We start from the raw sequence: 115,343 nt of genomic DNA, 5'->3' as shown, positions 1-115,343 counted from the left end.
TACCAATTTTTTTGTGAAAGCGTCCGGGTTCCTTTTTTGACCAATAATCCCATATAGTTTCAGACTTCCCTCCTTCTAAGGCCGCACCTTCAGCCTGAGGGGCTGAACTCGCAGACCCCCACCAAAAACCTTTTGGAAACGATTTCATTCTCTTATATTCCTATGCTAATAAACTCCTCACATGAAAACAAAGTCGTTTATGATTTAATAGCATATAGTTTTACTATTGTGTGGCTGATCACGTAATGGCAATCTGATTAATAACCCTCCTAAATCATTGATATATATTACATAAAAACGAGAGCCATCATCAAAGCTTGTTCCGAAAATTCGTATACTAAGATGGAAGCAAGGAAACTTACATTTTTGAATAGGGGGTAAGCCCATACTCATTCAGAATATCCTAGGGCTGGATTGCCCCCTGAGAGGTAGACCTTATATCGTTATAAGTAAGGATTTCATTGTGTTGCTTAACTGTGACTTTACCTTTCGTAGGTGTGAGGGTTCCCCAGATTGAATTGTGATAATCGATTATATTCTTTGCCTCCATCTGTGGTCTATCTTTAGTAGTGTGGCAATCGGAAACGACAATTAGGTTATAGTCTTTAACCAATGCTGAGTGTACGGTTGCGTTAACACAAAAATCAGTTGCGTAGCCACTAACATATAAATTGCTAATGTTTTTCTCTTTTAGAAGACTATCCAGATTTGTATTGTAAAAAGCATCATTAGCCTCTTTTTCCACGATAAGGTCTTTTTTATCGACATATAGGCCTTCATGTATTTTATGGTCATCTGTTCCGGGGTAAAAGTACCCTTCCTTTGAACCATTATGCTGAATAAATATTACTGCTTTATCGTTGTCCCTAAAATTCTTAGCAACCAAATTTATTCTGTCTCTTATTTCACCTTCATTATATTTCGTTTTATTGAAGCAACCATTTTGCATATCTATGATTAACAATGCATCATTCATTTGTAACTCCTTTATTAACCCGACGTCACTTCGTAGTGGGTTCTACTTTTTGAATAAATTGGCCGTTGTCAGAAAGTCCTTTTGTGACATAAACCTGACCTTGATTTGATATCAAAACAGCTTCGATACCGACTTGTCTGTTCAGGTAAGCTAGTGCTTGTTCGGTTGATGATAAAAAACCTGCTGTGCTCCAGATTTCACCATCAACAGAGTGATTTGAGATAATAGTGACACTGGCAATATTTGTTGCAATCGGTTTGCCTGTTTTTGCGTCAAGTAAGTGATGGTAACGTTGTCCATTGCTCTCAAAGTAACGTTCGTTGACTCCTGAGGTGACCATTGACTGATTTGTAAGAGGTACGACGCGGCTAATTTCACCACGCGAAGACAAAGGGTTTTGGATGCCAACATTCCAGGCTTTTGGATTGTTGTCAGGTGATCCACCTATGGTTAGTACGTTTCCGCCCAGGTTAATATATCCATGTTCAACTTTTTGACTTATTAGATACTCTTTGATCTGATCGGCAAAATAACCTTTGGCAATAGCACCCAAATCTATCTGCATGCCGGCCTGGGCTAAATATACGGTCTGATACAAGTCGTCAAAAACGACTTTTGTTGGGTCAACTATGCAGAGTTTATCTTCAAGTTCGATATTGGTAGGTAACTTTGCGTCATCAAAGCCAATCCGCCACGCTTTAACCAGCGGACCAATTACGATATTAAATGGATTGGCTTTATCAATGCTAATTTTTTGGGCTTTCTTTATTAACTCGTACAAGTCAGCTTTAACACGAACAGGACGAACACCTGCGTTGTTATTAACATGCATGAGTTCGGATTGAGATTGATTGACAGTAAAGCGTTGCGCAAATTGTTGGAGCTGAAGGTAACAATCTCTAATTAACTGTTCGCCATTGTCATGATGGATGACAAGATCAATGAAGGTCCCCATCATTTGAAAACGAGTTTTGTAGCTTGGCATTTTGTAACTTTATATCTAAGTGAAAAGAGGGAAGCTTATCGCTTCCCTTTATTTTTCTATGCCTGGTGAGAGACACTTTCACCAGCAATACGACCATAAGTGAATATATCAATCAAAGCATTACCACCTAAGCGATTTCCTGCGTGAATACCACCAGCTACCTCACCTGCAGCATATAAGCCAGGAATTGGTAAGCCCTGTTTGTTCAGCACGCAAGCCTTAGTATCGATTTTTAAACCACCCATCGTATGGTGGACAGAGGGTTTACGAGGTGTAGCGTAGAAAGGCGCTTTCTCAACTTTTAAACCAAGTGCTCCTTTATGGAACTCAGGGTCACGTCCTTCATCAACATAAAAGTTGTAGCGACGAATCGTTTTCGAAAGCTCCTGGGCTGGAATATCAAGCTTGTCGGCCAGCTCTTCGATTGAATCGGCTTTGACGATGATTCCTTCCTCTATTTCACGCTCAATTGTTTCGTAATTAGTATTGGCTGCAGTTTGACGAATTTCTTCGTCTGCAATCATGTAAATCACCCCACCATTTTCAAAAAATGAGTTGGACAGAACATCTCGGCTCTCGCATTCGTCAACGAACCGCTTCCCTTGCTTGTTAACAAAGACAAAATTCTCTGGAGGTACAATCAGACCTGTTAGAAGCGCACCGGATTTAGGGTCTCCAATCGGCATCAGCTGAATGTATTCCATACCAACCAACTCGGCTCCCACTTTTTCACCAATTCCAATACCATCACCAGTTAAAGCTGGAGAGTTGGTTGTTTTGATATCATCAGCGATTTCATTCCAATAGTTGTTGTACTTTTGAAGCATTTTTGTATTTGCACCAAAGCCACCAGAAGCCAGTACCACACCATAGTTAGCCATCAATTTGTACTGTGTACCATTTGAGTGGCGCGCTTCAATACCAATGACTTTTCCATCTTCAATAATGAGTTCTTCCGCGCGTGTATCGGTGATGATGCGTCCACCCTGGGCAATAATGTGCTTCTGTAGCTTCTCTACAAACTCAACTCCTTTTGGACGGTTTGGCTTGTGTGCACGACGCCATAGCGCTCCAACAGCAATATCGACCATATCGCGATTAAAATCGATGCCTTTCTCTGTAAGCCAGTCGATAGACTCCATCGCTCGACTAGTAAGCGTATTAACAAGCTCATACTGGCCATGAGTGGGGACGCCATCCAGGTTAGTTCGCTTACCACCAAGGTACGTTTGAATTAAATGTAATTCGGTAGAATCGAATAGGTAGTTTTTGCCACCATCAATATCCAGGAAGTAGTTAGCCAGTTGATCCTTAAGTCTACGAAAATCTGATAGGTACTCTTCTGCAATGTCAGACTCAGGGGTGTCTGCAATAGCCTTTAAATAGTCGGCTTCACCGGCAATGGCTGGAAAGTTCTTTTGCCACTTGGCTTCTGCTGCGTTAACCCAGCCACCTGTACGAACCGTGTTACCACCAATTGCCGGGAATTTCTCAAGAATTACGACGGACTTGCCATTATCCAGAGCAGTAAGGGCGGCACTTAAGCCAGCACCACCGCCACCGACAACAACAACATCGACGGATTCTTCAATGGTTTCTGTTGACCATTCTACAGCTGCACGAGCCTTACAACGAAGTGCTTCTGAATTGCCTCCTGCTAAGTCTACAGCATTAGATACACCATCAATAACAGCCTGACTACTTACTGTTGCGCCTGAGATAACGTCGATATTTAACGTCTGTCCGTCAAGAATTTGCTGGGGAATACGTTCAAACGCCGGGTTTGCGATGCCGTCGGATTCTTGTGATGAGTCAACTAACACATCAAGAATTTTATCTTCAGAGAATGTAACGGTTACTGGTAACTTGCCATTGTGACCATGACCATAAGCAGTATATTCCCCAGGTTCGAACGCAATCTCTACATTCTGAAGCTCTTTGATACGCTGGTGTTTCAATGCTTCGGCTGCACTATCAACAATCATGTAGTCCATGATGTCCCATAGCGGAGTAGGGATCATAAGCTCTTCTTGTTGTGCAATATCAGCAAATTCGGCGCAGTTTTCATTATTTATAGCTTTAGATGCCCATGTTGGTTCAACCAGGAAGCCTTTACCAATGCTCACCATGTCATAACCTTGTTCGATTGCCACATCAGCATCTTTACGTTGAGCAATACCGCCTACACCAATGACTGGAATCTTCGCTACATTTTCAGATTTCAAAGCGTGAAACTTGGTGATTAGAAGCTCTTTATCTTCGGTATTTACGATAGAGCTTCGAGCATAATTGCCCATTGAGAAGTGGAAGTAATCCAGACCACACTCAGCAAGTTTATCAAGTAGGAACATACTTTCTTCAAAACGAATTCCTGGCTCTTCGATTTCTTCTGGTGAAAAACGATAACCTACAATGAAGTCTGTTAGTCCGTGAGAGGAAACCACTTTTTTAGTTTCTTCCAGAACTGCGACAGGGAATGCTGCTCGTTTTTCAATATCGCCACCCCATTTGTCAGTACGGCGGTTTGAATGCGGAGAGAAGAATTGTTGGATAAGATATGTGTTTGCACCATGGATCTCGACGCCATCAAACCCAGCTAGTATTGCTCGATTTACGGCATTACTAAAGTTCTCGATCATATCTTCGACCTGTTGCTCGGTCATTTCGAGAGGAGTTTCCGCATTGTCGCGAAGTGCAGCGACTGGACTTGCAGAAATGGGCTGATGACCACCATTGTACTCGCCACTTGCCATTCGGCCAGCATGGTAAATTTGGATTATAGCTTTAGAGCCTTTTGATTTTATTGCTGTTGCTAGTTTTTTTAACCCGGCAATCTTACAGTCGTCATTGATCCCTAATGCACCGGGGAATGCTCGACCATAATTTTCTACGAAGGCACTTTCAACAATGATTGCTCCAGCATCGCCCGAACGCGAAGCGTAATAATCAATCATTTCTTGTGTGACACCGCCGTCGAAAAAAGCGGATTGAATCGTCATTGGTGCCATGACAATACGGTTTTTTAGTTTAGCTTCTGATAACCCAAGCGTTATCTCTTTGACTAACTTACCCATTGGTAATAATTCCTTACCTAAATTGATTTTTATACAAAACACTTCTCATCTAACAAAGAGGCTTGTGAAGGAGCTTTCGTATAACAACTAAAGGTCCGAGACTGGACATGCCGTATAAAATATCATGGGAAATTTTTGTGAGTAAAATGAAACGATCGCATAGAATACATGCATGAAACACAACTAATCAGGACAATTATTTGCATTACTTTCATGTTTAGATAAAAACTATAGGCACCCTACTAGGGGTCAGGCGCCTATAGTTTGTTCTTAATTCACTAGATATTTAATCCCATTCTGGAGCGAGTTTATCCTCATTCGCGAGACGATACCCTCTATCAAGAGTCGAAATCCTTTTCATATCAGCGGTGTCTAGTTCAATTTTGTCTGAAGCTAAGTTACTTTCAACATTTTTCTTTTTAGTAGAAGAAGGAATTGTCACATGGCCTCTTTGACGCATCCAGGCTAGAACCACTTGGGCAGCAGAGGCATTATGCTTATCTGCTATTTCCTGAATACAACCGTCCTTGAGTACATCACCGTATGCGAAAGGCATGTACCCAGTAACAACGACGTTGTTCTTCGCACAAAACTCTACGACTTTATTATTTTGTAAATAAGGGTGTACTTCGACTTGGTTGGTAAATATTTCGCCCTCCCCTAATATACGAATAGCCTGCGCTAGCTGTGCATTAGTGAAATTTGAAACGCCTATCTGTTTCGCAAGTCCAGCGTCTTTCACTGCCTTCAGTTCCATTAGGTACTCTTCCATCGGCACTTCGTTGTTCTTCAAGGGCCAATGAATTAGCAGTAAATCTACGTAGCTTGTTTGTAACTTCTCAAGGCTTTCCTCTACACTACGCGCAAACTTATCCTTAGAGAACTGATCTATCCAAACTTTTGTTGTTAGATAGATATCTTCACGATTGATACCGGAAGCGATGATAGCATCACCGACTTCTTTCTCATTGCGGTAAACCTGTGCTGTATCTATGTGGCGATATCCCGCTTCAAGTGCCATCATCACTGAATCAAACGCTACTTGACCTTTAAGTCGAAAAGTACCAGCACCAAGCATTGGAATGTTCTTCATTAATATTCCCTTCTAATAATTAACTAGCCACTCTGGCTACTATTTTTCCTACTGTACGTTCATTGCGCATAGCGATGAGCGCTTCACCGATTTCCTCGAAATCGATCACTTTTAATTCCGGAACGATTAACTCGCCCTGCTCTAACATGTTTGAAATCGCTGAACCCGCGTCGGTTAGAGTCTCTCTTCCATAATCACCGTAACTATGCCCTGAGCCTAAACTAAGCTGATGAAAACTCAGCCCTTTCATAAATGCTCCTGGATAGTTCGTCGGCACTAGTGTTTTTACTAGTTCGACCATTTGGCCTTCATAACCTAGTACTGAAGCAGACAAGACATCATTCTCCCTTCCAACACAATCTACGGAAACTTCAACACCAAGTTGCTCAGTAATGTTCATAACTTTTTCGAGTACATCTGTATCTCGGTAATCAATTACATGTGTCGCACCTAGGCTCTTAACGTACTCATGGTTTTTGGTTGAGCAAGTAGTGATGATTGTTTCTACACCAGCCAATTTCGCTAGTTGTATAGCAAAGCTCCCTACTCCTCCTGAACCACCAGCTATAAAGATACTTTTTCGATCACCTATGCGAAGCTTGCTCACCACTGCTCTATATGCTGTCCATGCAGCACATGGGGTTGAGGCAGCTAACTCAGAACTAGTCTTCGGATGATGAATGAGCGTTCTGCTATCCTGGATTGCGTATTCAGCGAACCCTCCACTGGTCCTAAACATATTTCCGTGGTATAGCACTTTGTCTCCCACGCTCCAGCCTGTAACCTTATTGCCGAGTTCTACAATTTCCCCTGCAACATCCAACCCTCCAACAAATGTCTCATCGGCACCATCAACATCGCTGTACCAAAAATTAACCTTTGCATCGACCGGATTAAGTCCAACACAATATACCTTTACTACAACATCATACTCATTCTTTAGGCGTGGAATGGGTAGATGCTCAAGCTTGAAGGTATCTGTCTTCGCTTGATATGTGATAGCTTTCATCTGCCATCTCCTCTTATATAGTTGCTTCACTCAATGAAACTGATCGAATTCGATACGTTCCTTGTCTGGTCCTTCAATCATGACAAACGTCATACCTTTGCTACCAAAAGGAACACGCGTCGGTCCCTTAATCAATGGGACTTTTTTCGACTCCAAACACGCGTAAATCTCTTCCATATCCTCTATTCGAACAGCGATATGATTTACAGGACCAGGCTCACATAACTCTTTATGTTGCTTCGTTTGATAGAACTCAATAAGTAACTCATTGAAACCCATAAATGCCACATGTATTGGTTCCATAGAATTTGGTTCAAGTGTGCTTTCCATGACCATTTCAAAACCTAGGTCTTGGTAGAAGCTGACTGTTGTAGCCAGGTTGCGTACCGGAACACCTATATGTCCCGCGTAATTTTCCAGTATTTTCATCATCTATCCCTATGTAATGATGTTTAAATCGATTTTATTGAATAGAGACACCAGTAAGATCATCTAGCTGGTCATAGTATTGTTGCGAAGATTTATAGAGTTGGTTGTATAGAACGTATGCTCGCTCATAGTATTCAACCCACTCTGGAACAGGGTTAATAACTTTATCCACTAGAACAAACTTTTCTACAGTCTTGTCTAGGTCGTCATACGCTCCAATAGCCAGACAACCCAGCATTGCACACCCTAAGATCCCGTTTTCATCCCCTTTAGTTTTTACTATAGGAACGTTGTAAACCGAGGCTTTTATACGCAACCAAAAATCATCTTTTGCTCCACCACCGGAAGCAATAATCTGACTTATCTTTTCAGAAGTCTTCATAGCGTCCAGATTTCTTTTGGCTGCGAAAGCAACTCCCTCCATGACAGAGCGATATATATCCCCTATTCGGTGCATTCTTGATAATCCAAACCATTGAGCTTTAGAGTTGCATTTCTCTGAGTTTCTTTCTCCTGTCAGGTAAGGAAGAAACATCAGAGCGTTTGAGCCAATTGGAGCATTTTGGGCTTGTTTAGCTAGCTCTGGGTAACTAACTTGATTGTCCTTTAGTACTAGTCGGACCCAACGCATTGCATCTCCACCAGCATCTAAAATGGAAAACGTACCCCATTTTTCATTAGCAAGATGTAGGTTGTTCATATGTAAATTACTGCTCGGTCGATCAGAGACCAAGGTTAACAAAGTCGAAGTTCCCGTACTGTCCGATGCTTGTCCTGGTTTATATACCCCGGAGCCGAGAAGAGTAGCAGCCATATCAGCAGTGCCCGCAATAACCGGAGTTCCTTCTGGAAGAGATGTGACCGCTTCAACCTCGGCAGTTGTAGACCCAATTATGTCACTCGCAGATCGAATCTCGGGGAACATGCCTTCACTGAAACCAAACAGATTCAACATGTGAGTATCATAACTCTTGTCCGTGCTGTTCATCAGATAAAAACAAGATGCTTCACTTAAGTCAGTAGCACACACACCTGTTAATCTATAGTTGATATAATCCTTGGGCATCAGAACTTTGTCGACTTTGCTCCACACCTCAGGTTGATTTTCCTTGATCCACTTCAACTTGAAAGCTGGCCATGCTGAGGTAGGAGGATTATTGACAACTTCTACTAATTCTTCTGATGCAAATTCGGCTTTAAAACGCTCTGTAATGTCTTCTGCTCTTTTGTCGTTCCATAAAATCGCTGTGTCGACAACTAACTCGCCATTGACGTCTAATAAAACAGTCCCGTGCATTTGACCACATGCACTTACCACGGCGATACGTTTTGCCATATCAGGGTGTTTATTAAACAGCTCATTTATACACATCAACGTGCTAAGCCACCACTCAGAAGGCTGTTGTTCAGACCAACCGACTTTCGGAGAGAATTGATCATATTCCGTTTGCACAATGTCTATTATTTCTGCGCTAGAACTAACAAGTGCAGCTCTAGTGCTACCCGTGCCAATATCAATGGCTAGTACAATGTCTTTCATGCGATCGCCTATTTGGTTTGTTGAGTTCCTTGAAGTTGTTGACTAAAAATCAAGCTCAGAAAACAGTTCAGGTTGAGCTTCTAATTGCTCGAGAACTGTTTTTGTTGTACCAATGCTTAAACCAAAACGTCTTACACCCAATGAGTAAAGCTCTTTAATCAGTTCAAGGGAACGTATTCCGCCCGAGGCTTTAATTCCAATTTTCCCGTCTAGCTGATCTGCGATAATGGAAATGTTTTCTACAGTTGCTCCTGAAGGCGTCCATCCTGTTGCCGTTTTTATCCACGCCATACCACTTTCCACCGCAATATCACATACTTTCCTAATTTGTTCTTCATTTAGGTAATGTGTTTCCAGGATGGTCTTCGCTTCGACCGGGTGAGCTGCATGAACAGCCGCTTCTAGTTCTTTTCTTACGTAGTCAAAATCACCCGATAGTACACGCCCGACGTTCACGACCATATCTACTTCACTCGCACCATCAGCGATAAGTTGATGTATCTCAGCTACCTTAGTAGAAGTCGCTACTCCACCTGATGGGAAGCCAACTGGTCCACCAATCAATATTTCTGGGTAATCTTTTATCTGTTCGCGTAAAAAAGATGTCCAGTTCGGAAGTACATGAATAGATATAATATTATATTTTTTTGCCACTTCTGCGCATGCCAGAATGTCTTCTTTTGTGTTTTGAGCCTGAACCGCACTCAAATCAATCATTCGGGCTAAGTTTTTACATACATTATTCATTTTTAAATCCTTTAGTTTATATAATGTTTGGCTCTAGTTCGTAGTAACCATCTTCGCTCGGGGTGACTATCAACTCGCTTAACTCTTTCACATAACAATCAGCTTTTGGAAGTTGCTCGGCTGAATATTGGCTAAGTACTCCAACTAAACGACACATGGCAGCTTCACCTGAAATTAAACCCGCATGCGAGTCCTCAAATACCACGCAATCTTCTGCGCTTACACCTAGTAACTCCGCGCCTAGCAGAAAAGGTTCAGGATCAGGTTTACCCTTAGTCACTTTTTCAGGCGTTATGAATACCTCAGGCACCGGCAGGCCTGCTGCACGTATTCTTGCACTCGCGATGATGTAAGCTCCCGATGTTACTATTGCCCAAGGGATATCGAACCTTGTCAGGGTCTCGATTAACTCTTTGGCACCAGGAATTAGTTTGGTATCTTCAACATCTTTACTTTCCGCGAGCTCATGCCTCTGCTTTTGCAGTTGGATCTCTTCTTCTGAAGCATCAGGGAGAAGCAATCTCATTGTTTCACCAGCAGGGCGTCCATGTAGAACTCTGTTAGCATCGTTAAAATCAATGCCGTTGTACGTACTCCACTTGCGCCAAGCACGTTCCACCGAGGCATGTGAATCAATCAGTGTCCCATCTAAATCAAATAAGACTGCTTTAAACTTTACGGGGGTCATCTATAGCTCCGTAGTAGATGTATTTTTACTTATTTACCGAATTGCAGCTTGTAAAAAGGGAGCATGCCGGGCTTTATCAGCATGCTCCAAAAGGGACTATGAAACCCCTGATTCTAAGACAATATTTTCAGCCTTACGCAAAGCTTCTTCGGGAAGAACCTTACTTGCAAACTCGACATTATGCATAACATGTGAAGGGTGATGAGCCCCGGCAATAACTGGACCAACGTCGTCTTGCGCTACCAACCACTGAATGGCTAGGTGAGCCAAAGAAACGTCGTACTGACTCGCAAGGCTTTTCAGTTTTTGAGCGCATTCATAATACACTTTGAACGCTTCGCCATTTAATTTGGGATTGGCTTTTCGGTCATCATTTTCGTCGAAGTTATTTTTCTCATTGAACGCTCCAGTTAATAGCCCCTGCATTAGTGGGCTGTATGGAACATATTTCATGTTATTTGTTCGGCAAAATGGCAACACCTCTTCGCGAGCTCGGTACTCCAACGGAATGTTATGATAGTGCTCTGGATTCTGCTCTATGAGGTTGTATAGCCCTTGGAATGAAACAACCTCAACCGTTTTCATCATCTCTCGAGTCATATCTAATGAATAGTTGGACACACCAATATGACGTACCTTACCCTGCTTCTGAATTTCTTTTAGAGCTTCAGCCGTTTCCTGAATAGGTGTATTAGGGTCTGGCCAGTGCACTTGATAAAGGTCGATATGATCGACTCTTAGGCGCCTTAACGAGTCGTCAATTTCTTTGAAAATACTTTCTGCAGAAAGATCTTTACGTGATTTACGCGTTTCCGGATGCCAGGGTAAACCACATTTAGTAGCAATAACCACTTTGTCGCGGGGAATGCCTTTCAAAGCTTTACCCATCACAGTCTCAGAGTGACCTTTGCCATAAATAGGTGCTGTATCAAAAAAGTTAATGCCTAAATCTAAGGCTTTATGTACTGTGTCGAGGGAATCAATCTCAAGGATATTATTCCAGGTACCACCCATTGCCCAACATCCAACACCCAGAGCCGAGACTTTTAAGTCTCCAATAGTTTTATAATTCATCTTTTGTCCTCACTAAATACTTAATAGCCGTTAACTTCAGAAACCTGCTTAATCCATTCACCTGATTTTTTGACGGTTTTCCTTTGAGTAGCTAGATCTAGTGAGATGAACCCATATCGGTTCTTGTACGAGTTGATCCAAGACCAACAATCAATGAAGGTCCAGAGATGGTAACCCATACAGTTGCAACCCTCTTCGATTGCCTGGTGAATATAATCTAAATGACCTTTTATAAAATCAATTCTGTAGTCATCTTGTATTTGTCCATCTACTAAGAATCTATCTTCACCTTCTACACCCATGCCGTTTTCTGAGATAAAGCACGGAATATTTCCGTAGTTTTCTTTTAGGTTCGTCAGAATGTCATAGATGCCTTTCTCATATATTTCCCATCCACGGTGAACGTTCATCTTTCGACCGGGTTTAACATAAGGGTCATAGAACCGTTCTGGCATAAATGGTGCTTTTGGATTTACCAGATGTAACTTCGCCTGAACACGTCGTGGCTCGTAATAGTTCACTCCCAAAATATCAACCACTCCTTGCTTAATTAGTGCCTCGTCTTCTGGGTCACATTTTGGCAATTGATCATGCTCAGAAAGTAAATCGAGTAGTGGTTGTGGGTAGTGCCCTAACGTTACCGGGTCGAGGAAAGAGCGGTTGAAGAAAAGATCAACGATGTTAGCCGCTTCCTGGTCTGCCGCCAATTCTGAACGGGCATAAGCCGGCGTAAGATTTAGAATGATTCCTATTTCACTATCTAAGCCCAGTTTGCGGAACTCTACCACTGCCTTTGAATGGGCCAGCAAAGTATGATGAGCTACCGTCGCCGCCTTTTTGAAATCGTGCTGTTGAGGGTAGTGATTGGCATATACGTAACCCTGCTTAACCGGCACGATCGGCTCATTAAATGTGAACCATTTAGATACCCTATCTCCAAACAGCTCGAAACAAATTTTTGCATAGCGTGCAAAAGCATCAACAACCTCTCTGCTTTCCCACCCACCAAGTTCTTGCATACAAACTGGCATATCGAAATGGTATAAATTGATAAACGGTTCAATTTCATAGCGAAGAAGTTCGTCTATAACGTTGCTATAAAACTCAACTGCCTTTGGGTTCACTTCTCCAGTCCCATCAGGAATTAAGCGGCTCCATTGAATAGATGTACGAAAACTGTTGTGACCAATCTCCTTCATTAAAGCAATATCATCTTTCCAATTCTCATAGAAAGTTGAAGTGTCTTGTGGACCAACTTGATTATGGAAACACTCTGGCTGTTGTTGAAACCATAGATCCCAAATGTTTGCAGACTTACCATCTTTTAAAGCTGCGCCTTCAGACTGCGGCCCTGATGTCGCAGAACCCCACCAGAAACCTTCTGGAAACTTTTTAAATGTCATACCTCGAATCCTTCAATGCTTACACATAATTGCGTGTTTTGAACTTGGCGCCATTAAAACGCCTTCTAAAAAAAACGAAGCATGTTTGCTTAAAACTAAGACACAGATCATAAAAACCATATGGTTTTGTATTATATACCGCCTTGTTTTAATATCTTCACGGTAATGTTTAACAAAATAACTCTACTATGAAATACGTATCCATATATCAAGACATTAAAAGTATGATTTTAAACAATCGATTTGGAGAAAGTGGCAAACTACCCGACGGCATAAGTTTGGCGAGTCAATACCTTTGTAGTGAAGCTACGATAAAAAAAGCGCTGGACTTACTTGTTAAAGAAGGTTTAGTCATTCGCAAGCGTGGATCAGGGTCGTTCATTAAGAACAAGCCCTGTGAAACAAAATTTTGCCATGGTGATACGGAGTTTACGCACTTGTTTGGTACAACTACTAACGTCGAAAGGTGTGGTCAAAATTTAGAAACCAAACTAGTTTGTTATGAAGTAACCTCACCAACTAAAGTGATTGCTAGTGCTCTGAACATAGAAACCGATGACTTAGTGTATAAGATCCAACGAATTAGGATCATTAATGATACCCCAACAACGTTTGAAGAGACTTACATGCCGATCTGCAAAATCCCTGGTCTTAAAAAAATGCATGCGGAAACATCTATCTATCGCTATTTGACACAAGAGTTAAAACTCAATATCCACAGCTCAGATATCGCATTACAGGTTATTCTAGCTGATGAAGTGTTCTCACAATATTTAAATGTACCTATAATGGAGCCGTTGGTACAAGTTACACAAGAAGTATTCCTAGACAGTGGCGATGTACTCGAATACGCGACAATTACACACCTTTCCAAAGGATTCACTTTCAAAACCAACTATATAAAAAACAAAGCGCTTGAAGATGAATGATTGAAATCAGTTCACACGAGGCCAAAGATAGACACCACAAAACTATATTGTTACTTAGTCAAAGTTATATCAATTGTGTTACTATGCGTAGATCTGAATTAGAGAAACTATTATTTAAACTGCATTGGATACTATATGGTTAAGTACCTAGATATATATGAAACGTTCAAGTCAAGAATCAATGATGGATACTATGAATCCAACCAAAAACTTCCTGATGGTACTTCTCTAGCAAAAGAGTTCGATTGCAGTGAATTAACAATAAAGAAAGCGCTAGATATCCTTGTTAAAGATGGTCTCGTTGTAAGAAAACGTGGTTCTGGTTCGTATGTCAAACGTCCACTAAGTCAAAAACACTGGCCTCATCTTCACGGTACAAAGGAAAATGCGGAAGCGTTGGGGAAAAAACTAGATACTTTTGTTATCAATTACTCTGTAGAGCCTGCAACAGATTTTCTCTCGGAACGACTCAACTGTGAAGAGGGAGATATGCTCTATCACGTTATTCGTGTGCGACACCTCGATGAACAACCCTATGCTATTGAAGATACTTATATGCCGATAAACGTAATTACTGGCTTAAAAAAACAGCATATTGAGGCATCTATATATGAGCATATTACTCAAAACCTGGGCTTAAAAATCCACAGCTCGATGATGGAGATAACGGTTAAAAACTCAACTGATGAAGAGGCAAAACACCTGAGGCTTTCTAGTGGCGATAAAGTAGTGAATGTCGAACAGGTCGTCTATTTAGATAACGGTGAGATTTTCGAGTATTCAAACTCAAAGCATGTTTGTGAAACTTACAGTTTTTCAACTAACTTTATCAAAATGTAAACTGATATCGTTACCTTTAATTCAAATTCCTGATGACTCTAAAACATCAGGATTTTTTTGTGCTAAAGTCACTATTACCATATAGTATTAGCTATGAATAAATATTGTTTATATACAATATGAATACACAACCCTCACAAATGTTCAGCAAAGCATACAAGGTTAGATAGCATATGAAATTCTCAAATAATTTTTTCTTCGGTGCTGCCTCTGCAGCATATCAGGTAGAAGGCGCTATAGCTGAAGATGGTAAAGGTGCTACTAACTGGGATGAATTTGTAAAAATTCCGGGAAAAACCTTCGAAGGTACGACCGGAGAAGTAGCAGTGGATCACTATCACCGATATAAGGAAGATATCAAATTAATGTCAGAGATGGGACTTGAGTCGTATCGATTTTCAATCTCATGGGCGCGAATCATCCCAAATGGAACCGGTGAAATAAATAAAAAAGGTATCCAGTTTTACAACAATCTGATAGACGAATGTTTAAAATATGGCATCGTCCCTTTCGTAACACTCTACCACTGGGACCTCCCTCTCCCCTTAGAAAAAGACGGTGGTTGGTTAAACAAAAACACTATCGATGCTTTTGTACGTTATGCAAAAGTTTGCTTTGAAGCATTTGGAGATCGTGTAAAACACTTTATTACTTTCAATGAAACTATCGTATTTTGCGGAATGGGTTACCTGACTGGTGCGCATCCACCAGGTATTATGAATGATCCTCAAAAATACTTTCAAGCAACACATAATGTTTTTGTCGCACACGCCAAAACTGTTATTGAGTATAGAGCGCTCAAACAATTCGGCGAGATTGGTCTCAGCCACGTATTTTCTCCTGCCTTTTCAATAGACAATACAGAAGACAATAAATATGCAGAGATGCATGCTAACCAGTTTGGTATCAATTGGTATTATGACCCAATACTACTAGGTCACTATCCAACGTATGTACTAGAACAGTTGGATACACAGGGTATTACGCTCGACATAACAAGTTCTGAGCTAGAGCAATTGCAAATAGCAGCTCCGCTAAATGACTTTATAGGCTTGAACTACTATCAACCAATACGCGTTGAAAAGATCACCGAACCATTTGACTCCATAGAACCAACACGAGAAAACTCTACCGGTGCTCCCGGGAACCCAAGCTTTGATGGCGTTTATCGAACCGTAAAGATGACAGACAAACGTTACACCAAGTGGGGATGGGAAATATCTCCAGAGGGTTTTGTCAGTGGTTTGCTCCAACTAAAGAGATATTACGGCGACGTCAAAATATACATAACTGAAAATGGCTTGGGTGACGAAGACCCAATCGTTGAAGGAGAGGTATGCGACATACCAAGAATCAACTTTATCAATGATCATCTTGTCGCCGTGAAGAAGGCCATAGATTCTGGTGTAAACATCCGAGGATATTATGCCTGGTCTGCTATTGATCTACTCAGTTGGCTGAACGGCTATAAAAAGCAGTATGGTTTTATTTACGTTGACCATGCAGATGCACTAAAACGGAAGAAAAAATCCTCATTTCATTGGTACAAAAATGTGATTACTTCCAGAGGAGCAAATCTAAAGATTAATTGTGATAGTAGATGATGCGCCCCTAAATTAAGTTCGTTAATACTCAATCTGTCAGCTTCTAAACCCGGACGTATTCAGAACTGACAGGTTGTCCTAAATCGTTTATGCACCGTTCCGAGTTCGCGCAACAAAACCGTGAAAAATATCATCTGATAATTGCCCAATATTTCCTAATGACTGTAATATCAATTGGTGAGTAACAATAGTGAACCTAATTCGATGAGAGCACCATTTCAGGTACTGATATTCCCATATAAATTTGAAATAGCCGAACCCCTATTCCTGATTGCTTGCCGAACAGATAATGGTGAATGGCAGGCAATTTGTGGCGGTGGCGAAGGTCAAGAGTCTTTGTTCGATGCTGCAAAAAGAGAATTATATGAAGAGACGTCGTTAACAGGTATTGATTGGGCTCAACTAGATTCTATGTGTATGCTACCTAAAGTTTTTTTTTCTTGCCATGAAAAATGGAACGATCACCCTTATGTGATACCAGAATACTCATTTTCAGTGCAGGTTTCGGGTGAGCCCAAGTTAACTCCAGAACACACAAAGTTCCGTTGGTGTAAGGCATCTGATGCGAGCAAACTTCTCAAGTACGATTCAAATCGAATAGCTTTATGGGAATTGTGTGAACGACTTAAATCCATTACGTGAAAATATGAAATGAACTTACCCCTTTTACAGTTTGACCATGCGTTAGTCTTACCTTGCACAGGCTTAAATTTCAGTTTAAACGGATGTTTATTGTATTTGACATATCCCCGGTACGTCAGTAGCTTGTGTTTGATACGATAACAATGTAATGGATTGAATTTAAATGGAAATAGTATTTGTTCGTCATGGCGTTCCAGATTATAGACTCTCCGATGAACGTAAAATGACACAACTAGAAAAAGACTACGCACCTATCACACGCGAATGTATTCCATTCATAAAGTCTCAGTCTGAGCTGCCTGCATTTTCTGGTGCCGATATCATCATTTCTTCCCCCTATACACGAGCACTACAAACAGCAGAAATAATTAACAGACGCCATCGACTTGAGCTATTTGTAGAGCATGACCTCCGGGAATGGATCGCGGATTTATCAGGTGGTTATATCGAGCTGAAGGAAAGAGATAGGCGGTGGAAGGAGTATCGTTCTTTTTTAAAAGGCGGTGAGAACCCTACAACGGTTACATATGAAACAACAAACAATCTCAGATCTAGAGTTATCAATGTACTCAAGAAATATAGGAACTGTAATAAAATAGTGGTCGTGGCTCATTTCAATGTACTCGAAAGCCTAATTGGGTATCAGGAAAATGGCATCAGCTGTGGGGAAATTATGTCTTTTCATTTTGAGGAGGTGTAGATGAAAAACTTATCAATGGCTGTTGTGATTAGAAACGGCTTGATTCTAATTCAAGAGAGGTTTCGTCGCTCAAAGGGTATGGTTATCGAATTTCCCGGAGGTTCGGTAGATATAGGAGAGTCAAGGTTCGAAGCTGCGATTAGAGAACTGCGGGAGGAAACTGGCCTTACGTCTGTTAAACACTTTGATTGTGTCACGCTAACCAATGAGTTTGGAGGCGATATTCATTATATTGTCCTAAACCTTCTCGATAACTCGGAACCAAAAGTAGTTGATCCTATTCGGAAACAGACTTTTTACTGGCTAAAATCTGACAACATACCATTAAATGATTTTTATGAAGCAGATCGTGAGTTTATTACACTGCATTTGCCGAAGCTATTAGAGTGAACGGTTCCCCTATTTCTCCTAATTTCCTTCATTTAAAGATAAATTAAACGCTTCTTACATTTGTATTTTTATGCCTATGGCGCTGAGGTCAAAATTGGAAGCATTGCTTTCAAAGGTGTTTGTAGACTTTTATCTTTACTAAGGAGTACTGTATGCGCTGACGTTTTATTTAAATGAGAGAAAACTATGTTTATAGTGTCATTAACTTATGTATCTAAAATCGAGGAAATTGAAAAGTACCTATCAGCCCATGTAATGTATTTAGATAAGCATTATGAGTCAGGAGTTTTTCTGGCATCAGGAAGAAAAGTTCCCCGTACAGGAGGAGTTATACTCGCCAAATCTGATACTCCTGAGAGTTTAGAAGCAATTCTAAAGGAAGATCCTTTCTATATAAATAAGTTAGCTGAATACGATATTACTGAGTTCCTACCTACGAAGGTTTCTCAGGAGCTTTCTATACTAATTGAGTAGGTAATTTTCTGCTACCCAACCAATAGACACTAGTTACACATCGAGCAACTTTGAAAGTATGTTCTATTTGAGTATCAAAATGCGGTTTGAAATATGGTAAATTGTGTTATGCAATTGAAACTAAAGTCCAAAATCTTTCATCCACGCCGTATTGGTGAACACTTAAATTAAGTTTCTCGCTCACTTATAGCAGCGACACTCTAAATTAGTCAGTAATATTGACACCTGAAATAATGAGGGAGTATGGCCTGAGTTGAAAACTGAACCGACCATACTCCGCATACATCTATATCCACTGCACTCTTTGTTGAATTGCCTATTCAAAGAAATAGAATATAGCTGATAAGGTATCTATAATATAAACGCAACATAACGAGTTATCGAGAAAATTATAGATTTAGTCTTTCTTTTATAATCTGTTCAGCGCTACGCATTGCTTCTTTGGTTGAACATTCGAACACATTTGCAGTCTGAAAACGTTGAATATCTTTTACTGGAATATCGTGCGCCAAAATAACTAATTTAGCATTACTCACATCCGCCTCTGTTATTGTATTTTGTTGACCATTTTGACCTTGCGTTTCCACACGAACTTTAATGCCCAATTTTGCACCCGCTTTCTCTATCGACTTAGCTGCCATAAATGTGTGTGCAACTCCAGATGGGCAGCAAGTTACAGCTACCACATCAAACTCGCCCTCATTTACAACAACTGAGTTACTAGATTCTATAGAGACATCAGTTTCATCTTCCTCATCTTCTGTAGCCTTTGGCTTCCAGAAACCAACAATAACTGCTGTAGTTAAAGCACCAGCCGCAATACCGATGATGTAGGAAAGTTTCCCTTCAACAACAGGCAGTACAATTAACCCACCCCAAGGAGCGTGAAGAAGTACATTCGACATAAACCCAACAATGTTACCTATAATACCACCTGCAACGATTGCTGGAAGTACACGTAGAGGGTCGTTTGCAGCAAATGGGATTGCACCTTCAGAAATACCAATCGAACCCATGATCACCGCTGCTTTGCCAGCTTCTTTTTCAGATTTTTTAAACTTAGAAGGGAAAATAAATGTCGCTAAAGCCATACCAAGTGGCGGTGTACAGATCGCAATACCCACACCACCCATTAACCACGGCTGCGTATCAACCTGAGTTTGAGCAAACAGAGTAGCAACTTTGTTGATTGGTCCACCCATATCAAATGCAGTCATACCACCTAGAATCGCGCCCAACACGACTTTCCCTGAGTCCGCCATACTGTTTAAGAATAAATTCATCGATTCCATAAACAGCTTAATTGGCTCCCCAATTCCCCAGTAAACGATCCCTGCTGCAATAAGGGTTCCGCCCAATGGATATAAGAAATATGCACCAAGAGCCGTCATTGTTGGTGGAATCTGTATTTTTTTCAGTTGCAGAACGGTAAAGCCTGCAATAAAACCAGAAACTATACAACCCAGGAAGCCTCCCCCCATATCGGACATAATTCCTGATGCGATCATCGCTGGTGCAAGGCCAGGTTTATCAGCGATAGAGTAACCAATATATCCGCCGAGAATTATTGGAAACAAAACAAGGCCTTTGATACCTATTTGCGAGATACCAGCCAATATACCGCTGTCAGGAACGGCACCTTTACCAGATATCATCACGGCTAAGGCTAGTAATACACCACCAGCAACAATAAAAGGCAGCATATGGGATGTTCCAAAGAGTAGGTGTCCTTTTAAGATGCTGAGAGACTTTTTGGTATCTCTACCACCAATAGGTGCTTGGGAAGTTAAGGTTGTCATATAGTTATACTCCTAGTTAAGAATTCAATAAAACGTCTAAAACCTGAGTTTTATTTTGGGCGCTATGCATATTTTCAATAAACTCCTCACCGAACTTTCCAAAAAGTTCCTGAAGAATATAAATATGTTGGTCCGATCCGCCATCTGGCGATGCGATCATAAAAAATATAGTGGGCTTAATATTGTCTTCATCACCATATTCTAAGCCGTCTTTTTTTACACCTACGGCAATTGCTGGCTTAATAACTGCTTTGCTTTTAGCGTGTGGGTAGGCAATTCCATCTGTTGAAGTAACTCCTAACTCCTCGCGTATTTTAATATCCGTCAAAAACTCATCTACGCTTGTTATTGAATCATTCACATAAAGAAGACCAGCTAACTCCTGAAACAATTCTTCCTTATTTTTGGCCGATAAATCTGTTTTAATTAAGTTTAAATTTACAATGTTACCAATCATGACACTTATACTCTAATAAAATTCTTATTCACTATATCCCGATTAATAAATATGAAAATAGCAATATTATTTCCGAAATAGCATTTTTGTATCACCCATATTTGTACGTGACGAACATCACTTATTTATCACATGTGAAATTTAGTGGACATATAAATTTTACCCAGAATCGAGAGGAGGAATTATTTAATAAGGAGGAAAAACAAAAGAAGTGGTTTAGGATTTTAGCTTTACAAATTTTTCAGCGTTATATAACGCTTCTTTTGTGCTTATATCGATAGTTGGCATGTTTTCAAATCGCTCTAACCCTTTAATACCTATATCATGGGCTAGAATCACTAATTCAGCTTTTTCGATATCCAGGGCTGTCAGCTGGTTATTTATACCGTTTGCACCCTGGGTTTCTACCTTGATTTTTATACCATGCTTTTGGGCTGCTTTCTCTAGAGCTCGTGCGGCAAGAAAGGTATGAGATACACCTGAAGGACAGGATGTAATGGCAACTATATCCGCCTCACCATGTTTATGAACAAGGGAAGAAAAGGGCGCCTCACTGTCTTGTGGAAACTCTTCGTTTACGGTCTTCTTCAACAGAATGACAATGATGGCCGTAGTTAGACTGCCAGCGATAGTACCAACAATATATCCCAATTTTCCATCAATCACTGGCAGTACAATCCAGCCTCCCCAAGGCGCATGGTTAATCACGTGATACATAAAGCCGATCACGTTACCAACGATAGCGCCTGAAACTATTGCAGGTAGAACTCGCAATGGATCTAAAGTTGCAAATGGAATAGCGCCCTCTGTAATACCTATTATTCCCATCAGACCTGCCGCTTTTCCAGCTTCACGCTCTTCACTTTTAAACTTTCTAGGCGCTAAATAAGTCGCGAGAGCCATACCTAGAGGAGGAGTACAAATCGCAATTCCAACCCCACCCATTAACCATGGCTGAGTTCCGATTTGCGTTTGAGCAAACAGCGTAGCAACTTTATTTATTGGACCTCCCATATCTAGCGCCGTCATCGCGCCTAACACACTACCTAATAAGACTTTGCCCGAGCCTGCCATCCCAGCAAGTGCTTCGTCCATCATTATCATTGCTTCAGCAATTGGTTTCCCAATCCCCCACATAACAAAACCACAAGTAAGGAAAGTTCCGACTAAAGGATAAATAAAGATAGAACCAAGAGAGATCATGCTCTCTTTGAGAGGAATTTTCTTGAGCATTCGAATTATAAAACCAGCAAAGAAACCAACAAAGATTGCACCTATAAAGCCGGTTTGATTATGATTAACCGCGATCCAGGAGCCGATCATTCCAGGAGCAAAACCCGGTTTGTCTGCGATGGAAAAAGCAATGAATCCCCCTAATACAACAGTGAACAGAGCCAGACCAGCAACACCCATTTGTGCTATATCTGCTAATATTCCGTTTCTTGGGACTTGCGCTTGTCCGGATACCATAATCGATATCGATAATAAGACCCCTCCCACTACAATAAACGGGATCATGTGAGACGTACCGAATAGTAAGTGCTCTTTGAATCTTCTGAGTTTTTGCTTCAGTGGACTGTGGGTCTGTAGAAGCAAATCATAGGTGTCAGCGTTGGGTTGCCTCTTAGAGCAGGCATTGTCCGCAGTTATGATTTCTATAGCTGCCTGAACTGTCGCTACTGATTTCAGCTCATTGATAAAGCTGGGTTCTAGAATTTTTTTCGACAGCTGAGCTAATGCTTCAATATGCCTTATATCGTCGTTATCGGGAGATGCGAGCATAAAAAACACATAAGATAACTCTCCGTCTTCTACGCCATAAGCGATACCCTTACGGCTTATTCCAATAGCGATTGCTGGTTCAGAAACCGAATCACTTTTTGCATGAGGTATCGCAATACCATCTTCAAATCCTGTATTACCGATTTCTTCGCGCTTTTTGATATCCGAAAGAAATTTATCTTGATCGTTTAGCTTACCTGCTTTTTCTAGCATTCCTGAGAGCTCAAGAAAAACGTCATCCTTTGTTAAGGCATCTAGTGCTAAACATACGATATTGGGTTCTACCAAATGTGAAAGATTCATTTTGCATCCCTTTACTACAGAATAATTATAGGTTAGTTAATAATTACCTTCGGATGAATAGCACAAACTTTACGTACAACTGGACTAATGTAGCACTCCACATGAAGTGTGACTCAGTTCCTCTTCTTTCACAAAACTAGTGATACAATTTCAACAAAAAACAGAGAGCTCCAATGAAAGTTGTTGCAGTCACAGCGTGCCCTACAGGCATTGCACATACGTATATGGCAGCAGATGCCCTCAAAAAAGCCGCATTGAGGCACGACGTTCATATCAAGGTCGAAACTCAGGGGGCTATGGGTATAGAGGATAGGTTAAGTAGCATAAACATCGCACAATCAGACTTAGTGTTTATCGTTTCAGAGCTTGAGATTGAGAACTCTGAACGTTTTGAAGGGTTAAAAGTGATACACCTCACCATCGAAGATATCCTGCTCAATGTAGATAAAATATTTCTGAAACACTGTAGAAAATAGTCATCAATGGAAGAACACCAAATTACCTTCATTGTTGAGAATATTGATGCTAGTACATACATAGCTTTGCCTTTGATTCGCCTTGCAAAGAAATTCAAGAGTACTATCTCCATTATCAATATCACTCAGAATCGTAGTACCGAGTTATCCAAAGCTATATCCGTATATCAGGCGGTGTTTCAAAGAGGCGATGTTTGTCAAATCACAGCTAATGGAGTAGACGCAGAATTAACATGCTTTGTGATGAAGAATCTCATAGCAGAGTATTATGTGTTGGTTGGTTCTGAAATCAGCTACCGGTTTTCAGACAGTCTTAGCTTACGTTTACCCCAGCTCAAAACGAGGTCCGATATTCGTTGGCACTATGCAAAGTCACAAACCGAACTGACTAAGTATGAATGCCTGAGAGGATTAGCGCGACTCATTAACCCTTCACATTCAGAACAACTACTGTCAGCATTCCTATCAAGAGAAAAGTCTTCACCTACCTGTTTGACGTCTGGCGTTGCATTGCCACACGTTATGTTTGAAAAGACAAAACAGATTTCTATTGCTGTAATTACAAATGATAAGTCCATGGATTGGGAATCAAAGTTAGGCAGGGTAAATATCGCAATCGGCCTTGTAATTCCTCAAAAGCCAACAATGAGTCAGCTTAACTCAATCACTAACCTCACCCGAAACTTACTTAGTGATGAAACCAATGAGCGGTTAGTGAAAACCAAAAAACCCGTCGATCTACAAGCGATATTAATGCATGCAACATCTACTCTTTTTAAGTAATCCCCTAGATGATGGTAGTTCTTTAGTTCGAGTTACGATACGCCGTTGGTGTATGACCAGTACGTTTCTTAAATACCCGACAAAAATAGTTCACATCTTTAAAGCCACAACGATGCGCAACTTCACTTAACTTGAAGTTGTACTTCTTAAGCATAAACTTCGCACGATCAATTCTTACCCATATTATATAGTCAGCCAGTGTCATATGCCCTTGTTGGCGAAACATTCGTGAAAGGTGGTTAGCAGAGATATTAAAACGTTCTGAAATGTTTTCTCGGCTGATGGCGTGGTGGTAATTCTCCTGAATATAGACACAAATTTGTTGATATAGGTCCCTCACTCTATCACGAGAAGGCTCTTCAGAGTGCTCAAGCATCTTTTTGCAATACTGTAGCAATGTTTGTAGGAGTAATTCATCCATAGGCTTTTTATCGTGCTCACTTGAAAGTGAGTTTAAGGCCATCAAAACATTATCCAGAGCGGCCCCTGAGTTGGTACGAATACTATGTTTTTGAACATCAAAAAAAGTCTTTTCATCTTTACGTTTGCTTACTAGGCTTAACCCTAGCTGGCGGCGACCAAACAATATACTTAAAACCGAACAGTCGGTATTCCAGTATGGGTAGTTCCAGCAGTTAGGTGGGATAAAAATAGCATCACCCGCCGTTGCGTTAATTTTTGTGACACGATTTTCCGAAGACTCCATTTTATTGATATAGCAGCCTTCCAGAACTAACTCTAAGCGCGGAAAATTAACCTGATAACTAAATGGTGCCGGAGTATGAAAATCACCAGCGAACCAAATATTATGCGAGGGCCTCCGATCTTCTAATATTGCTGAAACTAGATCATGAAACATCATATTTGTGTATCTCTAAAAACCACTGGTTCCAATATATATTTAAAGTGAAGTTTCGTACTAGTGGATAAATCACACTTATATTTTCGTGCTACAAAACTTTAGTCATCGATACATTTATCCAGTTAACACGTTTCCAAAAGTAAAGAACTATATTCTTGAATCTGGATAGAACATCAAGAAAACCATTTTTAGTTTAGAACTCACTTGGCCAGTTTTTCAAAACATAAAGCTAAAATACGAAAAAAGGCCGTTCCAACTAAAGAACGGCCAAAAATGAAACAAGCTAATCCTGCGCGCGTCCCCCTATTTTTTCATTACACGCTTTTTCGCTCTGTTCCACCGGGAGTCTAATTTTTCAAGAGCCCCTTCAAAATCTCCCGACATAATCACATCTTGGATATAGCCACCAGAATAAAAATCAATTTTCGAACGGTTTGTTACCTCAATAAACGTTGAAGAATTGGTTGGTGATTGAATAACTTTCGGTTCATAGCTCATGTACTCGTTCAACTGTGCGAGCGCAGGTTGTTTTGTTTTAATTGTTGGTATAAAACCAGCAATTTCATCAAAATCTGAACCTTCAAGCAGGAACTTCATATAAGCTTTTGCAGTCTCTTTATTTTCAGAATGCTTGCTAACCGCGTAGCCCCAGTCATGGTTCATCTGCGCTTTTAAAACTCCTGAGTCGTCAGACGGAATTGGCATAAAACCAATATTTTCCGGATCTGCACCACGCTCAATGACTTGAGGAATAACCCAGTTTCCTAGGTAGTACATTGCAGCTTGTCCATTTGCAATTGAGTTCTTAGAATCTTCCCATGAGTTGGTGATAAGATCTTTTTCTGTCCATTCATTGTCAATAAACGTCTTAAGAACCGACAAAGACTTATTATAAGCAGTGTCTCCAGAAAATGGCTTGTCTTGATCAAGCATTTTCTCATAGACATTATCGTTACCTTCAACAACTATAGGAAATTTATCCCATTGTTGAAGAGGCCACTGAGCACCAAAGTTTACGTAAAGTGGAATTTGCCCCTTGGTTTTAATCTTTTCTGCCGCCGCATAGAAATCGCTCAGTGATTTAATAGGCACTTCTACACCGGCATTTTTTAGAACATCTTTGTTGTATACCAAACCTTCAACGGCATTACCCATAGCAATACCATAAGATTTTCCATCGTTCTCCCATGCATCGAAAAAGTATACTTCTTCCTCCGAATAAATGTCGTTCAATGGCTCATAGAAGTTTGGATATTGTTCAGAAGGAACTGACGGAAGAATCAGCACCAAATCACCGTAGTCACCAGTATTCATACGAGGACGCAAACCACCTTGATAATCTGCAAAGGCCACTACTTTCACATTTTCTACATTAGGATAAAGCTCTTTAAACTCTTTCTCGTAACGGTCGTACACGCCAGCCTGAACTAAGTCAGTACGGTTTGTATAAAAGGTAATACTTCCTTTTACTTCACTCTTATTAATTCCGTCTATCACACCAGCCTGTGCAATGCCAGTCGCTCCAATTAAAACTGATGAAGCTAGTAGAGTTTTGGTCAGAGTAGGTACAAATCTTTTCATCGTTATTCCTTTATTCTGTTAGGGAAAAGCATCGAATGAGTACTAATCGCAAATATCGAACGCAACCAATGATATCGTTACGATTTAAAAATAACGATGTGCAAGTTACAATTTCGTGAATAGGATCACTCAAAGAGCAACTAAAATCAACATTAACACTTTAAAATAATTACATATAGTTCTTTAATATCATGCAGATATGAACATAAATTAAACTTTAACAGGTTCCACAAAAACACCTTCAACACTTTGTGATTTGCATCACACAGATTCGCGTAAATTGATCAGAACCACAAAATAATAACGTTGCCATTTATAAAATGTGGATTTTCTTACAACATAAACGCGTGAAATTTACCACTTTGGGGTCAATCAAAAATGAACAATAAATTCATAAAGGTAGCAATCGCCACTTCATTTGCAGCTGCAGTAGTAGGATGTCAAAGCACAAACTCAACATCACAAACTACACCATTCATTACTAACGATTCGATGAGTGATTTTGTCAAACAAGAAGGAACATCACTTTATTTGAATGGAGTACCATTTCGTTTCTCCGGCACTAACAATTACTACATGCATTACAAATCAAATGACATGATCACATCAGTACTTGATGATGCCCAGTCGCTTGGTCTTAACGCTATTAGAGTGTGGGGCTTCATGGAAGGTGTTAGCCACAACCACACAATGCAAGCTGAACCAGGAAACTTTGAACCACCAACCAGTGTGAAAAGCTCTTTGGAACGGCTGGACTTCACTATTGCAGAAGCGCAAAAGCGCGGAATTCGTGTTGTGGTTGTATTAACCAATAATTGGGGTGATTTTGGTGGCATGCCTCAATATGTGGAATGGTTTAACGGCGATCATCATGATGATTTCTATCGTAACGAAGACATTAAGAATGCGTATAAACAGTTTGTCAGTCACCTGATAACTCACACGAACTCATATACCGGAGTACCACTAAACGAAGATCCTACGGTCATGACTTGGGAACTAGGTAACGAACCACGAGCCCAATCGGACAAGTCAGGCGAGTTGCTTTACAACTGGGCGTCTGAAATGAGCTCGTACGTAAGAACCCTGGCACCAAAACAGCTCATTGCACTGGGCACAGAAGGTTTTTTCACCCGTCCAGGGCATGAAGATTGGGCATACAACGGAAATGAAGGTGTCGACTGGGAACGCATCATCACCCTTCCAAATATCAACTATGGAACAGTTCACTTATATCCGGAACACTGGGGGAAACACAACGCGGAACAGTGGGGTACGCAGTGGTTGATTGATCATGCAAAAGCTGCAAAAAAAGCCAATAAACCCGTAGTTCTCGAAGAATACGGAATTGGGGCAAACGAGCCACAGAACAGGGACTTCATTTACGAAAAATGGACAAATACTGCGTTTGAACATGGCTATGATGGCAGCATGTTTTGGATTTTAACGAGTTATGAGCAAGGCTCGCCAGATAACTTATACCCAGACTATGATGGTTTCCGGATCATTAACGATGGTGGTCGTACAAATCAAATTCTAAAACGCCATTCTAAAGAAATGCGCGGTTTAAGTGTCGAAAAACCTGATAAAGCGTATATCACCTACCCAGTAGATGGAATGAAAGTATCAGACGATAGCTTCACTGCCAAAAGCTATGTGATGAACTACAACCACGATGTTGAAAGCGTCATCCTCAGAACACCGACAGGAAATGTCGAAATGTTGGACACAGATGGCGACGGTTACTACGAGGCTGACTTGATTACCGAAAATATCGGTTACGGAGAACAAAAGCTCATCACGGTAACAACATTGGATAACGGAAAACGCATCACAGATAAGATTAGTGTAACGTTTGACAGACCAATTAAAGGTTATGAACGTGGTACATTCTTCGACTTTAGCGATGGCAATACACAAGGTTGGGAAAAAGAAGGGACATGGCAGGCTGCATGGAAGAACCCTGCAATTGAAGTCAGTACCGACCTAGGCTCACCAATGCTTAAACTCAACTTAGTCTGGTCCGGTAAAAATGACTGGGAAGAGCTAAAAATGCGTAATATGCGAATCAACAAATTTACGCAACACGCCAAACTCGCTTATGACCTTTACGTACCGGTAAATGAGGGCGATAAGGGTGGTGTCAGACCTTATGCCGCTCTTGGTGATGGCTGGGTTAAACTAGACTCGGACAAGCACCGACAAAAAGTCAGCGAACTTGAAAAAGTGACCATGAACGGAAAAGATTTCTACAAACAACATGTCGAAATAAACCTAGGTAACATCGACGGCAAACTACCCGATGTATTTATCTGTGTTGTCGGAGACAAGTTACCACTAGATGGTTCCGTATACCTGGATAATATTGAGTTCCTCAAACCAGTTTATTAATCCAAACCAACTAGCATCACAACCGAATGAAGCTCAGACACCCTTGTTTGAGCTTCTCCCTGCTTCCGAACCAACTAACAACAAGTGAAATTTCATTAGCAAACACTTTCAATCGTAACGTTATGATTGATATACAGTGGCAAAAATCAAGAGGATATATAATGAAGGGAAAGAAGCTATTAGCCGTCGCTTTAACCGCAGTTATTTTATCTGGCTGCAACATTGGTGACGGTACTGGAGAAAACTCAAGAGACACTCAAGACGATGGTTATCAATCTCCAGGCGGTAATGGCACATCAACTAATTACATTCGCTATCAGAATAAAGACATCTATCTCAACGGAGTCAATGTAGCTTGGTTGGACTTCGCCAAGGACTTTGGTTCTGGTCTTGATATAGATGGAACTGCTCAGGTTCTGGACCAAGTGAAACAGAGTGGTGGTAATTCTGTCCGTTGGTGGTTGCACACCAATGGTACACAAAGCCCTGTTTGGACACCTGATGGAACAGAAGTTGCAACTGAAGTTGAACAGCAGGCTATTATCGACGACATAGAAACCGCACTTGACCTCGCCAGCGACAGAGACATGTATATCATGCTGTCTCTTTGGTCGTTCGATATGCTTGCAATTAAGCAAGGTGGTGTGACGGACGTGATAAATTCAAACTACCGTTTTCTTACTGACCAGTCGATGAGAGAAAGCTATATACAAAATTTCCTTACCCCACTTCTAACTCGCATCGCTGGTCACCCTGCTTTAATTGCTATAGACCTTTTCAATGAACCTGAAAACATGACTGAATCTTGGTTTATAGATAGAGAAGGCTTAGGAACAAACTACCCCGTCACTTTAAATGATATTCACACTACAACAGCCGTATTAAGTAATGCGATCCATGATATCGCTGACAACTTGAGCAAAGAAGTACTTGTTACAACTGGACCAAAATCTATAGGGATGTATAACGCCGACGGCTTCGGTGGAACAAACTACTATTCCGACTCCAATATGATTAACCTTGGGGGAAATAACGCAGCCCTCGATTTTTACTCCCCTCACTATTATGACGACATGGGGAAAAATGGGGCATGGTCACCGTTCTATTTCCAGGCTAGCTATTGGGAGCTTGATAAGCCTGTAGTTGTCGCTGAATTCTTTGCTGATGACAATGCTTACAAACCTGCCTCATTCGAATATTTTGGCAATGCCGTTGGGGAAGAGGAACTATGTGTCCGTCTCATGGACAACAATTATGCAGGTGCCTTTAGTTGGCAGTGGACTAATCAGTATAGACAATCTACCCTAAACTGTGTTGCAGCAGCGGCCAATCAGCAAGTAACACCATCCGCTGGTTTATTTGACTTTGAGGACGGTAATATCCCTTCAATTATGGCTGTTTCTGAAACAGGAGGCAGTGCATCACTATCGATTTCAACTGCGGAAGCCTATCAAGGCATTAACTCCCTTGAGGTTAAAATTCAAGAGCCGGAAGGAGAAAAGAAACTTTACTTACAGCTTCCAATTTCTACCCTCGAAGCAACAGAAATTTCAGAAGTTAGTCTTTGGGTTAAGTTTTCAGCAGATATGGCAACATCTTCTGTTAATGGTGGGAAGCTCTATGCCAAGGACAAAGACTACGTCTGGTCTGAAGGAAACTGGGTAAATGTCACTCCAGGAGAATGGACACTTGTAAGCTGGTCGCTACCGTCAGCAGTCCAAATTTCTGACCTTAATGAATTTGGTTTTCAGATCTATGGAGATGCTGGCGGCGCTGCCCTTGATGCGTCTGCCTTTATCGATAATCTATATCTGGGGAACTCGCCAGTAGATGTTAAAGACGAAGAAGATACCGATCTATCAGGTGACCAATTCTCGTTTGAAGATGACTTAGTTCCTGCTGGCTTCGACCTAGCTACCGATAGAGGAACCAAAGGAAACCTGTCAGTAATAGATTCACAAGCCACAGATGGAACAAAAGCCCTCATGGCAACCGTTACCGAGACGGCCGGAGCAAATGGTGTTTACATCAAGTTCCCAACATCACAACTATCTATCTCAACCGTTGGCTCTGTTAGTGCGCAAATAAAGCTTTCACCAGAAGTATCGGCCGCTGGTTTTACAGGCGGAAAGCCTTTTGCAAAAACTGGCGATGGATGGGCCTGGCAAGAGGGTGACTGGGTTAACATGAGCAGCGATACTTGGACTGAGTTCACATGGACGGTGCCATTGTCAGATCTTAAAGAGCTTGGCATACAAATCTACGCTGGAGCTGGTACCGCAATAACTGATGGTGAAGTATATATCGATGAGGTGGTCATCAACCCATAACCTTCCCCCAGAACTAAACTTGGAAAAGATACCGGGAGCATAAACAGCTCTCGGTTTCTTTCGTTTTTATTTTCTGCCTGATGCTATAATTACATTTATTGATAAATCCATCAGGCTAAACAATATTTTCAACGCGATTGCTTTACGCTTTGTTTTTGTTCGTTTGTCACTTCTCTTACGCTAAAGACTATCTCGCCTATTCCGCTCACTTCGAATACGCACCTATAAGCTGCGAGCAAAATGATTCTTTAGTTAGAGTAGGACCTGGTATTGTAAAAACCTTACCCCTACACATGGCCTAGAATTTTTGCACTAGCACGTCAACAACATGCTGGTGTTATTACAGGGTTATACTTTACATCACAAAGGAATGAGTTTCTGGTCTATACTGAAATCCAGGTGGCAAACATTGTGTCGTAATCACTAATGAAGTTAGCAACTTCCTTTTACACCTAATATATAATACTCCGTTCATCATATTAATTAAAAATATACTTAGAGGCGCAACAATAGCCAAATCGTATCGTTACCACTCTAAGTCTAGTTCAACTTTAAACATATATAAGGATAAACTTCAAAAAATGAAATATGACTCATGAATAGAGTTTAAACAAGGAGGAATAATTTCCCCCTCGGTAATAACAAATCAAAACCCTCCTAACGTTGCTACCCACGGGTGAGCATAAGCTTCTTTAGCTTTAAGGTTCCACGCAAGGCCGAAACCAGTATTCCAGGTAATAAAAAAGCTGTTTTAGGCATTTCTTTTTCAATCTCATTAATAAGATGTTCGAGATCAAAAGGTGTTTTAAGTAACCAACGACCAATTGGATTCCAGTTTGAACGAGGCCCAGTCTCTGTTAGTGCATAAGGTTTATTAAATGTTTCGATCATTACCTTGTAGTAATTTTTCATATAATACACGAGTCTCAATCGAAGCAGATTTATTACTTAAAACTGCATTTTAATTTTGTGAAACATTCTTTTCAGAGGTCGAGCTACAACCTACTGCCAACATTATCGTTGTAGTTGCCGAAAGCAAGAAACTTAATTTCATATCGCACCTTTCTATTATTACTTATTTTAAAGCATCATAACGGTATCGATACGATGTTTATGTACTCATATGAGACAGCGTGAAATACGCACAGTAATCATTACGTCACTTGCACGACAACAATATCCTCTCTTAATGGAATACGTATGTAGAAACGACACCCTTTACCTTGCTTGCTAACACATTGAATCTCACCATTGAGCTTATGCCGCACTAGATTATAGATTATCGACGTTCCAAGACCAGAACCGCCTTGCCCCCGCTTGGTGGTTACAAATGGCTCAAACACTTTCGGCAAAATGTCTGGAGGAACACCCTTTCCATTGTCGCTGTAGTGGATGATAAGATACTCACCATCACATTCTATGTGGACATCAATGTTGCAGGCCTCTTCTTTATTTTCAAAGCCGTGAATAATTGAGTTGAGCACAAGGTTAGTATAAATTTGTGTAAACACACCAGGATAGCTGTGTATCTCTATCTCGGGAGAACAGCTCAGCGCCAGCGATACTTGCTTTTTCTTGAGCTCATGCTTGAGCGAGTTCAGAGCGTGACGAAGGTTCTCTTCAACCTTAAATCGATACTTAGCTAATGAACTCTGATCAACCGCTACTTGCTTAAAGCTCTTTACTAGTTCGACTGTACGAGTCAAATTATCGCTGATTAACTTGTTGGATTCAGCAATCATTTCGATAAGTTCAGCCCGTTCGTGGCTAGCACTATCATCCAGTGCAGTTATCTGTTGAATCCTCTCCTCAACAACAGATGAGGCCATAACACAGATACCTACAGGTGTATTGATCTCATGTGACACCCCCGCCACAAGTCCCCCCAGTGAAGCCATTTTTTCTGATTCAAGTAAAGTTTCCTGGGTTTGCTTTAACTCTTGATAAGCTTCTTCTAGCTTGTTTTTGCTCTCTTTTTCAAACTGCGCAGCCTTAACCATAGCGTTGATTGCTGTAATATCGGAGCACACTTCTACATGTCCCACTATTTCACCCTTACGGCTATAAAGATAACTGGTATCAACTCGAAACTCTCTGTCGAACTGAGAAAAAAACGTTTCGGTCTCACCCTTTCTTAGCCGCCATACGCCACACTTTTCAGTCTGACAGATGGCAGCTCCCCAGTTGTTGCACTGACGACCAATAAAGTCTCGCTTAGGCTCATCAAACAGATTCTCCACAGGCTTGTTGATGAATGTCCAGTTCATGTTGATGTCTGTGACCGACAGCGGTGTTGGAACCGCGTCCAGTAACTGCTCGTACCAAAAATACTTATCTTCAATGTCATCATCGATTTTTTTAATGACAATAAGCAACGCAATGAGGGCAGATAAGGCAAGCAGGATATAAAGCAGCCACTTTTCTGAGGAGGCCATCAAATACCCTGCCCCTAAGGCAATCGCAAACAGCACAACAACGAAAGAAATGAGCGTCTTTTTCATCAAAACGAAAGCTCCTGCTTACTCACAACAAACTGGTCAACCTGAACTTATGAAACGTTTTTAACCTCAATTACGTGGTCGTCTTTATCATCAGGTACGTCAATCAGCCCCTCTATCTTTCTCATGTTCTCCAATTGTGCTTGCAGCTTATGAGACAATTCGTTGAGCTCGACCGCAGACAGCGAGGTTTCCTCAGCAGAGGCCGCTGTCGAGTGCACCACTTCGTCAATTTCAGACATACCCTGATTGACCTGACTGAGTCCTGTCGCCTGGCTCTGCGAGGCGTTGTCAATCTCCTCAATGGTGTCAGATATCGCCGTGACATGCTCAATGATTTCCCCCAGAGCACTGACGCACTGCTGCGAGATGGCGTTGCCTTTCTCCACGTTTTCTATCGAGGTCTGAATGTATTGCGCCGATTCGCTGGCCGCCGTCGTGCTTCGCTCGGCCAGTTTTCTTACCTCATCGGCCACCACCGCAAATCCGCGTCCCATCTCCCCCGCTCTGGCGGCCTCAATGGAGGCATTGAGCGCCAACAGGTTGGTTTGCGAGGCAATGTCGTTAATCACATCAATGATTTCTCGAATGGAGTCGCTTGAACGATTAATCTCCTGCATTGCATGCTCAAGCTCTCTGATTTCATCAGAAGCCGTGGTGGCCGCTCGCTGCGCCTCTAAGGAAGTGTGGGTGGCTCTGGAAGCCCTCTCTGCATTGTCGTTGGCCTGAGTAAGAATTTCGTTGAGAGAACTACCAATCTGAGTAATGGAGGCGGCTTGCTGAGTGGAACCGACAGTCAGCGCATGACTAGCATCATTGAGGTTGTTTGCACCAGTCGAAAGGTTTTCACTGATGGCATCCACGTCGTTATACACCCTCACCAATGCCACTTTCTCAGAAACCTCCTGAACGTATTCCACATGTCCGATGGGGTTACCATCCAAACCATGGATATAACACGTATCGACACGAAAATCTTTATCCCATTGATGAAACGCTGTCGTCGGTTGCCCCTTTCGTAAACAGTGCACACCACAATCTTCGGTGTTGCAGATGTTTGCCCCCAGTTCGAACAGTGTTGCCCAAGAACATCCTCTCTGGTGACGCCAAGTGGCTCAGTCGCGGCTCTGTTGACAAACGTCCACTTCATGTCCATATCTGTGACCGACAAGGGGTTGGGTATTGAATCGATGATTTGCTCGTAAAAATTAAACCGCTCAAGGACCTGGCGGTTTAAAATAATCTGGAGAGCCAATACCCCAACAAGCAGAACGCCCACAACTAACACCCTAAAATCCTGCACCCCTAACATCAGCGCTGCCAAAATAGAAACAAGAGTTAACCCTAATGCGATACGATAATACGTGTTCATGCTTTCCCCACTGTCATGCTATTCGCTCACAAAAATGCTTCATTAAAGCGTAGGATATTATGATGATAGTTCCATTAATAAAGCTTTGCTAACTCATGATTGTTTCCTCTTCCTCAATACTTTTGAAAACGTTTTAAGGGTTTATTTGATAGCTATAGCAGGATGACCTTACCTTCATATTGAGAAAATAAAGACAAAATACAGATGCCGGATTAATGAACTGACCAAATTTGTAGTCGCTGACTCGAGTACTGTGCTTTTTATCAGTTACATCTAAATACATCCAGTTCACTTTTTTGGTTCTCAGCCAGTTCTGCTAACTCAGTCGAAGCCTCAAACGCATCGTTGCTACCTGATACATTTTGCTGCACCAAATCATATGCTTGAGTTGTTATTTGGGCAATTTCTTCTTACTCTTGATATGTTTTTTGATGCTTCAGCATAAACTTACATCTCATCGGCATTCGCATATATCTCGACTCTGGTTAGAAACCCATCCATGAAATCCGGCCTTGGCAACTAAGAATAGAACGGTCGCAAACCCATCGATTTTCCGAGTATTACCCCGATTGTCAGCAACAGAACAAGAAGTTGTATGGCTTCGCCACACAACTCACTTTTATCACCTAGAAATTTTGCCTATTTTTCTAAGTAGCTCCAACGTCTTTTTAGTCCCGTCCATCTCGCTGTGTGCATCGCCTTCGTACTCCGCAGCTATGACCCCTTCAAATCCGTGCTCACTTAGGATCTTTACGCATTCAGGATAATCAACTGTGGTCTCTTCCCCTGCCGTGGAAAACTCATAGGATTTAGCACTGACACCAAGCGTATATGGCGCTAAATCCTCCAATCCTTGAGTTCGATCGTAAAATCTTTTCGGTTCGTGATGCCAACCTCCCATGAAAAAGTTGTCGAAATCCAAGTACACCCCAACATTCTTTTTACCTACTACCTCGATTAACATCGCCAACCATGCTGCATTACTAGAAGGGTGTCCGTGATTTTCAACCACTATCTGAATCCCTAAAGGTTCTGATCGCTCTGCCAGTATCCGCATGCTTTTTGCCATATTATGCATCTGTAGCAAATAGCTGCCATCTCCATAAGCATTAACACGAAAGAGTCGGCACCCCAGTGTTTCTGCAACCTTTAACCAGCGTAGGTGTTTTTCTATGGCGACATGTCTCTCTTCCGGGTCGGATGCCGCCAGATTTCCTAACTCATCACACATAAGGCAGTTGAACTCGATCTGCCTCTCTTCTGCCTGTTTTTTCCAGCCTTTAAGCCAGGAATCATCATCAACTTTGGAGTAAAATAGTATATTGACCAAGTCAATAACCTTTACATCTAACGCTTCGGCAGCGTCTAAAAGCTGAATGTGGTCAAAATCACCACGTAATACAGTATCTGGATTATCAGAATGTAATTCCGCAAGGTACTGTTCATAGTTATCTCTGCTGTTTCCGAGAATTGAACGATGAAAACTCCACTGCGATATACCGAGCTGTATATTTGATTTCATGCTCATTTCATACCTCTTTTATTGATCGTATAAGCGACATGAAGCGCGATAAACCAAAACACTGGTTTTTGCCGTCAACTCATTTACTTCACCAGGACGCTGATAAAAGGCACTAGCCGAACCAGAGAAATGTTGCTGGTTATGAAACTTCAATTCCCCACTCAGTACAAACCATATACAAGGCCCATTATCCGGGGGGGTTGTAAGTGATTCTCCAGCCTCCAATCGATACTCTCTTAACTGAAAGTCATCTGATGGCACGGGGAAATCGGTTGCATTATTACCAATTTCAACCGGAGTCACTGTTTCGGGGGTGATTGGTTCAAAACTGCATACTTTTATCAACTCTCGAACATCGACCCGCTTAGCTGTCAACCCTGCACGCAACACATTGTCTGAATTTGCCATCAATTCAATATTTTGCCCTTCAAGGTACGCATGAGGTATACCGGCATCCTGATACACCACTTTGCCTTTAGGTACATACATTAAATTCAGCACGAATATCATCAGCAAGCCTGCCTCGCGAGGTTGCCCTTCGTTTTCCGCCCGAATAGCGGAACGCATAAACCAAAATAACGGCTCTGATTTTGATATTTCATTTTGAAGATAAGCCTCCCGATAGCGTTCAACTACCGGTTCAACGATGATGCTTAACTCTCTTTCAGACAAATCAAAAATAAACGACACAAATCGTTCAATACCTTTCTCTTGGTAAATGTGAACCAAAGGTTCTAACTCTATGATTCTATTAAACTGTTCAACAACCTTTTCCTCGGAACGAAACCCGTGTAGTAAATAAAAATCCGATAACGCCAGCATCAACTCTGGCTTGTGATTGTCATCTCGGTAGTTTCGCTCATCTGCTGGCACATTATTCTTGATTTCGTAAGCGAACCCATCCCTGGCCTGTTGAAGACTAGGATGAACCTGTATTGATAGTGGTTGTCGAACATCAAGCACCTTAAACAAGAAAGGAAGTCGCTCTCCAAATTTTTTTATTGACGCAGCACCTAGCCTAGACTCCGGATTGAGCTTTATCCACTCTGATAATAACGAGCCATCCACCAGGCGAGACGAACCGTTTTGGTGATCTCCAAGCCAAAACTCTGCCGAAGGCTTGTTATTCAGGGCCCTGGCGTTGGTTAACATTGGGATATAGTGATAGCCACCCCAATCAAAATTCTGAGTAACACCTTTGATTTCTAACATAAATATCTCCTCACGCGACTAGCCCATTGTCGATAGGCTTATTATTTATTTGTACTGTCGCTGTTTTTTCTGTTTTGAATTGTTCTAACTCACCTTGCTGCTCTGTAGAGAGCTGCGTGAGCTTTTGACTGTTCTGACTGACCTCATCCAGTTTTTCCAGACTCGATCTAAAAGTTATTGCGATATTTGATAAAGACGACGAAATATCTGAACAAGCCTGATACTGCTCTGTTGCAGACTGGGAAATAACGCCCGACTCCTGAGTGAGTTTTTCGATGTATCCACGGATGGTATCCATGCTCTTTCTTGAAGCTCCTACAAACTCCATATTCTCAGTCATTTTTGATTCGCACTCATTCATGTGCTCAACAGCACTGCGACTCACAGACTGTAAATCTGTAATCATTGAATGAATCTGCTCCGTCGCCTGAGTGGTACGCTTTGCTAAGTTACTCACTTCTTGCGCAACTACAGCAAATCCTTTTCCGGCATCACCAGCCCGAGCGGCTTCGATTGTTGCATTTAACGCAAGTAAGTTGGTCTGACTGGCAATATCACTAATAACCGAGATTATTTGACTGATTTCTTCACTTCTCTCAGAAGCCATGCCTATAACGTTGCTACTTTTCTCTAGTGTCTGTTTCAGCTTCTCACTACCTTGAGTGTTTAGTTCGAGGTAGTGATTTCCACTCTCAGTTAAACTGTCTATTTCAAGAGAATGCTCGAGACTGGACTGGGTCGCACCTTGAACTTGCTGACTCACGACCTCTAGCTGCTCAACAGCACCAGAAATAGACTCAATAGCGAACATCTGTTCATCGTTAAGCTCTTTTACCTGATCCGCTAACGCTGAGTTTTGATTGCTCTGACTATATATTTCATCGCTATTTAGCTTGACTCCTCTGATCAATGAGCGGTTTGTTGCAATGACATTGTCGAGTCTTGCTGTCAATTGAGAGAACTCAGCAGACCACCCCTTTTTCTCGACAGACTGGCTGTAATCTCCCTCTGCCAACCCATTAATAACCTTAAGGCTGTAATTAAGTGGTTTTTTAATCTTTCTTGTCAGATAGACAGCGACAACAACAACCAATAATGAACAGAAAAGTAGAGCGGCCACCTGGATTTGAATGATTGTATCCAGTGCTTTAATAATGCTCTCTTGCTTACCGGTGCTTATCGAGCGTCCTAAATCTAATAACGTAGAAACATGTTGATTCAGTCGCATGTTAAGTTCGCGATTCTCTTCAAGAAGACTAGATATCTCACTCTCGAGGCTCTGCTGAGCAAGCAAAAGTTGAGGTAAATTGTTTTGACCGTACATCAGAGTCTCAAACAACTTAGTTGCCTCTAGGTAGTCAGGTTCTGAGCTAAGTTCAGGCACGTCTTCCAACAAATAGGAATGTTCCTCCACGATATCTGTTTTCTGCTGCATTAAAAACGCGACATTCGCCTCGACTTCTTGCTTTGTAGTCACAAAAAACGTCCTGGTTAGTACATCGAGAGAAGCATCCCGCTTCTCGATAAAGGTATCGATGTCCTTGCGTAAAAACTCATCTGCACGCTTTGTTACCCTAGATAATATAGAGTCAGATGTTTCTGTTTGATTGTTAAGTTCATTACGAAGTTGGTAAAGCTGCTGCTTAAGCTCTATCGACTGTAGATGACGTGAAAAAATTGAGTTTGATGACTGAGAAAAATCAGATAAATCTTGTTTTAGCTCGTTCACCCTAGAGGCAGGAAGAGAAACAGATTCTATCGATTGATAAAAAAGGTTGGTAACGCGTGCAAGTTCCGCAGTAGCGAGTTGTTGCGCTATTGTAGCTTCACTAAGATTTTTCTCCCGCAAGGCTTCTGAAATAAGTAATTGTGTTGTTTTAACCTCTTCTCTGAGATCACCAATCATTTCAGTCAGTGATTGACTCTCAGCAAATGCAGTCTCTATCTCGTTTTCTGCACTGTCCGTGTATACAAGTGTAACTCCGTTTGCTATTGCAAAAGTAACTAAGATGGTGACAAATGCTGAGACTATTTGAACTACAAGTCTCATAAGCTTCTCCTGATACAATTAGGGGGAGCAAATGCTCCCGCCTAAATGATGAATTATTCTTAGAACCAAACTTCAGCCTGAACACCGAAGTTCAACACGTCCGTTGCACCGTCACGTGTATAACCCGAGTCCAGTTTTGCTGCTGCATCGTCATCCCATTGAGCATAAGTAGCGAATACTCGGATTTGAGGACGAGCCCAGAATCCGGTTTCGAGCATAATTGTTGGTGCAATAGTTGCCTTAAACAGGCCACCTTCGGCGCCACCATCTTTCTTCTCATCAATGTACTCATAACCAACTTCATATTGCATCGCAAAGTTTTCAGTGATTTGGTTGTGAGGACGAACACCAACAGCCCAGATGTTACGGTCAGAACCTTTTGTCGAAGGAGATGACCAATCTGACCAAGGAGCATAATCAGAGTCAGTCTGATAGAATGCGAACGTCGACACTTCCCAGTTTTGAGCAACATTTGCTAGGCCATCAAACACGATACGTGAAGAGGTTGTATCTTCAGTGTTCGCAAAGCCCCAACCGTTTTTGCCGAGGGAATCACCCGCCGCTAGACCCTGACCATACTGAGCAACAATTCGAGAGTAACCACCTGTAATGCCGTAAAACCCATCGAAGTTATACATCGCCGTTAGGCCAATACCATCTTCTGCAGCACCTGCGTGCCAACTATGCTCGTTCATTTTGTGAGCCACAAACTGAAGATCTAAACCCGTTCCAGCAATGCCTTTAAGCCATAAGTTAAGAGAAAGGTCGTCTGGGTAGCCTTGCTGTGCATCATCAACCGGCGCTTCGTTGTTTCTGTCACTTGGCATGAAGGCATATAGGCCTACATCCATTTTTGCAAAACCAACATCGATTTTATCAACACCACCACCGGTACCGTTGTACTGAACATATTCCCAGTCATACTGGTGGTTAGATGTATTTGAGCTGCTGTAACGTTTACCCGCCCAGAAAACCGCGTCTGGAGCAAACGGTAAGTTACCCATTTCAACATAACCTTCGCGGAACTGAGCATCATGACCATCAGCGTCAGTACAGTTCCAATCAGCGGTACAGTTTGTTTCATGTGTAAGGTTTGCTCTGAACTTTGCCCACGTACCTGAATCAGTCGTGAACTTCATAGTAGGTAGAAGCTCGATTTTCGTGTTCTGCTCGTTACCCAAACGGAACTTACCATAGTTAGTAAACAAGCCTAATGAGTTAGAACGATTTCCATCACTGTTCAGCAGAAGGCCACTTTTTGCATAGCCATGCATTTCAAAATCCTGGTCTGCAGCCATTGCAGACATAGAAGAAAGAACGAGTGCTGCTAAGGTAGATTTCACAAAGATTGATTTTTTCATATTTGCATTCTTCTTATCGTTAAGATTGAGAGATTTCCATTTACGTTTGCCCGAAACCCAATTCAATTGGCCTCTCGATGACAACGAACTCATTGTAGATCCATTTTTATCGTAACGTTACGATCAAGATCGTATTTGAACGAGCTTTTTCAATTCTGTTTACTAATTTGAGACGTGGATCTTTTTATTGATAAATAACGGAGAATTTAATGAGGATTATTCGTACAGATCTTTAATTAATAAGAAACTCATCACGAAATTCAAACAAAAAGAGCAGGTTTACACCTGCTCCTTTAATATTATTTTTACAAAAACTTTTTGTTTTTATCTATCAGCTCAATCCGCTGAGATACACAACCTGCACTCGTTAACGGATCTTCAGGAGTATTGACGACATAATCAACCATCTGTTCCACTGTGGTCGTTAAAACATGGCATCGGGTGTCCGATGAAGCATAGTAAATAAATACCTGACCATCGTCCCTTGCAATCAATCCGTTACTGAACACTACATTTGAAACATCACCAACACGCTCTTCACCTTCAGGAGCTAGGAAGTAGCCACTAGGTCTATGAGTCACTTCCATTGGGTTATCTAATGAGGTCATGAAGCAGTATAGGACATACCTCAAACCAGCAGCGGTATTACGAACCCCATGAGCCACATGCAGCCAGCCCTTCTCCGTCTTAATTGGAGCCGGTCCTTGTCCATTTTTAGACTCTTTGATCGTGTGGTAAGTCTTAGGATCGATAACATATTCCATATCTACCACAGCGTTATCCATAGACTCAGTGAAGCCCATACCTATACCACCACCAGAACCAGCTTCTATGAAGCTGTCTTGCGGCCTGGTGTAAAGAGCATACTTACCTTCAATAAACTCTGGATGAAGTACCACGTTGCGCTGCTGAGCCGATTGAGTTTTCAGATCGGGTAAACGCTCCCAGTTTAATAGGTCTTTAGTACGAACAATTCCACATTGAGCAACAGCTGCTGACTCATCGCCAGGCGCTGCTGACGGATCTTTTCGTTCTGTACAGAACAAACCATAAATGTAGCCGTCTTCATGTTTTACCAAACGCATATCATAAACATTGGTATCTGGATTCTCTGTCTCTGGAATCACACAAGGCTTATCCCAAAAAGCGAAACCATCAATCCCGTTATCACTTTCCGCCACAGCAAAAAACGATTTCCTGTCATGCCCTTCGACACGAGCAACCAGATAAAATTTCCCATTGAGCTCAATCGCACCAGGATTCAAAACTGCATTGATCCCTAGCCTTTCCATCAGATACGGATTCGTTTCAGGATTCAGGTCATAACGCCATGAAATTGGAGCATGCTCTGTTGTCAGAACAGGGTTCTTGTAGCGAAGAAATATTCCATTTCCAGGAACAACGGCTTCATTCTTTTTCGAAGCATTTAAATTAAAGTTTTCTTTAAGTAACTTTAATCGATCATTAAATATCGTCATATTTTTTGTAAGGTTTTAACCTTACCCTCAATGATTTTAGATTATTTAAACCAAAAGCGTATCGTTACGTTTTTAAGATGCTATTAAAATACTTCTGACTTTGTTTTTAACTCAGTCATTAGTTCATCGACTGTCGTATAAGCAACAGCTGAATAAGTATCTGCAGCACCGTAATAAACCGCAATTCGACCTGTATCTGCATCCGCAAGTGCAGCACATGGGAATGCCACATTAGGCACAAACCCTGTTGTTTCGTAATCTTTTTCAGGTGTTAATATGTAGTCACGAGTACGATACAAGACTTTCCATGGCTCATCGATATCTAGTAGCGCGGCACCAAAGCTATACACGTACCCATTACATGTTCCAGACACGCCATGATAAATCATTAACCAACCTTCCGAAGTTTCAATTGGGATAGGTCCAGCGCCAATCTTAGTGCCCTGCCACCAACCGTTGCCACCCTTACCCATGACATGTCTGTGCTTGCCCCAGTACTCCATATCATTCGAGTGACTCAGGAACACATCACCAAAAGGAGTATGCCCTGAATCAGAAGGACGATTTAACATTACAAATTGACCGTTTATCTTACGAGGGAACATAACGCCGTTTCGGTTAAACGGCACACAAGCGTTCTCAAGTCTTGTAAAGGTTTTAAAATCTTTGGTCATACCAACACCGAGTGTCGCACCATGATCATCCGTACACCAGGTTACATAGTACGTATCTTCAATCTTAACGACACGTGGGTCATAAGCATATGATGGCTGGAAGTCATTTCCGTTCTGATCTTTCCACTCGATAGGCTTATGGTCGAACTCCCAATTAAGTGCATCACCCGAACGACCTACATGAAGATGTGGACGACCATTTTTGTAATCGCAACGGAAAACACCAATGAAAGCACCTTCAAAAGGCACTACCGCAGAGTTATATACTCGGGCAGCTGCCGGGAAAGGGTTCCAACCAATGATTGGGTTTTCACTGTGACGCCACATGACACCCTCTTCACCTTGAGGACGGTCCTGCCAAGGCATGTTTGGGATTGATTCACCAATAATTTTTACAGACATTATTTTTCTCCAGTCGTGATATTCTTTATATGCAGCCACACTCGGCCACCTAAGCTTCAAATTAATTAAGACTCCAGAAGGTCCAGAATCTCCTTAGTTTTTTCTTTTACAAGCGATGGGTTGTTTTTTGACTCTACATTTAGGCGTACTACTGGCTCGGTATTCGATGAACGTAAGTTGAAACGCCAGTCAGCAAAACTCATGCTGATCCCATCGACGGTTTCGGTTTCTAACGCACTCTCAAAGTAGAAGCTCCAAACCTTTTCTACAGCTACAGTGGCATTATCGATCTTTCTATTAATCTCTCCGGAAATAGGGAAGTTTTCTTGCTGCGCTTTAACAAAGTGAGAAAGAGGTACTCCTTTGTTCGCCACTAACTCGGCAATCAAAAGCCACGGCAACATGCCTGAATCACAGTACGCGAAGTCTCTGAAGTAATGGTGAGCACTCATTTCTCCACCATAGACTGCATCTTCACTTCTCATTCTCTCTTTTATGAAAGCATGTCCCGTTTTACTTTGAATAGCGGTTCCACCCATACTTTCGACTAAATCGATAGTGTTCCAGGTCAAACGAGGATCATGGATGATTTTAGCCCCAGGATTTTTATTCAAGAACGCTTGCGCAAGCAATCCAACAATGTAATAACCCTCAATGAACGCCCCTTTTTCGTCGAATAAGAAACAACGGTCAACATCGCCATCCCAAGCGACACCAAAATCTGCGTTGTGTTCGATCACAGCATCAATCGTAACCTGTCTGTTGTCAGGCAAAAGAGGATTAGGGATTCCATTCGGGAAGTTACCGTCAGGATTGTGGTTAATCTTGATAAACTCGAATGGTAAGTAAGGTTCTAAGTTATCTACCATATGCCCTGCCGCACCGTTCCCTGCATTCACCACAACTCGAAGAGGTGACAAAGCCTGCTTATCCAGAAAACTCATGAGGTGCTTCGTATATTCGCCCGACACATCGTAACGTTGCGATTTATTCCCGTATAAAAGAGTATCGTTTGAAGGCTCATAGTTCCTAGATTCAACAAGGTCTTTGATTTCATTTAGACCGGTATCACCACTAATAGGTTTCGCATTTTCCCTTACCAGCTTCATGCCATTGTATTCTTTTGGGTTGTGGCTAGCCGTTACCATAATGCCACCATCAAGCTCTAGATAGTCAGTAGCGAAGTAAACCTCTTCAGTACCTACAAGACCCAAATCCAGAACTTCAGCTCCACCATCAATAAGCCCTTGCGATAAAGCTTCGGCTAACCCTTCACTGCTCAAGCGTATGTCATACCCCACCGCCACCTTTTTTGGTTTGATGTAATCGGCAAAAGCTCTTCCTATGCTATACGCTACAGTAGCGTTCAGTTCATCGGGTAATTTTCCGCGGATATCATAGGCTTTAAACGCCGTAGTCGTAATCCTCATTTGTGCCTTCCTATAAAATCGTAACGTTACCATTTTTATGTTAAGCAACTTTATTTTCAAGTATTAATAAAGAAAGCGATCAATAACTGTGATATCAGTTGTATTTTGGAGCGAAACTATCATTTGACGTGAAGAGCGCTAACAAGCCCCCTTCACTGTTGAAGACCAAGTCCAAGGAAGTCGTTTGAAATACTTGCCAAGCCTCAACGAGCATGGAATGTTGTTTTTTCTAGATATTGCAAACTCTCAATATTTTCTTCCCCTTCAATTCTCCGGACTAAGAAATTTGAAAGCTTACGGCCGATACTATGGAAATCTTGTCTTAAGCCAGGAACCGGAGGCATAAAGAAACTTGGAAGATCACACGTTTCAACAACAATAACATCGATGTCAACGCCGATCATTTTCCCAGCATCCTGAATACCAGCGATAATACCGAGAGCCGAAATCTCAGATCCACAAATAACCCCGTCAGGCGAGTTATCTCCTTTCATGAGCTCATAAGCCATTTTGCGATAATCGACCACATCAGTGTCAAAGATAATACTCTGCTTTGAGAACTCTAACCCATGCTCCATTGATGCCCTTTTTACACCATAATACTTATGCCACGAATACGTATATATCTGGGAGGAACTCAGCAAGCGAATGTTCTGTCTCTTTCTTTCATATAAGTAGGTAGCTGCCTGATAACCGACATCGTAGTTATCAATATCAGCATAAGGGTGTTCTATTGTCATTTCCGTCTGACCAAAAGTTACGAACGGTATATCTTGCTCCGTAAGATAAGTTACCCTTTCATCTTTAGTTTGAGTAAGGTTGAAAATGACGCCTCCAGCTGAACTATTTTCTACGGCATATTTCACCGAAGCAAGAGGGTCCACACCAGGCTCGAGGGGCAATACAGTCAGATGATAAGGCGATCCAGCAATTCCAGCAGTTAACCCTTCGATAAGCGCTAACGTCCCCACATCACCAACAATATCTCCCGGTTTTGTTACAGGTAACACTGCACATATGTTGTAGTTAATCCCTGTTCTTAAGCCAAGTCCTGATATGTTTGGCCTGTAACCTAGTTTTTCAGCAGCAGCTTTAACTTTATCTTTAGTTGGTTGTTTAACATCATCCCCATCTTTTAGGGCTCGAGATACCGTCGTTACAGAAAGCCCTGTGTACTCCGCTATCGTTTTCAGTGTCGCCTTTGCCATCTCGTACTCTTACCTAGTCAATTCGTAACGTTGCAAAAAGTCTCTCATTCATCCTAACATTTCACAAGATTTTATTTGCGTTGGTTTTAACTAAATCAAATATATCAGGCAATTGAAACAATTGAACCCAGTGAAATGAATAAAATGACAATTTTTTGTGACATAAAAAAACCCTGTCAATCTGAGTTGAAACAGGGTTAAGCTTAAAGAAAGGCAAAGTGACTTAGATTAAATACGTTCTTCCGTCGCTGCACAGAACAATGACACGTTCTGAAGATTGAGATGAAGCGGAAGTGACGAGCCGTTTTCAATCTGAATATTAGCGTCAAGTTTCGCTCGAAGAGGCTGATCGGACATATTCAGTTCAGCTAACGTTTCAGAGCCCGTCATTTCAAATGCATTTACTTTAAGCTTTACTTGGTAATGACTGTTGAGAGTTGACTGAGTAACATGCTCTGGTCGGATACCAAGCAACACTTTTCTGCCTTGTGTCGGTTGTTCAGCAAACTCATAGCCGTTAACTGGAATCCAACTTTCACCTACCATAACCCCCCACTCTTCACCTTCTTGATGCAGCTGGCCCTTAAGAAGGTTTATCTGAGGCGCACCTACAAACTTAGCGACAAACACATTTGCTGGTTTATTATAGATTTCATATGGCGTACCGATTTGTTGAGGAACCCCTTTGTTCAGAAGGATTATTTTTGTCGCTAGAGTCATCGCCTCTATTTGGTCATGGGTAACGTACACAATCGTTGAGTCCAATTTGTTGTGTAGCTTCTTGAGCTCCAAACGCATCTCAGCACGAAGCTTAGCGTCTAGGTTTGAAAGCGGCTCGTCAAACAAAAATACCTTAGGTTCGCGCATCAACGCCCGTCCAATAGCAACGCGCTGACGCTGACCACCAGATAGCTGCGCAGGGGTACGATCTAAAAGCTGCCCAATTTGCAGCAAGTCAGCGACATCTTGAACTCTCGCTTCAATCTCTGCTTTAGGTTTTTTGTTGATGAGCATCCCAAATCCAATATTTTCGCGGACCGTCATGTGCGGGAACAAAGCGTATGACTGAAACACCATGGCAATGTCCCTGTCTTTAGGATCTGCTATGGTTACATCTTTACCACCAATAACAACTTTACCAGTTGTCACATCCTCTAGTCCTGCAATAAGTCTGAGCAAAGTTGACTTACCACAACCAGATGGACCTAAAAGAACGGTAAAACCACCAGCCTCCATTTCGAGGTCAATGTCATTCAGAATAACGGTTTTGCCAAATGTTTTATTCAGTTTTTTTACTTCTACAGCGTGCATTATCTGATCCTCGTTATAGCGCGTTTTCAGGTAAAGTGATTCGGTTATACAGCTCTAAACAAGCTCTTCCATTGTGATATGGACATTTCCATGGCTCGACTTTTGGCGTATCGGTGTACGGCCTGCCATCTCGGTAAGTTTTCCAATACCATTCTCTGTTGACTTTATCGACTAATTGAGTCTGGATGATATTCCAGCAACGAAGTCCAGCCTCCAGAAACTCTGGTTTTGGTTCTTTTTGGTAGGCATTGAAAAAGCCAACCATCGCTTCTCCCTGTACCCACCAAATTCTGTCTGTATCTATCAGATGGCCTTCTCTGAGCTCATTGAAAACGGCACCGTCTGCATCGATCCCTTCCTCTAAAGTAATATCAGCCATACGAGTGGTTAGGCTAAACACTTTCGCTGCAAACTCACGGTCACTCAACTCGCCTGCGGCTTCGTCCATGAGCCATGTTCCTTCAATGTCATGTCCGTAAGAGACATCCTTCGAAACACACTGCCAATCACGGCTAAAAAACAGTCCATAGTGAAGTTTTTCATCAACAACTTTGTCACACATCAACTCAAGCAAGTGCTGAATCCTACTTTCTACCAAGGGTGATTTCCAAGCTTTATTCAGCGTTGTGTAGGCCTCCATGATGTGTAAATGCGTGTTCATCGATTTTTCAGCCAGTACCTCTTCAGCGGTATCACAAACCAAATGGTTGTCTATTTCATTCCATTCGCGATCAAATGCTTCGATATAGCCACCATTTACATCATCGAAGGCGTGCTTTTCGATTAAACCAAAAAGGTCGGTTGCCTTCTCCAGAGCAGCTTCGTCACCGCTGGCCAGGAAATACTCGCTTAGCGCATAAATAGCAAACCCTTGGTTATAGACATGCTTCTGCGAATCCGCAACGTTACCATTTTTATCCAAAATCCAATACACGCCGCCGTGCTCGCGATCCAGCGCCTTTTCGACAAGAAAGTCATAACAGTGCCTTGCAGCGTCCAGGTATTTTTTCTCTGCCAAAACTCGATAGGCATAAGAGAACGTCCATAAAATTCTCGAATGCAACAAAACGGATTTGTCGTGTTCTTTATCGACAACCCCATTAAAATCTGAATAACAGTAAAAGCCACCATTATCGATATCTTTATACTCCAACCAAAAATCAAGAATGTTTCTGGTCACTTCACTGCGAAGCTGTTGTTTAAAGTCATGCAGTTCCATTCGACTACACCCCCTCAATTGAAAATTCATCTTTATCCAGCCAAAGCATCGCGATTGCTGCTATTAAGGCTGGAGTAACCAAATAAAACAGGCTGAAAATAGGTAGAAGGTAGCTAACGAAAACACACGCTAACAACACCAGAACACTTATCATCAACACTTTAATCTCTTTCACTAAAAGCAGCAGTCCGTTTTGAATACTATTCACTATCGACGTTTTATAAAAACTCATTTGTATTACTGTCGCTAATAACAATACTATTCCGAACACAACTCCTGGAATCATTGCAATAAAAACTATGGCTAGTAGCCCTTCAAACTGCATAACACCTTTATTTATAAACCAACTTAGGGAATAGACTGGAAGCAGAATCGCCCACCCAACTATATTTGATAATATAAATTCAGCTCTGAAAGTAGACCATATTTCGCTGAATGAAATACTACCAGCGCCATTGAGATAACGCCGAAGTAAGATACACACAACAACGGTCGCGGGAAATACACCGAATACTAAGCCACCTGCAAGTGTCAAAGCTATCCAACACAAATTCATTGTGGCAAGACGTGATAGCCAACGGCAGGCAAGAATAAGCGGAGAGTTTGCTTCCATCGTTTTCTACCCTTTAACCGCACCGTTGGTAACACCAGCATAGATTTGCTTTTGTAGCAGCAAAAATATAACAATTGAAGGTATTAAAATAATCACTATCCCTGCAGATATTGTTGTCCACTCAGTACCAAAAACAGACGTAAATTTGTACAACGCTGTCGATACAGTAACTTGAGATGACTCAGGTAAATATAGTAAAGGGAAGTAGAAGTCATTATAAATAAATATCGTTCTTAGAATAATGATCGTCGCAATAGCCGGCTTTAGAAGAGGCAATATAATCTTCCGGTAGATGAGAAAGTATGATGCGCCTTCAATTTTGGCCGCTTCATCCAATTCAACTGGAATACCTTTCATGAATTGAAGGAAAACATAAATCATTACTACATCAGCACCAATATACAGTAGAACTACTGAGGCTTTATGATTAATTAGACCTAACCCCTTAATTACCTCAAATGTCGCAACCTGAGTAGTTACTGGCGGGATAACCATCGCAATGACGTACGCAAGCAATACTAGCTTTTTGCCACGAAAATTAAATCTCGACAGTACATAGGCAACCTGAGTACCAAATAATACTGTCAAAAAAAGCGATACTAACAAAATGGTTCCAGTGTTCAAAAACGCTAGCCCAAGATCGCCATCGGTAAACACTTTTATGTAGTTGCTAAAGTTAGCGAAGCTTTCCGGCAAACCAACCTTGCTGGTATTGTAATACTCATCCAATGACTTAAAGGACGCCATTAACACCGAGTAAGGTGGAACCAATACGGCTATGGCAGCCAGCACCAACGTAAGGTATTTGAATGACGACCAGAAAATCCAGCTTGGGTTTGACAGGTTTTTCTTTAGGCGCGCCTTCTTAATTGCTTTCTTTGATGCATCTACTTTTGCAAGAAGCTGTCGCTCTTCGTGTGTTAGCGAAGCTACATTGTTATTAGTTACGGACATCTTATCGCTCCTCTTTAAACAGCACTTTTTGCAAAATCATAAACAATATGACTATCATCAGAAGCACTACAGCCATTGCTGACGCTAATCCGAAGTCATTGAAGTTGAATGCGGTTTCTAAAGTTGCCATTACGAATGTCTTCGTGCCATTTGCACCCTTCGTAATGATCATTGGGATTTCAAACACCGACAAAGAGCCAACAAACGCAAGTAAAACCTGCAAGCCAATAACTAATTTGATAGAAGGCAGGGTGATAAAGCGGAACTGTTGCCATTCAGAGGCACCTTCAATTTTGGCCGCTTCATACTGATCCTGAGGAATAGATTGGAGTACGCCAAAAAACAGAATCAGGTTAAACCCAAGGTAGCGCCAAATAGATGCTGCAACCAGTGCCCAGTTGACGACTTCTCTATCCATCAACCAGGGTTTAATCCAATCTTCCAACCCTATAAGGATTAAAAAGCTGTCTAGAGCACCATCAACCTGATAGAAAATTTGGAAAACCATCGAAGCGGCAACGGCATTCAGTACAAATGGAATAAATAGTAAAGTTTTAAAAAGATTGCGTCCGGCAAGCTTCGAGTTGACCAATACTGCAAACCATAACGATAAGGTCAGCTGTATCACTGCACCAACAAAATAGTACAACGTCACAAGCAGTGGGTTCATCTGATCGGGTTCTTCCCACAAATAGGTGTAGTTGTCCAAACCAATAAAATTTTTGACTGGCGCATAGCCATCCCAGTCAGTGACACTCATATAGAACAGTTGGCTTGCGGGATAATAGGATAAGGTGAATAGCAACGTGAGTGGTATCGCAAGAAATGCAAACACTATCATTCGCTGCTGTTGTTTTAATGAATAAGTAAACATAAAGACTCCAGGGATTGCTTCTGACAGAAGAGCATCCAGAGAACACTCAACTGACATCTAGCAAGAATCTTAACGTTACGATTTATCACCATCAACATAAACCTTACTTAATAGAGTGATAGTGTGAAAGAGATCAATTAATGATTACTTGGCTTTGTTTTAGGCACACATGCTCTTTGTATTTCATCTTTGGTAATAGATATTAAAAAATGAAGAAGCTATCGCAACGTTACGAACAAAATCCATTTCGACTTTACAACCTGATTGCTGCTATGCTGCACGCATCAAAAATGCCCAATGGTTAAAAGAGATTCATTAGTCGGCTACATCGCGGCGAGGTTTGTTTTGGTAGGATCTTAGATGTAGTGATCTTAAATGTAGTGACTCAGACTCGATCTGACGATGGGGGTGGTGTAACTTGTCCTGAGCTAGCAGTCACCGCTTTCAGAAGCATTAAAGTAGCCGCTTTGGTATATCGGTCGAATTCTACCTCTCAGCGCACTTTTCGCCGTCAGAACATTACCCGGCACTACATCTCAAGGTGCCGAAAATGGATACTTTTGGACAATTTTTGTCACCCTTCAGTTCTATAACTCCTACACCAAACTGAATAGTATCTTGACAAACTGAATTATTATTCACAAGAAAGAGATTGGCTGAAGTCAAAGCATCTCCAGTACAAATGTTTAGTGACTAGATTTGGCCCTATTGGTGACTGCATATCACTCACCTACTTCTGTTGTTGTATCAACGCTTCTTGCTTTAGCCACTTTGTAAACACCGCGATACGAGCTCTTCTTATAGAATTTGCATGGTAAATCGCAGAGTATTCAATACCAGGAGACAAGCTGATATCAAATGGCTTTACGAGCAAGCCTCTTTCAATAAAGTCACCAGCTAAGCTATCCGTGCCAGGACAAACACCATGGCCAGCAATAACTGCGTTTAACCCCATATCAAGCGTTTCAACTTCCATCCATTGGAATACTTCTCCTTCAAGCTTTACATTGGCCTTTTTAAACCATTGCTCCCACGAGAAGTGATGATTATGAATACCTCGTATTAACCAGCATTGAGTAATTTGAGCTGGGTACATGAGTTTCATACTTTTCGCAAGCTCTGGGGAACACACTGGAAACACTGGCTCATCAAATAAGAACTCGGATACCAAAGACTCATCACTGGTTTCAAGCGAAATCTCCCCTATGGCGATGTCCGCCTCCCCAAGAAGTGCTTCTCTAGGATTAATATTGGAGCTGATTCGTATCAGTGTTTCTGGGTATTCCTTTGAAAATTTCCACAATTTGGGCATTAACCAACGTGATGCAAAAGATGGGGTAGTAGCGACCGATAAAACTCCCTCTACAGGTTCATTTTGGGTTGCATTTAGCCCTTCTACAATGAATTCAAATGCCTGAGAGACTTTTCCATAAAGCCTCTTGCCCTCTGTAGTAAGCACCATATCGCGACCCTTGCGGATAAAAAGCTTACAGCCAAGTTCATCTTCAAGCTGCCTTAGTTTCTGACTGACAGCTGCCTGAGTAACAAACAATTCTTGCCCTGCTTTGCTATAGCTCCCTAATCGGGCGGCAGCTTCAAAGTAACGAAGACCGCTAAGGTATTGAAGTCTTTTATCCATAAACCCTGCTTATATATCCTGTAATGAATTGTTGTTCGTGTTACCACAAACAATTGCTCACAATACCCGAAAAAGGCCCGTTATCAGGCTTTGCGAGATACTAATGACGTTGAGTACTGATATAAGCAAACTCATATCGTTAGATAAATCATAAGCCAGTATTATTTAGGTTAACAGAATGCAGCAAACAAACTCTAGCATGTTTCAGAAAACACACATCAAGCAGATGCCCTTTATTGTCTGGTGTGTATTGATTGGAACCTTGATTGTCCGAACTAGTTACTTTATGGCCTGGCCCTTTTTAGTGATCACTTTATATCGTGAATACGGTGCTACGGCGACTGAAGTTGGTTTTATGCTCGCGATGTCTGCTCTTGTTGGGGTAATTGCTGGCTTTTACACAGGGCACCTGTCGGACATCATTGGCCGCAAGCGAATAATCATTGCAGGCTGCTTAGTTTCTTCACTCACATACCTTGGGATCTCTCAGGCTAACCAGCTCAATCAATTCTATTTTTTAATTGTCGCGTGCGGCCTTATGCGACCAATGATTGAAGAGCCAAGTAAAGCACTCATCAGCGACAGCATCAATGATCTTACACGGCGAGAGCTGGCAATGAATATGCGCTATTTTGCTATCAATGTAGGGGGAGCACTTGGCCCGCTACTCGGTGTGAAACTTGCGGTGTCACACCCCGAAAGCTTATTTCTGATTGCCTCAGTAGCCTATCTGGGCTATGCCATGACCCTGCTGTTTGCTTTTCAATACTACATCGACAATAAAATCAGCCACAGTAAGAAACCTCAACCGATGGCGACGGTTTTACAGGGAATCAAAAACGACTCGCGGTTCATTAAGTTAGTTGCAGCGAATGTCCTCATGATGTTTGTCTACGCGCATTACAGCTCAACCATTCCTCAGATTGTTGCCCGTTCAGGCAGTACAGACACAGAGATGCTCATCGCAGGGATGGTACTGATAAATACCCTGACCGTTATTCTGTTTCAGTTTCCGTTGTTGAAGTTATTGCAAAGATTTTCTCTAACTTTTCGGGCCAAGTTAGGGGTCTGTCTGATGGGGGCCTCCCAACTCATTTTTATCGCAAGCCCTGTTGACTCAGTGCATGGCTTGTTTGCAGCATGTTTTGTTTTGAGCCTTGGAGAAGTGATTGCATTTCCAACCATCAATGTTCAGATAGACAGATTGGCACCACCTAAACTGCGGGGGCATATTTTGGCGCGGCCTCATTACACACTCTTGGCTTTGTACTCGCTCCTATCGTCGGCGGCATGATTATAGACTCGTCAGATGCAATGTGGCTATTCTGTCTTTGCCTGATGTTATGCCTGATAACACTCTATTTTTACGCCAATTTTGAGAAACAGGACTCAGTTGAACCCCGTATAACACAGTTAAGTAATCAACATAAACCAAAGAAATAAAATCTTTAGGATTACCTATGAAAAAAATTGGACTGGTTGGGGGACTTAGTTTCGTCTCTACTCTTGAATATTACCGACTTATTAATGAACTAGTTAGAGCAGAATTAGGTGGACACTCCTCCGCACGTATCGTCGTTGAAAGTTTGGACGAAAAAGAGTTTTTAGATAAACAGAAAGACGATCCGTCGGAAAAGGCGTGTGAAGATATGATCGTCAAGGCAGTAGGAAACCTGCTAAATGCTGGTGCAGAAGTTATCGCCTTAGGCGCCAATGGGTTACATCGATTCGAAGCCGCAATAAAAAAAGCACATGGAATAGAATTGGTTAACATCGCAGAAGCTACTGCGAGTGTGCTGTATGAGCAAAACATAACTCAGGCTGGTTTATTGGGTGTGCAAGCAACGATGGAAGGTATCTTTTATAAAAAGCAGCTTTTGAACAATGGTATCACTTCAGTAATCCCCAAAATTTCAGCCCGTAACTATGTACACGAGAAAATTATTTCTGAATTAGTTCTGGGGACGTTTACTGAGGAGACTAAGAAAGAATTTTTCACTGTCATAGAGCAGCTAATTAATAACGGAGCACAGGGTATCATTCTGGGCTGTACAGAGATCCCTCTTCTGGTTACTGAATCTTTTTGGCAGGGTATTCCCCTGTTTTCCACAACAAAAATTCACTGTGAAGCAATTGTAGATATCGCGCTTCAGGCCTAAGTAGCGACAAGTAGAAGTTTGATTATGATAGAAATAAAATTCGGAAAGTTGAGCGACGTGCCTGAAATCACAGACTTATTCAATTATTACATTTTGAACACCAATGCCAGATTTGAGGAGCAAGTGTTTTCCTATGAAAATCGAACTCAATTGTTTGCTCAATTCTGTCGCAGTTCGAAGTACCAACTGTATGTTGCGGTTGAAAATGAAAAGCTGCTTGGTTTTGCTTTCTCTCAACAGTATAGGTCTTCTATGACACTGTAGAAGTGACGATCTACCTTTCCAAAGCAGTGAAAGATAAAGGCATAGGTTCTATGCTATACGGTCACTTGCTTTCTGAGTTGAAAAAGCAGGCTGTACATAGAGCACTATCTGAGATTGCTTTACCAAATGACACTTCTCTTGCATTACATAGAAAGTTTGGGTTTAAGCAAGTTGGAATTTTTGATCAATACGCAAAGAAACATGGTAACTACATTAGTTCTGTTTGGCTTGAAAAACAGTTCTCATGACGAAAGGCTATAGATAGCCCTTCCTGTGTATCGAGAAATATCACTAAAACTATAAAGGTCAAAATATGAAAATTTATCCTGAAATAGAACTGTCGAGAAGCCAACATGATGAGATAGAGCTGCTCCGAAACCAGTCGTTTCCATAGCATCAAGTCGCCAAATCTTATTATAAGCAGCTTCCTCATATGAGAGCCCTGAGTTACCAAGAAGGCCAATTGGTTGGTTATATGGGTTTAGACTATCGTGTTGTGAGTGTCGGTACAGAAACCTATAAGGTATTGGGAGTCATTGACTTCTGTGTTGATGAAGCTCATCGAGGACTGGGCATTGGCACCGCTATGCTTTCTCAACTCAGTAACTATGCCTCAACAAGGGATGTCGACTTCATAATATTAATATCTGAATCACATGACTTTTATGTTAAAAATGGTTACGAGCGCGTTGACTCTCTTCACTCCTGGTTAAGGCTTCATGAACATAGAAACTACGGTGTCGCGGTTGATCAGGTAGATGATTTGTACGTAAAAAAAGTTAGTGGTAAAACTTGGGCAACTGGTCATGTGGATTGGCTAGGTTATATGTACTGAATCGACTCAAACCAACTTAGTGCTCTATGTGAATGCGCATAATTATTCCAATCTAAATTTGGGCTAGAAATGTTAAAAAGTGCAAGGTTCTGGGAGAAACCGAGCACAATTTCTTGGCTGTTCGCTACAAGCGGTGCTTGCCGCTAACAGGTGACGAAATTTATCGGCCTAGAACGTTACTGGCACGCTTGAGGTATAGCGAAGTGGCCCTACCAGTACGATCTGATAGCATCGTGAATTGGAAATTGGCAGGTTGAATCCAGATTAATCCATCTTAAATTAATACCCAAGATGAAAAGCCCGGCTTGTTTAACCGGGCTTTAACCTTAGGGTTCCATGTCAAAAGTTGAACTATTCTAGTTAATCGACAAAGGTCCCCGTTGCAGTAAGCTCTTTAAACCAGATGCCGTGCTTCTTAGGTATTCTGTTTCCTGTTTCCAAATCCAAACGATAGAAACCATACCTACGCTTAAAAGAGTTTGTCCAGGACCAGTTGTCGATAAACGTCCATTGGTGAACACCGAAACAATTTGCCCCATCTTCAATAGCGCGATGTAGTTGCGCCAGATGTTCTTTCATCAAGTCAGTTCGGAATGTATCATCAATATAACCATCTTCGTCTGGCTTACCTTCGGATACTTCGTCCATAGCGATACCAATCTCAGCCAAGAACCAAGGCACATTCCCGTAATTGTCCTTGACGTTCATTGCAATATCATGAACTGCTGTTGGTAGGATTTCGTTGTTATCGCGATAAGGATTAAAGCGCCCATTTGGGTTTACATAGTTCTCGAAGTACACTTCTGGAGTGAAGTAGTCTAAATCATATTCAGCTTCGCGAGCTTTAACACGTCGAGGTACGTAGTAATTCACACCCAAAAATTCTATTTTCGCGCTCGTAATCGCTTCAATTTCTTCAGCAGTTGTTTCAGGCAAAACGTTTTGCTCTTTTAGCACATCACAAAGTTCCTGAGGGATTTCGTTTTTAACCATAGGGTCTAGAAAACTGCGGTTAAACAATAAGTCTGCATACCAAGCCGCTTGTTTGTCCTCTTCGCTATCGTTGCGGGTATATGATGGAGTTAGGTTGAGTACTACACCGATCTTAGAGTCTTCGATAGACAGTTGGTTAAATGCATGAACCGCTTTGGCGTGAGCCAAAATAGTGTTGTATGCTACCTGAACGGCTAGTTTACCATCTTTCTTACATGGGTAATGGAAATCGTATAAATACCCACCTTCTGTTGGCACAATTGGTTCGTTGAAAGTGATCCAATATTTTACTTTTCTACCAAACAGTTTGAATGCTTTAACCGCATAGTCTACATACAGTTCCACCACTTTCTTAGATTCAAAACCACCAAACTTCTCTTGAAGCTGTGCTGGCATATCAAAGTGATATAGATTGATCATTGGCTCGATGCCATTAGCAATCATTTCATCCAGATAGTTGTTGTAAAACTCCACTGCATCAGGACAAACTTCACCGGTTTCAAAGTCCTTGATTAGACGTGACCATTGAATCGAAGTTCGGAAAGAGTTAAATCCAACTTGTTTCATTAACTGCACATCTTCTTTATAGCGATTGTATGTATCAGTTACTACCTGTGAGCCGATACCTTTATAAAAGCGTTCTGGAGATTCACGGTGCCACAAATCCCAAATAGATTCATTCGCCTTGTTCGTTACGCCTTCTGTTTGAATACCAGATGCTGCTGCACCCCACAGAAAATTTTCTGGGAAAGTATAAGTTGTCATCTTACTTACCTTGTCTGTTTAAATAATGTCTAAGTGCGCCAACTAAGTTGGCGTCGTTGCCAAAACGGGAAGCCTTTACAACCGGGCGGATTTTGGCCATAGGTAGGTCGTTCAACAGCTTATCCAACTTGATATTTATCTGTTCAACAAACCCTTTGCGTTTGCTAATTGCACCACCGAGTAAAATCATTTCTGGATCTATGTGGTATTGAATATTGAAAATCCCGATAGCAAGTTTCATGAACCAATCATCAACTAACTGTCTAATAACTTCATTGTTCTCTTCATATTCTTTGAAAACATCAAAACCAGTTATAGTTTCTGAGGACTGGTTTAAAATTTTTGCTGCATTGGCGACGAGCGCTTGAGTGGATGCAACATGCCCAAAAATTAAGGGATGTCCATCCTGGAATCCCGCTATTGAGAAACCAAACTCTCCGCCATGAAGATTGTGTCCTTTTTGAACAAGCTTGTTCGTCACTATTGCCCCACCGATGCCGGTACCAATCACTAAAGTACAGAAGTGTTCAGATCGATTCCCCTCCCCTAACCAGGCTTCGGCTAGGGCTGCACAACACGCGTCATTTTCTAACTCTACCGGAACACGAAACTTAGTCTGATAAAGAGTTCTTACATCAAATCCGTGGATATAAGGCAAAGCACTAGAACCATTAATGACGCCGGACTCCACATCAACTGCACCACAGGTACTAATTGCTATACCTTCAATCCCATATTTTTCGTCACAAAGCCCAAATACAGGAGCAAAACTTTCTATCCAATGAGCATAACTTTCCGCTTTGCTATCAACGCTAAACTGCTCCACGATGTGAGCGTTTTCTGTCATTACAGCGCATTTAACGGAACTACCACCAAAATCTAAAGCCAAGTAATACACTTTGAAACCTTTTATAACGTATGTAGAAATGCTGCACCACGAACACCGGAAGAGTCACCATGAACATTCTTCACAACTCTCGTTTTTGCGGTTTTGGTAAAGGTATAGCGGTTTAGATAGGATTGAACCTTAGGATATATAGCGTCAACATTTGACATTCCCCCTCCCAGTACAATCACCTCTGGATCTACGAAGTTAACGACTGCAGCGAGAGTCCTTGCTAACTGGTCACAATATAGCTCGAAGTGCGTAATTGCATCTTCGTTGCCTTGCTCCATTAGTGCAACTATTTCCTTTGAGTTCGCTGGAAAGTGACGTTCAGAGAAAGTACGCTCAAATCCAGTACCAGAAACAAAAGACTCTGTACAATTTAACGAACCGCAATAGCATTCAATTGGTTCACCATCTTTTTCTGGGCAGAAGTTTGGTAACGGGTTGTGTCCAAGCTCGCCCCCAAGCTTGTTCAGACCAGTGACTAATCCATTATTTATCACTACGCCAGAACCACATCCCGTACCAATAATCACTGCGACACATGAATGCTGGGCATATTTGGCGGCACCATCTTTAAACTCTGAAAGAGCAAGACAATCCGCATCATTTGCAATAGCAACAGGGACATCTATCTGCTTTTGGATATCTCCAATGAAGTCCTGTCCATTAAGAACGGAAACGTTGGCGCCCTGCATAAGACCATCAATACCAACAGAGCCACAACAACCAATACCTATAGATTCAACAGTACCAAACTCAGCAACTTTGTTTATTACACTCATTACTGACTGCAAAAAACCAGAATAGCTTTCCTTATTGGTAGGTTCACGATGTTTGATTAACATTTCGTAGCTATTACTATCTAACCCTACACCTTCAACTTTTGTACCACCGATATCTAAACCAACAATCATATATCTACCCCAATAGAACGATTTTCCCGTTAAGCCTCAAGTAGCTTAGATTTGAGATCTGCTAACTCTTCACGAAGGAAAATTACTTCTTCAGCCATTTCTTTCGCCAACATACCAGTCATAATATGATCTTGAATATGGGTCAGAATAAGAGTCATTTGAACCTTACCCTCTCCTTCATCAAAACCGATAAGCGCAGTCTGAGTCTTATGTACTTCGGTAAAAGCTTCTTCAGCTTGTTCAATTAACTGTTTTGCTGCTTCAAACTCACCCGCTCTTGCTTTGAGCATTGCTTCTTTAGATGCAGACTCACCCATAGCCGCTTGCGTTAGCAACATCATTAAAAACTCTTCAGTAATATCTTCAGCTGAATTAATTTCAATGTACTCTGACATTTTCCTTACCTCTAATTTTTGTTCAGAAAACTCCCCCAAAACGTGGGGGAGAATATTAGGTCGATTAGTTATTAAGCCGTAACTGGCTGTTCTTGTGTGCTTTCTTCTGAAGCCATTGCCGCTTCTTGTTCCAAAAGTTCTTTTTCATGCAACTTAAAGAACGGATAGTAAACAACACTAGCGATCACCAGGTTTACCATTACGGTGAACAATGCAACAAGTGACCAGTTAGTTGCCCACATGGCGCCGATAGGTGCTGGAGCAGTCCATGGTGGAATAGCAACGATACGGTGCATCAACTCAAACTTAAACATACACCATGTGAAGATACCGCAAAGCTGTGGAGCTACAATCCATGGGATAAAGTAAGTTGGGTTCATTACAATCGGTGTACCAAATGAAACTGGTTCGTTAATATTGAAACAACCAGGTACGATAGACATACGACCAATCGCTTTAAGGTGCGTTGCTCGAGAACGTAGGAACATCAGAACCAAAGCCATTGTTGCACCAGAACCACCAAATTGGATAAAGAAGTCTAGTAACGGCTGAGCAAAAATAGTCGGTAGCTGTGTACCTTCTACTCCATTTGCGAGTGCTTCTTGGTTAACCGTCAGGTTCGAAAGAACAAATGGAGCAATAATACCGCCAGTAATCGCTGAACCGTGTACACCTGCCCACCACAAAACTTGTGCAATAAATGAAATCATTAACAGAGCCGGAAGCGAGTCAGATGCAGAAACTAGTGGCTTAAAGGCTTCCATGATAGCCGCTGGAATAATAAAGCCAGTCTGTGCATGAACAAACAAGTTAAGCGGATAAATAGTTACAATAACGATGGCAATAGGAATCAACAGATCAAATGAGTCACGAATTTTTTCTGGTACCTGAGGCGGTAATTTAATACCTATATTGTGTTTGTGAAGGAAATTCATCATCTCAGGGACAAATATACCAATCAACATCGCAGTGAAAATACCTGTACCCCCCATAAAGGACATGGATAGCGCCCCATCTGTAACTGGTGCTGCGACCATCAAAAATGTGGAGAGTGACAACAGGCCAGCCATGAATGGGTTTAATGTCGGGTAAAAGCGAGCGAGGTTATAGCCTAAACCCGTTACAATCCAAAGAGTCATAATACCCATTGTGAAAGTAAATGGATGTAGAATTTCACTACGATAATCGCGAGCAAAATTGGACCAAATATTATTCGCTTCATCGCCAAATGGAGGGAATGCGATAACTAGTAAGAAGGAGCCGACAATAATAAACGGAATTGCACCAATAAAGGCATCTCGAATAGCTTGAACGTGCCGTTGCGAACCTATTTTCCCTGCAACCGGTGCAACGGTACTTTGTAGGAAATTAAAAAATGTATCTTTAACAGACATTTGGAGTTCTCCAATCATGTATTTCTAGAATTTTTTACAATCTAACACCAAGTTCAGGTTACTTAGCCAAAGCAAGTGCTTGGTCCAAGATGACGTCACCACGTTGCATACCGTAATCCATCATTTCAATTTTGCCGCAACCTAAACCTTTTTCAGCACAAACTTTGCTGAAGCTATCGAACTGGTATGCGATTTGCGGAGCAACCATGCAAACATCATATTTATCAACAACGTCATTAAATTCTGATTGTGAATAAGCTTTTATTTCGACTTCAACACCTTTTGCTGTACCCGCCTCGCGCATCTTGTTAACAACCATAGAAGTCGACATACCTGCAGAACAAACTAGGAAAATTTTTGTAGCCATTTGAGTTACCTCGTATCATAAAAACATTTAGGGAGTTCTGATTCTCACCTGTTCGCCATGTAATAAAGCAGATCAACTTACAAAGTAAAAGTATATGGTTTTAAAACTATAAGCATGATCACATTATTTTATATGGTATATTGTTTGTACAGATATAGTTATAGACATAATAACCATATAGTTATTATAATATTTACATACAACACTACGACAAAATCGGCATGAGGAAAAAATGGTTAAGTATCTAGAGATTTATCAGACCATCAGAACTCGTATTGCCGATGGTGCATATAAATGTAACGACAAATTGCCTGACGGTAAGTCATTTGCCCGAGAATTTGAGTGCAGCGAGTTAACTATTAAAAAAGCTTTAGATATCTTAGTTAAAGAGGGTTTTGTCGTTAGAAAGCGTGGCGTCGGTAGCTTTGTGAAGAGACCTCTTAGCAAAGACGGCACCAAAAATCTCTATGGAACAAAGTATAAAGCCGAATCAGAAGGCTGGAACCTGAATACTCATATCGTTAACTACAGTGTCGAACCCGCAACTGCTTTTCTCGCAGAAAAACTCAACTGCGAAGATAGCGACATGCTCTATCACGTTATTCGAGCCAGATACATTGATGATGAACCTATTGCTATTGAAGATATTTACATGCCTATAGACATAGTCACTGGGCTAAGCAAAAAACATATCGAAAATTCAATATACGAGTACATTACGCAGGTTCTTCAGCTGAAAATACACAGCTCGATGATAGAAGTAACGATAACTGATGCAGAGGAAAATGATGCGAAGCATCTTGGACTTAGTAAGGAGGACAAAATTGTCAACGTTGAGCAAGTAGCTTACTTAGACAACGGTGATATTTTTGAGTACTCAAACGTTAAACATGTATGCGAGAAGTACCGACTCTCAACAAGCTTCGTAAGGATGTAGGACATAGACTTATTGAAAACTCCCGACTTTTGGCGCTTTTTTATCTCCTAAACATTTCGCGCTTGCCCTTTCTTATGAAAGGGTCTTTTTTTATTTATCTCAAATAAGGTATTACTATGAAACCATCACAATCGATTTTTAAACTAAAAAACGAGGTTCAAAACTACCCATGGGGTAGCACAACATCCATTCCTCAGCTGTTTTGCATAAATAACGATGAAAACCAACCTATTGCAGAAATTTGGATGGGTGCACACCCTAAAGCAAGTTCTGCCATTAAGGTTCAAGAAAGGACAACTCTTCTCTCTAATTTTATTGAAGAACATAAAGTCAACGTTCTCGGAGAAACCGCCGCAAAACAATTTGGCGAACTCCCATTTCTATTTAAAGTACTAGCGGCGGAAAAAGCGCTATCAATTCAGGTTCATCCATCAAAGTCTCAAGCAGAATCTGGATATAAAAAAGAGAATTCTCTCGGTATTTCCCTTACAGCATCAGATCGAAACTATAAAGACAGTAACCACAAACCAGAACTGGTTTACGCTTTAACTTCATATCTGGCTATGAACGGCTTTCGCCCATTCGTAGATATACTTTCCCAATTTGAAGGATTAAACAGTACCGCGCTTCGAGAGGACGTTAATGAGTTTTCCAAATCACTAGATTCAGATGGTCTGGCGAAACTATTTAAAACACTATTAGAATTGAGTGGCACAAAAAAACAATCTGCTATTTCTGAGTTGCTAGCCTGGGCAGAAACAGAAAAAGACCCTGTAGGAAAACTCATATTGGAACTCAACGATCAATACCCTAACGATGCAGGCTTGTTTGCACCATTATTACTTAACGTTATCGAACTTAAACCAGGTGAAGCCATGTTCCTGGATGCAGGCACACCACACGCTTACCTAAGAGGCACAGCTCTTGAGATTATGGCCAACTCGGACAACGTTCTAAGAGCAGGATTAACACCTAAGTTCATTGATACTGATGAGCTCATCTCCTGTTGCAAATTCAAGCCGTTAAACAATTGGGATATTCTCACAGAACCATCAACTGAAGGCTGTGAATCTATATTTTACATTCCAGTTGATGACTTTAATTTCGCCATCTACGAGAATCCATTTCAGCACGTTATTGAGCCAAAAGGTGCTGAGATTTGGTTCGCGATAGACAGCGACGCTACATTTGTTACGGCTTCTAATGAAGAGGTCTTGTTAACGAAAGGCGAGTCCGTTTTTATTCCTCATTACTGTGGTCAACTAACTGTAACCACTAAAGGTAAGTTGGCAAGAGCATTCTATTAAGTCGTGAGATGATCGTTCTAAACGTGAAAAAAAGGTCGCTAAAGTAAGCGACCTTTTAACACTTTCTATTTATAAAGATTAGGTATATTTTTTATAAAGACCGTTTTGCTATTCTGATATGACTTTAAAAAATCAGGAGCATTTTTCTCTTGAGCAAACGTTGCAAAGTAGTGCCCTTTTTTACCATTATCTTCGTTGTTGTTTCTCCATACTAAAGCATATGAAATTCGAGAAGTTTTGTGGTTTGCAAACACGCCAGCCCAAAAGCGTTCACTCCAAAAACGATCTTCCGTAACACCTTCTTGCCCACCTTCTGTTAATGCTGAAACTTTGTTCTTGCTCTCAGCTAAGTCTGTTAATTTCTCAAGGCTTTTTACGAACTGTTTCTGTTGTTCTGAAACAGATAGAGTATTGGCTTTATGTCCTAAGTCCCAGTAATTGTCATACCCTAGAATGTCTACATAGTCATCGCCCGCATAGCCGTACTGATAAGATTTATCAAAATCGTCAATATCCATACGAGATCGATCCGGAGAAAACGCGAAGATTAAATTGTTCTGATTTTTGTCTTTTAAGTAATCAACCGTGAATTTCCAAAGTGCAATATAATCATCCTCTGTAGTGTGTCCTTTCCCCCACCAAAACCAGTCACCATTATGCTCGTGCCATGGGCGAAATATGATAGGTATCCATACTTTTTTCCATCTATCGTCACCTTTAGATCTTCATTAAATGCGACAAATGCATCAAGGTACGACTTTAATTCAGTATTGTGTTTACCACCTGGAATCAACTCTTTAACGTACGAGTTTTTGACCCACGAATGGTGTTGATCTATAGGGCTATACATATGCCAAGAAATGGTATTCACTCCCCCTAGACGAAACACTTCTTTTATGTAGCGTTTATAGTCTGAGAACTTTACTTCATCGAGATTCTTTTCATTTCCAAGACCAATTCCCCCAATATCCAAACCAAATACAGCCGGAAGTGACCCAGTAACCTCTTTAATGTCAGAGTTAAAGGAACCATCACTGTTATACCCCCACCATTTAGCTCCATACGCTAGAGAATCTTCATGCCCAAACATAACTTTCCCATTAAGTTTGGCTAAATTTTTATACAACGCTTTTGTTTCTTCTGTTGACTCTGGGTTAATCAGTTGGCTATTAGCGAAAGTGTAAAGCGACGTTAAACTTGACACTATCAATGCCAAAGTAGCAATTTTTTTCATTATTCAATCCTAAATAATTTTTAATAAGCAAATACTTTTTCTACATTTGGATACGCTACTTGTTGGATCTTTTTCAGCATCTTAAAGCGCATATTTGACAATACATCTTGATAGCTGTTCTTATCATGAACCGATGACAGTTCATCGGGGTCTTGCTCGAGGTCAAACAACAGCTCTTTCCCTTTACTATCGCAGTAATATCTATAGCGAACATCTCTGACACTTACCTCACGAGCACCAAATGGTTCGAAATGCTCGGTGATAATAAGATCTTTATGTTCTTCGGCCTTACCCTCCATTAACCCAACTAACGATTTTCCTTGTAAGTCCTTAGCCAAAGGAACACCTGCCATTTCCAGCATTGTTGGCAACCAATCCACACTCTCTACCAACTGGTTATAGCTGGAGCTGTCTACTGATTTAGGGTAATGAATAATAAAAGGTACATTGGTGATAATGTCTTCACCCGGCATACCTTTTTGCACCCGACCGTGATCTCCTAAATACTCTCCATGATCAGAGACAAAAACGATTATCGTGTCTTCGTACTGATTGGTTTCCTTTAGTGATTCAATTAGCTGACCTACACAATCATCAACATGGCTTACTAGTGCCATATAATGTCGATGAATTTCCCTCCATTCAGTATCAGAGATGCCTTGTAGCTTTTGCATCACTTGCTCATCTTTACCAACCTTTGGTAAGGGCATGTCCTCTAAATTATATAAATCTAAAAATCTCTTAGGTGGATTTACTGGAGCATGCGGCGCGTAAAATCCTGCAACACAAAAAAAGGATTGCTGTCATTTGCCTGCCTTTGAATAAAATCTCGTGTTAGCTCAGTGACAAATCCGCTGTGGGTAAGGCTTTCATCACCTTCAAAAACAAATGGAGTTTCCGGATCTCGTTTTCTGTCACTGTATTCCGGCTTACCAAAACGTCTTGCTTGTGATGGTAATGCTGTCCTAATGGAGTCCAACTGTTCTGGTGCTTTTTGTTTTACCCATTCGGTATATGGATCATCATAACAACCAGGTTCATCTGAAATTACGTATTCATCAAAGCCATAATCTGGATGATGGTCTAAATGGTTCCGAAATGAATGTGGTAGGAAATGCAACTTGCCAAAGTTCGCGGTTCTGTATCCGTATGGCTTTAATCGCTTTTGGATTGTCATCATGTCTGTTGAGACTTCAGGACCATTTGTACCGACTCCATGAGAGCTACAGTATCGCCCTGTTAACAATGAAACCCTGCTCGGCGTGCAAATGGGGCTCTGTGTAAAATATCGCTCAAACTTTGCTCCTTTTTCTGCAAGAACATCGATATTTGGCGTTACAGCATAAGAATTGCCGTAACACCCCAATGACTTTTTACGTTGCTGGTCGGTAAACAGTAAAAGTATATTAGGGCGTTTTAACATTTTGTTTCTCCTAACTATTTTGATTCGATGTTGTTAACTCAGGTGCTTCTTCACTTTCTTCTTTCTCATTTATCAATTCACCTGGCTCCGCAGCTTTGTTGGCCAGTTTCACAAATGGAAGGTAAATCAACACACCGATCGATAAGGTACTAATTGCGAGCAGTCCCGCTTGCCAAGCACCACCAGAAGCGAGAAATGCTCCAAGACCAACTGGCGTAGTCCAAGGAACTAGAATTCCTAATGGTGGAACTAAACCTAAATATGTTATTAGCCCTGCGAATCCAAGCATAACTGTCGGCGCGATGACAAAAGGAATTGCGAAGATTGGATTAAGGATGATTGGTAAACCGAAAACCATCGTTTCACAAATATTGAATAAGCATGGTAGTAGCGCTAACTGAGCGACTTTACGATAATGAACACGACGAGAAGAAATTAAGATAGCGATAAGTAGGGCTAAAGATGCCCCTGCGCCACCGACGTTCGCATAGAGATCATAGGATAACCAAGTTACATCATGAGGTAGGTCCCACATCGAAACACCTTCAGCCACAGCTCTTAGATTATCATCTTGCATTGGGGCAAATAACATAGATTTAACGCCACCCAACACTGCCCCACCGTGAATACCAAATATCCACAACATATTTTGAATAATATCAACAGTCATTAAGCCCCATATATTACCGGCTAGATTTGCCAACGGAGCCTGAATAAGCTGAGTGATGATTGCTGGAACAGACGTACCATACAAGTTCAGTACCGCTGCTAAAGCAGAAAAAATTACTAAAGTAAATGTAGCAGGAAGCAGCTCGGCAAAGGACTTAGCTACTGCTGGAGGCACCTGATCAGGCATCTTGACTTTGAGTCGTTCACTGGCTGTAAAGTAATGAAATAATCGAGTAGCTAAGATGGATACTAGCACGCCTGCGAATAGTCCTTTTGAACTGACGTTCGCAACAGAAAAATCGGGAGTAATGATATAGAATGCAGCCAGAGCAACCAGCCCCGTACTCATAGGGTCTTTTCCTTCTTTTGCAGCTAAAAGTGAAGCTAGTTTAAAGCAAGCAAATAAAGCAAACATGTTCAGAGTGCCACCAATTAATAAATCCGACACCTTTGACATAAAACGTATAGAAATATGTTCCTGCCCTACCCAAGCCGGTAGACCAAATAAAGGATTGAGTACCAACTGACTAAACAAAATAAAGAATGAAGCTGGCATTATTAACGGCAAGGTACTAATAAATGTATCTCTAATCGAAGACACATATTTGTTGGTCGCAAAGGTGTTTATCTTTGTTCCGTGTTTATTAAAAAAGTTTTCTAAATATTTCATATCGTTCACTATGAGTTGAAATTGTAGGGTATTTATTCATCGATTAGATACTAGCACCCGCACTCCTTTCATGTGAACGAACATTTTCATGAAATTACATATATGTGATCACCATCAAAAGCATATAGTTTTGAGAGGTAAGCTTATTTCCTATTTATCAATACTTTACACGCATGTCGACGGATTCGGGATTTTATGAAAAATGAACGTATTTTTCATAACCATGAAAATCATGTTCGAACAAAGTGCTCGGTGGGGAGCTAATGGCTTATGGAATAAACGTCACGAATTTATGACTCGTGTTCTCAATAGACAATTTGTCTCGAGGTGTTTTAGGCTAGTTAATATGGGTTAGCAACTAACATTTTGGGAGATTCATGAACGGGATATGTCTCGCATATCCATCTCGCTTGTGGGTTTAAAAAAGACTACGGACTCTCGTGCAATCAGTTTTCCAGGTAACCTCTTTCCTTTTAAATTACCCCAACTCTCATCTTCCGTCATTTCAATCGACAAAGAAATTAATTCACTTGCTATTTCGTTCATGGGCATTTCAACGGTAGTTAGCCTAGGGTAGGTAAACTCCGCCAATTCTGAACCTTCAAGGCTAACAACTGAAACGTCTTCAGGTATTTCGTAGCCGAACTGCCTCAGTGTAGCCATCGCTTCTGCCGCCATTTTATCGTTGGCTGCAATTATCGCGCTAAAACGCACAGCTTTACGGCAAAGCTCCATAGAAGCAACACTTCCCTCTTCAGTTTGATCTATGACCAACCTTGAGTCCATCGGTAATTTATACTGTTCAAATACAGCTTTGTAGCCTTCTACTCTCTGCTCTCCAAGCTGCCCCTTTCCAGTAAACAAAGCTATTTCTTTATGATTTTTCGCAATCAAATATTGGCATGCGGAGGCACATGCTGATGCATGATCATATCCAAGAGAATTACTTAATCCTTTATTTTTACTATCAAACCTTATGATAACTTGTTCTGTATGTATAAACTCATCTACATCTATATCTCTGAGTTCAGTTTCAACAAGTAGTATGATTTTACAGCCTTGATCGCATAACAACTTCACATACTCTTTCTCCCGACTACGTATACCTTCGCCGTTAAAAATCATTAGCTGTTTGCCCTCTTGAATAGCTCGTTGCTGCGCAGCCACATAAAAATGACCAAAACTGGCTGTAGAAATCTGAGAAACAACCATGCCTATTTTTGTGTTGGCAACTGTTACGTCATCTACAACAAGCTTACCCAGCAAGTCATCAACTGCCTCCGGGTTATACCCTAACTTCATTGCGGCCTTGAGAACTAATTCTTTAGTTTCTTTTTTTACAGTAGCATTTCCATTGAACACTCTTGACACAGTTGCATTAGATACATTTGCAAGTAAAGAAACATCGTTGATTGTTGCCATCTTCTTTTCTGTCTTTATTAGTGAAGTTTTTTCATCTTGAGTACTTAAGCCGCAAGGTACAACTGAAGATTTACTGTGTTTTGCGTGGTTCTCAATTTCATTCTTCATGAAAATACTTCTATTAACTGAATATATGTGTCATATTTCCATAGTTTTCATAAGAATGAAAGCCAATAACAACAATATATCGATTAAAGTGTCGTTTGGCATCGAGTAATGCAAGAAGATGTTTGATGCGCTTCTTTCATGTACTGTCATCAACGGGTTAAAGGCCAACTCGTAATATCCGCTTAGTTATTAGGTAGTATTGGATGAATTTCAAAAAAGTTTTGTAAGTAATCGAATCTCATTTTCTCCTATCCAACTAGAAGATAGTAACGGTGTTTTCGATGCTATTTCGCACCCAAACTTTCCGCCGCAATTGCCTTTGGCCCAGTATAAAACTAAAGATGCAACAGATACATGGTGCAAGGAAGGAATCGATTTTTGGAAACAAAATACTCGATTTGTTTGGACAGGTAGAGACAAAACGACCAATAAGATTCTTGGTCAAGTAACTTTAACACCAAATAAAAAAGGGTATTTTCTAGCTTATTGGGTCAACCCTGATTATTGGAATTGTGGCATCGCAACAGAAATGTGCTCAACTCTAATAGAACAACTAAGATTGTGCGAAATAGACAAACCTATATGGGCCAGTGTTCACAACTGGAATGCTCAAAGTAATGCTGTTTTATCTAAGCTAGGTTTTGAATTGGATCATTGTAATGTTATTGAGGGTTCTTCTTTAACCAGAACTTATGTATTCCACCTAAACAATAATAAATAACTCTGAATAGCACCAATTCAGAAGTTACACCAACGATGTTTGTATAATATATTTCTACATTCCTCGATTATTCGCTTCAATTTATATTAAAAACTAAGAGTAATTAAGCTGAACCAGACTCAATTAAACGATAAATATGTTAAGAAAAATCACTAACGTTAAAGTAATCAAAGCAATAGATTATATCCTATTAAACCTTCACAACCAACTTAGCGTAGAGCATGTAGCCAACTATTGTAATAGTTCAAAATACCACTTTAACCGTATTTTTAGAGAACAAACCGGAGAAAGCATTTATGCATTTGTGAAAAGGTTAAGAATAGAGACTAGTGCCTTTCGGCTTGGATTACATACCAATCATAGAATCACAGATATAGCTTTGGATTACGGCTACAGCTCGTCTAACTTTAGTACGGTATTTGCAAAACATATGGCTATATCTCCAAGCAAATTGAAGAAACTTAAGCGAGAAAATAATTATGATACGACGAGTCCTTTTGATTCATCAGTCATTCAATATCAAAACTACCATTACTACAATGATCGAATTGTTATCAATAACCTAGAGAACGTAAATGTCGTATTTAATCGATATATTGGTAGCTATAAAGATTTAAGACTGCTCTGGCCTCAATTTATCCAAGAGCATAGTCTTCTGTGTACGGACAACACCCGCTTTATAGAAATTACATGGAATGACCCCAACATTACGGATCACAATCGTTGCTTGTTCGATTTATGTATATCCGTTGATCAAAACAACGTAGTACCCACCAACAAACTCATCAAAGGCTGTAAAGTTGCTACATTTTCCTTCAAAGGACCGGCTCCAAACATAAATGAAGCCTATAAAGGCCTAGTGAATGTTTGGTTACCACAGTCCCCCTACCTTCCGCTAGGGCGCCCTGCTCATGACTTTTATATTGGTTGTTGTCCAAGAACCGGTGATGTTGAGATTGATATAAATGTTGCCATAAAAACAAGCATGGATTGAGAAGTTTTCGTGGTAAGGCCAATGTAAAGTAAGCAAAACTATTCTATGGGATATGAATAATGGAGCTTAGACTAATTCGGCAACAGTTACCTCTGACAATCATAAAGTTCGCTATACCTTCAATCTTTTCAATGATATTAACCTCTTCTCTCTCGATTATTGATGGTTATTTTATTGGTAACTTCATTGGTAAATCTGCTCTTTCAGCTGTAAATATAGGGTTACCTTTCTCCTTTTTTAATTTAGCCATCGGTATTATGGTCGGAGTTGGCGGTGTATCACAGGCATCTCAACTAATAGGAGCCAATAAGCATAAACTGAGCAACTGTATTTTTAATCAAACACTGCTAACCGGCTTAGTTCTATTAGTCATATCCGCTATGTTATCTAGTGTATTGATCTCTCCTATATCGGAACAGATCAAACTAGAAGTTGCAGTAAGACAACACTTTATTGATTATTACTCTTTGATAATTTTCGCTTATCCGTTAGCAATGCTTAATGTTATTGGGGGAATGTTTGTCCGGGCTGAAGGAAACCCTAACATACCTCTGGTCTTGTCAATTATATCTGTAGTATTAAACGCATCTTTAGATTATACGTTGGTTGTGCATTTCAACTTTGGAGTAAAAGGAATTGCAATTGCTTCCGTCATCTCGGTACTTGTTAACTCTATCTACTTGTTCTCTTATATCCGGACAAAATCTCGAATCTTCAACATTCAGCGATTTGTACTTTCTCGAGCTGTATTAGTCGATACTTTCAAAAATGGGTCATCTGAGTTCATTGGACAGTTTTCAATATGTATTACAACCATCACCCTAAACCACACAATTGTAACAACTGGTGGGGTAGACAGTTTGACTGCATACACATTGGTAAATTATTCGGGATACCTATTTACTATGATAGTGATTGGGCTTGCTCAAGCCTCTGCGACTTTGGTTGGTTACTCATACGGAGCAAGTGATTATGGGCTGGCAAAGAAAGTGCGAAATTTTAGTATAATATATGTCACTATTTTGGGTTTGCTTTCAATGCTCTTTCTTTTGCTTAACGTCGATAGATATAGCCTCCTATTTATAGACAACAATCATGTTGGAGAAGTAGCAAGATCTGGTATTCCTTACTATTCAATAATGTTCCTATTTGTCGGCACCAACATCATCACTTCGTTCTACTATACATCAGTGGGGAATGTGCTTGCATCGACCGCTATTTCAGCTGCTCGTGGGCTGGTTATTTTACTTGCATGTATACTTATTCTTCCTAAATTTTGCGGAGTAAAGGCTATATGGTTAATCGCGCCGACCACCGAGCTGCTCACCTTTTTTATTTCATGCTGGTTATTAGCAAAAGAAGAGGCTTGTCCCGAGGTTTTAGAAACAACTCTAAGTAATCAATCTACTAAGATGATACCCAGTACCACTAGAACAGATTATGACTAGATAACGCAGAAACCACTCATCTGAACTTATAGCGAAGGTCGTACTTCTCTTTAGTAGGCTAACCAGTGTACAACCACTATAGATCAACTGAGTTTCCCAAAACCTTGTTTTTAACTTTTGACAAAAATTCTAGTTCAGGCATCTTCCCCAACCTTTTGCTAAGGTCATAGTTTTTTATCTTGGCTTCCATCGATTTTACGTAAAGATAAACAGGAAGTTTTAGAGCTTCGACCACCAAACTTTTGTACAAATCCACTATCCTGTCACTGAGAGGTTTTGTCGAACGTCCTTCTTTGTATGTCGTCTCGTATTTATCAATAAAACTGAATAACTTTGATTGGTGGACGATTGAACGCTTAATTTCGTTCAATGAGTTGGTAGTAACAACACTAGCTGCCTCAATACAACTGGAATGCTCAAAGTAATGCTGTTTTATCTAAGCTAGGTTTCGAATTGGATCATTGTAATGTTATTGAGGGTTCTTCTTTAACCAGCACTTATGTATTCCACCTAAACAATATTAAATAACTCGGAATAGCACCAACTCAGAAGTTACACCAACGATGTTTGTATAATTTATTTCTACATTCCTCGATTATTCGCTTCAATTTATATTAAAACTAAGAGTAATTAAGCTGAATCAGACTCAATTAAACGATAAATATGCTAAGAAAAATCACTAACGTTAAAGTAATCCAAGCAATAGATTATATCCTATTAAACCTTCACAACCAATTTAGCGTAGAGCATGTAGCCAACTATTGTAATAATTCAAAATACCACTTTAACCGTATTTTTAGAGAACAAACCGGAGAAAGCATTTATGCGTTTGTGAAAAAGTTAAGAATCGAGACTAGTGCCTTTCGGCTTGGATTACATACCAATCATAGTATCACAGATATAGCTCTGGATTACGGCTACAGCTCGTCTAACTTTAGTACGGTATTTGCAAAACATATGGCTATATCTCCAAGCAAATTGAAGAAACTTAAGCGGGAAAATAATTATGATTCGATTCATCCTTTCAGTTCAGCTCTCCTGACTGCCTGAATCAACTGAAACGGTCTTTTACCAAGTTTCTGTATACCGGATACTCACTGAAGTAGCGCACAATTTGCTCTGCATCTATTGCGGAGTGAAATAGTTCACACTGTACATAGGTAAATATGTTTATGAACTAACGAAAGCATTAGCCTGACTTTACATCAGTCACACAATAAGCCTTGGTAAGTACTGCGTAATAAACTCTCGATCTGCTTCGTAAAAATCATCCAGCGGAATTTCTTCAGGTTTCAACCAATAAAATGTCTAATTGGATCAACAGTTACTGGTTCCGCATCATCAACTAGTTTTAATACAGCGTAATGAATGTCTCCCCCGAATTTATTGGTAAGAGTGACACATTCAGAAATTTTAAAAATTTTTATACCAGTTTCCTCCCGCAACTCCCTAATTGCTGCTTCGGCTCCTGATTCACCTTCATCTACAGAACCTCCAGGAAACTCTAGAACCATACCTTGATTTCGGCGAAAGCGTTTCTGGACAAGCGCCGTACCATTTTTAGTCACTACAGCCATAGATAAATTCTTCATTTTTACGTTTCTCAGTAAACCAGTTCATTCATACAAGATTATGATGTTAAACATTATTATCACCAATAGTCTACATCCCATTCTGAAAAATCAGCTTATATAATAAAAAGTAGATACTTGGTATTGGAAGACTAATTATGCAATCATGAGAAACAAGAAGATATGGGGTGTGTTGAGCGCTTTTGGAAGTTTTCTGTCACGGTCTCTCAACTGGTAACCATGAGTAAAATTACGGTGATTCCAGTGGCACGGTCCGTCACTGAGTAATTACGTTAACGCGCTTTGGAGCACTTTCGTGTTTCATGCTCCGTAATCACATGCTCCGTAAGCACATCTCCGGACAAAAGTACGGGCCTGTTTCTAAAAAGTCACTCTGCTAGATAAGGAAAAGTGTTTTAAAACCTAAAACGTTTATTAATTTATATCCGTCCAGTTATTTTTTCTCTTCTGGTACATCTGAAGTCGAATCAGCCTTCTCTTTGAAAGTACGGTTCTTATTTACGTTAGAAAGCAAATAAGAACCATCATGGTTATCTATCCATTCAATGGTATCACCCTCTTTCCATTCCAGTTCTTGCTGAAATTTTTCAGGAAGAATAAAGTAATGCTCTCCTGTATCAAGCTGTTCAATTGTCACTTTCATAGACTCTCCTTTATCCAGCCGTTGGTAGGTACATATTAACTATACTCATCAATATTTATGTCTCACTCAGGAGTTTGGGAGTCATCACATTATTTATGCTCAGCAACAAGCTCCACACCGTGCTCAAATCCCATGCGAAATCCAGACAATAAACTTTTATGATCCCGTATTTCCTTACCCATAATAATGCCAAGCTCATTCGCAAAATCTGGAATTTCCAGTTCGTTCATGCCACGTTTTTTGAAACCTTTTATAACACCTAATAATTGAAGTGCTACCTGTTCAGCATCAATCCCTAGCTGATTGTTGGCGTGTATGCAATCCTTTTTAATGCATTTATGTCTACTACTACATTTTGAACCTTTCTTTTCTTTCATAAACTGCCCCTTAAAATCCTACGCTCAATAAATGATTTGTTACCCTCTTTGCGTACTTATTTGCTATAAAGTCGAGCTCTTCGGGGTTTCGGGTTAAAGCCATAAAATCATCAAGAAAGGTTTTCGGCCTTATCAGGGATAGTGTTGATGTATTTCTGCAAACAAAGTCTGTCATCGGACTGCCATCGTAGTCGGTGCTATCCATTCGGTATGTTGCCGGAGCCTGACGATTTAATTGCGCATTTAATTCCGGCAGCAATTTCCAGTACAGTTTTCTAAATTCAGCTCTTGCTGCAAAAGCACGTTCATGGTTTTCAGGGTGATTATGGGTGAACTCAACCCGGTAAGTATCAGGACATGGCTTTTCCTGCTGGTTCAGGTAGGAGTTCGCCTGCGTTTCATAGGGATAGCGCTGCTCAATCCACTGCTCTACTATTTCTTCTACTTTATCGAAGATGTAATGGACAGCAGAATATAGATTGCCGTAAACAAATCGCTTATCGACAAACAGGCGGATCCACTCTCCCTTGTATTCGCTGATATAACCTTCAGGTGCTTTTCGGACAAATGCGGGAACTTCCATCGCATCAGTTAATCTTTTCTCTTCGGCTTCATCACGATTCTCCCATGACTGAATGCAATACTGTTGAAAACGCCAGTGGGGAACATCATAGCTCAGCAGGTCTGGATAATCGCAGATATTCCGTTCGGCGCGGCTTAGTTCGTTAACAGATAAATAGTCCTTCCCTTTGCCACGCAATCTCTGAAGCTCAGAGTTAATTTTATACGTAATATCGGCAGAAGCATCACGCCACCGTGTATCAGCTTCTTCCTCAGGCAGCCTTGTTATACCTGGCAGGTAGCGCTCTAATATTGCCTCTTTTTCTTTCTTCAGCATGAAGTTTCTCCAAAAGTTTTATAACCTGACAATGGACTGCATGTCACCGATAAGTGTTAAAGCCGTAGTGCCGCTTCTGGGATAGACACACCCAGTATATTGTAAGCTACCCTGATCATTTGAGTTATCCGGGGTGATAGGCATACATGCTCGTTTTAAGCCAAATATTCGCGGCAAAACGACAGCTAATTATATGTAGCCGCCTTTCCGTTTAACCGCTCCATCACCGCTCGCCAATTCGGATACGTTGCTGTGCCAAACTGCATCAACTCACCCTGAAACAGCTCCTGCCCTTTCCCCTCTGCTCTGTCATCAATAAGTACATCGCCCATCAGCAGTCCTTTGTTTGAGCAGATGATGAGTTTTTCACAGAATGCCAGACCGAAGTGCTTTTCTATCCAGATGCGTTTTTCTGTATAGGACATAGGGTTGTAGACACTTGGGGCGGTGAGAATATAAGGGTCAAATTGTTCGGACGCTATGAGTTTCTTTGCGCTTTCTACGGCATCCTCAACAGGTTCGAGGTTAGCGAAAAAGCCATATTGGCTCTGCGGGTATCTCACACTAGGGAAAGTTCTTTGTTTTTCCTCAAACGCACGGGTGTATTCACACAGGACATCATCCATATCGATGTAAACTCTTAACATGTTCTCTCCCAGGTTTGTTGTTTTGCTCAGTCTGTAAAACAAATACCATTATTCATGGTGTTGGTGTTCAATAACGCCATATTCACTACACAATCAGGTTGCCGACTTTACTGCTAAGCCCAACCGTCGCTATAGTACCGGCACAGAAATCGATAGCATCACTTTCAATACCATCAGAAAAAATCACCCCATTCTCCGGCATTCTCGATACCAGCTTCAGCTCACTCCCGGCGCTGATTTTGCCAAATACACTCTCACATCGGGTGGTGGCTGATGGAAAAGGCTCACGTACTGAATAGTAAAGATACCCACTATCCCAGGAAAATCCATCCACCAACTCTTGTCTGACCTGGGTGTTAGCAATGCCAGATGCGCCGGCAATGATGCTTTTTAACCATCCGGTTGAGCCCAGACCTGTTGAGACGATTATCCCGCTGGAAGACTGCTCCTCACTGTATTGACCTTGATTAAGCTGATACCGGGCTGAGGTATGGGACTTAGGACCGATAAACAAATCGTTTACCCCAAGCAGTGACTCACCAAGATTCGTCGTCACCTCAGCAAAGCTGACCTGCTTATTGTTTACGGCTCCCCTGAGCACTTCTGTAAGCACGGTTAACAGCTCTTTTTCTACAAATGGCAAAAGCACACCATCAAATCGGTCCGGTAACGGGTTCACCCCGATGACCGATTGCCCGTCCAGATATTTCAATGTATTGGCGACTAAGCCATCCTGCCCCAAAACAATGACAATATCATCGCTGTCAAACAAGTAGGTTGGCAACATACTGCGGTCTAAATGCTGAACACGGCCAATCGTTCCTAGGGACTTCACAATACTGGTTTTGCATGCCTCAAAGTGCGAGTGTTCATCTTCATACTCAGCAAAGGACTCCCCCAGGTGCTCCAGGTAAAATCTGGCCTGTCCTATGGTGCAGTATTTGTCTTTCAGCTCCTGCAATCTTGTCTTGCGGGTCACCAGCACCAGTTTTCTATCGGTAATCATTGTATTGCTCCGGCTTGGTGAGCGACTGCAGCAGCTCTGGTGATATATTAAGATTACCAACCCGGTTTTCACCCTGGGTAAGGTTCTCAATCGCTTGTGCGATTAACTGCTCTGGCTTCAAACTTCCCATGCTCATCACCTTCAAACATTCGATGTCTATCTGTTCATAGGCTTCAAGCTGACTCTTAATTTCATACGCCTTTGCGTCGGCACGGGCTCTGGCGTTACTGCTTTCTAACTCCACCAGTTCAGCTCGCTTACGTTCATCCTGCGTCTGGGCACCGATGCTCTCCTGGTTCATTTCAAACCGTTGCTGCATCTGCTCCCGCTCTGCCTCTAACTTTTGTTGCTCCAGCTCCTGCTGCTGTTTAGTTATGGCTTTTTCCGTTTCTAACTCGCGCTGTTTAACTTGTTTTTCCTGGTCGATACTGGCCAAACGGCGGGAGTAGATTGCAGAGTCGGCTTCTTTGAGCAGTGATTCCAGGATATCCGCCTCCAGCGCCTTACCCGTTTCCGGCGTAGGAGAAATCGCAGTAAGAGAGGCTTGATTAATCTCAATGCCAAGGCTTTCCAAAGAGGGCTGTTTAGCCAGCTCAGATTGTAAAAGTGAAGATAACGCCTGAGCGGACATCAATGCAGCCTGTAGCGATTGTTTTTCCATTTCATTTCGGACAACCACTTGAACGCTCCGTATTACCCGCTCCTCTATTTTTTCCGGGTCCTCTGTCTCGTATTTTCCTTTGGCATTGACCGTAAGATTAAGCATTTTTGCGGCTTGTTCAGGCTCTGAGATCCGAAATGTCACCTGCCCCTGGACGGTCACCACCTGAAAATCCTTTGTGTTCATGCGAAATGCAAAAGGCACCTCTTTGCTGCTAAGTGGCACCGCAACCAATGAGCTTGTTGGCGAGTAATAGTAAAAACTGGTTCCCGCCCCTTGTTTCTGTACGTTGCCGTTTTTAAACAGCATTACATACAGTGGATGGATCAGCTTTGAAATAGTTGATACCTAGCATGGTTTACCTCCTTTTTGGCATTATATGTCTCTGAGACACTTTTAATATATGTCCCAGTGACACATATTGTCAAACACGATTTCACAACTTTTTTCAGTAGCACTTGTAAGATCCTGAATCTTGTATAAAAATAAATGTCACAAAGACACAAATGTAAGACTTACCAATGAAACACTTTGAATCCCCGTTGTTTACTGTTGATAGCGCACTATTTACCGTGCATGAAGGTCAGCTGCAGGTATTGGCGGTACGAAGGGCGATTAACCCCTATCAGGGAAGCTGGGCGTTACCCGGTGGATATGTAGACATGAATCTTGATAGCAATGTTGAAGATACCGCACTTCGGAAACTAAAAGATAAAACGGGTATTCACCCAGCCTATCTTGAGCAACTTCAGACATTTTCCGGAACTGAGCGTGATCCCCGGGGATTCAGTGTTACCCTCGCCTATTACGCCCTGATCGGTTACCAGGATGCAAAGACGTACATAGATACCGTTAGCGAAGCGACCTGGTTGCCGGTGAAACAACTTTCCGAGTATCAGCTTGCGTTTGATCATGAAGAAATCGTGAGTATTGCAGTGGAAAGGCTGCGCCAGAAAGCGCTCTATTCCATGGTTCCGGTGTTCTGCTTGTCAGAGCAGTTTACTGTTGCTGAGCTCAAATCGACTATCGAAGCCATTATCGATAAACCGATTCAACGTAAGACGCTTATTCGCCGGATAGAGGCTTCTTCAATGTTTGAGGCTGTTGAGGAAAAAGTGCAGACAGGACGACGGCCCGCAACTCAGTATCGACTGAAAGAAGGGGCTGATATTCATCATTTTGAAAGGAATCTTTCATAACCAATTTAGATTAATGATACTTTTTAGAGTGTATCAAACGCATATTCACAAAGCCTTGGGACAATGCAATTTCATCGATACTGCCAAACGCTGTTTTGAATCCCTCTACATCGACCAGGGCTTTTAGCCAAAGCCACCCACCTTCCGATTCGTAGATGGTTATGGCTTTTCCACAGGGCGCTTGCTCACAAGTATACTGCGCGACAGATACTATTTTCATAGATAGTAATCCCTTTAAAATAAGTCGTTTTCTAGTGAAAGTAGGTTACCAATTGGCTGATAACCTTAATATATTTAAAATCCCTTGTTCCATCTTCGAGCGGGCTGAAGAATTAGCGCTATGAACTCTGATTACCGGAGGCTTGAAGCCCTGAGTCGCAACAGCCTCTTCAATCCAAAGGACAACATCATACCCGGTACCGCGCTCATCATCCCCCAAATCATGATCAAGGCTAATCTCAGTAACCTCTCCGGTTTTTAACAGCTCAATCGCCTCATCAGGCCAATAGACACGTACCCACCCTTTCGGTGTATTGCGTTCGTCATCAAGATAAACTTTCATATTATCGGCATCCTTAAAACATCTTTTCTGAGATTAACTTACCGGATGTCACCCCATCCGGTAAGAAAGATGATTAACCATTAATCGTGCTTGTTCTGAGCATCATCAGCATTTTTTCTGGTGACAAATAAACACAAACCAACCACCAGGATCAGTAAGACATTCAATACAATCAGTAACCGGGTATGTCCAGAGAGCACAAGCCCGATGGCGACTAACAGTGTCAATAAACACAGCCTATTTTTCATTGCTCTTTTCCTCATGCGTTAACCTTTTCTGAAGCTCTGAAAAGGCTGTCCTGATTTCTCCCTGAACACCCTCTGAGTTCATTTCTTCCAGCGACTGAGCAAATCGCTCGTAGGAAAGCCGGAGAAGTTTGTAAGCGGTGAACTTCCCGTCAACAGTAACGACTTTCTGCCGGACAGTTTCGTAACCGTTAACCGGTACCGAAGCAACGAGGCTATCAACCAGTCGGGTATATTGCTCCGTAAGTTGTGCACTCCCCTCTTTCTGATAGCTTTGCTCATTACCGGAAAGCACCTGAGAGAAAGACTTTGCCAGTTCATACTGGGCATTCATGCCAGATTTTTTCATCGCAAGCCCTAGCTTTCGGCTTTCTCCGGAGCCAACACCATATACGCCGGAGCTGTCGTTTCGTGGTGGCTGGAGGAACCAGGCCGGAACAGACTCAAGTTTTTCTTGTGCCTTTTCCTGTGCCCGGTCAGCAAAAGCAGCTTCCCTTTCTAACTGCTCTGTTGCTATTTCTGTTGGATCCGGCGAAGACGCACAACCAGACAGAACCATAACTGAAGCTACAAGAAGCATGTATATCTTTTTCATCATAAATTCCTAAATTTTTAGTTCAATGCAGTAATGCTTTACGCCATTAATTTCCTGATAGTAAGACGCCGTAGTTTGAACGCGACCAAGCTGCATGCGTCCGGTGATAACGGTTCGCTCTGTCATATCGTCCTGCTCATCAAAGCTATGATGCGTCTCGGTCACCCTACTTTCCAGTTCAGCCTTACTCGTGACGACACCGCTTAACTCTCTTACCAGTTGGCCTTTCGCTTTCGCCTTTGCGATAGTGATATCCTTTGATGGATTTCCGGTTGAAGGGATACACTCCATTACGGTGAGAGGTTGAGTCGCAGATACAACTGGAGACTCCATCAATACGGCAACCGCCAAAGAAATCGCCTTATTCATAATGCCATCTCCTTAGCGCGTCTTTATTCAGTACCTCGATACTGGCTGACAGCGCGGTCATCGACTTCAGGCTTGTCTCACTGACATTCTGGATAATCACCGGGTTTCGGTAACTAATCCGTATCATTTCCTGTCCCGCTGAGCCTGAAGACTGGATAAAGTAATCACGATGATGGGAAAAACTGCCGGTATTTCCTATTGGGAGGTAGCCTTTGTACTTTCCCGCATTTATCCTGATGACGATGACGCTGTTGGACAAATACCCAAACAGCTTTTCCGTATAGGGTAACTTCTGCCTGTCTCTGGTGTTGTGGTAACCCTTCACGGCAAGCGTAGCCGGTGGCATATCTCTGTGCCTGTCTGTTGTTTTCATATACCGGCTAAACACTTTATTTATTCCTGTACGGTCAAAGCGCCAACTCACCGGCACTGTTATGTTATATGTACCGTTGTCGTTTTTGATGAACTGAGGCTTACCCGTTCTGACTTTTGCCTCACGGCGAATATAACCAAACACATTCTCTTCGATATCTTTCCGGGCCAGTTCATATTCATCTCTGCCTAAGATAGCCAGTTGAAATAGTGTGCCCTCTTCAAATACCTGCTTAGAGGTTTTTCGGTTTTTATCAAGGCTCTGGAAAATCGCCTCTCTTTGCGCCATAAGATCAGTACGGGACGGACCAATATTGATTTTTCTGCTTAGCTCAAACAGCTGATTTCGCAATTGCTGATTGTCTTTCTCAAGCGCCGCCATTTTCTTACGCCGCTCCGGATCGTTTCTTAATTTCTCAAGACCTTTAAGAATCGATTCTTTAGACAGGCGAATGTCCGCTTTAGTTGTCAAAACCATACTGCCGGACTGACTGAGAGCTCTGGAGTCTCTGGAGTTAACCACCTCGACATAAGCCGCCGTCAGTGTTCTTACCTGCTGTTTAGTGATCTTATTTCCGGCCACCACCAGCTCAGTTTCCGTGTATGAGCCGGCGTAGTCAGCCGCCGACTTTTTTGCCTGCTCGAGGTTCATTGAACGCGCACTGGTTAGCGTGTCATTATCCCCAAGAACAAAGTGCTCCTTAACCGACAAGTTGATAAAGTTCTTATCTTCACTCACCAGTTCGACACTTGCGTATAATGTCGTAGAAAATACGACCAGAATAAAAAACGAAATTTGCTTAAACACAAGCAACTCCTTATTTAGGGTATAACAACCCCTGCCCGCAATTCTGTTGAAAGCAGGGATCCCTATCATTTATTAATCAATAGATGGCGTGCCTATCAGGCTATAAGTCAAACGACTATACCTTCACATGGACGATGACATACAGAGTGCCCAACATAAGCCACTAGCAGTACCCCATCAATATCGGGTTTTCCCGGTCTCAGGGCTTGATGTACGGGAACCTTCCTCGCCAATGACATGCAATAGGCTCTGAACTCAATTTCAACGTCCGGAGTCAGGTAATAGTCTTTTGAAACTGCAGACTGCATCCCAAACAACTGGTTAAACAACTCTGGATTGTTGTCCAGCGCCAACCGCGCAGAAGGAAAGCACTCTCTTCTTACCAGTCTCATGAGAGCATGGGCATCAAGCTTATTCTGTTTTGCCAGCATCGCGCTGCAACCCTGAAATTCCGATATAATCAGCTCTTTGATCAGTCCTCCCCGAAGATTAGGTACTGATATAAATAACTTCGTAAGATCAACAGTCCCCTCTACCGCTAACGCTGTGAGTGTCGTTGATTCTATATTTCTTTCGAAGTAGTCCAGACACAACGTTTCAAGCAATAAACCTATATTCATATCGGCTTCCTTTTACGCTGTCGTTTTTCGAAGGTATTCAAGGATTTCTTTCACGCTAACCGTGATTGCCGGCTCCCAGCCGTCATGAGATAGGCTCTTTGCCAATATCTCATTGACTGAGCTGGTGTCATCCCTCAGTGCCATTTGTTCCGGTGTCGTATCAAACAAAGCAAAGAACTTTTTCGGCTCCTCTACCACTTCTAAAAACCCCGCCTGTAACAACAATGATGAAAAGTCCAGATCAGATGGATAGTCACACCGCTCTAACGCCTCCATCTTTTCGGCCAGAGCGCTGCAACATAAAAGCTCTTCTATCGTCTTATCTATGCTCTCGCCATTTACTGCCCGTACCTTTATATTGAACGGTGTGTATATACTTTCATTTATCTCAGTAGTTAGCAGAGTGATCGTTCTTTTCCCATCCATGGAAGAAAGAATACTTACCTGCATGGTCGCGGTTAACGTTGGATCACTCTTAAGCTTTTCCCTTACCTCTGAAGTCCTCTTCAAATCAAACCGTGAACAAATCGTCTCCTGAAACGTTTCATTCGTTTCAGTTTCCCCGGAAAATTGAATCGTCATTTATTGTTCCTTTTTTAACAGAAGTTCAAACCTGTTGTTCAGCACCAATTGATACCGAACGGCTCTGATAAATATTCATTACGGTTGAAGCTAAGGGTTCATCTTGCTTTTTCGTCATGAACATCCATAGGTTATCCCTAACCGTTGGCAATCCATCTAGACCAAAGATTTGATCAAAAGCCTTCTTACCAGCCTTACTCTTTTACTATTACTAACCCTGACATCCTCTTATTTCGTGATATTGATCATCATTTTAATGCACCCTTTTCGGTGCTATGAGTTTTGTATATATTATGCAAATCCATTGCACCAATAAGGGTGCATATGATCGATTATTTACTAAAAATAAGGAAAAATGATGTTGAAGGTTAAAACCCTAATTTCCGCGTCAGCCATACTTACACTGTCAGGCTGTGTCACTACTTCCACAGAGCCAGTGACATATACAGATACAGACACGAACTACACATTAAAATTGATCCTGCCTGCCGATATGGCAGGCACGCCAAACGAAGTCACTAAATTGATTGGAATGGAAGAAATAGAGAAGAAAAGATCGAGAGACACCGACATTCGCACCAGAAAAGAGGTCACCTGGCATTTTAGCGATAATCGTTTCACATCGGATGTTTACAAGTGTGACTACGATACAGAGACAGAGCAGGAGCAACTTAAAGACTATTACAGCTATGATAAAAATGGCTGCATAATGGATAAGGATTCCGGTATACGTGAACGCTATTTTTCAGGTCAGACCCTAGGCACGTACAGCTTCACACGCAATTCTGAAACAAATCTCAGCGTCCTGACTCTTAGTCCTGAAAGCATCACCTCTACTCATACCAGCGAGCTAATGGGCATGGGCAGCTATGATAATAGATCTCGCCCAACCATGGTTGGCCTGGTAAATCGAATCAAACGTGGGGCAATTGACTTTCGGTTTGAGCACAATTCCCCTTACAAAGAAGATGCTGTAAAAGCGGCATTTGAACGTAAATGGGGTAAGCAGGACGTTGTTTTCGGTATTGGTACCGGATACCTTGCGAAAGCGGGAGAAAAGCAGGGACGCGTCCTTCTTGAACCAGAATTTTCTCCCTATCGTAACGGAAGCAAAGTGGTAATAACTGCAGATGTCTACCCTCAGGTAACAATGGAAGGCAATGTGGTCACCTTTGATTATGCTTCTTCCTTTGAAGACCTGAATAAAGATCTTGAAGCAGTAGTGAACGAATAGCCTGCTATGATCAAATCAGCGGTTCAAAACAGAGCCGCTTTTTTACATCTTTTTCTGAACGAAACCCATTAGTTGTGTATACCTGGCTCCTTCCGGTTAGTAACCTATTTTTCGGACTACTTTTCTTCAAAAAACTCATTAATATCAACATTCAAAACGCTGGCCAAATCTCGCAAAATCTCATCTGTGACTCTGATCATTCCAGACTCAATCTTGGCCAACTTACTTCGGGTCATACTTTTACCCTGTAAGCTTGAAATACGCTCAACGTCTTGTTGAGATAGCTCTTGTGCAATCCTTACTCTTCTAATATTAGATCCGGTAATGTTCTTTGACTTTGTATTACTTATCATAATTTAGCTGCACCATTGTGGGTGCAACTAGTTTTATCTATAATGCGCCACCTGTGTGCACCCATAAAGGTGCACACAAAAAAGTAGTGCTGGGAAGCTAACCAAGTGATAGTAAAATCATTTTGTAATTCACTGATTTGTCAGCCGTGTTCTACTCAAACATTCTAGTGCATTGAAAGGAAACGACCGTTGTCTAAGTTTATTCTAAACATACTACCCCCTGTCTTGTTCTCAGCTATCGCTCTATCCGGCTGCATATCCGGTCCTAAAATTGACGATCAAATTGCTAACCAGCACTACAGTCAAGACATTGCCCACAGTCAAAAGGTCACACTGCGTTATGTTCGCCGCTTTCTTTATGACAAAAGCATTCGACGAATGGCGATTGCAGAAGCGTTAGATCAGGAAGTGGAGAAAGCCCAAAAAAGTGGTGGAGCGTTTTATCATGGAGATGTGGCATTGATTGGTGATGCGATATCCGGTGGGTTGGGCTCTACGCTTGGCTTTGGTATGGGAGTTGGGCTTGCTATCGCAGATGCGTTCCTTACCGACGATGGTAGCCACACCTTCGTTTCCGGCGCTTATCTGCCAGAGGTATACAACGGGGTAAAGCTAGATACAGCAGACACTGCCCGTACTGTACTATTGGATGAAACACTGACCAAATTACAGCTAATAGCTGACACTTATGGTCTGACACTAACCTGTGAGTTCGACTGTGATGATAAAATTCAAAATCAAGTTTGGCGCATGGAAGGTGTTGGCAAACCAGAAATGGGCCAATATATTTACCGCCCTACCCCTATCCTAGTTAGAGTTAAGGTTAAAGAATTTGTAGAGCCTACTGAAGCTGATAAGGTTATAATGTCAGAATTCATCGGTGCTGAAGTAAAATGGGTAAGCCAGTATATTCATGGCTATGCTGTAGAGTTCTATTCAGACCATAGCTATTCAAATACGAAAGGGATCTATAACTCCCCGTTTGATATCTTGATTAAATATCATATCTACCGGGATATGGCACGTCTAATCTATAATACCAACAACCTGTTTCATGGACGGGCGCGTAACACATGGCATGAGATGTATATCGGTGGTAACTACTATCGCAGCGCATCAGAGAAGCCGCTTGAGTACACCACTGAAATCCCGTTGCTTCCAGTAAACCCAGTTCCGGTTCCATCCCGCGAGAAAGTGATAGAAGGACTTCTCTCTAATACTGGCGAACAAAAAATGGGGGGTGACACGAGCCCCATCAAGAAAGCAGGGCATTGCCTGATGGATATGTAGATATAAAAACCGATAAGAATGTTGAAAATATCTAATATTAGCTGAAAGAAGGGGCTGTCTTTCATCATTTTGAAAGTAACCTTTCGCAGTCAAATATATGCATATATTAGTAATCTTGTAATTACTTGTGACTTCCTATAGGTGGTGGATTTTCAAACATGATATAAGCCATATAGAATACGTAGATTAGAATATGAGACGAATACTTTTTGTATTCATTTTTGGTGTACTTATCTTCGCTGGGACTTTTTAGCTCAAGTCTAACAGAACCTTTACCTGAGCGTCCCGTTAATGTCCCTCTTTTTTCTTCGGCCGTAGAAATATCACATAAGACCTCCAGCCACTCATCTTTAATGATGCTATTGTTAATACCTAGTTTTACTGCCCTCCAGTCGGATTTTGGAATTGCAAATTGGAAGGTCTTAATGAATAACCTGAGAGTGGAAGGAGAGCTGAATGTTATCCCTGATTTGCTTACGTAAGTATGCTGCAAAGCATAAGCTATCATGCTTTGAATATTCTCTCTATCGTTCCCGTAATGATCCCTTAATCTGGCAAGGAACCGGTTGGCATACTCTTTTTCCTCTATTGTTTTATATTTTCCCGGTACTAAAGTGTGTGCTCGCTTTTCCGTAAAAAATCGAGATCCTTTAACGCCGGCATTGTAGTTTGTGCTCAAAGATTTAAGTGCCCGAGCATGATCCAACCACCTGTTTATATCTTCTGACTTCAACTGGTATTTATATGCCAATGATTCTACACCCTCACCTCCTGAGACTGCCTCAAGCACCTGATAGCACACATCTATAGGGATTCTTTTCTTTCGTGTTGGAACATCAATATTAACTTCATTGAAATCATCATCTACCGTAGAGCTGACGATGTCTTCAATATCAAGTGAACTGGCCAGCATAGGAAAGCTATCTCCGAAGTTAGCTTCACCCTTCTGATTAGCTAATGCCTGATATTGCCTCCGCGAAAAGAGTCCATTTTTTTGTGCATCTGTTTGCGATAAAGGTCTATGGTTTTCCTCAGTTACAGGAGCACTCAGCAAATCACTTAAATGGAAATAGTGTTCGAAGGTTGTTCTAGGGCTTTCATGGCCGGCAAGTGCAGCTATTTCCCAATACTTGTTGCAATACGTCTGCTTAAATAGTCGCTTTTTAATATCTTTGGTTTGCTCGTCCGAGTATGGATAAAAATGAGGTAGTATCGTATGGGGTTCACGGTGCTCCAACATTACCTGAAGACGGCTGAAACAGCTATGTCTTAGGTGATAAAACACAAAATGCGGTTCACCGGAGTGAGCTCTCAATGCCCTCCCCACGTAGTTTGAAACCGTAAACATATTAAAAGGACGATGAACATCCTCTCCCATGGTCAATAATGGTGCTGACTTTGCTAGACTTTGTCGCCTTTTGGACTGAATGTAATTTGAAACAATCTCTACTTCATTCTCCAGAAGCAAAGGCCATAGAGGAACTTTACGAAGGCTACTGGCTGTTTTATTATTCCCAAACCGATTCGGACGTATTTCAATCCATCCACTCCTCGAAGCCTCGACACTGTCAATTGTAAGTTTATACAGCTCATTCATTCGTAGACCACAGCGATATGCGATTATACAGATACATTGCAATGCTTCTTGGTCGGTATCATTAAGATCTTTTAAAGTTTCGATATGCTTCAGCAGCCCTTTGAAAAGCCGCTCATCAATTAGACCCGCTCGAGTATGTCGCTTGCCTACATCAACCCTGAAGAAAATGTCATTTACAGCAGGCAAGTTCAATAAAGCTGCGGCGAAAACATGTAAGTCTTTTAATCGCTTGGCATAGAACCCCTTAGCCTTGGGGGTCATGTGGAAATTAATGTGCTCCTGATAAATCTCTTCCAACTCCACGGTAGATGTGACATCAAGAAGTGGTCGCTCAGTATTCATCTTATACCAATATTTGGCTTGGTTTAGCATATATCCGTTAACGGTACTCGCCTTGCAGTCATGTGTCTTATATATTAACCATTGGACAAACACCTGCTGCCAGCCCACAAGTTCAAACTCACCTAATACAGTTTCTAACTTAGCTCGAACTGTTTTTGGGGAAACCTTATTCCCATCAATACTAGGCTTGCAGGCTTCTTTTAGCTTGCTGATGAATTGATTGTGCTTGAGAGGTAAGCCCAGAGTATTTACACATTCTGTTCGTCTATAATTAGCTGAAGTTTTAGTCGAAAAATCATAGAACGAAGCAGGTTGAACAGGTTGCACCGTTGGAGCAATTAACCTGATTAAGTTCGATGTTGGAAGTGAGTATGAATGAGTTCTTCCAATCCTGAACTCCAGAAGAGCTTCACTTAGGGTAGGGTTACTATGCCTTTCATACCAAAAAGATGCGCACGAGCAAAACATCTGAGCTTTCGTCGGAAGATCTTTATGGTTAGGAAAGTTCTCTTTCATTTTAGCTAAGATAGCATTTGCATCTTCAGGATATTGCCAGTCCTTTTTGTCTAGCTTCTGCCAGAGTTTGAGTTGTCCCAACGTTTTTAAAGACAAATAGCATTGATAAATGGTTAACCTCTCGCCGTCATGCTCGGCATTACTATTAAGATTATCGTTATTAAGAACCAGTGTGATGAAAGTGTAACCAGAAAAACTTTGCACCGGCAACGCCTCTGATGACTTAAGCTTTAGATTAAATGCCTTAAGCACATCGATATTGCACTGACCAGAATCCATCAGCAACGAAAGTAATAGTGACTGATACCTATACTGGATGTCCCGAGACTCTAGTTTACTGTATGTACCATTCCATTGCTGGTAGGCATCATGGAGAGCCCAGGCACCTTTTTGCCAACTCGGATTCCGAAGTTGTGGGGATGGTCTATTGGTAAAGATATGATGTGGTGGTGAGAAATCCCAACCGTGTTGTACTTGATACTTTTTGATTTGACGAACGCCTACATTAAAGGCCTGACGAAAATCATTTTGTCTACCAAAAGTTTTTATTAAGCTCTGAAAAAAAGCTTCCCAGCCCGAGATAAAATCAGATTCTGATGGACGTATAGCGGGATCTGGGAACTGATTCGCCAACAGTTTTATTGACTCCTTCGTTACCCTCTCTATATGCTCTATACGCGCTTTGTGCCTTCCTTCCTCACCAAACTTCTTGCCACTCATTTTCGTCCCTCTGATAACAACATGACTATGTGTTCTTCTAATAGATCACGAATCACATGCAAATCTTTCCGGGTTAAACTACTAAACTGAGCAAACGGTAATTGGTTAGTATGGATATGCCCCATCCATGCATCTATCAGCTCATCTCCGACATTTTTGCTAAACAGGAAAGAACGTAGATAGTGGCGAGCCCAATTCGCTGGCAAAGGAAGTATCAAATCAACATGTTGCATATATGTTGACGGTTTAACTTCTTGTATCGCCTCCTGATAACGATAAAAGCAAAACGGCATATCTCCATTTATGGCTTGCTGATATCGGTCAGATAGTTCTATATCGGATTGTGCATAATAGATCACTAACTGCTCGCAATAGTCTATATATTGCCGAATATGCTCCAGCACAATGTGAGGCAGCAATACTGTTCTACCACTATATCCAACTGAGCGTTCCTTTTCAGCGATTCGATACTCTCCTGAAAGGAAGTGTATGTCATCGATTGTGCCGAACCAGGCATCAACCGGTCGATAACCACTACCCAAGCTTAGAATAAGCTGAAGATATATGACTTTCAAGTTGTGCGTTGTTTCTGAGTAAAGCCCCTTTTGAGTAGCGGATAAGGTATCAATTGCAGTTATTAGTCCGGAGAAAATTTCCTGAAGAAGACTATCATCTACGTACAATGGTGAGCCTACATTCTGTTCAAGAAACACTTGTTCAACTTCTGCCAACTCGGAGCGAAAGTCAGTTTTCCCTGCCCTGTCAATGTAACCTAGATACCGCTTATAGGTAAAATACAATGTCTGGTATGGAATATGAGTGTAAAAGCGAGCTGGCTTATTTTTCGCGTCATAACCTGTGATAAGATCCACAAGAGTATGATCTTGTCCAACAGCCATCATTACTTGAACAAAGTACGATGATACTTTACCAAGGCTGAGTCTAGTTCCATGCTCTTTATTCAGAGCAGATAATACATGTTTTAAGTCTGCGTCAGTTGTTCCATGAAACTTGAAATTGTGGATACCAGACACCAGACTAAGAGGGAGAAACAGGGGTATTCTTGTACTACATCTTTGAGCATCGGCTTTATTTGCTCGCGTTGTGAGTGGCTAGGAAGCTGAAACTCCCTTTTTATGCCAATAATACCTCGGTCATCTCTTTTGATTGCACTCCAACTCCGCACTTCACTAAAAGAATTTCCTGTCAATAACATTAACAGGAGTACCCTTGCACTTTCTAAGTATTGGTTGTTGTACTTCATCAATTTAATACAACCTGATATTAGATGGTGTAACTCAAACATTGTCATTGTTGATATATCACAACTAAGCATCATACTTTTTCTACGAATACGCTCAGTGATAGCTTTGGCTTGTATTGCCTGCGATGCGTATTCTTCACGTATACCATCGTTAGATGAGACTACAGACAGCGACCTTATGTTCCCGGACCGTTCCTCCTCTCCCTCCCAAGAAGCATTAACTCCATCTTTTTCATCAAACTCCTGCTCTTCAATCACCGAGACCGATACACCATATTCATCCTCTGCATGCTTTTTCGTTTGTTGAAGTTGACTGTCCTTATTAAATTTCCGCGATGTTACGGTACGAGTAGCTCTTTCTTTATCCAAATGCGCATATTGAAAAGACGTTACCAAATGACCTATTTCCCGCTGGTACTTTTCTGACCCCGCATTATTTCTTAGTGACATAAGAGCTTTAATTAGTGCGTCAAAATCAAAGCCCTCTATATCAGGTAAATTTAAGTATGACTTTTCTCTTCTGCCAAGAGCCCACTGACGTACATCATTACATAACTCTTTGTGTTCATGATTACCGCGGAAACTTAAATAAGTAATGACCAACAGAGTGATAGCTTTGTAGTTGTCAAATTGATTATCAGAAGAAATTGTTCGTTTTGCCTCAACAGTGATGAATGCTGCGGTGTACCGCTGAGTCAATAAATGTTTACTGGATAAATCACTATAAACAGCAGATAAAGCCTGTGGATTCTCATTTATGTATTTGTTAGCTTCTTCAACTAATGATTCGTACTCCCCCAGAAAATGCTCCCGATACTGGGGGAAAAGAATTTTACATAATCTCAAAACTTCATAGGCTATCGCACTGTTTTGTGTTGGTGAGCAAGAGAACAGTCTTTGAAAAAAAGAAGCCTTATTCTTATCATTCACTACCAATGCCATTAATCACTTTCTCGAATATATTTAAATTGACGTCGGGAACTTGTTGATCAACAGGATTAATCTTGTGCTGCTTTTTCAAACCCGACACGGTAAGTGCCGTACACTCGGCCAGTTTTCTTTGAGTGAGTTTCTTTGCAGTAAATATCTTTTGTAGAACAGTATCTGGTGCAGACACATTGATAGACTTTCGAAGAAGCTCCAACTGACTATTTTGAACGGTCGAAGTTAAACTTCTCATCACTCCCATCCAAGCAATCAACTCAATTTCATCATCCTCCAAATCATCATAAACAATCACTGTGTGACTCATGATATCAAACTGATGGACAGAAAAGCCCAATACTTCAAATCCACCAAAGAGAAAACACTTACTAGATGACGAATGTATCGCAGAGAAAATTTGACCATGTTGAAGTGATTTCAGCGCATCTATTTTGAAGTGGGTCTTGTCAAACAAGAAGGCCTGAGAATGATAAAAGCGATAGGCATCTATAGCCCGAGGATGGATGTCCACGGATAAGTTTTTCTTCTTAAGTTGGGACAGAAATCTAGCCAATTTCAACTCCTACACTAAAACACAAGGTACCATAAGTAGCCCTTTAAAACATGCCGTTTGTGGCTACGTGTCGGTGTAGTATGTTGTAATATGACCTCACCGTCAATCTCTTGATGCCATTAACTATTGATATCATTGAATTTGGCTGATATTATTGATGTTGAGTTCGGTATGGTTACAGCCTTCCAAGCTGATGATGCGGGTTCGATTCCCGCTGCACGCTCCAAGTTGCCCTTCTACTTAGGAATTTCTCAAATCTTTAAAAATTAAACGCTTTATTGCGTGTTTTTGTGTTTCTATGATTTTTCGATACTTAAAGATCAATCCCCATTATTAAAAGACCACGAAATTAGTCGCCAATAAATCACTCGCCTTCAGCCAGGACATCACAGCGTGAAGCACATATGAAATCATTTTTGTGCAGGCCTTTTATAGAGTGGCTCCACCATGTCACGGTTACTTTACCCCATTCCAATAAGATAGAAGGATGATGGAACTGTTCTTCCGCCAACTCTGCGACTTTATTGCTGAACGTCCAGGCCTGCTTGAAGTTCTTAAATTTATACGCCTTCTCAAGCTGAGGGATGCCGCTTCTTTCCATGATCTGCCAGCCAGTTAACTCTAATAACAATGACTGTTGATCATCATTATTAAGAGCAATTGCATCGACACTGCAGGCTTCGCATTGTTGTTTATTCAACATGTACTGGTTCCTTAGGTTCAAAAAGTGGTGGTAGTAATCCCGCTTCTATCGCGAGATCTGCTTGCTGTAATAGGTTTTTTGGCCAATTTTAAAGAGTTCAGACAGCCCCTCAATCACGTAGTATTTAGGCTGCATGATGTCAATACGATAAGGCGTTCTTAGGACAGTTTGTATATCAAACTCTTCATGAATCGCTACACCCCCTTCCAACGCATAAATGGTTTCTGCAGGAGACGAAAGAATACCACCGCCATAGATTTTTAGTTTCTGTCCTTCCTTGACTAAGCCAAACTCAACCGTAAACCAATACAATCGAGCAAGATAAACGCGTTGCTTTGGGCTCGCTATCTTTCCCAGTTTTCCATAGCGTTCGGTGAAAGCCGCGAAATCAGCATTGGTCAGCATTGCACAGTGGCCAAATATTTCATGGAAAAAATCCGGCTCTTGTAAATAATCGAATTCATCCCGCGTTCTTAAAAACGTTGCAACCGGAAATCGCTTGTTGGCGAGTAAATCGAAGAAGCGGTCGAAATCAATCAATGCAGGAACTGGCTGTACCTGCCAACCTGTTGTTTGCTTGAGCACTTTATTTATCTCGGGGAGCTGAGGAACCCTGTCTAATGGCAGATTAAGCAGGCTCAAACCATGTAAATATGCATCACAAGCGCGACCGGTGATTACGCTCAGTTGCCTTGTCACCAAGTCGTGCCAAATCGCATCTTCTTCGAGGCTCCACTCAACCCAGCCCTCTTGACTAACGGGCTTCGAATGATATTGAGTCATGATACACTTCCTAAAAAATCTCTTTCTTTAAGCCTACTTCCACTCTTGATTAGTGCCAGTTTACGTTACTTTTCGAAGATGGCTGTGATGTAACATTTCGTTTACACTTTTCTGTTAAATACTTATTTTGTTGATCTTTTGACTTTGTAAAACCTAGATACCAGACTAAATATGTTAACCACATGTTACAGACAAATAATGAACGAAAACAGTACGCCAATTTGGCAACCAAGCGATCAGCGCATCGCACAGGCAAACATAACCCGATTTATGGATAGCCTCACTCAATGTGACAGGAAGCTAAATAACTACGCAGATCTCCAACAATGGTCGGTGGAGCACCCCGAGTCGTTTTGGCAAAACGTATGGCAGTATTGTGGGATGGTAGGTTCACAAGGCAGCCAGGTATTACGACTAGGCGAGAGCCGCTGGCAGCAGACAAAATCTCATCGGGACGCTGTTTGGTTCCCAGAATCACAAGTCAACTATGCAGAAAACTTATTGTGTTCTGCCAAGTCGTTATCAAAGGAACAGGCAATTTGGTTTGAAAACGAGCGTGGGGAGCAACAGATCTACACCTGGCAAAATTTATGTGAAGAAGTCTCTAGCATTCAGCAGTGGCTTATAGATTGTGGTGTGCAACAAGGCGATGTAGTCGCGGCCTACACCCCTTACCTACCCCAAACCGTTATCGCTATGCTTGCCACCACCAGCCTAGGGGCTATTTGGACGTCCACGTCACCAGACTTTGGTGTGGAAAGTGTGATTGAACGCTTTGGTCAAGTAAAACCCAAGGTCTTGTTTACCTGTGATGGCTATACATTCAATGGCAAGACGTTCGATATGACAGACAAGAACCACAAAGTCATTGAACACTTAGATGGGCTTGAACGGGTGTGCTCCATTAATTATATGAATCAAGAGGACGATTTAAACTCGCACAGCGTAGAACCGAACGTACCGTTCCAAAACTGGCAAGACATTATCAATCATTTTCAACCTCAACCTTTGAAGTTTACTCGTGTAGAGTTCAATAGCCCTTTATTTGTTCTTTATTCTTCTGGAACGACAGGTAAACCAAAATGTATTATTCATTCAGTCGGTGGCACCACTATCAATCATCTAAAAGAACATCAGCTTCATTGCGATATTAAGCCAAGAGACCGCGTGTTCTACTACACCACCTGTGGTTGGATGATGTGGAACTGGCACGTTTCTACACTCGCTAGCGGCGCTAGCCTGGTGATATTTGATGGGAACCCGCTTTATCCACATCCCGATGTTCTTTGGGATTTAGCACAACGAGCGGAACTATCGGTTTTTGGCACCTCTGCCAAGTATTTAGAAGCGATTGAGAAAGCGGAGCTCTCTCCCATCGAAAGTTACTCTCTACCTCAATTAAAAACACTCTGTTCGACCGGCTCAGTACTCTATCCAGAGCAGTTCGACTATGTTTATAAACACATCAAGCAAGACCTGCATTTAGCGTCTATTTCTGGTGGTACGGATATTTGTGGTTGCTTTGTATTGGGTAACCCTATCTCACCCGTTTATCGAGGAGAGTGCCAAGGGACTGGCCTTGGAGTAGATATCAGGGTGTTCAACGCATCAGGTCAAACGGTCATTCAAGAGCGAGGTGAGCTTGTGTGCACCAATTCTCTGCCAAATTTCCCAAAAGGGTTTTGGGATGACACTGGTGAACGCTATCACAGCGCTTATTGGGACAAGTTCGATAACGTGTGGCATCACGGTGACGAAGTCGAACAAAGCATCAATGGTGGCTACCTGTTTTACGGGCGAGGTGACACCACGCTCAATCCCGGAGGGGTAAGAATTGGTACTGCCGAAATATATCAGCAAGTGAACACTATCATGGGCATTGTCGACTCTATAGCTGTAGGAAAAGAGGTCGACCGTGATGAGCAGATATGGCTGTTTGTTCAATTGCAGCAAAACACTACTTTAGATGAGCACTTGGAGGCAAACATCAAAAATAAACTCAGGTCCTCTTGCTCACCGAGGCACGTTCCAAGCCAAATAATTGCGATAAGTGACGTGCCAAAAACACGTTCTGGAAAGCTAGTAGAGTTAGCAGTGAAGAAGATCATCAATGGCCAGAAGGTCGAAAATCTTGGTGCGATTGCAAACGCTGAAGTTTTGGAAGAGATAGAGCGTGTTGCTCCTCAAACGCAAAAAGCCCTCCAAGGATAGAAATCCGTGAGGGCTAGTCAGACCTTAATTCTTAGTGCGTTTAAATCTATACGTTGGCATCCGCTTGGTTCTCAGGTATGGCATGGATAAAAGCTGGCAATTGATTACACGCTCCGACAATCGAGTTAATCAATGGATAAGAGGACATATCTACATAAAACCGCAGCGCGTTGTAGACTTGTGGCACCAGGCAGATATCTACAATACAGGGCGAATCCGTCAGGCTATACACCGAATCACCATATAACTTTCGGTGTTTCGCTAACTTCTCTTCTATCGCGCTGAACCCCTTATGTACCCAATATTGAATCCAATCCTGTTTATCTTTCTGATTGCACGATAGCTCCCCTCCAAGTACTGCAACACTCGTAGATTGTTCAGTGGGTGAATTTCTATCGCAATATCCTGAGCCAGCGCCAACGCTTGATAACGTTGCGGTGTATGCTCTGGAATAATCGAAATGTCAGTGTATCTTTCATCTAGATATTGCAGAATAGCTAGCGACTGATTAAGCCGAAGCTCGCCATCCACTAACACTGGCACCAATTCACTGGCATTAAGCTCATGATATTGTGAATCGTGTTGCTCTCCACCATTACGAACCAAATGCACCGATTTAGATTCATAGTTGAGCTGCTTTAGATTCAAGCCAATACGCACCCGATAAGCCGCTGAAGATCGCCAATAACCATAAAGTGTAATGCTATCGTTCATAGTCCCTCTCTGTACCCATAATTGTCTGGTTAACTGCTTCTCCAGTTATGATTCGCGATATTGGCTAACCTTTTGGTCAATAGCACCAAAAATAGAGTCACCCTCTGCATCGAGCATTTCTAAACGAATTGAGTCACCAAACGACATAAACTGGGTAGATGGCTTGCCATCACGAATGGTCTCAATCATGCGTACCTCAGCAATGCATGAATATCCGACACCACCTTCGGCAATTGAGGTTCCGTGGTCTGTGCCTTGCTTATTTGAAACTGTACCTGAGCCAATGATGGTGCCCGCTGACAATGGACGAGTCTTCGCAGCATGCATAATCAGCTCGGTAAAGTTGAAGGTCATATCGACTCCCGCATTTGGGCAACCAAAAGGCGTATCGTTATAGGTCGATATAAGCGGCAAATGCACCTTGCTGTCTTGCCATTGTTCACCAAGTTCATCCGGTGTTACTGCGACCGGAGAAAATGCTGAAGAAGGTTTGGACTGAAAGAAGCCAAATCCTTTTGCCAGCTCAGCAGGAATCAACCCTCGAAGTGATACATCATTCACCAGCATCAACAAGCGAATCGAGTTTTGCGCCTGCTTGGCACTCACTCCCATTGGGACATCTCCGGTGACAATCGCTACCTCACCCTCGAAATCGATTCCCCATTCATCGCTCGCAAATTCGATATTGTCACAAGGGCCTATAAACGCATCTGAACCTCCCTGATACATTAAAGGATCAACCCAGAAGCTCTCTGGGATTTCAGCACCACGCGCTTTACGCACAAGTTCGACGTGATTGACATACGCACTGCCATCTGCCCATTGATAAGCCCGTGGCAAAGGTGATTCCAGGTGGTGGGGGTCAAACTCCTCGCCCTCCGAAACTTCTCCCTTGTTTAAAGCGTTATACAGCTCTTCTAGTTGAGGGACGACTTTTTCCCAGTTATCCAAAGCCACTTGCATGGTTGGCGCAAGGTGCATCGCGTGAAAAATTTCTGTCGCGGCCACACATTGTTTTAAATCTTTGCTCACAACCATCAACAAACCATCGCGAGTACCATTTTTCCTGGTTGCTAGTTTCATCCTTGCCCCTTATTTCTTATCATCAGCAGCTTCTTGCCAGCTATAGACATATTCTTTGTTCTCGACACTATCGAGTTCATCAGAAAACTGCAGTGCATGGCGAGTATCGATCATCACTGCCACTTCATCGGTAAACTTCTTCTTGTGTGCCCGACCCGCCTTAAAGGCTTTTGGATGAGGCCCATGAGTGAACCCAGCTGGATGGAAAGTCACCATGCCAGCTTCAATGTTATCACGGCTGAAGAAGTCCCCTGCGTGGTAGAACAGCACTTCATCGAAGTCATCGTTATTATGATAAAACGGCACCTTCAAAGCGCCGGGGTCGCTCTCAATGGGACGAGGTACAAATGTGCAAACCACAAACCCTGCTCCTACAAACGTTGTGTGTGCCGAAGGTGGCAAGTGATAACGATGCGACATCAGCGGTCGAATATCACGCCAGTTAACTTTCACCACGGATAAATCTCCATGCCAACCAATTGCATCCAGCGGGTTGAATGGATAACTGATCACGCTGACTTTATCGTGGCGCTTCACCTGAACCTGAGTTTGGCTTTCAGAATACTGAGCGCGGAACTGATCGTTGATTGAAGGTATTTCAAGTACCGCAGGATCAAACACCGCATGATTGCCTACCATGCCTTTTTCTGGCAAAGAATACGCGGCATCGGTATTCTCGATCATCAGAATGAACATTGACTCACTAGGCTCCAGGCGCCAATTGGTTGAGCGCGGTATCATCACGTAGTCACCTTCACTCACCGCTAAATGACCATAATCACAATAGAGTTCAGCACTGCCCTGATGAATGAACAACAACTCATCTCCATCAGAATTTCGCACCAGGAAATCCATCTTCTCATCCATTCGCCACACACGGATTTTGCAGTCGGCGTTGTGGAGAAGATGAGGCACGGCCCAAGGCGTTATCTGGCTGGCTTTCTCCACCAGGCTAAAATCAAAAGCGCGAGGGCGTAAGTTCCCTTCCCACTCAGACCAACCTGTAGGGGCATGTTGGTGATGAAAGTGAGCGGCAGGGCCAAAAAAACCACTTCGTCCCGCTTCTCTTTCGTAAATTGCCTCTTCAGGGAAATCAGCATGCGCTTGTCTAGAACATACCCCCTCCCGATGGGGAAACGAGATCCATTTATGCATCGCCTAATACTCCTCGACGAATCTGGTCCTCTTCAATCGATTCAAACAACGCCTTGAAGTTACCTTCGCCAAAACCTTCGTTGCCTTTACGCTGGATAATTTCGAAGAACACAGGCCCGATTACAGTCTGTGTGAAAATTTGCAGTAAAATGCCATCTTTGTCTGGTGCACCGTCAATCAGTACACGCAGGTCGCGCAGCCTATTCGTGTCTTCACTGTGGCCTTTCACACGCTGATCCACTTTCTCGTAATAGGTGTCTGGGGTTGGCATAAAATCCATGCCGCGATCACGCAGAGTTTTCACGGTTGTGTAGATGTCATCAGTTGAGAGTGCAATATGTTGAATCCCCTCACCGTTGTACTCACGAATGAACTCTTCAATCTGTGATTTATCGTCTGAAGACTCATTGATAGGAATTCGGATTTTGCCACATGGAGATGTCATGGCACGGCTCACAAGGCCTGTCAATTTCCCTTCAATGTCGAAATAGCGAATCTCTCGGAAGTTACCGATACGCTCATAAAACCCGGACCATACGTCCATATTGCCTTGCTTAACATTGTGCGTAAGGTGGTCGATTTCATAGAGGCCAACATCAGCTTTCGCCATGCGTTCTTCAGCATCATCATAGAATCGGAAATCCACGTCATAGATGCTCTGTTTGCCATAGCGATCTACAAAATAAAGCAGGCTTTCACCGATACCATAAATGGCAGGTATACTCAGCTCCATTGGCCCGATTTCTGTTTTGTACTCTTCACCTCCGCTCTTGAGCGCTTGCTCCATGGCAGTAGTTGATTCTTTAACACGGAATGCCATACCGCAAACCGACGGGCCATGAACCTTAGCGAACGACTCTGCCTGACTGTGTGGCTGTTCATTAACGATAAAGTTGATATCACCTTGCCGGTACAACCAAGCCTCTTTTGAGCGATGCTTAGCGATCTCAGCAAAACCAAGTGACACAAACAGCGTTTTAAGCTGCTCAATTCCCTTGTGGTCAACAGCAGTGTATTCAACAAACTCGAATCCATCCGTGCCAAGTGGGTTGTGTGTATCCACCATGAACTGTCTCCTCGTATCTATCGGCATTTAGTTGTTTTTTTGCCCTCAATTAAAATTGGCCCACAAGCGGAGATAATGGAATGTATGGAAGGAAATGAACGAGCGCGGTGAAAACCTGTCAGTATGTACGTAATTTGTTACACCTGCATAACTCGAAAAGAAAGGTGCAAACTATCAATGAGTAAAAAATTGCTATGATTTACAACCCAGCATTAAATGTTAATTTATTGTTACACGCAGATTGCTCATTTGGTGCCCCTCGTAACACGATTGGAATCTGATCATCGCCTTTACGGAAAACACTCAGTTGCATGCCATCAAAAAAACCATGGAGTGTATTTGAGAAATCCCGCCCATCACCTAATCTTGCGCAACAGAGATGTTATGCGCCATGCAAATGAGTCACTAATCAATAAGGTTAAAGATTATTCTCAAATACAACATAACTTAATCGTTGAAGTCCAGGTTAAAGTTTGGCGCTCAGACGAGACGACAAGAAACATACTTATTCAGATCGTCGGAATAACAGCCGGACTGACATTTGTTGTCACAGATCCGTTATACAAAGAACCATTAAACGGTGATGTAACTGAGAATGAGATAAAGCACGTGGTAGATAGTTTTTTCAATGATTAATAGATGGTTAATATAAGGCCATATTTCATCAAACATTGACAACTCTATGCTCGTAACCCAACCTTTATGGTAGATGGTTTATCAGCATATATCATGTAGTGACACAATCTCGTCGCTACCCATGAGCCTTGCCGATATAAATTGTTCACCTTCATTTCCTAAGGCGATATGAAAGCTTTCTCTATTATTCTGTTCTCTATATTAATTTCTATTAGCCCTCTCTTATGGGCTCAAGAGAATGTGAATCGCGATATTCTGGTAGTTCGTGCGCATGGGCAATGGCCCCCCTATGAAATGGAAATTGAAGGAAAGCATTCAGGGTTACATGTTGACTTGGTCACCGCGGTTGCGGAAAGACTAAATATCTCTGTTCGGTTTGAAAGTTACCCATGGAAAAGAGCCATAGACATGCTGAAGACAGGAAAAGCTAATGCGATTACCTATATGGCTTATACCGAAGAAAGGAATGAGTTTGGAATTTTCGTCAAAGATAATATTATGTCCAGCTCACATATCGCCTTCTTTTGTTTGAAAGAAAATGCAGATAAATTTAAATACACTGGTAACTTGCGTGATCTTGAAGGATATACGATAGGCAACGTTAAAGCATTTTTATATGACCATGAGTTTGACCATGCTGACTATCTAAGTAAAGATGAAACCTCCATTCACGAAAGACAACTCGTATTAAAAATAGTACATAAACGCCTTCCTATAGCGATAGGAAATATTACGGATGTCACTAACGCAGCCAATCAACTAGGTGTATTAGATAAAATAAGCTTTCTTCAGCCCCTGCTGCAAAGCTCGCTTGATAATTATCTCGTTTTCGCGCGAATAAATGACAATGGACTAGCTAAGCTGTTTGCCAATGAAATGGCCAAATTTAAAAAGACAGAAGAGTATAAAAAAATTCTGAATGACTATTCTATAGATTATTACAGGTAATTAACTAACATTTTGAAATATCTTACAGTTTTACAAATAACTGTTATCTAGAATAATTAATTTACCTTTATCATATAGACTCTCATTACAAATCAAAGGTGGATACATGTTTAAGGGATTGAAAATCGCAGGATTAACCGAGCAAGAAGTTGGTGCAGGTATAGAAACCTACGGGTTTATGATGACCGAAGGTGAACAAGTTAAGTGCGAATACAAAACGGTTCGAGATATGGTCGTTCTGACTAACAAACGTCTAATCACCGTTGACGTTCAGGGCATTCGTGGCAAAAAGAAAGAATTCTTCGTTTTACCTTTCAGTAAAATCACTGCATTTTCTATAGAAAGCGCCGGAACCTTTGATCTTGATGCAGAGTTTAAAATCTGGGCATCGGGTGTTGGTGAACTGGAAATCAACTTCCTTAAAGGCACAGATGTATCTAAAATCGCGAAAGTATTAAGCGCTGGTATTATCTGATCCTTGAGTACATGGTGGAACTAGAATGCTATTACTAGGGGGCTCGGCAAGACATTCTTGCCGAGCTACCAATTAATCAGGAAAAGTCACGCCTCTTTCTTACTTTGAGAATTAGCCGCTTTCAACTTCACAACTCATATTTTATTCGTTTTTATTAGAGCACCTGGACGCAATTAAATCCTTCATAGCATTAGTCGATAACGGCTTGCTGAAATAAAATCCTTGATACTTTTCAACCCCTAGTGATTTTAACAGTTCTAACTGCTCTTCCCGCTCTACTCCCTCCGACACCAGGTCAATCTCAAAATTTTCCGCCAACTCAATGATAGATTTAACCATTAACAAGTCTTGTTTATTTGTCGTCACGTCCTTAATAAAAGATTTATCAATTTTAATTTCATCGATAGGAAGTGATCGCAAATAACTTAATGATGAATAGCCCGTACCAAAGTCATCTAACGAGATAGAGACACCATACTCACGTAGCTTTGTTAATTTTTCAGTGGCATCACTGATATCTTGTATTAAAACTGACTCTGTAACTTCAGCAACAAGCTTTGCATGGTCAATTTGATAAGATTCCACCGTATCAATAAAGTCATCAACAAACAGGTTTTGCCAAATCTGTTTAGCACTTAAATTGATCGAAATTTCAAACTCTTTTGTCGAATCATCCGACTGCCAAAGCTTCAACTGTTGGCAAGCCTGTTCGAGCACAATCTTGCCAATAGGTAAGATCATATTACTCTCTTCTGCTATATCGATAAACGAAGCTGGCCCAAGTAAACCTAACTCAGGGTGGTTCCATCTAACCAGTGCTTCTGCACCTACAATTTTCTCGCTAATATCGTATTTTGGTTGAAGGTAAATACAGAAGTCCCGCTCGATTATAGAGTGATGCATAGCCTTTTGAAGCTCGCTTGTGTACCTTAGATCATCATGCATACTTACATCATAGATTTGAGATGAGTGTCCGCCTGCGGCCTTGGTACGATACAGGGCTGTATCTGCTAGTTGCAATACTTTACCCGCTGTTATCTTTCCAGACTGAAATACAACACCACCAATACTTCCGGTAATTGCATATTCTATTTTTATATCCTGCAGTTCGCTTTGAAGTGTGAAAGCATCCGAAATTTCGTTAATAATGGCATCTGCACGCTGCTTAGCAATACGAAACGCATTCGTCTGTTTTTTGTCGATACAAGGTAAGATGATCACAAATTCGTCCCCACCAAACCTTGAAACGATTTCCTTCTCCTGGGCTATCATTTTTAATCGTTCTGCTACGGTTTTTAATAGCACATCGCCCATATGGTGGCCATAACTATCATTGAGCAACTTGAATCTATCCAAATCTAAAAACAGTACAGCGCTGAATGCATTCCGGCATACGTTTGAGTCTGTAATTTCTCTTAATTTAACTTCTAGCTGAGTACGATTCATCAAGCCCGTAAGCTGATCTTTGTATGCTAAGTTATTTATTTTAATTTGATTTGTCTTTTCAGAGGTAATATCTTGGGCAATGCCAACAAGCCAGAGTGGATTTCTCTCATGATCATACTCTGCGACCTGTCCACGATCCCATATCCAGATAATTTTGCCATCAGGCCTTTTCATACGAAACTCGATATCGTAAGGATGGTTTTGCTTTACAAGCTTATCCAAAGCCTGAAAAACCTTTGGCTTATCTTCTTCTAGTATGCATCCCTCAAATTCCTTAAAAGAGTTATCGCTTCTTTTAATCCCTGTAATGGTTTCCCATTGCTCATTGTGTAACACCTGGTTGGTTTTTGTATTCCATTCCCAGAGACCTTCTTGAGACACCTCTAATACATGCTCCAGACGCGCTTTATTCCTATCTGCTTCTTCTTTTAGCCTTGTTATATCGGTAATATCTTTTGCAATTACAACTATCTTTAGCTGATTCTGACTATCACGAAATGGAATCTTAATTGACTGAAAGTGGCGAACCTCCCCAGTGTTTGCATCTGTAGAGTTTTCGTAAACTTCTTGCTTCACAAAGCGCCGCATTATTGACCGCACGTTCTCTCTGAAAAAGTCTGCCTGCTCTTTGTTTTTGGTAAAATAGAAATCGTCTTTCCCAACCATGTCTTCCGGCGTGCTACCGTATAGTTTTGCAACCGTATCATTGCAAAACACAAAATTACCGTCGTAATCTTTTATAACAATAACATCAGTAATTGTATCGAGGATATCTCTTACTATTTTTATATGTTTATCATTTTCATTCTTTAAATAGAGTAAAAATGTATATGAACCCAAAAAGCAAGATAGGATGGTTACAAGAATACTGAGCCCATTCCCTAGTTCTATTGAGAGATAAGAATGAGATAATATAATTATCGAAGATGAGAATATTACCTGTATGAATAGGACAATAGATATCCTCCACCAGGAACAACCCGTGATACCTAGCATAAGTTACACCATTATTTTCAAATAAGAACCAGGTAATAATATAAATATTCCTTATAACTCTCCTTATTTATATTCAGGAAACCCTGTTCAAATCCAGAGGAGATGCGATGACGGAAAAACATACCCAAGAAACGTGATTAAGATTAAACGATACATGCATAATGTGACACGCACCGTAACTTCAATAAACACGCGATAGCGATTAACGTGATTCAGCTCAAACATATTTTTATTGTTGAATTACATAATAGAGTAAGGTGGTGACTATTCTCTCATTGACAATAAATACTAAACAGAACACAGATTAATAATATATTAACCATCTTAACCACATAATAACAGTATATTAAAAATCATCGAGTTTACTATTTAAATACCTTTAATTAACAATATCTCTTTGTTTGATATTATCATTCTAAAATCTGTATGAATGTATTTCATCTCAACAATATTTTATGAGGAAATACATTTATGATGAGCTCATCGAGAGAGTTTTATTTTTTGAAAGGGGGTCAGCCTGGCTTGGTGTTGTGGAGGGAACCAAACCAAGCTAACGCTATTTGTCTGAATACTAGTGATGCAGCACTTCGCCTGACGATTGAATTAAATCGCATTCACTACAACGACAAGAAATAACCGAACGTGAAACCATGTGGTTGGTTTCATCGCGACTATCACCATCTGGTTTATTCTCGGTATGAAGCACTGTGTGACCTAAACACTCTTCTTGTGATAAATAAAACCGTGTTCCCTGACAGTTTATGCAACTTTCAACGTCATCATTCACCGAAACAGCCGAACACCAGCCAAGATACAACCCAAATAGTAGCGGTACACCAAGTACAATTTCATTACCAAAAACGAATAGATTCAGATATATCCCTACCAGGTTCACTACAATCGCTATCAAGGAAACTTTCCACCATGAAACAAACGAAGCTTTTATAAAAGTTTTAAACCGCGACTTTCGGGTTTCATAGGTCTTTCCAAAGTCGAGTAACAGAATACCTTTACTATCAAGAGGAATCAGACGAGCGTGGCTATGTTGTTTAAAGATCATATATTCAAACTAGTTTGCTTTTGAGCCTACATTATAGATTTGGCTCCTATTCAATAAGTCAGACCAATGTAAATAAACATCATATATGACACTTAAGAATACCAAAAAATATCACATTAAGAACAGTGTAGACATTACCCCTATCAGAACAGCATGCAGCATACCAATTATGATTCCTGCAAATTAACTCGAATCTAAGGTGTGTTCAGTATTGAAGAAAGGGGCTGGACGATGGCTTCATCAGGGATTGATGAAGCCGAACTTACTCAAATCAGTTCAAAAAAACTTTTCTCATCACCTTAAAAACTAAGTTCCGATGACTCAAAATAAACCTGTTTTTTGGCAGCCACGAACTAGAACGTAACACCGTTTTGGCTTTAGAAAAGGTCAAAAATCCTTCGTAACCATGGTAGTGACCAATTCCTGAATTACCAACGCCACCAAACGGAGCATCATCAGCAGACGCATGTAAAACCGTATCGTTGATACAGACACCACCACTATGAGTTTGGTGGAGCAGTTTATCTATAAATGACTGCTCTTTAGACATGATGTAAAGGGCTAATGGTCTTGGCCTCTCATTTATGTAAGAGATGGCTTCTTCAACGTTATCGTAGGTCATCACTGGCAAGATAGAACCGAAAATTTCTTCGCTCAATAGCTTCATTTCCTGCGTAACGTTCGTCACCAGATGAGGGTAAACTCGCCTTCCCTGCTCCGATTCTATCTCTTTAACTGGTTGAATCTTTGCTCCTTTATCCCTTGCATCTTCAAGCAAATCCATAAGTCGCGAATACTGTCTATCTGTTACGATATGAGTTTGTGTGTAACTTGAAGAATTAGTCAGATGGTATTTAGCATAACGCTTTAAGAAGGTAGAAATAAACTCTTGTTCTCGGTTTTTAGGTACAAAAATATAATCAGGTGCGACACAAATTTGACCAGAATTAATAGATTTACCAAGAATCACCGCATCTACAGCAATATTCATATCTATACTGTCATCTATTACCGTAGGAGATTTTCCTCCCAGCTCTAACGTAATAGGGGTTAGGTTTTGTGCCGCCGATGTTGCTACCAGTTTTCCAACAGCTGATGAACCGGTAAAGATCAGATGATCAAAAGGTAAAGCCGAAAAAGCTGCTCCTACTTCCGCTTCACCCTCAACGATTTTTATGTGCTCTGAAATACCTTCTACAACTTTACGCAGTATTTTGTTTGAGTGGGGGGTGAACTCACTCATTTTTATCAATACGCGGTTACCAGCAGCAATAGCCTGTGCCGCCGGACCCAATGCTAAGAAAAACGGGAAATTCCAAGGCGTAATAATACCCACTACACCAAGGGGCTGGTAGTGAACTGTAACACTTGAAGGGAATAGCATAAGCCCCGAATGACGCTTCGAAGGCTTCATCCATTTTTTAAGGTTTTTTATGGCATAGTTTATACCTGCAATGCTAGGTAAAACATCTGCGAGCAAGGTATCAAATTCGCTACGGTAACCATAATCAAGTTTTATAGCATCATATATAGCCTGCTCGTTCTCGATCAACGAACACTTGAGTGTTTTCAATACATCAATTCTTTGCTCATAGCTAGGTGATTTTTCTTTGTCGTAAAAGCCTTCAATATCGCAAAATCTTTATGAAGTTGATGCGTTGTATCTGTCCCTGAATTTATCATTATTTATCTCTTATAAATTTATTAGCTTGTTTGTGAGAGCGTTAATTAATCTAAAATCACCCATCAAATAACTCAAGCGAATTTATTAATTTAAATAAAAAGAATACAATGAACTTACTTCAACAACTTACGTGTTATTTTTAGTATCTATATTTAAGCTTACACACAATAAGCAGGAATGATAAATCATGCAGAGCCGTGGCCTAAAAAGAAGAGAACTGTTACAACAATCAGCCAAGTACCTACTCAACAAAAATGACATTTCTGACATCACCTACGCCGACATAGCAAAGCATGCCCAAATCCCAAAAAGCTCTGCCTATCATTTTTACGCGAATCTTGATGAACTGTATACAGAAGTGGCCAGTCAATACGGTGAACAATTGCTAGAAGTATTAAGCAAACTCCCGAGTAGAGGCGATGTCAAAGACTGGCATAGCATTGTAGACATAATAATCGATCGCGCCGTTCTTTTTTACGAAGAAGAAACCGCAGCACGGCAGTTATTTATTTCAGGCAAGACATCGGCTGTAATCAAACAGAAAGACCGGGCAAATGATCAACTGATTGCTCGAGCTACCTATAGAATATTAGACCACTTTTTCGAACTACCCAGCATTAAAGAGCAGTCAGACATCTTCTACATTTGGGTCGAATTAGTAGATACGATTTTTACCATATCTCAAATGAAATACGGCATGATCACAAAAAGCATGGAGCTAGAAGCCAAGCAGGCCGCGAAAGCCTATTTAGGTTGCTATGTGCCATTAGACATTCCGTCCAGGCGGTAAATTTAGCTCGTTTAATAGCTCCATACTCTTACCCCACCTTAATGACCCAAAACAGTGCTTAAACCTAGTTTTTGCACTGTTTGCGTGCTTTGAGCACGCCGACAACCCCGTGACAGTTCCTTTCAAATAGTCTCTTTAACTATCTCTGAATCCTTGCTAACTCGACTTTTTTCGACTTTTAACTCGAATTAGTTCGAGTTTGGCATGACATATGCTCTTACTAAAGTCACTAAGTAGACAGTAATACATAAAGGGACTTTTATGACTCATTCAACTAAAACTGTGGAATACACAACTGACGAACTCATCCAACTAGCTCACAAATCATTAACATACTGGGGTTTAGGAGAATTTACCGAAGTGACTTTGATAAAGCACCGTGAAAACGCGGTATTTAAAATTCAAAGTTCCCACGGAGATTACGCGATGCGCATCCACCGTTTTGGTTATCATACCGACCAGGAGTTGCGTTCTGAGTTGGATTGGATACAAGCAATACCATCCGGAGAGCTGTTTACCGCGGATGTATTACCCACTCAGAATGGAGAATTATTCCTAAGCCTGGCCCTTGACGATGATAAACAAGCACTGCAAATAGATTTGCTAGAGTGGGCTAATGGCGTTCCTATCGCCACTATAGAGAATGGATTTGATGATATCGCACATGTAGAAAGTACTTACTACAAGGTAGGAAGACTCATGGCTATGTCGCACATACACTCCAGAGAGTGGGATTTGCCTGAGAATTTCAGCCGTCATAATTGGGATGAAAAAGGTATTTTTGGCCCTGGGTCACTGTGGGGAGACTATCATGAATTGGCGCAGCTAAACGCAGAGCAAATAGCGCTTATAGACAAGGCAATAGTTTATGCTCGCAAGGATCTTGCTGAATTTGGAAAAAATGAAGAGCGTTACGGTCTGATCCATGCGGACTTTTTACCCGAAAACCTACTCCAAACAGAAGAAGGCATCTGTTTAATCGATTTCGATGATGCTGGTTTTGGTTGGTTGTTATTTGATATCGCTACTGCTGTTTTCCCTTATCTTGGTGAGGAACACTTTGACCAAACACTGGAAGCATTGATTCAGGGTTATTCAGAGATTTTGCCATTAAAAGCAGAAGATCTGGAAAAACTCCCGCTATTTCTTTTCATCCGTTCTGTTACGTACCTCGGATGGATGCATACTCGAAAAGAGTCTACAACGGCACAAGAACTCACTGATATTGTGGTAGAAGGTGCAACAGCTCTGGCTGAACAATATTTGTCGATTGTAGAAGCTCCTGCGACAAATGAGCAAACAGGTTCAATGCTTGGCAGTGCAACTACTGATCTCAACAGTTTGCAGATAGAAGATGATTCTCTAGCGGCTCTTATAAATGAAAGAAAATCTACTGTCGGCGGTAGCATGCTTTTTTACAAAGAGCCTTTGGCAGTTAGTCGTGCGAAAGGCAGTTACGTCTATGACCAACACCAGCGACCATACCTTGATTGCTACAATAACGTACAAAGTGTAGGTCATGCCAACCCAGAAGTGAGAGAAGCCGTTTATTCACAGATGGGTGAACTGAATACCCATACACGTTACCTTGAGCCTAAGTTAGCTGACTACGCAAAACAATTAACCGCAACCATGCCTGAAGGCTTAGATGTGGTGTTTTTCACAAACTCTGGTACCGAAGCAAACGATCTTGCCTATCGAATTGCTTCTAGCCTCTCACAGCAAACCGGAGCGATCGTGATGGATGCGGCATACCATGGTAACAGCTACCTGGTAAATCAGCTTTCAACGGCGGTCAATCAAATCACAGGCGCACCTCTTGCACCCCAGGTAACGACACTACCCTTGCCGACCGAGAGCAATCAGATAGAGTCAGATTTAGACAGTGCATTCGAGCTACTTGAAAGTAAGAATCATAAAATAGCCGCATTTATGTGTGATGCAATTTTTGATTCTTACGGCGGACACCTTGCGCCAAAAGAGTTCTTTGAACGAGTATACAAGAGAGTTCGTGCATTCGGTGGCTATACCATTGCAGATGAAGTCCAAGCTGGTTTTGGACGTACAGGCAAAATGTGGGGCTTTGAACACTATGATGTAGTTCCGGACATGGTGACATTAGGTAAACCAATGGGTAATGGATTCCCTATAGGCGCTGTCGTAACGTCAAAAGAGATCGCAGAAAAATTCATGAAGAGTACCGTGTACTTCAATACATTTGGCGGTAATGCGGTTGCTTGCTCCGCTGCAAAAGCCGTGCTAACTCAAATCGAACAGAAATCGCTGGTTGCACACGCAGCAGAAATGGATGAATACCTGCATACGGGATTAACAGAGTTAGCTAAGCGGTTTTGCCATATCACCAATATTCGAGGACGAGGGCTTTACTATGGGTTTGATCTAGTCATCGATGGTCAGCCTGCTTTTGAACTGGCGAAACTGATCCCGGATGCTTTGAAATCCCATGGCGTTCTAATTGGCTTAACGGGTAAAACAGGCACTACGGTTAAGGTACGCCCACCTCTAGTCATTACTAAATCGCAGATTGATGACTTATTGGTTGTATTTGAGAAAGTATTCGACGATCTCCTCGGCCAGTTAAAAGCAGCTTAGGTTAAAAACAAATTATATTTACCAGGCCCAGCAAACTATATGGCTGGGCTTATTATTTAGTATAATTATTGACTGTTGATAAACTGATATAACGCCGTCAGAGCAACTGAAACATCATCTTGTTGAATTGACTCGTCGGGATGGTGGCTAATGCCGCCCTCACAGCGAACAAACATCATAGTTGTTGGTACGATATCAGCCATTGCCATCGCATCATGCCCAGCCCCGGAAACGAGCACGGTTGGATCTCCGGTTAGATCATCAACGATACTTTTTAACCTATCAGTCAATCCAGCGTCACATACCACAGAACTCGCGTCGTGGGTTTGAAATACCTTTAATACTAATCCGTTTTCTGATGCACTTTCCTCTAGCATTCCGAACAGAGTTTCCGTAAGGGAATCCCTAGCATCGTTACTTATACTTCGAATATCCAGGGTCAATGAAACGCCGCCAGGAATCACATTTACTGCCCCTGGAGATACTTCCAACTTACCTACAGTTGCTACAACCGGGTGAGTTGATTCACTTGTTTGAGCAGCCATTCGGCTTACATCCGTCACCCACTGACTTGCAACAACTAAAGGATCCGCCCTAAGTATCATAGGTACCGTACCCGCGTGACCTGCATGCCCTTCTATCGTAATCTCAAAACGCCTGGCTCCCGATATACCTTGTACAGCCGAGATAGGTAAACCCTTCTCTTCCAGAATAGGCCCTTGCTCAATATGCGCTTCTAGATAAGCCAGAACCTTACTGCTATCTATCTGAGTCTCAGATATCTTAGATACATCCAGGCCAAAATCATACATCGCCTGAGCAAGAGTGATACCATCTTCATCTTTTAACTCACGCCAGCGACTCTGCCATTTGCCAGCAATGGCGCTACTGCCTAACAATGTTGCGCCAAAACGAGTACCTTCTTCGTCACCAAATCCTACAACGTCAATATGAAATTCAAACTGTTTGCCTAATTCTGCCAGCCACTTTAATAGAACAAGTGGTGCCACAACGCCCAAGATGCCATCATATTTACCACCATTCGGAACAGTGTCAGTGTGAGAACCAAGAATTATTCTCTTGGCATTTTCATTTGCACTTGTCAGGCGTACCCATTGATTACCCGCTAAATCCTGCCAATGTTCTAAACCACTTTCTGCTGCCCAACGAGTAAGTTGATCATTGGTTTCGCGATGTTCAGGTGTTAAATAACGCCTGTCCATAATACCTATAGTTTGTGTGAACTCAGCAAGTTGTTCGCAGTAGTCCATTACCTGCTTCGCCAGCTGTTTTGATGTATCAATCGACAGATCTACATCCATGATCTTTGCCGTCATATCACGCTCCTACGTTATAGGTTTCTACCGCTGTTTGATAAGCTGCGCCTTGTTTGACCTTTACACCAGCTTGTACTAAGAGAGCTTCAAGCGCGACCAACGTCAATAAAACAGTATCCAACCGAGCGTTATAACCCATAGTTCCTATCCGCCAGATTTTCCCATGCAGTGGACCAAACGAGGTTCCAATTTCGATGTTAAATTGCTCAAGCATCGCCATACGTATCGCGTCTCCATTCACTCCAGAAGGGATAACAACACCTACAACGTTATTCATTTTATGTGACTGATCACCAAACAGCGTTAGTCCCATGGCTGCGAGACCTTTTGCCATGGCATCACCCGCCTTTTTATGGCGAGCAATGACGTTGTCTAACCCTTCTTCCAGGTTTAACTGCGCACATTCTCTAGCCGCAAATAACATAGAAGTAGCTTCAGTATGGTGATTAAGCCGCTCTTCACCCCAGTAATCGAGAATCATACCGAGATCAAAATAGTTAGATCGAATGCGACTTAATGAGCCAGTCTCATGACTATCAACACGAATACCGGCTTCTATGTGTTTGCGACGGCGAATATATTCCACAGCTTTATCACTTAATGTGACAGGGGCAGAACCCGAAGGCCCGCCGAGACATTTTTGCAGGCCTACAGAAACCGCATCGAGCTGCCATTTATCCGTTTCAAATGCATTGCCAATGATCGATGCGGTAGCATCGCTATAGAAAAATACCCCGTGCTTTTTACACACTTCACCAATTTCATCCAGAGGCTGAAGTATTGTTGTAGAGGTATCGCCCTGGACTAAAGCAAGCACCTTAGGTTTATGCTTAATAATCGCTTCTTCGATTAGCGAATCAGGAACTACGGTACCCCATTCCACCTCGAATCTGATTACGTCAGCACCTGCACGTTCAGAGATTTCAGCTAATAGATGTCCAAAGCGGCCAAAGATAGGAACTAACACCTTATCACCTGGCTCTATGAGTGAAACCAGTACCGCTTCGATCCCCGCTCGAGCAGTACCGTCCACAAGCATCGTCGCTTCATTCTTTGTTTTAAAAATTTCCCGATAGAGCGACATCGTCTGATTCATGTAGCCCGTCATCACAGGATCATACTGACCAATCAACTGGTTGCTCATCGCCTGTAATACTCGCGGATAGACGGTAATAGGCCCTGGCCCCATTAATATTCTTGCTGGGGTAGATAATCTTTCAAATAATTCCATTTACAACTTCCTTATAGCACTTGCAGTAGCATTCGAATGCCGGTGAATGCTAAAACCACTGCAAAGACTTTCTTTAACTTTTTACTATCTAATTTTTTACCGATTTTTGCGCCAATAGGTGAGAACACCACGGTTAAAGGAACAATAAAGGCGAAGCCAAGCCAGTTCACCATCCCAACGTTCCCCATAGGAGCATCTTCAGGCGTATATCCCGTAAGCAACATTGTCGCGACCCCTGGCAATGCGATGATCAATCCAATCGAAGCGGCTGTACCCACAGCTTTATGGGCTGGGTAATTAAATGCCGTAAGTGTGGGAACGGTTAACGTCCCTCCGCCAATACCGACCATGACACTTAAACATCCAATACTCGATCCAATAACGCCTTGCCCAGCTTTTGAAGGTAGAGAATCTGAAATGGGAGCAGCATTGCCTCTGAACAACATATTGAATGCTGAAAGGGTCGCGATAAGACCGAACATACCAGACAACCAGGGACCACCAACTCTAGTAACCAACAGACTGCCGGCTATCACTCCAAAAACGACAAAAGGTGCTAGCCACTGAAATAGTGTCCAGTCTATATTCCCATTTTTATGATGGGCTTTAATTGAGCTGAGAGACGTTGGCACCATCGTTGCCAGAGAAGTCGCCGTTGCTATCATCATGGCTGAAATTGCACTGACACCTAAAGATTGGAACAGATAAAAAAGTACAGGAACAATAATAATTCCACCACCTACACCCAATAATCCGGCCAAAATACCGGCAACTGTTCCTGTTGCCATTAATGCAAACGCTAAAGGCAAATAGTCCATAACATGTTCCATACTGCTTTTCTTTTCCTTCTTAAATTATATTTATGATTTTAATATGATGGCTTCGCCATCACTTCTAGGATCGCTGGCAGCAGTTGAGCTATTACTATCTATATAAATGCCACCAGCATGACCAAAGAATTCTGCATATTGAGGAGCCGACACGACATCATGTCCTCTCTCCTTCATCTTTTCACCATGCTTATTGAACAATGGAGCTTCCAGTTTCAGGTCTTCGCTGGATTTCCCCCAGGTCTTACCAAGTAACCAACGCGGCTCTGCTATTGATGCTGCCAACGCCTTTTTCTGAACCAGGTATCGCCAGATAATTGCCGCTTGAGTCTGCGGTTGCCCCTCTCCTCCCATTGTTCCGTACAATAACCTGTCTCCGCTATTGAGCAGCGCGATTGGAGGATTGAGGGTATGCATTGGTTGGTGCATCGGTGCCAGATGATTAGGGTGTTCAGGATCCGTGTGAAAGCCTAGACAGCGGTTGTTCCATACCACTCCAGTTT

General features: G+C 41.6%; 101 protein-coding genes and 8 pseudogenes (2 of these 109 only partly in view). 30 read left to right on the top strand and 79 right to left on the bottom strand.

Translation table 11 applies throughout. From position 1 onward, the window contains the following. From P7F88_RS04250 to P7F88_RS04195, 12 genes and pseudogenes are all read right to left on the bottom strand, one after another. Positions 1-148, bottom strand: a pseudogene (locus P7F88_RS04250) (glycoside hydrolase family 1 protein) (it extends 1,234 nt beyond the left edge of the window). A 255-nt stretch (positions 149-403) separates the two neighbouring features. Then, positions 404-976: an isochorismatase family protein gene (locus P7F88_RS04245; protein WP_277822180.1), complete on the bottom strand. Its 573-nt coding sequence runs from the start codon at positions 974-976 to the stop codon at positions 404-406. 25 nt (positions 977-1,001) lie between these two features. Then, complete coding sequence (locus tag P7F88_RS04240; protein WP_277822178.1) at positions 1,002-1,961, bottom strand: FAD:protein FMN transferase; 960 nt, start codon at positions 1,959-1,961, stop codon at positions 1,002-1,004. A 56-nt stretch (positions 1,962-2,017) separates the two neighbouring features. Further along, entirely contained in the window at positions 2,018-5,035 is a 3,018-nt protein-coding gene (locus tag P7F88_RS04235) for a flavocytochrome c (RefSeq protein WP_277822176.1), read from the bottom strand. 286 nt (positions 5,036-5,321) lie between these two features. Next, positions 5,322-6,128, bottom strand: a complete 807-nt coding sequence (dkgB, locus tag P7F88_RS04230) for a 2,5-didehydrogluconate reductase DkgB (protein WP_277822174.1) — start codon at positions 6,126-6,128, stop codon at positions 5,322-5,324. A 19-nt stretch (positions 6,129-6,147) separates the two neighbouring features. Continuing rightward, positions 6,148-7,137 carry a zinc-binding dehydrogenase gene (locus P7F88_RS04225; protein ID WP_277822172.1) on the bottom strand — a complete coding sequence of 330 codons (990 nt, stop codon included), beginning with the start codon at positions 7,135-7,137 and terminating at the stop codon, positions 6,148-6,150. A 30-nt stretch (positions 7,138-7,167) separates the two neighbouring features. Beyond that, positions 7,168-7,566: a VOC family protein gene (locus P7F88_RS04220; protein WP_277822170.1), complete on the bottom strand. Its 399-nt coding sequence runs from the start codon at positions 7,564-7,566 to the stop codon at positions 7,168-7,170. A 34-nt stretch (positions 7,567-7,600) separates the two neighbouring features. Next, positions 7,601-9,106 carry a xylulokinase gene (locus P7F88_RS04215; protein ID WP_277822168.1) on the bottom strand — a complete coding sequence of 502 codons (1,506 nt, stop codon included), beginning with the start codon at positions 9,104-9,106 and terminating at the stop codon, positions 7,601-7,603. 42 nt (positions 9,107-9,148) lie between these two features. Further along, the gene (gene deoC, locus P7F88_RS04210; RefSeq protein WP_277822166.1) at positions 9,149-9,853 is read right to left on the bottom strand and encodes a deoxyribose-phosphate aldolase; all 705 of its coding nucleotides are present in this window, start codon (positions 9,851-9,853) and stop codon (positions 9,149-9,151) included. Positions 9,854-9,869: 16 nt separating this feature from the next. Further along, positions 9,870-10,541 (bottom strand): HAD-IA family hydrolase, encoded by a 672-nt coding sequence (locus tag P7F88_RS04205; RefSeq protein ID WP_277822164.1) that lies wholly within the window; start codon positions 10,539-10,541, stop codon positions 9,870-9,872. A gap of 96 nt (positions 10,542-10,637) precedes the next feature. Continuing rightward, the gene (locus P7F88_RS04200; protein WP_277822162.1) at positions 10,638-11,615 is read right to left on the bottom strand and encodes an aldo/keto reductase; all 978 of its coding nucleotides are present in this window, start codon (positions 11,613-11,615) and stop codon (positions 10,638-10,640) included. Positions 11,616-11,635: 20 nt separating this feature from the next. Continuing rightward, positions 11,636-13,018, bottom strand: coding sequence for a glycoside hydrolase family 1 protein (locus P7F88_RS04195; protein WP_277822160.1), 1,383 nt, complete (start codon positions 13,016-13,018; stop codon positions 11,636-11,638). Positions 13,019-13,206: 188 nt separating this feature from the next. On the opposite strand from P7F88_RS04195, the gene P7F88_RS04190 reads away from it, so the two are divergent. The 7 genes from P7F88_RS04190 to P7F88_RS04160 all read left to right on the top strand — a co-directional run bounded on the left by P7F88_RS04190 (position 13,207) and on the right by P7F88_RS04160 (position 18,597). Continuing rightward, positions 13,207-13,947 carry a GntR family transcriptional regulator gene (locus P7F88_RS04190; RefSeq protein WP_277822158.1) on the top strand — a complete coding sequence of 247 codons (741 nt, stop codon included), beginning with the start codon at positions 13,207-13,209 and terminating at the stop codon, positions 13,945-13,947. Positions 13,948-14,082: 135 nt separating this feature from the next. Beyond that, positions 14,083-14,787: a GntR family transcriptional regulator gene (locus tag P7F88_RS04185; RefSeq protein WP_277822156.1), complete on the top strand. Its 705-nt coding sequence runs from the start codon at positions 14,083-14,085 to the stop codon at positions 14,785-14,787. A gap of 173 nt (positions 14,788-14,960) precedes the next feature. Further along, the gene (locus P7F88_RS04180) at positions 14,961-16,391 is read left to right on the top strand and encodes a glycoside hydrolase family 1 protein (RefSeq protein ID WP_277822154.1); all 1,431 of its coding nucleotides are present in this window, start codon (positions 14,961-14,963) and stop codon (positions 16,389-16,391) included. A gap of 204 nt (positions 16,392-16,595) precedes the next feature. Beyond that, complete coding sequence (locus tag P7F88_RS04175) at positions 16,596-17,033, top strand: NUDIX hydrolase (protein ID WP_277822152.1); 438 nt, start codon at positions 16,596-16,598, stop codon at positions 17,031-17,033. A gap of 163 nt (positions 17,034-17,196) precedes the next feature. Beyond that, positions 17,197-17,733 carry a histidine phosphatase family protein gene (locus P7F88_RS04170; protein ID WP_277822150.1) on the top strand — a complete coding sequence of 179 codons (537 nt, stop codon included), beginning with the start codon at positions 17,197-17,199 and terminating at the stop codon, positions 17,731-17,733. Then, complete coding sequence (locus tag P7F88_RS04165; RefSeq protein ID WP_277822148.1) at positions 17,734-18,123, top strand: NUDIX hydrolase; 390 nt, start codon at positions 17,734-17,736, stop codon at positions 18,121-18,123. 186 nt (positions 18,124-18,309) lie between these two features. Further along, complete coding sequence (locus P7F88_RS04160) at positions 18,310-18,597, top strand: YciI family protein (protein WP_277822146.1); 288 nt, start codon at positions 18,310-18,312, stop codon at positions 18,595-18,597. A gap of 389 nt (positions 18,598-18,986) precedes the next feature. Here the strand turns inward: P7F88_RS04160 and P7F88_RS04155 are convergent, their stop codons facing one another. The 3 genes from P7F88_RS04155 to P7F88_RS04145 form a co-directional block, all read right to left on the bottom strand. Then, on the bottom strand, positions 18,987-20,396 hold the full coding sequence (locus P7F88_RS04155) for a PTS fructose transporter subunit IIBC (RefSeq protein WP_277822144.1): 1,410 nt from the start codon (positions 20,394-20,396) through the stop codon (positions 18,987-18,989). A 16-nt stretch (positions 20,397-20,412) separates the two neighbouring features. Beyond that, complete coding sequence (locus P7F88_RS04150) at positions 20,413-20,853, bottom strand: PTS sugar transporter subunit IIA (protein WP_277822142.1); 441 nt, start codon at positions 20,851-20,853, stop codon at positions 20,413-20,415. Between the two features lie 216 nt (positions 20,854-21,069). After that, positions 21,070-22,938, bottom strand: a complete 1,869-nt coding sequence (locus P7F88_RS04145; RefSeq protein ID WP_277822140.1) for a fructose-specific PTS transporter subunit EIIC — start codon at positions 22,936-22,938, stop codon at positions 21,070-21,072. 173 nt (positions 22,939-23,111) lie between these two features. On the opposite strand from P7F88_RS04145, the gene P7F88_RS04140 reads away from it, so the two are divergent. Continuing rightward, positions 23,112-23,414: a PTS fructose transporter subunit IIB gene (locus P7F88_RS04140; protein WP_277822138.1), complete on the top strand. Its 303-nt coding sequence runs from the start codon at positions 23,112-23,114 to the stop codon at positions 23,412-23,414. Positions 23,415-23,420: 6 nt separating this feature from the next. Beyond that, entirely contained in the window at positions 23,421-24,197 is a 777-nt protein-coding gene (locus tag P7F88_RS04135) for a PTS sugar transporter subunit IIA (RefSeq protein ID WP_277822136.1), read from the top strand. Positions 24,198-24,219: 22 nt separating this feature from the next. Here the strand turns inward: P7F88_RS04135 and P7F88_RS04130 are convergent, their stop codons facing one another. Together P7F88_RS04130 and P7F88_RS04125 are read right to left on the bottom strand one after the other, a co-directional pair. Further along, positions 24,220-25,059 (bottom strand): AraC family transcriptional regulator, encoded by an 840-nt coding sequence (locus tag P7F88_RS04130; protein ID WP_277822134.1) that lies wholly within the window; start codon positions 25,057-25,059, stop codon positions 24,220-24,222. A gap of 303 nt (positions 25,060-25,362) precedes the next feature. After that, entirely contained in the window at positions 25,363-26,640 is a 1,278-nt protein-coding gene (locus P7F88_RS04125; protein ID WP_277822132.1) for an ABC transporter substrate-binding protein, read from the bottom strand. Positions 26,641-27,018: 378 nt separating this feature from the next. Here P7F88_RS04125 and P7F88_RS04120 point away from each other — a divergent pair, with 378 nt between their 5' ends. Both P7F88_RS04120 and P7F88_RS04115 read left to right on the top strand, forming a co-directional pair. Beyond that, on the top strand, positions 27,019-29,031 hold the full coding sequence (locus P7F88_RS04120) for a cellulase family glycosylhydrolase (RefSeq protein ID WP_277822130.1): 2,013 nt from the start codon (positions 27,019-27,021) through the stop codon (positions 29,029-29,031). Between the two features lie 161 nt (positions 29,032-29,192). Then, positions 29,193-31,361 carry a cellulase family glycosylhydrolase gene (locus tag P7F88_RS04115; RefSeq protein ID WP_277822128.1) on the top strand — a complete coding sequence of 723 codons (2,169 nt, stop codon included), beginning with the start codon at positions 29,193-29,195 and terminating at the stop codon, positions 31,359-31,361. Positions 31,362-32,027: 666 nt separating this feature from the next. Here the strand turns inward: P7F88_RS04115 and P7F88_RS04110 are convergent. From P7F88_RS04110 to P7F88_RS04030, 18 genes and pseudogenes are all read right to left on the bottom strand, one after another. After that, positions 32,028-32,273, bottom strand: coding sequence for a hypothetical protein (locus P7F88_RS04110; RefSeq protein ID WP_277822127.1), 246 nt, complete (start codon positions 32,271-32,273; stop codon positions 32,028-32,030). Positions 32,274-32,515: 242 nt separating this feature from the next. Next, positions 32,516-33,862 (bottom strand): PAS domain-containing sensor histidine kinase, encoded by a 1,347-nt coding sequence (locus tag P7F88_RS04105; RefSeq protein WP_277822125.1) that lies wholly within the window; start codon positions 33,860-33,862, stop codon positions 32,516-32,518. A gap of 47 nt (positions 33,863-33,909) precedes the next feature. Then, positions 33,910-34,890: a methyl-accepting chemotaxis protein gene (locus tag P7F88_RS04100; RefSeq protein WP_277822123.1), complete on the bottom strand. Its 981-nt coding sequence runs from the start codon at positions 34,888-34,890 to the stop codon at positions 33,910-33,912. Positions 34,891-34,937: 47 nt separating this feature from the next. Further along, positions 34,938-35,171 (bottom strand): annotated as a pseudogene (locus P7F88_RS25755) (PAS domain-containing protein); the annotation flags it as partial. A gap of 682 nt (positions 35,172-35,853) precedes the next feature. Next, positions 35,854-36,759, bottom strand: a complete 906-nt coding sequence (locus tag P7F88_RS04095; RefSeq protein WP_277822121.1) for a sugar phosphate isomerase/epimerase family protein — start codon at positions 36,757-36,759, stop codon at positions 35,854-35,856. Positions 36,760-36,771: 12 nt separating this feature from the next. Next, positions 36,772-37,965, bottom strand: a complete 1,194-nt coding sequence (gene manA, locus P7F88_RS04090; protein WP_277822119.1) for a mannose-6-phosphate isomerase, class I — start codon at positions 37,963-37,965, stop codon at positions 36,772-36,774. Positions 37,966-37,975: 10 nt separating this feature from the next. Continuing rightward, positions 37,976-40,015 (bottom strand): methyl-accepting chemotaxis protein, encoded by a 2,040-nt coding sequence (locus P7F88_RS04085; protein WP_277822117.1) that lies wholly within the window; start codon positions 40,013-40,015, stop codon positions 37,976-37,978. Between the two features lie 59 nt (positions 40,016-40,074). Next, positions 40,075-41,376, bottom strand: coding sequence for a carbohydrate porin (locus tag P7F88_RS04080; protein WP_277822115.1), 1,302 nt, complete (start codon positions 41,374-41,376; stop codon positions 40,075-40,077). Positions 41,377-41,681: 305 nt separating this feature from the next. Continuing rightward, a complete protein-coding gene (locus P7F88_RS04075) occupies positions 41,682-42,854 on the bottom strand; it encodes a glycoside hydrolase family 130 protein (RefSeq protein ID WP_277822113.1) in 1,173 nt (390 codons plus the stop codon). An 83-nt stretch (positions 42,855-42,937) separates the two neighbouring features. Next, positions 42,938-43,930, bottom strand: coding sequence for a glycoside hydrolase family 130 protein (locus P7F88_RS04070; RefSeq protein WP_277822112.1), 993 nt, complete (start codon positions 43,928-43,930; stop codon positions 42,938-42,940). Between the two features lie 65 nt (positions 43,931-43,995). Further along, positions 43,996-45,360 carry a phosphohexomutase domain-containing protein gene (locus P7F88_RS04065; RefSeq protein ID WP_277822110.1) on the bottom strand — a complete coding sequence of 455 codons (1,365 nt, stop codon included), beginning with the start codon at positions 45,358-45,360 and terminating at the stop codon, positions 43,996-43,998. 203 nt (positions 45,361-45,563) lie between these two features. Beyond that, positions 45,564-46,568, bottom strand: coding sequence for a LacI family DNA-binding transcriptional regulator (locus tag P7F88_RS04060; RefSeq protein ID WP_277822108.1), 1,005 nt, complete (start codon positions 46,566-46,568; stop codon positions 45,564-45,566). 228 nt (positions 46,569-46,796) lie between these two features. Beyond that, positions 46,797-47,879, bottom strand: coding sequence for an ABC transporter ATP-binding protein (locus P7F88_RS04055; RefSeq protein WP_277822106.1), 1,083 nt, complete (start codon positions 47,877-47,879; stop codon positions 46,797-46,799). 13 nt (positions 47,880-47,892) lie between these two features. Next, a complete protein-coding gene (locus tag P7F88_RS04050; protein WP_277822104.1) occupies positions 47,893-49,098 on the bottom strand; it encodes an AGE family epimerase/isomerase in 1,206 nt (401 codons plus the stop codon). A gap of 4 nt (positions 49,099-49,102) precedes the next feature. Beyond that, on the bottom strand, positions 49,103-49,711 hold the full coding sequence (locus P7F88_RS04045; protein ID WP_277822102.1) for a DUF624 domain-containing protein: 609 nt from the start codon (positions 49,709-49,711) through the stop codon (positions 49,103-49,105). 6 nt (positions 49,712-49,717) lie between these two features. Beyond that, on the bottom strand, positions 49,718-50,665 hold the full coding sequence (locus tag P7F88_RS04040; RefSeq protein WP_277822100.1) for a carbohydrate ABC transporter permease: 948 nt from the start codon (positions 50,663-50,665) through the stop codon (positions 49,718-49,720). A gap of 1 nt (position 50,666) precedes the next feature. Further along, positions 50,667-51,596, bottom strand: coding sequence for a carbohydrate ABC transporter permease (locus tag P7F88_RS04035; RefSeq protein WP_277822098.1), 930 nt, complete (start codon positions 51,594-51,596; stop codon positions 50,667-50,669). Between the two features lie 673 nt (positions 51,597-52,269). Beyond that, complete coding sequence (locus P7F88_RS04030) at positions 52,270-53,178, bottom strand: LysR substrate-binding domain-containing protein (RefSeq protein ID WP_277822096.1); 909 nt, start codon at positions 53,176-53,178, stop codon at positions 52,270-52,272. Positions 53,179-53,356: 178 nt separating this feature from the next. On the opposite strand from P7F88_RS04030, the gene P7F88_RS04025 reads away from it, so the two are divergent. The 4 genes and pseudogenes from P7F88_RS04025 (at position 53,357) to P7F88_RS04010 (ending at position 56,436) form a co-directional block, all read left to right on the top strand. Further along, positions 53,357-54,472: an MDR family MFS transporter gene (locus P7F88_RS04025; protein ID WP_422127419.1), complete on the top strand. Its 1,116-nt coding sequence runs from the start codon at positions 53,357-53,359 to the stop codon at positions 54,470-54,472. Positions 54,473-54,638: 166 nt separating this feature from the next. Further along, positions 54,639-55,337: an aspartate/glutamate racemase family protein gene (locus tag P7F88_RS04020; protein ID WP_277822094.1), complete on the top strand. Its 699-nt coding sequence runs from the start codon at positions 54,639-54,641 to the stop codon at positions 55,335-55,337. Between the two features lie 27 nt (positions 55,338-55,364). Continuing rightward, positions 55,365-55,849, top strand: a pseudogene (locus tag P7F88_RS04015) (N-acetyltransferase family protein). Positions 55,850-55,914: 65 nt separating this feature from the next. Then, positions 55,915-56,436, top strand: a pseudogene (locus tag P7F88_RS04010) (GNAT family N-acetyltransferase). A 360-nt stretch (positions 56,437-56,796) separates the two neighbouring features. Here the strand turns inward: P7F88_RS04010 and P7F88_RS04005 are convergent. From P7F88_RS04005 to P7F88_RS03980, 6 genes are all read right to left on the bottom strand, one after another. Then, on the bottom strand, positions 56,797-58,194 hold the full coding sequence (locus P7F88_RS04005; protein ID WP_277822092.1) for a glycoside hydrolase family 1 protein: 1,398 nt from the start codon (positions 58,192-58,194) through the stop codon (positions 56,797-56,799). Position 58,195: 1 nt separating this feature from the next. Beyond that, positions 58,196-59,092: an ROK family protein gene (locus tag P7F88_RS04000; RefSeq protein ID WP_277822090.1), complete on the bottom strand. Its 897-nt coding sequence runs from the start codon at positions 59,090-59,092 to the stop codon at positions 58,196-58,198. 11 nt (positions 59,093-59,103) lie between these two features. Beyond that, positions 59,104-60,000, bottom strand: a complete 897-nt coding sequence (locus P7F88_RS03995) for an ROK family protein (RefSeq protein ID WP_277822088.1) — start codon at positions 59,998-60,000, stop codon at positions 59,104-59,106. Between the two features lie 29 nt (positions 60,001-60,029). Beyond that, positions 60,030-60,395 (bottom strand): PTS lactose/cellobiose transporter subunit IIA, encoded by a 366-nt coding sequence (locus tag P7F88_RS03990; protein WP_277822086.1) that lies wholly within the window; start codon positions 60,393-60,395, stop codon positions 60,030-60,032. Positions 60,396-60,466: 71 nt separating this feature from the next. Beyond that, complete coding sequence (locus tag P7F88_RS03985) at positions 60,467-61,789, bottom strand: PTS sugar transporter subunit IIC (protein ID WP_277822084.1); 1,323 nt, start codon at positions 61,787-61,789, stop codon at positions 60,467-60,469. A gap of 58 nt (positions 61,790-61,847) precedes the next feature. Beyond that, positions 61,848-62,156, bottom strand: a complete 309-nt coding sequence (locus P7F88_RS03980) for a PTS sugar transporter subunit IIB (protein WP_277822082.1) — start codon at positions 62,154-62,156, stop codon at positions 61,848-61,850. Positions 62,157-62,388: 232 nt separating this feature from the next. Between P7F88_RS03980 and P7F88_RS03975 the strand changes: the two genes are divergently transcribed. Both P7F88_RS03975 and manA (P7F88_RS03970) read left to right on the top strand, forming a co-directional pair. Then, positions 62,389-63,093 carry a GntR family transcriptional regulator gene (locus tag P7F88_RS03975; protein ID WP_277822080.1) on the top strand — a complete coding sequence of 235 codons (705 nt, stop codon included), beginning with the start codon at positions 62,389-62,391 and terminating at the stop codon, positions 63,091-63,093. A gap of 116 nt (positions 63,094-63,209) precedes the next feature. After that, positions 63,210-64,400: a mannose-6-phosphate isomerase, class I gene (gene manA, locus P7F88_RS03970; protein WP_277822077.1), complete on the top strand. Its 1,191-nt coding sequence runs from the start codon at positions 63,210-63,212 to the stop codon at positions 64,398-64,400. A 65-nt stretch (positions 64,401-64,465) separates the two neighbouring features. Here manA (P7F88_RS03970) and P7F88_RS03965 read toward each other — a convergent pair whose 3' ends face one another. From P7F88_RS03965 to P7F88_RS03940, 5 genes and pseudogenes are all read right to left on the bottom strand, one after another. Continuing rightward, positions 64,466-65,080 (bottom strand): glycoside hydrolase family 26 protein, encoded by a 615-nt coding sequence (locus P7F88_RS03965; RefSeq protein ID WP_277824549.1) that lies wholly within the window; start codon positions 65,078-65,080, stop codon positions 64,466-64,468. Continuing rightward, positions 64,972-65,634 carry a glycosyl hydrolase gene (locus P7F88_RS03960; RefSeq protein ID WP_277822075.1) on the bottom strand — a complete coding sequence of 221 codons (663 nt, stop codon included), beginning with the start codon at positions 65,632-65,634 and terminating at the stop codon, positions 64,972-64,974. The genes P7F88_RS03965 and P7F88_RS03960 overlap by 109 nt, the downstream gene beginning before the upstream one ends. Positions 65,635-65,654: 20 nt before the next feature. Next, positions 65,655-67,057 (bottom strand): annotated as a pseudogene (locus P7F88_RS03950) (sulfatase family protein). Between the two features lie 10 nt (positions 67,058-67,067). Continuing rightward, the gene (locus tag P7F88_RS03945) at positions 67,068-68,396 is read right to left on the bottom strand and encodes a PTS sugar transporter subunit IIC (protein WP_277822073.1); all 1,329 of its coding nucleotides are present in this window, start codon (positions 68,394-68,396) and stop codon (positions 67,068-67,070) included. A 375-nt stretch (positions 68,397-68,771) separates the two neighbouring features. Continuing rightward, on the bottom strand, positions 68,772-69,926 hold the full coding sequence (locus tag P7F88_RS03940; protein WP_277822071.1) for a LacI family DNA-binding transcriptional regulator: 1,155 nt from the start codon (positions 69,924-69,926) through the stop codon (positions 68,772-68,774). 199 nt (positions 69,927-70,125) lie between these two features. Between P7F88_RS03940 and P7F88_RS03935 the strand changes: the two genes are divergently transcribed. The 4 genes from P7F88_RS03935 (at position 70,126) to P7F88_RS25750 (ending at position 74,139) form a co-directional block, all read left to right on the top strand. Continuing rightward, the gene (locus P7F88_RS03935; RefSeq protein ID WP_277822069.1) at positions 70,126-70,647 is read left to right on the top strand and encodes a GNAT family N-acetyltransferase; all 522 of its coding nucleotides are present in this window, start codon (positions 70,126-70,128) and stop codon (positions 70,645-70,647) included. Between the two features lie 136 nt (positions 70,648-70,783). Continuing rightward, positions 70,784-71,641, top strand: a complete 858-nt coding sequence (locus P7F88_RS03930) for an AraC family transcriptional regulator (RefSeq protein WP_277822068.1) — start codon at positions 70,784-70,786, stop codon at positions 71,639-71,641. Positions 71,642-71,700: 59 nt separating this feature from the next. Continuing rightward, on the top strand, positions 71,701-73,089 hold the full coding sequence (locus P7F88_RS03925) for an MATE family efflux transporter (protein ID WP_277822066.1): 1,389 nt from the start codon (positions 71,701-71,703) through the stop codon (positions 73,087-73,089). 663 nt (positions 73,090-73,752) lie between these two features. Then, entirely contained in the window at positions 73,753-74,139 is a 387-nt protein-coding gene (locus tag P7F88_RS25750) for a helix-turn-helix domain-containing protein (protein ID WP_422127412.1), read from the top strand. Between the two features lie 159 nt (positions 74,140-74,298). On the opposite strand, the pseudogene P7F88_RS03920 reads toward P7F88_RS25750, so the two are convergent. From P7F88_RS03920 to P7F88_RS03890, 7 genes and pseudogenes are all read right to left on the bottom strand, one after another. Next, positions 74,299-74,681, bottom strand: a pseudogene (locus P7F88_RS03920) (NUDIX hydrolase). A 433-nt stretch (positions 74,682-75,114) separates the two neighbouring features. Next, complete coding sequence (locus P7F88_RS03915; RefSeq protein ID WP_277822064.1) at positions 75,115-75,324, bottom strand: hypothetical protein; 210 nt, start codon at positions 75,322-75,324, stop codon at positions 75,115-75,117. 89 nt (positions 75,325-75,413) lie between these two features. Beyond that, entirely contained in the window at positions 75,414-75,701 is a 288-nt protein-coding gene (locus tag P7F88_RS03910; RefSeq protein ID WP_277822062.1) for a hypothetical protein, read from the bottom strand. A gap of 10 nt (positions 75,702-75,711) precedes the next feature. After that, on the bottom strand, positions 75,712-76,599 hold the full coding sequence (locus P7F88_RS03905) for a hypothetical protein (protein ID WP_277822060.1): 888 nt from the start codon (positions 76,597-76,599) through the stop codon (positions 75,712-75,714). Positions 76,600-76,784: 185 nt separating this feature from the next. Continuing rightward, positions 76,785-77,246 carry a 5' nucleotidase, NT5C type gene (locus P7F88_RS03900; RefSeq protein WP_277822058.1) on the bottom strand — a complete coding sequence of 154 codons (462 nt, stop codon included), beginning with the start codon at positions 77,244-77,246 and terminating at the stop codon, positions 76,785-76,787. Between the two features lie 85 nt (positions 77,247-77,331). Further along, positions 77,332-78,252, bottom strand: coding sequence for a diacylglycerol kinase catalytic domain-containing protein (locus tag P7F88_RS03895; RefSeq protein ID WP_277822056.1), 921 nt, complete (start codon positions 78,250-78,252; stop codon positions 77,332-77,334). Further along, positions 78,239-79,222: an SPFH domain-containing protein gene (locus P7F88_RS03890; protein WP_277822054.1), complete on the bottom strand. Its 984-nt coding sequence runs from the start codon at positions 79,220-79,222 to the stop codon at positions 78,239-78,241. Before P7F88_RS03890 ends, P7F88_RS03895 begins: the two co-directional genes overlap by 14 nt. A gap of 212 nt (positions 79,223-79,434) precedes the next feature. On the opposite strand from P7F88_RS03890, the gene P7F88_RS03885 reads away from it, so the two are divergent. Further along, positions 79,435-80,112, top strand: coding sequence for an NUDIX hydrolase (locus tag P7F88_RS03885; RefSeq protein WP_277822052.1), 678 nt, complete (start codon positions 79,435-79,437; stop codon positions 80,110-80,112). Positions 80,113-80,122: 10 nt separating this feature from the next. Here the strand turns inward: P7F88_RS03885 and P7F88_RS03880 are convergent, their stop codons facing one another. The 8 genes from P7F88_RS03880 to P7F88_RS03845 all read right to left on the bottom strand — a co-directional run bounded on the left by P7F88_RS03880 (position 80,123) and on the right by P7F88_RS03845 (position 84,265). Next, positions 80,123-80,332, bottom strand: a complete 210-nt coding sequence (locus P7F88_RS03880) for a hypothetical protein (protein ID WP_277822050.1) — start codon at positions 80,330-80,332, stop codon at positions 80,123-80,125. Between the two features lie 45 nt (positions 80,333-80,377). After that, complete coding sequence (locus P7F88_RS03875; RefSeq protein ID WP_277822048.1) at positions 80,378-80,674, bottom strand: cyclic-phosphate processing receiver domain-containing protein; 297 nt, start codon at positions 80,672-80,674, stop codon at positions 80,378-80,380. A gap of 80 nt (positions 80,675-80,754) precedes the next feature. Continuing rightward, positions 80,755-80,922: a hypothetical protein gene (locus P7F88_RS03870; RefSeq protein WP_277822046.1), complete on the bottom strand. Its 168-nt coding sequence runs from the start codon at positions 80,920-80,922 to the stop codon at positions 80,755-80,757. Further along, the gene (locus P7F88_RS03865; RefSeq protein WP_277822044.1) at positions 80,912-81,514 is read right to left on the bottom strand and encodes a hypothetical protein; all 603 of its coding nucleotides are present in this window, start codon (positions 81,512-81,514) and stop codon (positions 80,912-80,914) included. The genes P7F88_RS03870 and P7F88_RS03865 overlap by 11 nt, the downstream gene beginning before the upstream one ends. Positions 81,515-81,523: 9 nt before the next feature. Then, positions 81,524-81,883, bottom strand: a complete 360-nt coding sequence (locus P7F88_RS03860) for a hypothetical protein (protein WP_277822042.1) — start codon at positions 81,881-81,883, stop codon at positions 81,524-81,526. Continuing rightward, positions 81,876-83,063, bottom strand: coding sequence for a hypothetical protein (locus P7F88_RS03855; RefSeq protein WP_277822040.1), 1,188 nt, complete (start codon positions 83,061-83,063; stop codon positions 81,876-81,878). The genes P7F88_RS03860 and P7F88_RS03855 overlap by 8 nt, the downstream gene beginning before the upstream one ends. A gap of 107 nt (positions 83,064-83,170) precedes the next feature. Beyond that, positions 83,171-83,683, bottom strand: a complete 513-nt coding sequence (locus P7F88_RS03850; RefSeq protein WP_277822038.1) for a hypothetical protein — start codon at positions 83,681-83,683, stop codon at positions 83,171-83,173. A gap of 12 nt (positions 83,684-83,695) precedes the next feature. After that, positions 83,696-84,265 carry a hypothetical protein gene (locus P7F88_RS03845; protein ID WP_277822036.1) on the bottom strand — a complete coding sequence of 190 codons (570 nt, stop codon included), beginning with the start codon at positions 84,263-84,265 and terminating at the stop codon, positions 83,696-83,698. A 358-nt stretch (positions 84,266-84,623) separates the two neighbouring features. Between P7F88_RS03845 and P7F88_RS03840 the strand changes: the two genes are divergently transcribed. Then, positions 84,624-85,499, top strand: a complete 876-nt coding sequence (locus P7F88_RS03840; protein WP_277822034.1) for a hypothetical protein — start codon at positions 84,624-84,626, stop codon at positions 85,497-85,499. 116 nt (positions 85,500-85,615) lie between these two features. On the opposite strand, the gene P7F88_RS03835 is transcribed toward P7F88_RS03840, so the two are convergent. Beyond that, entirely contained in the window at positions 85,616-85,852 is a 237-nt protein-coding gene (locus P7F88_RS03835) for a helix-turn-helix domain-containing protein (protein ID WP_277822033.1), read from the bottom strand. Between the two features lie 189 nt (positions 85,853-86,041). On the opposite strand from P7F88_RS03835, the gene P7F88_RS03830 reads away from it, so the two are divergent. After that, positions 86,042-87,142 carry a hypothetical protein gene (locus P7F88_RS03830; RefSeq protein ID WP_277822030.1) on the top strand — a complete coding sequence of 367 codons (1,101 nt, stop codon included), beginning with the start codon at positions 86,042-86,044 and terminating at the stop codon, positions 87,140-87,142. A gap of 121 nt (positions 87,143-87,263) precedes the next feature. Here the strand turns inward: P7F88_RS03830 and P7F88_RS03825 are convergent, their stop codons facing one another. The 6 genes and pseudogenes from P7F88_RS03825 to phhA form a co-directional block, all read right to left on the bottom strand. Next, positions 87,264-90,317: a tyrosine-type recombinase/integrase gene (locus tag P7F88_RS03825; RefSeq protein WP_277822028.1), complete on the bottom strand. Its 3,054-nt coding sequence runs from the start codon at positions 90,315-90,317 to the stop codon at positions 87,264-87,266. Continuing rightward, positions 90,314-91,219 (bottom strand): hypothetical protein, encoded by a 906-nt coding sequence (locus P7F88_RS03820; protein ID WP_277822026.1) that lies wholly within the window; start codon positions 91,217-91,219, stop codon positions 90,314-90,316. Before P7F88_RS03820 ends, P7F88_RS03825 begins: the two co-directional genes overlap by 4 nt. Before the next feature lie 80 nt (positions 91,220-91,299). Further along, a complete protein-coding gene (locus tag P7F88_RS03815; protein WP_277822024.1) occupies positions 91,300-92,523 on the bottom strand; it encodes a hypothetical protein in 1,224 nt (407 codons plus the stop codon). Further along, positions 92,504-93,079, bottom strand: coding sequence for a hypothetical protein (locus P7F88_RS03810; protein WP_277822023.1), 576 nt, complete (start codon positions 93,077-93,079; stop codon positions 92,504-92,506). Before P7F88_RS03810 ends, P7F88_RS03815 begins: the two co-directional genes overlap by 20 nt. A 364-nt stretch (positions 93,080-93,443) precedes the next feature. Next, positions 93,444-93,782 carry a 4a-hydroxytetrahydrobiopterin dehydratase gene (locus P7F88_RS03805; protein WP_277822021.1) on the bottom strand — a complete coding sequence of 113 codons (339 nt, stop codon included), beginning with the start codon at positions 93,780-93,782 and terminating at the stop codon, positions 93,444-93,446. Continuing rightward, positions 93,772-94,565: pseudogene (gene phhA / locus P7F88_RS03800) on the bottom strand (phenylalanine 4-monooxygenase). The gene P7F88_RS03805 and the pseudogene phhA overlap by 11 nt, the downstream one beginning before the upstream one ends. Before the next feature lie 198 nt (positions 94,566-94,763). On the opposite strand from phhA, the gene P7F88_RS03795 reads away from it, so the two are divergent. After that, positions 94,764-96,776 carry an acetoacetate--CoA ligase gene (locus P7F88_RS03795; RefSeq protein WP_277822019.1) on the top strand — a complete coding sequence of 671 codons (2,013 nt, stop codon included), beginning with the start codon at positions 94,764-94,766 and terminating at the stop codon, positions 96,774-96,776. 46 nt (positions 96,777-96,822) lie between these two features. Here P7F88_RS03795 and maiA read toward each other — a convergent pair. From maiA to hppD, 4 genes and pseudogenes are all read right to left on the bottom strand, one after another. Next, positions 96,823-97,490, bottom strand: a pseudogene (maiA, locus tag P7F88_RS03790) (maleylacetoacetate isomerase). A gap of 45 nt (positions 97,491-97,535) precedes the next feature. Continuing rightward, entirely contained in the window at positions 97,536-98,573 is a 1,038-nt protein-coding gene (locus tag P7F88_RS03785) for a fumarylacetoacetate hydrolase family protein (protein ID WP_277822017.1), read from the bottom strand. Positions 98,574-98,582: 9 nt separating this feature from the next. Then, positions 98,583-99,728 carry a homogentisate 1,2-dioxygenase gene (locus P7F88_RS03780; RefSeq protein WP_277822015.1) on the bottom strand — a complete coding sequence of 382 codons (1,146 nt, stop codon included), beginning with the start codon at positions 99,726-99,728 and terminating at the stop codon, positions 98,583-98,585. Further along, a complete protein-coding gene (hppD, locus tag P7F88_RS03775) occupies positions 99,721-100,794 on the bottom strand; it encodes a 4-hydroxyphenylpyruvate dioxygenase (RefSeq protein ID WP_277822013.1) in 1,074 nt (357 codons plus the stop codon). The genes P7F88_RS03780 and hppD overlap by 8 nt, the downstream gene beginning before the upstream one ends. A 384-nt stretch (positions 100,795-101,178) precedes the next feature. On the opposite strand from hppD, the gene P7F88_RS03770 reads away from it, so the two are divergent. The 3 genes from P7F88_RS03770 (at position 101,179) to P7F88_RS03760 (ending at position 102,853) form a co-directional block, all read left to right on the top strand. Continuing rightward, a complete protein-coding gene (locus P7F88_RS03770; protein WP_277822011.1) occupies positions 101,179-101,430 on the top strand; it encodes a hypothetical protein in 252 nt (83 codons plus the stop codon). 168 nt (positions 101,431-101,598) lie between these two features. Continuing rightward, positions 101,599-102,378 carry a substrate-binding periplasmic protein gene (locus tag P7F88_RS03765; RefSeq protein WP_277822009.1) on the top strand — a complete coding sequence of 260 codons (780 nt, stop codon included), beginning with the start codon at positions 101,599-101,601 and terminating at the stop codon, positions 102,376-102,378. 106 nt (positions 102,379-102,484) lie between these two features. After that, positions 102,485-102,853, top strand: a complete 369-nt coding sequence (locus P7F88_RS03760; RefSeq protein WP_277822007.1) for a PH domain-containing protein — start codon at positions 102,485-102,487, stop codon at positions 102,851-102,853. Between the two features lie 141 nt (positions 102,854-102,994). Here the strand turns inward: P7F88_RS03760 and P7F88_RS03755 are convergent, their stop codons facing one another. The 3 genes from P7F88_RS03755 to P7F88_RS03745 all read right to left on the bottom strand — a co-directional run bounded on the left by P7F88_RS03755 (position 102,995) and on the right by P7F88_RS03745 (position 107,985). Beyond that, positions 102,995-105,139 carry a bifunctional diguanylate cyclase/phosphodiesterase gene (locus P7F88_RS03755; RefSeq protein WP_277822005.1) on the bottom strand — a complete coding sequence of 715 codons (2,145 nt, stop codon included), beginning with the start codon at positions 105,137-105,139 and terminating at the stop codon, positions 102,995-102,997. Positions 105,140-105,866: 727 nt separating this feature from the next. Beyond that, a complete protein-coding gene (locus tag P7F88_RS03750; RefSeq protein WP_277822004.1) occupies positions 105,867-106,355 on the bottom strand; it encodes a hypothetical protein in 489 nt (162 codons plus the stop codon). A 271-nt stretch (positions 106,356-106,626) separates the two neighbouring features. After that, on the bottom strand, positions 106,627-107,985 hold the full coding sequence (locus P7F88_RS03745) for a coniferyl aldehyde dehydrogenase (RefSeq protein WP_277824544.1): 1,359 nt from the start codon (positions 107,983-107,985) through the stop codon (positions 106,627-106,629). 241 nt (positions 107,986-108,226) lie between these two features. Between P7F88_RS03745 and P7F88_RS03740 the strand changes: the two genes are divergently transcribed. Both P7F88_RS03740 and P7F88_RS03735 read left to right on the top strand, forming a co-directional pair. Continuing rightward, entirely contained in the window at positions 108,227-108,829 is a 603-nt protein-coding gene (locus P7F88_RS03740; protein ID WP_277822002.1) for a TetR/AcrR family transcriptional regulator, read from the top strand. A 261-nt stretch (positions 108,830-109,090) separates the two neighbouring features. Beyond that, positions 109,091-111,442 carry an aminotransferase class III-fold pyridoxal phosphate-dependent enzyme gene (locus P7F88_RS03735; protein WP_277822000.1) on the top strand — a complete coding sequence of 784 codons (2,352 nt, stop codon included), beginning with the start codon at positions 109,091-109,093 and terminating at the stop codon, positions 111,440-111,442. A 65-nt stretch (positions 111,443-111,507) separates the two neighbouring features. Here the strand turns inward: P7F88_RS03735 and P7F88_RS03730 are convergent, their stop codons facing one another. The 4 genes in view from P7F88_RS03730 to P7F88_RS03715 are tightly spaced (at most 30 nt apart) and all read right to left on the bottom strand, a layout consistent with a single transcriptional unit that may run on beyond the window. Then, on the bottom strand, positions 111,508-112,779 hold the full coding sequence (locus P7F88_RS03730) for an allantoate amidohydrolase (protein WP_277821998.1): 1,272 nt from the start codon (positions 112,777-112,779) through the stop codon (positions 111,508-111,510). A 1-nt stretch (position 112,780) separates the two neighbouring features. Further along, positions 112,781-114,010 (bottom strand): pyridoxal-phosphate-dependent aminotransferase family protein, encoded by a 1,230-nt coding sequence (locus tag P7F88_RS03725; protein ID WP_277821997.1) that lies wholly within the window; start codon positions 114,008-114,010, stop codon positions 112,781-112,783. A gap of 11 nt (positions 114,011-114,021) precedes the next feature. Next, complete coding sequence (locus P7F88_RS03720; protein WP_277821995.1) at positions 114,022-114,840, bottom strand: sulfite exporter TauE/SafE family protein; 819 nt, start codon at positions 114,838-114,840, stop codon at positions 114,022-114,024. 30 nt (positions 114,841-114,870) lie between these two features. Next, positions 114,871-115,343, bottom strand: partial view of a gamma-glutamyltransferase family protein gene (locus P7F88_RS03715; protein WP_277821994.1) — the 3' end only. It continues 1,102 nt past the right edge of the window; only the last 473 of its 1,575 coding nucleotides appear in the window; its start codon lies beyond the right edge, outside the window; its stop codon occupies positions 114,871-114,873.

Source organism: Vibrio hannami, from assembly GCF_029589055.1.
In the GTDB taxonomy this organism is placed as follows: Bacteria; Pseudomonadota; Gammaproteobacteria; order Enterobacterales; family Vibrionaceae; genus Vibrio; species Vibrio hannami.
The sequence above is the reverse complement of the archived record's forward strand: the minus strand, read 5'-3'. Positions and strand labels throughout refer to the sequence as shown.

Coding starts and splice junctions, on each gene's coding strand:
- P7F88_RS04245 (WP_277822180.1), bottom strand. CDS start 976: ATGAATGATGCATTGTTAATCATAGATATGCAAAATGGTTGCTTCAAT.
- P7F88_RS04240 (WP_277822178.1), bottom strand. CDS start 1,961: ATGCCAAGCTACAAAACTCGTTTTCAAATGATGGGGACCTTCATTGAT.
- P7F88_RS04235 (WP_277822176.1), bottom strand. CDS start 5,035: ATGGGTAAGTTAGTCAAAGAGATAACGCTTGGGTTATCAGAAGCTAAA.
- dkgB (WP_277822174.1), bottom strand. CDS start 6,128: ATGAAGAACATTCCAATGCTTGGTGCTGGTACTTTTCGACTTAAAGGT.
- P7F88_RS04225 (WP_277822172.1), bottom strand. CDS start 7,137: ATGAAAGCTATCACATATCAAGCGAAGACAGATACCTTCAAGCTTGAG.
- P7F88_RS04220 (WP_277822170.1), bottom strand. CDS start 7,566: ATGAAAATACTGGAAAATTACGCGGGACATATAGGTGTTCCGGTACGC.
- P7F88_RS04215 (WP_277822168.1), bottom strand. CDS start 9,106: ATGAAAGACATTGTACTAGCCATTGATATTGGCACGGGTAGCACTAGA.
- deoC (WP_277822166.1), bottom strand. CDS start 9,853: ATGAATAATGTATGTAAAAACTTAGCCCGAATGATTGATTTGAGTGCG.
- P7F88_RS04205 (WP_277822164.1), bottom strand. CDS start 10,541: ATGACCCCCGTAAAGTTTAAAGCAGTCTTATTTGATTTAGATGGGACA.
- P7F88_RS04200 (WP_277822162.1), bottom strand. CDS start 11,615: ATGAATTATAAAACTATTGGAGACTTAAAAGTCTCGGCTCTGGGTGTT.
- P7F88_RS04195 (WP_277822160.1), bottom strand. CDS start 13,018: ATGACATTTAAAAAGTTTCCAGAAGGTTTCTGGTGGGGTTCTGCGACA.
- P7F88_RS04190 (WP_277822158.1), top strand. CDS start 13,207: ATGAAATACGTATCCATATATCAAGACATTAAAAGTATGATTTTAAAC.
- P7F88_RS04185 (WP_277822156.1), top strand. CDS start 14,083: ATGGTTAAGTACCTAGATATATATGAAACGTTCAAGTCAAGAATCAAT.
- P7F88_RS04180 (WP_277822154.1), top strand. CDS start 14,961: ATGAAATTCTCAAATAATTTTTTCTTCGGTGCTGCCTCTGCAGCATAT.
- P7F88_RS04175 (WP_277822152.1), top strand. CDS start 16,596: ATGAGAGCACCATTTCAGGTACTGATATTCCCATATAAATTTGAAATA.
- P7F88_RS04170 (WP_277822150.1), top strand. CDS start 17,197: ATGGAAATAGTATTTGTTCGTCATGGCGTTCCAGATTATAGACTCTCC.
- P7F88_RS04165 (WP_277822148.1), top strand. CDS start 17,734: ATGAAAAACTTATCAATGGCTGTTGTGATTAGAAACGGCTTGATTCTA.
- P7F88_RS04160 (WP_277822146.1), top strand. CDS start 18,310: ATGTTTATAGTGTCATTAACTTATGTATCTAAAATCGAGGAAATTGAA.
- P7F88_RS04155 (WP_277822144.1), bottom strand. CDS start 20,396: ATGACAACCTTAACTTCCCAAGCACCTATTGGTGGTAGAGATACCAAA.
- P7F88_RS04150 (WP_277822142.1), bottom strand. CDS start 20,853: ATGATTGGTAACATTGTAAATTTAAACTTAATTAAAACAGATTTATCG.
- P7F88_RS04145 (WP_277822140.1), bottom strand. CDS start 22,938: ATGAATCTTTCACATTTGGTAGAACCCAATATCGTATGTTTAGCACTA.
- P7F88_RS04140 (WP_277822138.1), top strand. CDS start 23,112: ATGAAAGTTGTTGCAGTCACAGCGTGCCCTACAGGCATTGCACATACG.
- P7F88_RS04135 (WP_277822136.1), top strand. CDS start 23,421: ATGGAAGAACACCAAATTACCTTCATTGTTGAGAATATTGATGCTAGT.
- P7F88_RS04130 (WP_277822134.1), bottom strand. CDS start 25,059: ATGATGTTTCATGATCTAGTTTCAGCAATATTAGAAGATCGGAGGCCC.
- P7F88_RS04125 (WP_277822132.1), bottom strand. CDS start 26,640: ATGAAAAGATTTGTACCTACTCTGACCAAAACTCTACTAGCTTCATCA.
- P7F88_RS04120 (WP_277822130.1), top strand. CDS start 27,019: ATGAACAATAAATTCATAAAGGTAGCAATCGCCACTTCATTTGCAGCT.
- P7F88_RS04115 (WP_277822128.1), top strand. CDS start 29,193: ATGAAGGGAAAGAAGCTATTAGCCGTCGCTTTAACCGCAGTTATTTTA.
- P7F88_RS04110 (WP_277822127.1), bottom strand. CDS start 32,273: ATGAAAAATTACTACAAGGTAATGATCGAAACATTTAATAAACCTTAT.
- P7F88_RS04105 (WP_277822125.1), bottom strand. CDS start 33,862: ATGAAAAAGACGCTCATTTCTTTCGTTGTTGTGCTGTTTGCGATTGCC.
- P7F88_RS04095 (WP_277822121.1), bottom strand. CDS start 36,759: ATGAGCATGAAATCAAATATACAGCTCGGTATATCGCAGTGGAGTTTT.
- manA (WP_277822119.1), bottom strand. CDS start 37,965: ATGTTAGAAATCAAAGGTGTTACTCAGAATTTTGATTGGGGTGGCTAT.
- P7F88_RS04085 (WP_277822117.1), bottom strand. CDS start 40,015: ATGAGACTTGTAGTTCAAATAGTCTCAGCATTTGTCACCATCTTAGTT.
- P7F88_RS04080 (WP_277822115.1), bottom strand. CDS start 41,376: ATGAAAAAATCAATCTTTGTGAAATCTACCTTAGCAGCACTCGTTCTT.
- P7F88_RS04075 (WP_277822113.1), bottom strand. CDS start 42,854: ATGACGATATTTAATGATCGATTAAAGTTACTTAAAGAAAACTTTAAT.
- P7F88_RS04070 (WP_277822112.1), bottom strand. CDS start 43,930: ATGTCTGTAAAAATTATTGGTGAATCAATCCCAAACATGCCTTGGCAG.
- P7F88_RS04065 (WP_277822110.1), bottom strand. CDS start 45,360: ATGAGGATTACGACTACGGCGTTTAAAGCCTATGATATCCGCGGAAAA.
- P7F88_RS04060 (WP_277822108.1), bottom strand. CDS start 46,568: ATGGCAAAGGCGACACTGAAAACGATAGCGGAGTACACAGGGCTTTCT.
- P7F88_RS04055 (WP_277822106.1), bottom strand. CDS start 47,879: ATGCACGCTGTAGAAGTAAAAAAACTGAATAAAACATTTGGCAAAACC.
- P7F88_RS04050 (WP_277822104.1), bottom strand. CDS start 49,098: ATGGAACTGCATGACTTTAAACAACAGCTTCGCAGTGAAGTGACCAGA.
- P7F88_RS04045 (WP_277822102.1), bottom strand. CDS start 49,711: ATGGAAGCAAACTCTCCGCTTATTCTTGCCTGCCGTTGGCTATCACGT.
- P7F88_RS04040 (WP_277822100.1), bottom strand. CDS start 50,665: ATGTCCGTAACTAATAACAATGTAGCTTCGCTAACACACGAAGAGCGA.
- P7F88_RS04035 (WP_277822098.1), bottom strand. CDS start 51,596: ATGTCAGTTGAGTGTTCTCTGGATGCTCTTCTGTCAGAAGCAATCCCT.
- P7F88_RS04030 (WP_277822096.1), bottom strand. CDS start 53,178: ATGGATAAAAGACTTCAATACCTTAGCGGTCTTCGTTACTTTGAAGCT.
- P7F88_RS04025 (WP_422127419.1), top strand. CDS start 53,357: ATGCAGCAAACAAACTCTAGCATGTTTCAGAAAACACACATCAAGCAG.
- P7F88_RS04020 (WP_277822094.1), top strand. CDS start 54,639: ATGAAAAAAATTGGACTGGTTGGGGGACTTAGTTTCGTCTCTACTCTT.
- P7F88_RS04005 (WP_277822092.1), bottom strand. CDS start 58,194: ATGACAACTTATACTTTCCCAGAAAATTTTCTGTGGGGTGCAGCAGCA.
- P7F88_RS03995 (WP_277822088.1), bottom strand. CDS start 60,000: ATGATTGTTGGTTTAGATATCGGTGGTACAAAAGTTGAAGGTGTAGGG.
- P7F88_RS03990 (WP_277822086.1), bottom strand. CDS start 60,395: ATGTCAGAGTACATTGAAATTAATTCAGCTGAAGATATTACTGAAGAG.
- P7F88_RS03985 (WP_277822084.1), bottom strand. CDS start 61,789: ATGTCTGTTAAAGATACATTTTTTAATTTCCTACAAAGTACCGTTGCA.
- P7F88_RS03980 (WP_277822082.1), bottom strand. CDS start 62,156: ATGGCTACAAAAATTTTCCTAGTTTGTTCTGCAGGTATGTCGACTTCT.
- P7F88_RS03975 (WP_277822080.1), top strand. CDS start 62,389: ATGGTTAAGTATCTAGAGATTTATCAGACCATCAGAACTCGTATTGCC.
- manA (WP_277822077.1), top strand. CDS start 63,210: ATGAAACCATCACAATCGATTTTTAAACTAAAAAACGAGGTTCAAAAC.
- P7F88_RS03960 (WP_277822075.1), bottom strand. CDS start 65,634: ATGAAAAAAATTGCTACTTTGGCATTGATAGTGTCAAGTTTAACGTCG.
- P7F88_RS03945 (WP_277822073.1), bottom strand. CDS start 68,396: ATGAAATATTTAGAAAACTTTTTTAATAAACACGGAACAAAGATAAAC.
- P7F88_RS03940 (WP_277822071.1), bottom strand. CDS start 69,926: ATGAAGAATGAAATTGAGAACCACGCAAAACACAGTAAATCTTCAGTT.
- P7F88_RS03930 (WP_277822068.1), top strand. CDS start 70,784: ATGTTAAGAAAAATCACTAACGTTAAAGTAATCAAAGCAATAGATTAT.
- P7F88_RS03925 (WP_277822066.1), top strand. CDS start 71,701: ATGGAGCTTAGACTAATTCGGCAACAGTTACCTCTGACAATCATAAAG.
- P7F88_RS25750 (WP_422127412.1), top strand. CDS start 73,753: ATGCTAAGAAAAATCACTAACGTTAAAGTAATCCAAGCAATAGATTAT.
- P7F88_RS03915 (WP_277822064.1), bottom strand. CDS start 75,324: ATGAAAGTGACAATTGAACAGCTTGATACAGGAGAGCATTACTTTATT.
- P7F88_RS03910 (WP_277822062.1), bottom strand. CDS start 75,701: ATGAAAGAAAAGAAAGGTTCAAAATGTAGTAGTAGACATAAATGCATT.
- P7F88_RS03905 (WP_277822060.1), bottom strand. CDS start 76,599: ATGCTGAAGAAAGAAAAAGAGGCAATATTAGAGCGCTACCTGCCAGGT.
- P7F88_RS03900 (WP_277822058.1), bottom strand. CDS start 77,246: ATGTTAAGAGTTTACATCGATATGGATGATGTCCTGTGTGAATACACC.
- P7F88_RS03895 (WP_277822056.1), bottom strand. CDS start 78,252: ATGATTACCGATAGAAAACTGGTGCTGGTGACCCGCAAGACAAGATTG.
- P7F88_RS03890 (WP_277822054.1), bottom strand. CDS start 79,222: ATGCTGTTTAAAAACGGCAACGTACAGAAACAAGGGGCGGGAACCAGT.
- P7F88_RS03885 (WP_277822052.1), top strand. CDS start 79,435: ATGAAACACTTTGAATCCCCGTTGTTTACTGTTGATAGCGCACTATTT.
- P7F88_RS03880 (WP_277822050.1), bottom strand. CDS start 80,332: ATGAAAATAGTATCTGTCGCGCAGTATACTTGTGAGCAAGCGCCCTGT.
- P7F88_RS03875 (WP_277822048.1), bottom strand. CDS start 80,674: ATGAAAGTTTATCTTGATGACGAACGCAATACACCGAAAGGGTGGGTA.
- P7F88_RS03870 (WP_277822046.1), bottom strand. CDS start 80,922: ATGAAAAATAGGCTGTGTTTATTGACACTGTTAGTCGCCATCGGGCTT.
- P7F88_RS03865 (WP_277822044.1), bottom strand. CDS start 81,514: ATGAAAAAGATATACATGCTTCTTGTAGCTTCAGTTATGGTTCTGTCT.
- P7F88_RS03860 (WP_277822042.1), bottom strand. CDS start 81,883: ATGAATAAGGCGATTTCTTTGGCGGTTGCCGTATTGATGGAGTCTCCA.
- P7F88_RS03850 (WP_277822038.1), bottom strand. CDS start 83,683: ATGAATATAGGTTTATTGCTTGAAACGTTGTGTCTGGACTACTTCGAA.
- P7F88_RS03845 (WP_277822036.1), bottom strand. CDS start 84,265: ATGACGATTCAATTTTCCGGGGAAACTGAAACGAATGAAACGTTTCAG.
- P7F88_RS03840 (WP_277822034.1), top strand. CDS start 84,624: ATGTTGAAGGTTAAAACCCTAATTTCCGCGTCAGCCATACTTACACTG.
- P7F88_RS03835 (WP_277822033.1), bottom strand. CDS start 85,852: ATGATAAGTAATACAAAGTCAAAGAACATTACCGGATCTAATATTAGA.
- P7F88_RS03825 (WP_277822028.1), bottom strand. CDS start 90,317: ATGAGTGGCAAGAAGTTTGGTGAGGAAGGAAGGCACAAAGCGCGTATA.
- P7F88_RS03820 (WP_277822026.1), bottom strand. CDS start 91,219: ATGATGGCTGTTGGACAAGATCATACTCTTGTGGATCTTATCACAGGT.
- P7F88_RS03815 (WP_277822024.1), bottom strand. CDS start 92,523: ATGGCATTGGTAGTGAATGATAAGAATAAGGCTTCTTTTTTTCAAAGA.
- P7F88_RS03805 (WP_277822021.1), bottom strand. CDS start 93,782: ATGTTGAATAAACAACAATGCGAAGCCTGCAGTGTCGATGCAATTGCT.
- P7F88_RS03795 (WP_277822019.1), top strand. CDS start 94,764: ATGAACGAAAACAGTACGCCAATTTGGCAACCAAGCGATCAGCGCATC.
- P7F88_RS03785 (WP_277822017.1), bottom strand. CDS start 98,573: ATGAAACTAGCAACCAGGAAAAATGGTACTCGCGATGGTTTGTTGATG.
- P7F88_RS03780 (WP_277822015.1), bottom strand. CDS start 99,728: ATGCATAAATGGATCTCGTTTCCCCATCGGGAGGGGGTATGTTCTAGA.
- hppD (WP_277822013.1), bottom strand. CDS start 100,794: ATGGTGGATACACACAACCCACTTGGCACGGATGGATTCGAGTTTGTT.
- P7F88_RS03770 (WP_277822011.1), top strand. CDS start 101,179: ATGCGCCATGCAAATGAGTCACTAATCAATAAGGTTAAAGATTATTCT.
- P7F88_RS03765 (WP_277822009.1), top strand. CDS start 101,599: ATGAAAGCTTTCTCTATTATTCTGTTCTCTATATTAATTTCTATTAGC.
- P7F88_RS03760 (WP_277822007.1), top strand. CDS start 102,485: ATGTTTAAGGGATTGAAAATCGCAGGATTAACCGAGCAAGAAGTTGGT.
- P7F88_RS03750 (WP_277822004.1), bottom strand. CDS start 106,355: ATGATCTTTAAACAACATAGCCACGCTCGTCTGATTCCTCTTGATAGT.
- P7F88_RS03740 (WP_277822002.1), top strand. CDS start 108,227: ATGCAGAGCCGTGGCCTAAAAAGAAGAGAACTGTTACAACAATCAGCC.
- P7F88_RS03735 (WP_277822000.1), top strand. CDS start 109,091: ATGACTCATTCAACTAAAACTGTGGAATACACAACTGACGAACTCATC.
- P7F88_RS03730 (WP_277821998.1), bottom strand. CDS start 112,779: ATGACGGCAAAGATCATGGATGTAGATCTGTCGATTGATACATCAAAA.
- P7F88_RS03725 (WP_277821997.1), bottom strand. CDS start 114,010: ATGGAATTATTTGAAAGATTATCTACCCCAGCAAGAATATTAATGGGG.
- P7F88_RS03720 (WP_277821995.1), bottom strand. CDS start 114,840: ATGGAACATGTTATGGACTATTTGCCTTTAGCGTTTGCATTAATGGCA.